The organism is Hymenobacter sp. YIM 151500-1, from assembly GCF_025979885.1.
GTDB lineage: Bacteria > Bacteroidota > Bacteroidia > Cytophagales > Hymenobacteraceae > Hymenobacter.
In genome coordinates, this window is sequence record NZ_CP110139.1 from 880,311 (window position 1) to 994,639 (window position 114,329).

Consider the following 114,329-nt stretch of genomic DNA (forward strand, 5'->3'; position numbering starts at 1 on the left):
CCGTGGCCCGCGCCATTCTGCACGCGGCCACCACGGCCGAGCGGGATGTGGTGGTGGGTGGCGGCGGCCGTGCCTTCATCAGCATGGAGCAATGGACGCCCGCCCTGCTCGACAAGTTTATGGAAAAGGTATTTGTGAAGCAGGAGAAGGCCGACTACGCCCCGCGCCCCCTGCAACAGAATGCCCTCGACCAGCCCATGGGCCAGCTGGAGGAGCGGGGCAACTACCCCGGCCACACCCGCGAAACCAGCTACTACACCGAAGCCGCCACGGCCGGCAGTCCTGCCCTGCGCACCGCCCTGCTGGTAGGCGCCGGCGTAGCCCTGGCCGCCTGGCTAGGCAGCCGGCGCGAGAATTAAACTGCTGTTCGCGCCGCCCCACCAATGGCCCCATGCCTTATTCCTGCTTATGGAATGAGGTGTGGGGCTATTTTATGAGGTTCGTTCAAGCTTAGCGGGTACCTTTTAAGTGCAGCTTGTCTATAAATAATCATAAGAAATAGATATAATTATATCTGTTTTTGATTTTTCTCCGTAGCTTGACGGCACAATATCATCCACCTTTCCAACAACTACCTGCTTACCTTTCTTATGAAACATGTTTCCTTGAGCTGGGCCCTCTGTGGTGTGCTGCTGTTTGCCGGTTGCGGCAAGCATGAGGTTGAGAACCTAGCTGCTCCGTCGGCTAGTGCTACACTCGATGGCAAAACCGGCCCCATGCTTACCCCCCAGCTAAATTGCGGCGTGTCCACCCGCACGTCCATTACCGTTGTGGTGACGGCCGGAGCCACGGGCGCCGACGCTGGCTTCTCGCTGCAGTGGATGCCGCTGGCGACCTACCAAGCCAACGGGGGCTCGTGGTCGGAGGCGCAGCTGTGCAAGGCCTCGTTCAGTGGCAACGCCCGCGACTCCCGCTACCGGTTAGCGGCAGGCCAGTCCGTAGCCGTGACCGTTGGCAACCTGGTGCTCGACAACGGAGCTTCCACGCATTGCCCGCAGGCTCTGGTCTGCGGCACCCCGTACGTGTTCCGCATATTCGCCCACGCTAACCGGTCCCTGAACCGAAGCGAATTCTCGGCGCCGTTTGTGTGCTCCACTTTGGGCTGCACCCAGGTTCCCGGCAGCCCGGCTCCGCTGTAGTACCAGGTGCGCATGGGCTACTTACCAGTAGCAGCAAAAAGCCCCCGACACCACGTGTCGGGGGCTTTTTGCTGGTGGCAGCATTCCAGACGGACTACTGCTTGAGAAGGGGAGCCGTGAGGCGCAGATTTTGGCCGTTGATGCGCACCTGGTAGAGGCCCGCAGCCAGGCCCGTGATGGGCAGGGGTTGAGCTACACCGCCCTGGGCACTCAGGGTGCCTACCTGCTGGCCCTGAGCATTCACCAGCGTAATGGTGTAGGTGCCCAAGGGCAGGGCCATGAGGTCCAGAGTAGCAGTGGCGGTAGCCGGGGCCGGATATACGGCCGCCACGCCGCGTTTCGAGCCATCAAAACTTACCGAACGCACCCCAGAGTAGGTGGCCTGCCCGTCGGCATCCAGCTGGCGCAGGCGGTAATACCAGGTGCGACCGTTGCGGGCAGCTCCGGCATCCACGAAACGGTAGGCGCCTTCTTGGGAAGTAGTGCCGCGCCCGGCCACAAAACCGATTTTCTCAAACTTCACGGCATCAGAGGAGCGTTCCACTTCAAAGCCTGCGTTGTTCAGCTCGGAGGCCGTGGTCCAGGTCAGCAAGGCATCGGCGCCGGCGGTCCGGGCCGCAAAGCTCACCAGAGTTACAGGCAGCGGGGTGGCTTGGGTAGCAGTGCGGAAGTCAGCGTCGGCCTGGGTGGCAAGTCTTCTCGGAGCCGTGGAAGGCGCGCCGCCGTAGGCTGGGTCGTACAAATCAACCAAACCGTTGAAATTGTCGTCGTAGTAGTACTGGCTGTCCTCATCGAGGAAGTTTGGCACGTCGTCGTTGTCGCTGTCCTGCAAGAAGGGCGAGGAGCCGCTGGCGCTGCTTCCCGTGCCCACAATAGCGTAGTAGTTGGCTTTGCCAGGATTGGCCGCGGCAAATGCTTGAGCCTTAGCCAGGATTTCGTCGCCGGCTACCCCGTTACGGTTGGTGTCGAAGCCCTCCGTCCAGTCGGCTGTTTGCCGGTAGATGGGCAAGGTAGCGTTGTTGTCGCCATCCGAATCGAAGTCGAACATATCGGCTGCGGCTGCTCCGCCCGTGTTCACCACCGAAACCAGCGCCGTACCCGCGGCAATACCCGTGCCGGGGGTGGGGTCGTAGGCATTGTCGATGCCGTCCCGGTCAGTATCAACGCCAGTAGGGGCGCGGTAGGCGGCCGTAGACTGGGCTTCGCGGTTATCCAGAATACCGTCGTTGTCGGAGTCTACATCCAGGAAGTTGTAGTTGGTCGCCGTCTGGCCGCTGGCCGAGCGGCTGTCCGTGTCCGAGTCGGTGAGGGTGTATTTGCTTGCGCTTGATTGGTTGGCAGCTAGTACAGTGTTGGAGCCGTTACCGCTCGTTCCATAGACAACAGAGGTTTCCACAGCATCAGGCAAGCCATTAGGGCCTACCCCGGCAGAAGCACCGGCGGCAGTAGCAGCAGCGGCAGTTGTAGTCACGTATTTCCCTAATGCTGGATCAAAAAGGCTCTGAAAGGTGTATACCGTGCCCCTTACAGATACAGTCTGGCTGAAAGTATATCCTTGAGCCGTTGTCGGGTTGGAATTCCCATTCGCCTCAAACGCATCGGTCAGGCCGTCACCGTCGGCGTCCAGGTCGAAGTGGTTGGGAATACCGTCGCGGTCCGTGTCAAACACGTCGTTTATACCGTCGTTGTTCAGGTCGCGAAAGGCACCCAGCACGGGGTGCGTATAGGTCCCGTCGAGGTAGAGCACGGGCGAGGAAGCACCAGCGAAAGAGCTGGGGTTGATGCTGGCGGCGCCAGTGCCGGTAGGAGTAAAGGACTCCACCACGTCCAGGATGCCGTCATTATCGTCGTCGATGTCCACGTTATCAGCCACGCCGTCCACGTCGTTGTCGCAGGCGGAAGTGTAGGTAAACTCGGTAGCGCCCTGAAACACAGCAAAGCCGTAGGTCCAGGTGTTCACGGTGTAGCCGTCGCCCTCGTTGCTGGTGCCCACCCCCCACGGGTGCACGCCCGGCGTCGAATCAACGCCTGAGAGCTGCGTGGTGCGCGTGGCGAAGTTGGTCAGGTTAGCATCGTCCCAGTACAGCCGGTCGTAGGTGTTGCCCGCACCCGGCCGAATGTTGCGTACCCGGAAGCCGTCGGGGTTGCCCTCGGCGTCGTAGAGCGGGAAATGCACGGGAGCCCCGAAGCTGGTGAAGTCGAACTTGATGACGGTACCGGCCGCTACCAGAGCGCCAGTGGGTGGGTTGCCATCTACGTCGGCAGCAGCTCTGCGCCGTCCGTTCCACACGATGGTATTGGAAGTACCAGCGGCCAGCGTTTGGCGGAGCAACGGCTCGTCCGTGTCGCGGGTACCGTTGCCGTTAATATCAATCAGAATGTCAAACTGACCCGTTTCGGCGCTGGTAGTCGTGAAGGCTACTTCCGTGATACCGTTGCGGCAGTAGGCGCGGGGCGTAACTCCCACCGTCGGCAGTGCGGCGCTGGGCCACACGCTGGCGTCGGGGTTCTGCACGAAGATGGGATACTGCGAGTACGTGGTCCGGGATACCTGGCTGCGCCGGCGCTGCTCAATGGAGGTGCCCGCCGCCGTGGTGGAGCCAAACTCGTTGCAGACAAAGAAGAAACCCAGCGGACGCAGGCCCGCCAGCTCAATCTCCTTCACGAAGAACGTGCCGGGCGTATTGCGGCTTTCAATCATAGGGAATAGCCGGAAGCCGGCAGCCAGGCGGTTCTGAAACGCGTCAGTACCTGCGGAGGCCCCGGTAGAGAAAGCCCAGTGCTTGCTGTACAGGCGGCCGGGCTTTTCGGCGCCGGCGGCATCACGCACCGTAAAGTCCCAGAAGTCGTACTCGGAGCGCTTCTGGTCGTCGGTTTGCGCCGCCTCGTCGGTTTGGGTGAACTCCACGTACACCTCTTGGTTCGAGGCCGTATTGTTGGTGTACTGCAGGGGCTGGTAGCCTCCGGCGCTGGGCAGGGGGCCCGCCAGGGCCTGATTGGCGTCGTCAATTACCCCGGCCTGCGTGGTCAGTAGCTCGGCCTGGTCAATGCTGGCCGTATTGCGGGCTAGGGTAGTTTGCTGCACAACGGTGCCGGTACCGGCACCCACTCGCAGCGTCAGAATCAGGTCGTTGTGCGTGGCTGCGCGGGCAATGCGGTGCACGCCGTAGTTGAGCGTTTCCCCCGGCCGCAGATGAACGTACATCCGGTAGTCCTCGGTAAACGCCTGCCCGAACCCGCTCCAGGTGGCGGGCTTCAGGAAGCCAAACGATACGGCCTGGGTCGCGTCAATGTTGGCATCGTGGGTAAGAAAGCCGGCCCGGGTGTTGGCAGGGTCCGTGAGGGCCAGATTGTTGGTGTTGGGGGTGAGCTGCCTTGATCCTTCGGCATAACTCAGCAACGGCAGCACCCCTAGAAAACCCAGCAGGATGGCGCGTAACGATTGATGCATAGATGTGAAAAAAGAGAGTAGATTGTACAGGTCCTATTGTCAAACTGATAGCTCAACAATAGACAAACTTACAACCATTGCTACAATAAATTCAATCTTGCTGTAAAAAATCCAATATGGTGAAGCTGCTGAAGTGCACTTAAGCAGGTAAGTAAGCCGAAAGCAGCGGGGTGAGAAGGATGCGTTGACAAAACGCAAGCCCTAGCCGGACCAGCTGCACAAGCTGGTCCGGCTAGGGCGTAAAGGGAAGTTCTACAGATGTTTATCCCAGTACCTCGTTCAGCAGCCCGGCCAGCCGGATACCGGCCTCGGTGATGCGCTGGCGGAGCAGCTCGGCGTGGGCCGGGTAGTAGCGGTAGTCGATGTCGGTGTCGGTGGGAGCTTCCTGGTAGAGCTTTTCGCTGGCCTGGTACGACTCCCACAGCCACTGGTCGGCCGGGGCGGCTTGCAGGGCGCGCACCTGGCGGCGGCGCAGGCGCTGGTCGTACTGCTGGGCCATTTCGGTGTAGGTCAGGCCCTGGTAGTCGATGAGGCCACTGTCCCAGAGGCTGTGCAGGTTGGTGTCCTTACCGCGGTACTTCACCTTGATGTCGTTGCCACCCTTGTCTTCGGCGTGGCCCGCGTGCAGGGGCTGGTGCACGTCGCCGACGATGTGCACCACAAACTTCAGAGCCATGATGCGCTCAGCCTGGGTTTTGCCCGAATCGGTCAGCTCCCGCAGCTTGGCTTGCAGCATGTTGTAGGCGTTGGGTTCGGTCTGGCTCTTGAGCTGCTGCCGGTACTGCTCCTGGCTCAGGCCCGAAGGGGTGTTGACGTAGTGCCAGGGGCCAGTTTCCTTGAACTCGGGGTAGGGGCGCACCTCATCGGCCCAGGTACTCACCAGCGGAAGGCTTTCGGTGCCCAGCAGGCGCTGGATTTCCCGCTTAGCGCGGCGGCTGAGGTGTTGTTCGGCAATTTTACCAACGGCGCGGTGCCCATCCACACCCCAGGCCCAGGAGGCCAGCGGGCTGAGCACGCACAGCAGCAGCGGCAGAAGACGCTTGCGCATAAGAGGGGAAAAGGTAAGAGAAAAGAGTGCTAAAAGTGAATTCTATACTCTAGGTTGCAGAGTAAACATTCAGTCAAATGTACCGGGAAAAATACGCTCAGAGAAGGGCCATCCAATTATTTGCCCAAGGAAAAGACCGGACCGAGATTTTAAATATGCTCGCGGAGGAAGGGGCCAGCTCAGACCAGTTAGAGACATTGGCCGATAAATACCAGAATATGCACCTTCTGCTGACACGCGAAGATGCTAAGCGGCAGTTGAAAGTGGCTGGAATGCTCAAAACTATTGGCGCGGTTTTCTTAATATGTGGCGTATTGCTCACTCTACTTAGCCAGTTTTATTTTGCTGATGGATCATACTTGGTGTACTATAGTCTAATCGGTTTCGGTATCGGTTTACTTATCAAAGGCAGTTTAGACAAGAAAGCGGCTACTCAACAACTCACCTGACAAAAACCAACAAAAAGCCCCGCCGGCTAATAGCCAGCGGGGCTTCTAAACTTTAAGCTACCAAATTACACCCCAGCCGCCACGGCCACCTTGGGGGCGCCGGCCAGGATTTCATCGTTGGCGAAGTCGGCGAACTTCTGGAAGTTCTGCACGAACTTCTCGGCCAGCGAAGCAGCCGTTTTGTCGTAGGCTTCTTTGTCGGCCCAGGTGTTGCGCGGGTCCAGGATGGTGGTGGGTACGCCGGGCACGGCGGCCGGCATTTCCACGCCGAATACCGGGTGCTTCACAAATTCCACTTCGTTCAGCTCGCCGTTCAGGGCGGCCGTAATCATGGCGCGGGTGTAGCCCAGCTTCATGCGGGAGCCCACGCCGTAGGAGCCGCCCGACCAGCCCGTATTCACCAGCCACACGTTCACATCGGGGTGCTCCTCCATTTTCTGGCCCAGCATCTCGGCGTAGCGGGTAGGGTGCAGAGGCAGAAACACCTGGCCGAAGCAAGCCGAGAAGGTCGTTTGGGGCTCGGTAATGCCCATTTCGGTGCCCGCCACCTTGGCCGTGTAGCCCGACATGAAGTGGTACATGGCGTGGCTCTTGTCCAGCTTGCTGATGGGCGGCAGCACCCCAAAGGCATCGGCCGTCAGGAAGAAGATGTTCTTGGGCGAGTCGGCCACCGACGGCTCAATGGCATTCGGGATGTAGTGGATGGGGTAGGCCGTCCGGGTGTTTTCCGTCACCGACTTGTTGGCGTAGTCCACCGTGTGAGTGCCGGGCTTGAAGCGCGTATTCTCTACGATGGAGCCAAACTTGATGGCGTTCCAGATTTCGGGCTCCTTCTCCTGGCTCAGGTCGATGACCTTAGCATAGCAGCCGCCCTCGAAGTTGAAGATGCCCGCCTCCGGGGTCCAGCCGTGCTCGTCGTCGCCGATAAGGCCGCGGTTGGGGTCGGCCGACAGGGTGGTTTTGCCTGTGCCCGAGAGGCCGAAGAAGATGGCCGTGTCGCCGTCGCGGCCCACGTTAGCGGAGCAGTGCATGGGCAGGGTGTTTTTCTCGTGGGGCAGCAGGTAGTTGAGCACTCCAAAAATGCCCTTCTTCATCTCCCCGGCGTAGCCCGTGCCGCCAATCAGAATCATCTTCTTCGAGAAGTTCAGGATGGCGAAGTTCTTCTGGCGGGTGCCGTCCACGGCCGGGTCAGCCTCGAAGCCGGGGGCGCAGATGATGCTGAAGTCGGGCGTCCAGCTCGTGTCAGCGCCTTCGGCAGGGCGCAGGAACATGTTGTAGCAGAACAGGTTGTGCCAAGCCAGCTCGTTTACTACGCGCAGCTTCAACTCGTAGTCGGGGTTGGCGCCGGCGTAGGCCTCGCGCACGTACAGCTCCTTGTCTTCCAGGTACTGCACCATTTTGCGGTGCAGCTGGTCAAACTTGTCGGCGTCGAAGGGAATGTTGATGTCGCCCCACCACACCGTGTCCTCCGTGTTGGCGTCGCGCACCACAAACCGGTCTTTGGGGGAGCGGCCGGTAAAGGCACCGGTGTCGGCCATGAGGGCGCCGGTGTCAGTGAGCGTGCCTTCGCCGCGACGCAGGGCTTCTTCCACCAGCTCGGCGGGAGTAAGGTTGAGGTGTACCTTGGCGGCCTGCGAAAAACCTAAAGGCTGGAGACGTGGGAGGGCGTTGGCGACGGAGTCCATCATAAAGCCAAAATGGGAATTAGGGGTGGGTGGGAAAAGGGAATTTTTGCAACAAAAATAGACAAAAACCCGACCTGCGCACTGGAAAGCGGAAAATATAGCGAATATTCGCTAGGCCAAGCTAAGCACTGGAATGTTGCTGCACCGCGCAAACGCAGGGCTCTGGCACAGGGTTAGGAATCTTTTGTAGCTTTACCAAGCTCCGCACGGTAGTTGCCGGCGGTTTTTTTGTTTCCCTCCATTTCTCAATTCTTCTCCCTACATGCAAACTGCATCCGCTGTCAGTGAGCAGCCAGCCACCCGGCAAGGGCACCCGCCCGGACTTTATCTGCTTTTCTTCACCGAAATGTGGGAACGGTTCAGCTACTACGGCATGCGTGGTTTGCTGGTGTTGTACCTGACCAAAACTGCTCTGGAAGGTGGGTTGGGTATTCCCGAAGCCAGCGCCTCGCTTATCTATGGCTACTTCACGGGCTTCGTGTATTTCACCCCCATTATTGGCGGCTGGCTGGCCGACAAGTACATTGGGCAGCGCCGGGCCATTCTGGCGGGAGGTATTCTGATGGCCCTGGGGCAGATGTTTTTGTTTATGCAGCCTTCCTTATCGACGCAGGCCGCCGCGTTTGGTATGCCCTGGCCTACCATGATGGGCCTGCTGCTGCTCATCATTGGTAATGGCTTCTTCAAGCCTAATATTTCTACCATTGTGGGCAAGCTCTACCAGCAGGGCGACCCGCTGCGCGACGCAGCCTTCACCATTTTCTACATGGGCATCAACGCCGGCGCGTTCCTGGCCCCGCTGGTGTGCGGCTACCTGGCCGAGAACCTGTTTGCCACCAAAAACGCCGCCGGTGTTATTACCAACTACGGCTTCCGCTACGGCTTCCTGGCCGCCGGCATCGGCATGATTCTCGGACAGCTGGCCTTTAACCTGCTGGGGCGCAAGTACCTCGGCGACGTGGGTATGTACCCCGAAGGCCAGGGCCAGGACGGCTCAACTACGGCGGCCGTGAAGCAGCCGCTGACCAAGGAAGAAACCGACCGCATGGCTGTTATCTTCATTATCACGCTGTTTGTGGTGTTCTTCTGGGCTGGCTTTGAGCAAGCTGGCTCGTCGCTCACCCTCTACACCGATAAGTATATCGACCGGGAAGTGTTTGGCTTCCTGATTCCAACCTCGTGGTTTCAGTCCGTAAACCCCGGCTTTATTGTACTGTTGGGGGCGCCGGTGGCAGCGCTTTGGATGAACCTGAGCCGCCGCGGCAAAGACCTGAGCATTCCTGTGAAAATGGGCTTGGGTATGGTATTGTTGGGCGTGGGCTTTCTGTTTATGGTAGGGGCCGTATTGCAGCGGGGCGGCGACGTAGCCGACCAAAGCATCAAAGCCAGCCTATTGTGGCTGCTAGCTACCTACCTTTTCCACACCATCGGCGAGCTGTGTTTGTCGCCCATTGGCCTGTCCATGGTGTCGCGCCTCTCGCCGCCGGCCCTGACCTCCATGCTCATGGGCGTGTGGTTCCTGGCGCCCTTCGTAGCCCAGATTGCCGGGGGCTATATTGCTGCCTACGTCGAAGAGCTGGGCGCCCTGAAAGTATTCGGCTTGATTGCCGGCTTCGTAATTCTGGCTGGCCTGATATTGATTGCTATTGCCCGCAAGCTGTTCCGTATGATGCACGGCCGCGGCTAAATCATCGGTTGTCGCTGATTTTTGCGTTGATTCTGACATAAGCTAAAAGCCCCGCTGGCAATAGCCAGTGGGGCTTTTTGGCACTGGTGTGATGCCACGACTTTTCTCAAGCGGTTGCTAGACCGTCATGCCGAGCCCCGCGAAGCATCTTACTTGTTGAGTATATGGCGCATCAAGCCAGGGTGCGCAGCCGGAGCCGAACCGCAGGAAGGTGAAGCCAAGCAGCTCTACTGCTTTGTCCTCACGATATAAGATTAGCCCGCGGTAGAGATGCTTCGACAAGCTCAGCACGACCGTTAGCTTGGCAACATCAGCACGCGAGATGCTTCGGCAAGCGGACGGCAGATGGAGCAGGATGGGCTGAGGTAGTCTGGACGATTTGCCGAACAACTTTATAGGCAAAAAGCCCCGCTGGCGCGTAGCCAACGGGGCTTTTTATTAACGTCTGAATCGGCGTACTCAACGCAGAATCAGCGGCAATCGGTGATTTTACATCATGCCGCCCATGCCACCCATGCCGTTCATTCCGCCGCCACCGGCGTGGCTGTGGCCTTTGTCTTCTTCGGGTTCATCCGAGATGACAGCTTCCGTGGTCAGAAGCAGGCCGGCAATGGAGGCAGCGTTTTCCAGGGCCAGACGCGTTACCTTGGTCGGGTCAAGGATGCCGGCAGCCATCAGGTTTTCGTACCGGTCCTCGCGGGCATTGTAGCCGTAGTCACCCTGGCCTTCGCGCACTTTCTGCACCACTACCGAGCCTTCGCCACCGGCATTGGCCACAATAGTGCGCAGGGGGGCTTCCAGCGCCGTCCGAATGATATTGACGCCGGTACGCTCGTCGCTGTTCAACGTATCTACGTTTTCGAGCGAATCGAGGGCGCGCACGAAGGCTACGCCGCCACCGGGCACCACGCCTTCCTCAACGGCGGCGCGGGTAGCGTGCAGGGCATCGTCTACGCGGTCCTTCTTCTCTTTCATCTCCACCTCCGTGCTGGCTCCGATGTAGAGGATGGCCACGCCGCCCGACAGCTTAGCCAGGCGCTCCTGCAGCTTCTCCTTATCGTAGTCCGACGTGGTAGTTTCGATCTGGGCTTTGATCTGGCTTACGCGGGCCACAATGTCGTCCTTGTTGCCTTTGCCATTGACGATGGTCGTGTTGTCCTTGTCAATGATAATCTTCTCAGCTTGGCCCAGGTACTCGATGGTGGCCGAGTCGAGCTTGTAGCCGCGCTCCTCCGAAATCACCGTGCCGCCGGTCAGGGCCGCAATGTCTTCCAGCATGGCCTTGCGACGGTCGCCGAAGCCGGGGGCTTTCACGGCGGCAATCTTCAGCGAACCACGCAGCTTGTTTACTACCAGCGTAGCTAAGGCTTCGCCGTCCACGTCTTCTGAGATGATAACCAGGGGCTTGCCAGTCTGCACCACTTGCTCCAGCACGGGCAGCAGTTCCTTCATGGTGCTCACCTTCTTGTCGTAGATGAGGACGAAGGGCGAGTCCAGCTCCACTTCCATCTTCTCCGGGTTGGTCACGAAGTAGGGGGAGAGGTAGCCGCGGTCGAACTGCATGCCTTCTACCGTTTTCACTTCGGTTTCGGTGCCGCGGGCTTCTTCCACGGTAATCACGCCTTCCTTGCCTACTTTGTCCATGGCATCGGCAATCATTTGGCCGATTTCCATGTCGTTGTTGGCCGAAATAGCGCCCACCTGGGCAATTTCCGACGAGTTTTCAATCTTCTTCGACTGGGCCTTCAGGTTAGCCACCACGGCGTGTACGGCCTTGTCGATGCCGCGCTTGAGGTCCATGGGGTTGGCGCCGGCGGCTACGTTCTTGGAGCCGGCCGTGTAAATGGCCTGGGCCAGCACGGTGGCGGTGGTGGTGCCGTCGCCGGCCTGGTCGGCAGTTTTGCTGGCTACTTCTTTCACCAGCTGGGCGCCCATGTTCTCGATGGGGTCGGCCAGTTCAATTTCCTTGGCTACGGTTACACCGTCCTTGGTGATGCTGGGCGCGCCAAATTTCTTGTCGATAACCACGTTGCGGCCTTTCGGGCCCAGAGTTACCTTCACGGCATTAGCCAGCTTGTCAACCCCGCGCTTCAGCTTGTCGCGGCCGTCGGTATCGAATTGGATGTTCTTAGCCATCAGTTATTCGGGTTTGTAGATTCTTAGAGAGAAAGAAAAGCTTTAGAGTACGGCGAAGATGTCCGACTCGCGCATGATGAGGTAATCCTGGCCATCAACGGTAATCTCGGTGCCGGCATACTTGCCGTAGAGCACCTGGTCGCCCACCTTTACCTGGGGCTGAATAGTGGTACCGTTGTCGGCTACTTTGCCTTCACCTACGGCTACCACTTCGCCCCGCTGGGGCTTTTCCTTGGCCGTGTCGGGGATAATGATGCCCGATTTGGTTTTTTCCTCGGCGGCGGCCGGCGCGATGATAACGCGGTCTGCCAGCGGTTTCATGCTAAGCGACATATTGTACGTTTTGGTTGAAAGGTTTACTTGAACTAAGCGGGTGCCGGCCGTGCTGCACTTCCCATGCCAGCCCACCTCAACCTGACAGAATGGACGGTTCTGGCGCTTTTTCCGTCAGGATTGCACCCAAAAGCTGTCAGGCGTGGCAGAGGGTGGGCAGGGCAGAGGCCGACTTGCGCGGCTGTACGCCCGGCTGGCGGCAGGGTTGGGGCGGGCTGCCCACAAAATTCGGGGCTGCCGTTGCCTCCACCGGCGCTGCGGTAGCTTACAGCCACAATCTCAGGGCAAAAGAAAACCGGTGGCTCCCTCAGGAGCCACCGGTTTTTCGGGAGCAGTCGGTGTTGCTGTCGTTAGTTGTTTCGGTTCGCACCAGAACCGGCATCAGCTGGCTGGGTTGCCGGGGCTGCAGCCGGGGCGGCACTCGGAGCCGACTGCGGCGCGGCACCTGGAGCAGCGGCACCCGGAGCGCCGGGTGCACCTGGAACAGTAGCACCAGGGGCTGGCGTCGTCGGAACACGGGTTTCGAGGGCTTTCTGCTGATTAACGCTGCGGGCCGGGCCAGCCTGCGAAGCTCCGCCAATCATGTGGGTACCCATGCTCAGTAGGATCAGGCCTACGGCGAAGCCCCAGGTCAGGCGCTCCAGCAGGTCGCCGGTGCGCTTCACGCCCATGAGCTGGGCAGCGCCGCCCGCGCCAAACTGGCTGGAGATGCCGCCACCTTTGGGGTTTTGCGCCAGCACCACGAGGCCCAGCAGCAGGCACACGAGCAAAATAAGACCGATGAGGGAATAATACGTGAAAGACATCTACTCCGAAGGTTGTTGCAATTGTTGGATTTGGGCGGCAAAGTACGCCTTTTTTTCGGGCTGCCGCTCCATCAGGCGCTCATATATTTCAATGGCCTTGTCGATTTTGCCCTGCCGCACCATAATCGTGGCTAGGCTTTCCGAGGCCAGACCGCCCCCGGCACTGGTGCTGCGCGCCGACAAATCGGTTTGCTCCTCGGCGGGCAAGGGCACGCCGGCGGGCGTCTTGATGCGGGGTTGGGCTTTCAAAAACCGGTTGATCAGGTCTAGGGACGAGGCCGTCGGCTTGGGGCGGTGCGCTGCCAGATGAGCCAGCAGCAGCGCATCGGGCTCGAAAAAGGCGTCGGCCGGGAGGTTGAGCGTGTAGCCATCGTCGTGGAGCTGCAAGTCGTAGCCGAGGCGGCTGCCAGCGCCCAGGGCGTAGCCCAGGTCGGAATCAGCCCGGAAGGGGGCCGTGACGATGGGCGGGGCGGAAGCCAAAACGGGCACTTCGGCCGCCTCCTCGTCCAAGCCAGGCAGCTGGTACACCGGCTGGGGCAGCGGGCCGGGCTCCGTCAGGCCAAACTCAAAGCGCGAGATGCCGGCCTCCACCGGCGGCCGGATGGGCGGCGCTACGGGCGGCAATACATCCTCGTCGGTAGCCGCTTCGGGAGCGGCTGTCGGCTCAACCAGGGCGGCCTGCTCTGCGGTTTCTGCCGAAGCGGTAAGAGTGGCCGGAGCTTCCGCCTCCTCACTTACTGGTGCTTCCGCCTCTATATTAGCTTCCCAATCTGAAGCCAGCTCAACGAGGTCAGAAGCTGGGCCTTTTGCGGCGGCCGGCGCCTCCGGCTGGGTCCGGGCGTCTGCGTCGTCTTCGGCTACGGCGTCCACAACGAGCGGCTCCGGGGAAGCGGAAAAGACAACAGGTTCCGGCTCAGGTGTGGGCGCCACCGCGAAAAGGTCCGCTTCGGGCGCTGGCTGGGGCTCAATAGCCTCGCTCTGGCTGGCTGCAACGGGTTCCGTTTCGGGGGCAACAGGGCTGACAGTTGCGGGGGCCGGCCCTGCTGTTGCAAACGCCTCGTCGGAGGCCGGGGCCGGGGCGTCAGCGGGGGCTGGCGGGTAAGGCTGGGCCGCGACGGGCGTGGAAGCGGGCTGCTCTAAGAGCTGGCGCAGCAGCTCCCGGTCGGTGGCGTAGGTAGCGGCGCGGCGCAGGCGCTGGCCAGCCAGCATGCTGCCCCGGTCGTGGGCGGCTTTGGCCAGCAGCACGTGCGCCGTCTGGCAGTACGGAAAGGCGGCCGCCAGCTGTTCCAGCTCCCGCACCTCGGCCTCCGAAATTTCGCCTACGTGGTCGAGGATGTGCAGTAGCGACGCGCGGGTCATGAGCGTAAGAAGTTAACAATGAGCGGCTACCACAGGCGCCGCCCGGCAATAGGTGAGGAAAGCAGGCTACCAGCCCGAGCGGGGCGGCCCGGCAGTAGCCTGCAACAATACGGTAATTTGGCCAGGAAACCAGCCCGCAGCGGCCAGAGGCTACCAGTTAGCGACGGACTTGTTGAAGGCGTCGGTGATGATGTTGCGGAACACTTCGCGCAGGGCCACCGGGTCGTTGTTGATGCTGGCAATGTCGCGGGTGGCCGGGAAGTCGCGGGTGCTCTGGAAGGTCTGCTCGAAGTCCTGCTTGGAGTCCTTGGTATTGGTGAATTTCACCCGCACCTGAATAGTCAGGCGGTTGACGCCGGCCTGGTCCTGCCCGCCGGTCTGCTGAATGGCGGCCGGCGCGAAATCGTAGGCAATAATCTGGCCCTCAAACTGCAAGTCCCCGTCGCGCGGTGCTTGGCGCAGGGTGGTATTGCGCTGGAAGTAGTCCTTGAAATCCTCCGTAAACCGCTGCGCCAGAAAGGAAGGGCCGTTGTTGGCGTTGTTGGCGAAGGTGAGAATGGAAATCGTCTTTACCGACGGGTCAATGTTGGTGCCGGTGAAAGAGTAGACGCCGCAGGCACTGAGGAAGCTGATTAGTAAGCTGCAAGCTACAAGCCGCAAGCCATAAGCTTTAAAATCCATAAGAACAGAAGCTTGCAGCTTGCGGCTTGTAGCTTGCAGCTTATCATCACGCATTTTCCAAATCATATTGTTTGAGCTTACGATAGAGGGTGCGCTCCGAGATACCCAGGTCGTGGGCCGCGTACTTGCGCTTGTTGTTATGCTTCTTTAACGCTTTAATTATCATTTCCTTTTCCTTAGCCTCCAACGACAGCGTTTCTTCTTCGGTCTCGTGCGGAATGTCCTCTACGCGCGCGGCTTCCTCCTCGTAATCGGCCGCGTCGTCCAGGTCGAGGTCAGCGGGGCGGGGGGTGAGGATGTACTCGGTGGCACTGCCATCGGCGGAGGGCTGGCGCAGGGGCCGGGCCCCGGCCGGACCGGCTTCGTAGGGCGCTACGCTCAGGCCACCGAATAGGTGGCTGTTCTGGCGCAACAGCTCCTGCGCCTCCTGGGGGCGCTGGCCACCGGCCAGGTCTAATACTAGCTTCTTCAGGTCGGTCATGTCGCGGCGCATGTCGAAGAGCACCTTGTAGAGCAGGTCCCGCTCCGAGTAGGTGTTGCCGGCGCCGTCAGTGGCCGTGCCGGCGGCGTGCACCAGCATGGGCAGGCGGCTGCTCTGCTCGGCGGGCAGGTAGTTGCGCAGGCGGCGGGCGTCCACTTCCCGGTCCGTTTCCAGTACCGACATCTGCTCGGCCACGTTCTTGAGCTGGCGAATGTTGCCGGGGAAGCGGAAGCGCTGCAACTCCTGCACCGCATCGGGTGTCAGGGTAATGGGCTTGACGCGGTACCGGTCGGCAAAATCGGTGGCGAACTTTCTAAATAGTAGGTAGATATCCTCACCTCGTTCACGCAACGGTGGAACCGTAATCGGCACGGTGTTGAGGCGGTAGTACAGGTCTTCGCGGAAGCGCCCTTCGCTCACGGCGTCGAGCAGGTTGACATTGGTGGCGGCCACCACGCGCACGTCGGTTTTCTGCACCTTGCTGGAGCCCACCCGGATAAACTCGCCGTTTTCGAGCACGCGCAGCAGGCGGGCTTGGGTGCCCAGGGGCATTTCCCCGATTTCGTCGAGGAAGATGGTGCCGCCGTTGGTTACTTCAAAGTAGCCCTTGCGGGCCTCCTGGGCGCCGGTAAACGAGCCTTTCTCGTGCCCGAACAGCTCCGAATCGATGGTGCCTTCGGGAATGGCCCCGCAGTTGATGGCAATGAACTGCCCGTGCTTGCGCGGCGACAGGGCGTGGATGATCTTGGAAAACGACTCCTTACCGGAGCCACTTTCGCCGGTTATCAGCACCGTCATGTCGGTAGGGGCCACCTGGGCCGCCACCTGAATGGCGTAGTTCAGCGCCGGCGCGTTGCCGATGATGCCAAACCGCTGTTTGATAGATTGTATTTCGGAGTTGGTCAAGGTGTGGTTGGTTTTCGTAGGGTAGACGAAAAGCGGGGCGGGTTATTTTAGGCATAACGCAACCGAGGACGCGGCGCGGGAATAGGCCGGTTCAGCTCACGGGCGGTTTCCAGCCACTCTTCAATGACAATGGCCGCATTAGCCAAAGCCTCTGCCTGAGTTTTGCCATCGGCCATGCAGCCTGGGAGGTCAGGAACTTCAGCCAGAAACGCCTGATCCTCTGCACTCCAAAAAATGACAACCGGATAATGCTGCATCTGGTCCATATTAAGCAGATTTTTCAGGTGAAGAGGGCGTATCACGGATACTACGCAAGGCCGGTGCAGGCGTCAGAGTTAGTTGATATTTTATCAGCAACTCACGCACCTGCTTAACCTGATAAGGCTTGGCTTTGCCCGCTTCGCCCGGTTGCAGGTTAATGATTTCTTCTACTCCCGCACGAGCAAAAATGTGGTGGCTGCCTTTAATGCGTTGCGAAAAATCAAGCTTTAACAACAAGCTGCACAGCGCTGCAAAGTCAATGTTTTTATCAGCGGTGCCACTGAGCAATACCGCTACGAATTTTTCAAGCTTGCTCATGAAGGGCACTAACCAAAAATCACCCTACACCGCGTCGCCGAGCAGGGTACTAGCCGTTGACGAGTGAACTAGAACGTCCACGTAGTCGCCTTTTTGGTAGTGCTTCTTCGGAAAGATGATGACCTGATTCTGGCTGTTGCGGCCGCTTAGGTGCTCTTGGCTGCGTTTGGAGAAGTTCTCGACCAGCACGCGGTGCACCTGGCCCACGGCCCGCTGGTTGCGCAGGGCGCTGTGCTGCTGCTGGCGGTCAATGATTTCGGCCAGGCGGCGCTTTTTCACTTCCAGGGGCACGTCGTCGGCCAGCTTGCGGGCGGCCAGGGTGCCGGGGCGCTCCGAGTAAAAAAACATGTAGGCCATGTCGTACTGCACGAAGTCCATGAGGCTGAGCGTGTCTTGGTGCTCCTCCTCGGTTTCGGAGCAGAAGCCCGAAATCATGTCGGTGCTGATGGCGCAGTCCGGGCCCAGGATACGGCGGATAGCCAGCACGCGCTCCTCGTACCAGGGCCGGTCGTAGGTGCGGTTCATCAGCTTGAGAATGCGCGAGTTGCCGCTCTGGGCAGGCAAGTGAATGTACTTGCAGATGTTCTCGTGCCGGGCCATGGTGTACAGCACCTCGTCGGTGATGTCCTTGGGGTGGGAAGTGGCAAAGCGCACCCGCAGCTCGGGACTCACCAGGGCCACCCGCTCCAGCAGCTGGGCGAAGTTCACGGATTCTAGCCCGTCTTCCGAAGCCCACTTGTAGGAGTCCACGTTCTGGCCGAGCAGGGTCACTTCCTTGTAGCCCTGGGCCACCAGGTCGCGGGCTTCCTGCACCACGCTGTGGGCGTCGCGGCTCCGCTCCCGGCCGCGGGTGAAGGGCACCACGCAGAAGGAACACATATTGTCGCAGCCGCGCATGATGCTGATGAAGGCCGACACGCCGTTGGAGTTCAGGCGCACCGGCGTGATGTCGGCGTAGGTTTCTTCCCGGCTCAGCAGCACGTTTACGGCTTTCTGGCCGCCGTCCACTTCCGCAATTAGGCGGGGCAGGTCGCGGTAGGCATCGGGGCCCACCACCAGGTCCACCAGCTTTTCTTCCTCCAGAAACTTGCTTTTCAGGCGCTCGGCCATGCAGCCTAGCACGCCCACCAGCAGGCCGGGGTTGCGGCGCTTGTGGCCGTTGATCTGCTTGAGGCGCATGCGCACGGTTTGCTCGGCCTTCTCGCGGATAGAGCAGGTGTTGAGCAGCACCAGGTCGGCGCCCTCCAGCTCCTCGGTGGTGTCGAAGCCCTGCTCAAACAAGATGCTCGACACGATTTCAGAGTCGGAGAAGTTCATCTGGCAGCCGTAGCTTTCAATGTAGAGCTTGCGCTGCCGGCCCGTGCGGGTGGCGGGGTTTACGCGCACCTCACCCGAGGGCTCGTGCGCGTGGGTGGCCGCGTCCACGGCGGGGGTGGGCAGGGCCGGGGTATCCAGAAAATCGAGGGTAATCAGCGGTTGGGACATGCTATGCAGCGCAGCTTCGGCTTCACGGTTCAGAGAACGGCAAAGGTAGAGGATTCGGGCCTAAAATGACAGAATGGCAGAGCTTGAAAGATGGTGAAATTGTGAAGTAGTGAAATAGTGAGGTTGCTATTCTGCTGAGGTTTGTGGACAATGACTTAAAAAATACCGTCATGCTGAGCGCAGGCGCAGCCGCAGTCGAAGCATTTCTACCTCTGGCTAACTCTAATCAACCAGCAACGAAGCGGGAGAGATGCTGCGGCTGCGCTCAGCATGACAAGTACCACTACAACATCCGCTTGCGAGATGCTTGGCTACGCCTTCCTGCGGTTCGACTTCGCCTCCGGCTCCTCGGACGCCAGATGAAGCATGACGGGCTACTTGCCGCTACTCTCCGCAACTTGTTCACACAGCCTAGCATCAACCGCGCAGCATAAACAACAAACTCACCACTTCACCACCTCAAGGCAGGTAATCGAGCACGGCGCGCACGTCGCTGACTTGGTGGTAGGGCAGGCCTTCGAGCTGCGCGGGGTCTACGTGCTCGAAAATCCAGGTGGCGTGGTAGGGCACGTGCACGGCCCGCAGGCCCAGCCGCGCCACCGGCAGGATATCGGACTTGAGTGAGTTGCCGACCATCACAAACTCCTCGGCCGTGGCGCCGTAGCGGGCCAGCAGGCGACGGTAGGTGGCGTCGTCCTTTTCGCTGACTATTTCCACGTGGTCGAATAGCTCGCCCAGGCCGGAGCGGGCAATCTTGCTTTCCTGGTCGAACAGGTCGCCTTTGGTAAGCAGCATCAGGCGGTGGCCGCGGCGGCGCAGCTCGGTGAGCACCTCCACCACGCCGGGCAGGGGCTCAATCGGGAAGCGCAGCAGGTCCTTGCCCATGTCGAGAATCTGCTGGATGTCGTGGCCCGTAACGGCGCCATCGGTGAGCTGAATGGCCGTTTCAATCATGGAGAGCATAAACGACTTGGCCCCGTAGCCAAACAACTGCATGTTGCGGCGCTGCACCTCGTTGAGCTGGGCGCTGATGCGGGCCGCGTCGCCGCAGTGGGCCATAATCTCGAACAAGCGGGCTTCTACCTGATCGAAGTGGGGCTGGTTGGGCCAGAGGGTGTCGTCGGCGTCGAAGGCAATGAGGTGCGTAGTAGGCATGGGGAAAGCAGCAGCGAAAAAACCGGGCCGAAGGGCCGGGGAGGGCATAAAGTTACCGAACTTGCCGCCCATGAAACAGCAGATTGACTTGGCCACCTGGAACCGCCGCGAGCATTTCGCCTTCTTCTCGGGGTTTGACGAGCCGTTTTTTGGCCTGGTGGCGCCAGTGGACTGCACCCAAGCCCTGGCCGAAGCCAAGCGGCTGGGCGTGTCGTTTTTCTTCTACTACCTCTACCACTCACTGCGGGCTGCCAACCAGGTGCCCGAGTTCCGCTACCGCATCGAAGACGGGCAGGTGTACTGCTACGACCGGGTGCACGCCTCGGCCACCATCGGCCGCCCCGACCACACCTTTGGCTTTTCCTTTATCGAGCTGCACGACACGCTGGCGGATTTTGTGGCGGCGGCTACGGCGGAGGTGGCCGCCGTGCAGGCCAGCAGCGGCCTGCGCCTGACTGAAACCACCGCCCGCCCCGATGTGGTGCACTGCTCGGCCCTGCCCTGGGTGCGCTTCAGCGGCCTTACCCACGCCCGCAGCTTCCGCCACGCCGACAGCTGCCCCAAGATTTCCTACGGCCAGACCTACGCAGAAAACGGCGCCACCTGGCTGCCCGTAGCCGTCAACGTGCACCACGGCCTAGCCGACGGCTACCACGTCGGCCAGTTCCTGACGGCGTTCCAGGCGGGACTGAACGGGGAGTAAGAGCTGAAACCATCCTCCTGCGCGCTGCTGAGGTTGCCAGTTCTTCTAGCCAAAGCTGACTCCCAGCACCTCCAGCAGGGCCTGGGCTTTGAGCAGGCATTCCTCATACTCACGCTCCGGCACTGAGTCGTAGGTGATGGCCGAGCCAACTTGAAAGGACAAGTAGCCGGTGTCCTGGCGGTACTGGAGGCTGCGGATAACCACGTTGAGGTCGAAGTCGCCGCCGGGCCCGATGTAGCCGATGCTGCCGCTGTAGAGGCCGCGGCGGGTATGCTCGTAGTGCTCAATAAGCTGCATGGCCCGGATTTTCGGAGCACCGGTCATAGAACCCATGGGAAAGGCGGCGCGCAGTACGTCCACGAGGTCCACGCCAGGGCGCAGCTGGGCTTCTACCGTCGAAATCATCTGCCAGACGTGGCGGAACGGGTAGAGGCCGAACAACTCGGGCACCTGTACGGTGCCGGTTTGGGCCACACGGGCCAGGTCGTTGCGCACCAGGTCCACAATCATCAGGTTCTCGGCCCGCTCTTTTTCGTCATGGAGCAAGGCCAGGCGCCGGGCTTCATCGGCCGCCGGAGTGGAGTCGCGGCGGATGGTGCCTTTGATAGGCTGGGAGATGATGCGGGAGCCGCGCCGGGCCAGAAACCGTTCGGGCGAGGCGCAGAGCAGGTAGTGGTGATGGTGGCGCACAAAGCCGGCAAAGGGAGCCGGCGAAGCGGCGTTCAGGCGGAGAAACACGTCCACCGGGTCGAGCTGCACGCCTTCGGCGTAGAACTCCTGGCACAGGTTCAGCTCGTAGACCTCCCCGTTGAGAATATCTTCCTTGATGGCCTCAACGGCAGCCAGGTACTCGGCCTTGGGCATACGGGGCCGCAGCGCGGGCACGTGGGGCGCCGGCAGCTGGGGCACCAGCGTAGCCAGAATAGCCTCCAGCACCCCCGCCGTGTGGCCGTGCAGCTCTACCACGCCGGAGCGCCAGCGCAGCCAGGTGTGCGGCCGAAAAAAATGCAGCTGCGGCCACTCCAGCCCCGAAACGTTGGCACTGCGCAGAGCCTCAATCTCGTTTTTAACCTCGTAGGTGAGAAATCCGCAGCACGGCGCCGCCTCAGCCGGTTGCTGTAGCCACTGCCGCAGCTCGGCCAGGCTACGGGGCGCATCAGGGGCACCATCCGCCACACCGAGCAGCCGGTCGAAGGAGCCGTTGGGATATGCTAGGTCGTTGGACTCAAAGTAAGCGCAGTGCGCGAAGCCGGCCGCCCACCGCAGGGCGCGGGCCGGAAAATCAGGGGGCAGCTCGGGTAGCGGAACGGGTAGCACGCGGCAAAGGTAGGGTGGGGGTGCGGGCCGGTGGGGTGTTGCGCGGCCACAGGATGTAACGCGAACCGTAGGAAGGCGCAGCCAAGTTGTACTTCGCGACGCGTCAGAATAACGCTAGCACGAAATATCAGGGGAGCCAAACAACGATGCGCCAAGCGGGGGCTTGGCCCCGCCTGTCTACGGTTCGCGCTACTGACTCGAACGGCGCGGTACCGCATGGCCGCTGCGCGGCCGCAAGTCCGGAGACTTGCCCCATTGGTCGGCGGGCAGACGCCTCGCCATAGGCGAGAAGTCTGCCGCCAGGTTCTATTCCAACTCTTTCAGGGCCAGCTTGGCTTTGGTGTCGGTGCTGTTCTTGTACTCGTGGCGGGGGTAGCTGAGGGCTTTTTTGAAGTAGACGCGTGCCGTGTTGCGCTGGCCTTCCTGCTGATACAAGTAGCCGAGCTGCAAGGCCGATTGCGGGGCGAAGTAGTAGGGCGCGGTGCCGGCCAGGGCAATGGTGCGGGCGTAGAACAGACGGGCCGAGTCGGGCTGGCCGAGCAGGTGCAGGGCGCGGGCCTGGCGGTAGGGCGCCTCCAGCCGGTCGCGCAGGGGCGTGGCGGCCGTGGGCCGGAACGTGCCGAGCGTGGCCAGGGCCTCGCGGTAATAGCCGCCGTCAATTTGCAGGCGGGCGCGGGTGAGGGTGCGGTTTAGGGGTAGCCCGTCCTCAAAAAAGCGCTGGGCGTAGCTGTCTTCCTCCACCACCGTGCGGCCCCCGGCCCCGATCTGGCGCTGGTAGCCGGCTACGGTTGCGGCCGGGGCGCCTCCCAGCCACGCGGCCAGGTAGAGCTTAAAGGCGGCGTCTTTGCGGTAGTGCTGGCCCTGGTACTCGCGCAGAAACTGCTGATTGGCCCGCAGGGAGGCCGCGTACTGACCCTGATAGAGCAGCAGGTCGGCGGCCATGTGGTGCAGGTAGGGCAGGGGCAGGTAGCCGGGGCCGGTGGGGCGGGCCTGGTAGGCGGCCAGGGCCTGGGCCGTGTGGTGCTGCTTTTTGTGCTGGCTGATGAGCAGAAAGCACAGCAGCTGACTTTCCGGCTGCTGGCGTTGCAGGGTTTCGACCAGGCGCAGCGCCGCGGCCGGCTTCTTATAGTAGGTTTCCTCCAGCAACGCCAGCAGCAGGCGGGCTTCCAGTTGGAAGTCGTTGGGCTGGGTGGCGGCCAGGCGCAGGTTGTACAGGCCCGTCTCTACGTTGCCGGGCAGCCCTAGCAGCTTCAGAAACCACCGGTAGCCCTCGGGCAAGGAGCCGATAAAGAACTGCATCATGCCCAGGGTTTTGCGGGCCGGCAGGTACTGCGGATAGCGGCGCACCACCTGCTGCATCTGCTGGTAGCTCTGGCGCAAACTCCAGGCGCCCTGCACCTCATGCCCGAACACCACCTGCGCGGCGGCCTGGTGCAGGCGGATTTCGGCCAGGGCGTAGTCGCGCAGGGCGCTGGCGGGGGCGCGGGGCAGCTGGGTCAGCCGCTGGTTCTGGGCCTTGATGGTGGCCTCGTACCGGCTGGCATCCTGGCTCACCAGCAGCTCCGTGATGCTAAGGCAATCCTGGATGAGGAGCGTACCGACGTCGGTGCCGTTTCCGCTGAGCAGGGCGCGGGCCTGGGCGGGGCGTAGGTTCAGCACCTCGGCGTAGGCGCGGGCTTGGGTGGGGGTGAGATGCTCGGACGACGTTTCTCGCAGTGTTTCGCAGTGGGCAACGCAGTGTTTCGCAGTGGCAAACAGCAGCCAGAACAACCACTGCGGAACACTGCGCCATCCACTGCGAAACACTGCGAGAAATTTCATAGGCAAAAAAAGAACGGCACAGAGGCCGTTCTTCTTCAAAAGACACTAACTCAAACCCTTACGCAATACGAGCTTCTACATCAGCCAAAACACGGCCGCAGTGCTCGCACACGATGATTTTCTTGTGGGCGATGATGTCGGCCTGGCGCTGGGGCGGCACGGTGTTGAAGCAGCCCCCGCAGGCGTCGCGCTTCACCGTTACCACGGCCAGGCCGTTGCGCACGTTGCCGCGGATACGGGTGTAGGCCATCAGCAGGCGTTCTTCGATGGGCTTCACGGCGCCGCCGCGCTCGTCCATGAGCTTTTGCTCGTCGGCTTCGCTTTCGCCCACGATGGTTTCCAGCTCGGCTTTCTTGTTGTCGAGGTCTTTCTTGCGCTCCTCCAGCTTCTGCTTGGTGCCGGCTATTTCGGTGTTCTTCAGCTCAATCTGGTACTGAGCCTCTTTGATTTTCTTTTCCGAAATCTGAATTTCCAGCTTCTGCAACTCGATTTCCTTGGCAATGGCCTCGTACTCCCGGTTGTTGCGCACGTTCTGCTGCTGGTCTTCGTAGCGCTTAATCAGCCCCTCGGCGTCTTTGGCGTTCTGCTTGCGCTGCTTGATTTGCTCGTTGAGGGCGGCAATTTCTTCATCAAACTTGCTCACGCGCACCTCGTAGCCGGCAATTTCGTCCTCCAGGTCGCGCACTTCTTCGGGCAGGTCGCCGCGCACGCGCCGGATTTCGTCGAGCTGCGAGTCGATGCGCTGCAGGTTCAGAAGGGCTTCCAGCTTGCTGGCAACGGGGGTTTCCGTAGACGGATTAGAAATCATAACGGACGGGGTTGGTGAGGGTCTCAGCGGTTAAGAGCGCAAAAGTACTCCCAAAGTTGGCCGTAAGCAAATCCCGGAAGATTTCGCCCGTGAACTGCTCGCTCTCAAAATGGCCCACGTCGCAGAGCAGGAGTCGTCCCTCAGCCTGGAAATACTCGTGGTATTTCAAGTCGCCGGTCACGTAGGCCTGGGCGCCGGCCGCGCGGGCCCGGCCAATCAGAAAGCTGCCCGCACCCCCGCACAGCGCCACCGTGCGGATGGGCTGGTCGAAGTCGGTGTGCTTGACCACGGGCACGCCCAGGGCCTGGCGCAGCCGCGCCCGAAACTCCGGGGGGCTGAGCGGCGCGGGCAACTCGCCCACCATGCCGGCGCCCACGTCCTGGTTGGTGTTTTCGAGCCGGATGATTTCGTAGGCCACTTCCTCGTAGGGGTGGGCCTGGCGCAGGGCCCGCAGGGCCGCCGCTTGCAAGTGCAGAGGCAGCAGCACCTCCACGCGCTGCTCGGCGGCCGTTTCGGGGGTGCCGGGCTGGCCCAGATACGGACTGGTGCCCGCGCCGGGCGTAAACGTGCCGGTGCCGTCCACCCGGAAGCTGCACTCCGAATAGTCGCCCACCTGGCCCGCGCCGGCCTGGTAGAGGGCCCGAAGCACGGCCTCGGTGTGGGTGGGCGGCACGTAGGTAATCAGCTTGGCTAGCAGGCCCGCTTTCGGCTCCAGAATGCGCAGGTTCTGGAGGCCCAGCTTCTTGGCCAGCTTGCGGTTCACGCCCAGGCGTACGTTGTCGAGGTTGGTGTGGGCGGCGTAGAGGGCAATATCGTGGCGGATGGCGTAGAGCAGGGTTTGCTCCACCTCACTGGCCCCGGTGAGGCGCTTCAGCGGCCGGAAGATGAGCGGGTGGTGGGCCACCACCACATTGCAACCCCGGCGCCGGGCTTCCTCCACCACGGCCAGGGTGCAGTCCAGGGCCAGCAGCACGCCGCGCACTTCCAGGTGCGGGTCGCCGCATTGTAGCCCGGCATTGTCGTAACTTTCCTGGTAAGCCAGCGGCGCCGCCCGCTCCAGCACGCGCATCAGGTCTTGAAGGGTAGGCATTTTTTTAAATGTGTTGGAATGTGGCAAATGTGGGGAGAATGTGAGAAATGAATAAGGAGATGGAGGTGACAGGTGACAGGTGAGGCATAGCCCCAGCGGGGCGGCACATCGGTAGAAAACCGAGCCGCCTGTTAGAACAAAGCCCCAGCGGGGCGACACCTAGCGTCCGCACGACCGGGTGTCACCCCGCTGGGGCATTTGCTCTTTTGCCTCGACCTTGGCTACCAACATGCCGCCCCGCTGGGGCTTCCCATTCCAACACATTCCCCACATTCACTCACATTTGCCACATTCCAACACATTCACCCAACACTTCCACGTACCGGGCTACGTGCTGGGGCAGCTCGCGGCGCCTGTACTGCATGAGGTAGCGGGGGTGGTCGAGGACGTGAATCTGCTCGAACAGGCCCAGTTCGTCGTTCAGGCGGTGCAGGAGCAGGGCGTTGCGGCGGCCCAGGCACACGGCGGCGTGGCGGGCCAGACCTAGCTCATGCACCTGCCGCTGCAAGGAGTCGCGGATGGCGGGCTCCAGAGCCGTTTGCAGGGCGGGTGTGTCGTAGTAGTTGTAGTTTTTGCCTTCGCGCAGCAAGACCAGCGGGTAGAGGGAGCCCAGGAAAAAGTGCTGGTAGAACGCCGTCGGTCCGCCCAGGGCCGCTACCACCTGGTACACAAACTGGCTGGACGGCTCCCGCTGCCGGGGCAGCTCGTTCGGAATGCCGCACACGTCCTGCAAGGCCACGGGGTCGGTGAAGGCCACGCCGGTGCGGCCGTTGCCGAGGCGGCCGGGGTTGATGCCCAGCAGCGCCACCCGCGGCCTCTCGCCGGGGTAGTAGCGCCCGGCAAACTCGGTGAGCAGCTGCCGCGGCACCGGGTCCTGGTAGGGGCTGTAAGCCTGCACGTGGTCGGGCAAGGCAGCGGGCAGCGGAAACGTGGTAAGAAACCGGAGCAGGCGGGCTGGTAGGGGCGCGTCGCACGCGCCCGGTTGGTGAACGTCGGGCATAGGGGGCAGATACAGAAGCCGGGCAGACACCACTACGCAATAGCAGCGCGGAGGGCGCCTGAAAAGCGGGTGGGCCCTGAGAAATAGCCGTATACTTGCGGCTCGCTCCCCTGCTGCCGCACACACCTTACTGCTTGCGTTTCCCTCTATGCAATCCGTATGGCCTCTTTCTCCGCGCTGCTCTATCTCGATGGCAAGCTATACCGGGTAGTCTGGTGCCAGTATGCCTTCCGCCAGCCCGTTGACCACCGGGGCCGGCCTCGCCGCAAAGTTCTGAAAGGCCCCATCTACGTGGAACTGTGGACCGGCGGAGTCTACCCCGAGCTAACCCAGTGGGCCGCTGACTCCCACAAAACCCTGTCGGGCCGCCTGGTCTTCGCCCGCCCCGACCAGCCGGACAGCGCCTTCGCCCACGTCTGGTTTACCCACGCCACCTGCACCACCCACTACGAGCGGTTCGACAGCTCCGGCCAGGGCCTGGATGGCTCGCTGCGCCTGTTGCTGATCATCTCGCCCGAGGATATGGGCCGCGACGCCGGGAGCGGGGAGGAGTGGGTGCCGCCCCTGGCGCGGGAGTGTGCGTATAGCGGCCGGGCAGCGGCTGTACCGGCTGCGCCGAATGTGCCCGTAGACTTGACCGGCAAGAAGCCCCCAAAGAGTACACCCGAAGGCAAAGCGTGGCGCTGGGCGCGCTATCAGCGCGAACATGCAGGCGACCCCAACGCTTGGGACTACGCCCGTTGGGAAAAGCAGTTCCATGTCAACAGCCGCAATGCTGAATTTGGTTTGCGGCGGGAAAAGGAGTACTGTGACGCGCTGGGTGGAGAAAGCAAAACATTTAAAACTGCTTATACCAAGCGGCAGGTTGATATTTTTATTGACTCGCAAGAGTATTGTGGTCAGTTGAAAACAGGAAAAGTCAGTCACTCAGATCAAGCCAAAATTGATTTGCAAAAAGATGAATGGCTGATTCAACGTGGATATCAGGTAGAATACATTTTAGAAAAAGGTGCATCCAAAAACTTGCTGAAAGCATTAGATGCCATTGGTGCAACCTACAAACTCGGTCCTCAAATTCCTTAGTAATGGCGTTCGACCAACTCAGTCAAGACGAAAAAGAAGCCCAATTTGCTGCCTTCCTACTCAATATGGAAGACGACGTAGATGAACTCGTAGAAGAAGCTGAGCAAGCTGGGTATGCTCTTGACTTTTCTGTAAATAGCCTCTACGAGTTGGAGCGATATGTCCTTGACATGGGTGTAAGCTTCCAGGATTCTTCCGATACTGCCTTATTGCTAAGAAGCAAGTGCTGGGAGTACCTCGGCGAAGTGGTAGTGAAAAACTACAACGGCCGTTGGAAGCTATCGGACAACGAGGAAAATTCTGCCAACCGTGGAATGTTTGTGGTAGTTGGGCACAGTTATGTTGAGGGCATTGAATTTGTGCCCGCCCGCTACCTGCGTATGTTCACCACCCGCCGAAAGCCTGGAATGCTCGTCGCAATTCTCGAATCGGACGTGAACCCGCCAAAGTCTGCTTTGGATGACTTTGTTTTCTTACAGTAACAACGGCTGGTAATTCAAAGAGGTGTGCTGCGTAGGCTTCTGCCTAACACACCGCCAGCTCCGGCCAGGGCCTGGATGGCTCGCTGCGCCTGCTGCTAATCATCTCCCCCGAGGACATGGGCCGCGACGCCAGCAGCGGTGCGGAGTGGGTGCCGCCCCTGGCGCGGGAGTATGCCTACAGCGGCCGGCCAGTAAGCGCGGCGGCGCCGGCCGCGCCGCCCGTCAACCCTGACATTCCGCCTCACCTGCCGGCGCCGATTCCTAATCCGTCGCCCGACCATCAGCAGGTGCATCTGTCGGCGCAGGAGTGGCAGGAGTTGATTAAGGGAAGGTGGGACCGTAAAAACAACAAAAAGTTTTTGCAGGACCACCGGCAAGCCGAATTCCACGTTGCGGGAAACCCCTTCACGTACCGCACGGATGCCAACGGAAAAGTGGTGGCGGTATACGACGCGCAAAAGAGCTACAACGTAACAGGCACGCGGAAGGACGCGAAGGGCGTGCCACTGACTCTTAACGCCGAGCCTACTTTTGCGGGCACGTCGTATATGTACCCGGCCACCGGCAACCAAAAGAACATTGTTGTCATCAAAATGGCTGGCTCCCGCAAAGGAGACTTCCGCCGAGCGAACAAGGCAGCCGGTTTAACAGAGGTAGTAAAGGCTCAAGGGCTGAAGGCAGACCAACCACCGAAGGGGTATACGTGGCACCACCGAGACGATTTTGAAGCTAATCCCAATCCGCCGCCTTATGGCACCTGCACAATGGAATTGGTGAAGAAAGAAGCACACGAAGACACGTTTGTACACTACGGATCTTGCGACCAGTGCAACGAATATTTTGGAATCAAGCTCTACGACTAACTAATGGAACAGCAGGAATTCACCGGGACTGAAGCACCCGCCACCGCAGCCGACTTGCGGGCTATTGAGCAAGAATACGGCTTCGTCTTTCCTGAAGACTATAAAGCGCACATTCTACGCGTTAATGGGGGGTGGCCGCGCCGCAATACTTTTCTGCAAAGCCGCGAAAATGGCCGCACCACGGAGCGAGATATTAACCAGTTCAAGCCTGTTCAGCACGGTTCCTATACCCTGGAACGCAGCCTGGAATCCTTGCGCGACCAATTACATCCGGATTTGATACCCTTTGCTGATGAAGCCGGTGGCGACCAATTTTGCTTGAGCGTCGGACCCGAGGATTATGGCAGCGTCTATTATATCGCTCACGAATCCTACCGTCCACCGGCTTTCCTCGAGGATGATGAGTTGGTGCCTCAACCCCGTGAGTATGGTGAAGGTGTTCACTTCTTGGCTCCCTCCTTCACCGCATTTCTAGAAGGGCTGATAGAGGTACCCGACGAAGATGATGAGGACGAAGTATAAACTGACATAACCACAGGCACAACCGCCCCGCCCGCCACGGCGGGGCGGTTGTGTCTGTGCCCAACTGCACAGCACTTTCACAGCTCCGGCCAGGGCCTGGATGGCTCGCTGCGCCTGTTGCTGGTCATCTCGCCCGAGGACATGGGCCGCGACGCTGGCAGCGGCGGGCAGGGGGCTAGGGTGCGTAGGGCGGACTGATTTCTCCGTTCCAGTCGAGGTAGAGGTAGCCTTGGGTGGCGTCTTGCAGGGTCCCTTGCAGAATGATCAGGGTATTTATCTCGTCCAGGGCCTCGTCTAAATCGTCGATTGCCACTTCAAGCCACTGGTCGTAGCCGGCGAGCCGGGAGGCATAGGGCGTAGCGTGAGCAAGCTCGGCGATTTGCGTCTCCACCACGGGGCCCCGGTCCAGATACACCCGATACTGCGGGCCGCCGCCGTCGTGTACCAGCAGCATGTCCGCTTCCTGGCGTACCGTTAGCCTGTGCTCGTGTAGGGCAGCCTGCGCTTGTTCGAGCGTAAAGCCAGGGCTGCGAAACCAGATAAAAGCAGTTGCAGAGCGCATGGGAAGTAGGGAAGAGTATAAAAGATTATAGCGGCTTCGGGAATGGTGTATGCACCGGGCGGGCGGCTTTTTGGCCGCCCGCCCGGTGCATACACCATTCCCGAAGCCGCTATGTGCACCGAACTTTTTGCAGCTTATTTTTCAGAAATAAAAAAATAAGCTGCAAAAACTCCCGACCCATTTACGCCGATGCCGGCGCGGGGCGGCCTTCTACCAGGGCAATTTCCTCCGGCGTGAGCTGGTAGAGCTGGTACACCAGCTGGTCGAGGGCGGCATCCTGTCGGTGGAGGGCGGCACGGCGCTCCTGCTGCTGCTCCTGAAACTCGGTGAGATAGGGGAGCCACTCGCCTTTTTCGGGGAGGGTGAGCTTGCGGCCCAGGGCTTTCTCCAGGGCCGCGCTCCAGGTTTTCCAGGGCTGCCCAAGGGCCAGCTTGCCGGTGAGCGGGGCCGTGAGGCCCAGCTCGGCCCGCACCAGCCGCCCCGCCGCCGCTTCCGCCTCGTGCAACGCCTTATGGCCCGCCAGCAACGCCTCCGCCGCCGTGATGAAAGGCTGCTGTTCGGCAAGGGAAATGTTGGGAATGGGAAGACGTTCAATAAAGACGACTTTGACTTCCGCTAATGGCTTACCGACCATATGGAAGTTGTCGTTACTGAAAATCCAATCAATAATTTTTGAATTAAGCAACGAGAGAATATATAACAAGCTTAGCCCACTATCAGGAAGCAATTGTAAGCAATGCACAGAGTTAATTCCAACAAATCCTTTTGCATCATAAGTGGCAAGTATTTTATCATCCGTCCTGCGAATGAATACTTTATCAGTGAAGAATGATTGAGGGCTGCGTGGCGCTGCTAGGTTGGGGCCATACTTGATATATTCACCACTCCATTCCAGACTATATCTAGTAACATCAGTTCCTCTTATAACAGGCTCCCATGAACTATCATGCTTTGAAAAGCTTGTATAAGGCTTTTCTTCTATAGTTGAAGACGTCTGTGGCGGATTACCTTTCCCCACTTCATATGGCTTTACTCCTGCGGTAATTTTTGCGAACTGTTTGAGTGTGAAGAATTGCCTTTTTAACTTACTTGACAAGGTTTTTTCGGTACTTGTTTCTCTATAGTTAAACAGAAGCTTTTCTCTATTAAATAGCTCTTCGTTTTTAAATTCAAGTACTGTAGCTCTACCCAACTTGATGCTAAAATCATCTTTACCCCTATCAGTTATAACAGTTCTGAATAAACTTGAATTAGTCGGCTTAGTATTCTGAATAATCATCACAACAGTTTCGACTACAGCATCACTGAATACACCAAAAGGCTCTAAGATTTCAGCAATAGATGTTTCTTCAAAGAGTAGCTTCCGAATCTTTTCGTTGTTCTCAGTTACGAGGAAGGTGTTAGGCACAATGAAGCCAGTCAAACCGCCTTGTTTTACAAGTTTTACAGATAATTCCCAGAACATTATGTAGGTGTCAGTTCCGGAATTGGGGTAAGAGTTAGCTAAATAATCCTTATCTACCTTGCTCAACTTCGCCCCATACGGCGGGTTCCCAATCACCACGTCAAACCCGCCTTGCTCGAATACTTCGGGGAAGGTGGCTTGCCAGTCGAAGGCGCGGGGGCCGGCCACGGCGGGGTCACTGATGAGGGAGTTGCCGCAGCGGATGCTGTGGTCGAGGGAGGTGAGGGGCTTGCCGGGGTTGGCGGTTTGCAGCCACAAGCTCAGGCGCGTAATGTCCACCGACTCCGGGTTGAGGTCCACGCCGTAGAGGTTGTGTTGCAGGATGTGGCGGTCGAGGTCGAACACCTTGAACTGCCCGGCGCGCAAGGCGGCCAGCTCCTGGTTTACGTGCTGGCCCTCGCGCAGCAAATACCCAAACGCCTCGTTCAGAAACGCCCCCGAGCCGCAGGCCGGGTCCAGCACCCGGATGCCCTCCAGGGCCTGCGCATACTGCTCCCAGGCCGCAATGTGCTTCTGCACGGCGCGGGAGGGCTGCACCAGCTTGTTGCCCGCGCCCAGGCGGATGGTGGCCCGGTCCTCGTCGGTCAGCTCGGGCAGCTGGTCGAGGCCGGCCTGGCGGCGGCGCTCGTGCAGCCAGCCGCCCACCGCCTGCCGCACGATGTAGCGCGTGATGTACTCGGGGGTGTAGAAAATGCCGTCCTGCTTGCGCTTGCCCTGCCGGGGGTCGTGGGCGAGGCCGCTGAGGCGGGCGCGCTCGGCTTCGAGGTCCGACAGGCTCTGCTCGAAGATGTGGCCCAGAATGTTCACGTTCAGGTCGGAGGCAAAGTCGTACTGCTCCAGCTGAATCACCGGCGTCAGGGTCCGGTCCTTGATTACCAGCGCATCCAGGGCCGCGTCCTGGGCAAACAGCCCCCCGTTGAAGCGGTTGATGCCGGCCAGGGCATTGCCCTGGTCGATGCTCTGGAACAGGCCGCGCACGGTGCGGTACACCTTGTCGTCGGCCGGGTCGAACACGTTTTGGCGCACGGCATCGAGCAGGCGCCGGAAGGTCAGGCGCGGAATAATGTTCTTGTCCTCGCAGAAGCACACGAAAATCACCCTATCGAGCAGCTTCTGGGTGTGCTGAAGCAGCTCCAGGGGCGGCACCAGCGGGTTCTGCTCGATAAGGTGGTCGAGCAGTTGGCGGCGGGCCGTGCTGTAATCTTTATAAAAGGCCTTGGTGATTTTCAGCTCCTCCTGCTGGCGCTGCTGCAAGGCCTCGTCCAGGGGCGCCTCGGCGCGGCCGGGGGCGGGCAGCAGGTGCTGGGGCCGCAGCAGGGCCAGCAGGCGGCGCAGCTGTTCGGGCTGGTCGGGCAGGGTTTCGAGGTTGAACACCTCGGCGCGGGTCTGGTCCTGGGCCGAGTAGAGGCGCAGCTCCACGAAGTTGCTGACCAGCACCCAGCGGCACTGCCCGCCAAACTTGCTGGGGTAGCTGAAAGCCTGCTCCACGGGCGTTTCCTGGCGGCCCTTGCCGGCGCCGCCGCGCTGCTTGGCGTCGAGCAGGGTGCGGGCGTCTTTCAGCTCCACCACGGCCCGCACTGGCCCGCCCAGCCCGCCGCCCGGCCCGGCCACAAACTCGCCCAGGGCGCCGTCGGGCTTGGTGCCGTCGGTGAGGGTTTTCAGCTCCAGTTGCAGCTGGCGGTGGGTGGTGGCCTCGTACTCGTAACCCAGCACCTGCCCAAACAGCAGGTTCAGAAACTCGGCCTGCAAGGCTTCTTCCTTGCGGCTGCGCACGTAGCCTTCCTTGATGGCCTGCTGCCAGCGCCGCAGGTGGCGCACCCGCTCGGCAAAGTCGGGCAGGGCAGTGGCGGGGTCGAAATGAGTAAGAGGGGCGGGAAGCGTTTGGGCGGGAAATAAGGGTAATAATGTGGGCATAGCAGCTGGGAGAAGGGAAAAACGGCCCGGAAGGTAAGCAGGAAACCACGATGTAGAAACGCATCCTTGCGTCTCAGCGTCCGCGCTGTTTGCCCAACGTCCACACCACCTGCTGGCACAGGGCCGATAGGCCAGGCGCGTATACGGTAGTATATTTCCTGCCCGTATGCCCCAATCCGACCTACACACGTTCGTTTCCCAGCACCTACCCGACGCCCTGCGAGCCGTGCAAACCGGCAGACGTGCTACGGCCCATCCCGAACTGACTCTACTTGATAAGGCGCTTATTTATCACTATAGCGAAGGCGGGTACGAACCGCTCAATCAACACCTGCATACCAACGGTGGCCATAATACGTCCTTGTTTGGTATGGGCTTAGTGGCTGCGCTGGGCAAGCTGCCGCCTTATGTCGGCGAAGCCAACAGCGGCGTGTATCTCTCGCCCGGCCAGCTGCAGCAATACCGGGTCTACGCTCAAAATGGGCAACCCGTGAGCTGGCCGGCTTTCCTTTCAGCCAGCTTACGCATAACTATTGCGCGGCAATACCTGCATGCATCCGGAAAAAATTGCTTGTTCTCGATACAGTCTCGTACTGGCCGCCTCATCGAGCAAATCTCTAAATTCGGTGTTGACGGGCAAAATGAATATGAAGTGTTGTTCGTCCCCAACACCCAGTTTGAGGTACTGGAGGTAGCTAATGAACCCGGCTATATCCGCATCGTGTTGGACGAGTTATAATGGTCTTGCGTATCTTACTGCTATGAAACCCGAAGCGTTTTTACCGTCGAACTCTCCTTGGCCCGGCTCTGCTGCCTCCGTGCCGGCTACGCCCGTAGCTACCGGGGCGGTAGGCGGGGTGCGCCATCCGGCTCCTAAGCCTGTCTTCGACCCGAATGCCGTCATAGAGTGGATAGATAATTATTTGCGAGATAATCGGAATGCCCCACGCAAGCAACGCTTAGAGCTTATTAACAAGCGCTACCAGATAAAGCTACAGATAGAAGCAGCTAACCCCATCGACGAAAAAGAATTGCGCCTGATTGCCGAACGGCTAGGCCGCAAAGCGCAGTCCGGGTTTTCGCCAAGTAGCCCCCTGCCTACGCTGGTTGTTTCAGAGCCGGCGCCAGCAGAGGTAGTGCGCCTAAACAGGCGCGGAGCCAAGCCAAAACCAAAAAAGTAGTCAGTCAGAGAAGCTGGCCCAACACGGAAAGCCCCGACTGCCCCAGCAGCCGGGGCTTTTTTGTGCCTGATTCGATTTTTGCAGCTTATTTTTCAGAAACAAAAAAATAAGCTGCAAAAACTCCGATGCCGCGCAAGTCTATTCCCTCTACCACACTGCTGGCGCAGGTGCGCAAGTACTTCGGGCTGGAGCAACAGGAGCTGGGTACCTATTTGGGCATCAGCCGGCAATATGTGGCCGATATCGAGGCCGGGCGCCGCACCCTGACTTCTAAGGTGCTGCTGCGGCTGGCGCCGCTGGCCGCCCAGCTACCACCGGAAGCCCCGGCCCGGCTGGCTGCTCCAGCGCCCGAGGAGCCGCCGCATGGTGCACCCGCGCCCGGCCCCCTAGAGGCTCGCCTCAATACCTGCCGCCACCAAGCAGCTAAGCTGCGCCGGGAGCTGCGGCAGCTGGCCGCCGGGCAGGCCCAGGCCCGGCGCTGGCAGCAGGTGTTGCCGGTCCTGCTGGCTCAGGCCGAAGCCGCCGCACCCACCGATACCCATGCCGCCCGCGCCCACCAGTGGCTGCGGAGCCGGCAGGAGCAAGCCAGCGCGGCCCTGCATGATGCCGACCTGGCGGCCCGCTACTACCTGCTGCAAGCTCGCGCCACAGCGCTGGAAACCGAGGCCGCCACGCTGGCCCGGCAGCTGGAGTCCGGTGGAGCACAGACAGGCACAAAAAATAAATAATAGGCTTATACAATATATCCCTGCTAAGCTCGTCTATAAGCTCATCTATCACCCTTAACCAATTCTTATATGGCTCTTGAATTGAGCACCCTGACTACCCGTGCCGAGTGCGACGAAGCCTTAGTGGACCTGCAAGCCGAGCTGGATGGCTACGAGCAGCGCACCAGCAACCTGGAGTTTTCGGACCGGCAGGCCCAGCGCACCCAGGCTGATGTAGCCGGGCAGCTGGCCGGCGTAGAGGCCGAAATTGCGGCCCACACCGCCATCCTGGCCCAAACTAACCTGACGCCCGCCCTGCGCCGCCAGAGTGAAGGCAAGCTGCGCCGCGCCAACGACCGGCGCGACAACCTCAACGACCGGGGTAGTGCCCGCAGCGGCGCCGCCCGCTTCCTGGCCGACGTGGACGCTGAGCAGGTAGCCGCCCAAGTAACCGTGCTGACCAATGCCATCAGCCAGGTAACGGCCCACCGCGCCACCCTAGCCAACTAAGCTTCCGCTACACTCCACCTATTGCACTATCCAGCCGCTCCGCTTTACGTGGGGCGGCTTTTTTGTAGTCGGGCTGTAGTATGTAGAGCTGCATCGTTGCGTCTCGTCGGTGAACGAGGCCGCGCAGGCTATAGAGAAGCAACGATGCGGCTCTACAGGGCGCGGTACGTAAGGGCAACGACCGAACGCGTGCGACGCGCCCCTACGTGCTACCTTTGCCGCCATGTCTCGCCTGCTTACGTTGTTGCTGCTGCCGCTGAGCTGGCTCTACGCCGGCATCATGGCTGGGCGCAACTGGCTGTACGACACCGGGCGCCGGCCGGCGGCCACGTTTCCGCAGGTGCCGGTGCTGAGCGTGGGCAACCTGCGGGTGGGGGGCACCGGCAAAACCCCCCACGTGGCCTGGCTGGTGGCCTGGCTGCTGGCCCAGGGGCAGCGGCCGGCCCTGCTCAGCCGGGGCTATGGCCGCCGCACGCGCGGCTACCGCCGCGCCACGGCCCCGGACACGGCCGCCACCATCGGCGACGAGCCGTTGCAGCAGTTTCAGCAGTTCCGGGGGCAGGTGCCCGTGGCCGTGAGCGAAGACCGGGCGGCCGGCATCTGGCAGCTGCTGCGTGAGGAGCCCACGCTCACCGCCGTGGTGCTCGACGATGCCTACCAGCACCGCCGCGTGCGGCCCGCCCTGAGCGTTTTACTCACCGAGCAGCAGCGCCCCTTTTACCAGGACCACGTGCTGCCCGCCGGGCGCCTGCGCGAAAGCCGGGCCGGCGCCCGCCGCGCCGATGTGGTTATTGTAACCAAGTGCGACCCGCAGCTGAGCGAGGCCGCCCGCGCCGCCATCCGCCGCCGCATCGGGCGCTACGCCCGGCCGGGGGTGCCGGTGCTGTTTTCGACCTACGCTTACGGCCGGCCGGTGCCGGTGCCGGGCACGGCAACTGGGGCCGCGCCCGGCCCGGAGGTGGTGGTGCTCACCGGCATTGCCCAGCCGGGGCCGCTGCTGGAGTACCTGGCCGCAGCGGGGTACCGCGTCCTGCACCACGCCCGCTTTCCCGACCACCACGCGTTTCGGCCCGCGGAGCTGCGCCAGTTGGCCGCACAATTACGGCCGGGCCAGTGCGTTCTGACTACGCAAAAAGACGCCGCCCGCCTGCTGGAACCCGCTCTGGCGGCAAGTATGGCCGATTTGCCCGTATTTTACATTCCGATTGACGTCCGGTTTATGGCCGACGGGGAAACCCGCTTGCAGGAGCTGCTGACGCCGCTATTTCAGCCCCACGCTGTTGTCTGACTTGTTGCTTTCGACTATCCAAAAGGCTATTACGGCCTATTCTGCTGGTTTCCGGGCGCTCCGGTGGCCCCGCCGCTGGGGCTTGGTGGCGGGCCTACTGCTGCTAAGTGCTACGCTGCGGCCGGCCAGCGCCCAGGTGGTCGACGACTCCACCAAAAACCTCTACGGCGCCCGCACCACCTTCATCATTCGGGAGGCCGACGTGCTGCGCGACCAGAACGAGGGCCGCATGATTGACACCACCCTCACGCGCCTGCCCCAGGCCCGCTACTGGGCCCACGACACCACCTACCAGCAGGACCTGGGCATCTTTGGAACGGCCTCGCGCCGCTTGCTCTGGGAGCCCAACCTCCAGCTCGGGGCCCGCTTCGGCCGTACGGTGTTCGACCGGTACGCCCGCAATGCGGCCACCATTCCGTACTACGACACCCGCTCGCCCTACACGTTTTTCCGCTTCCACCAGGGCAACCCGCACGAGCAGATTTTCGAGCTGTCGTACGCCCGCAGCATCAAGAAGCTGTTCAACGCCGGGTTTGCCTTCGAGCGGTTCGGGTCCAATAAGCATCTGGCCGTCAGCAACACCCGCACGGGGCAGGTAGAGCACACCAACTTCCTGTTCTTTGTGCGCTACCAAACCGCCAACGACCGGTACCACGCCCTGGCCAACTTCGGCACGGCCCGCCACCGGGCCGTGGAGCAGGGCGGCGTGGTGGTGCAGGCCAAAGACCAAGAGGGGGAAGCCGGCAAAATAAACCTCCAGCAGCTGTTCGACTACCAGGACGAAGAGGTGCGCCTGACCCGGGCCGTGAACCGCGACGACCGGAACCGGTTTCGGCTGGCGCACACCTACCGCCTGCTCGGCCGGGGCCTCACCGCCTTCCACGTGCTCGACTGGAGCCGCCAGGAAAACACCTACACCGACGACCAGCTTGCCCAAAGCGCCGGCAGTGGCTTCTACCCGCGCAACCGCCTGAGCACCACCGCTACCAATGACCAGGCCGAGTACCGGCAGCTGGAAAACCTGGTGGGCGTGCTGGGCCGCACCAGCGCCGTGGAGTACCGCCTCTACGGCCGCCAGCGCAGCTACGCCCTCGATTCCAAAGCCCGCCTCGACCTGCCCCTGCCCCAGGACAGCGCCCGGTTCGGGGAGTCGGGTACCCAGCTGTTCGTGGGCGGGACGGCGGCGTTCCGGTACCGGCAGTTTGCCATCGAAACGGCTGGGGAGTACAAGCTGGCCAATGAGTATTGGGTGCGCGCCTCGGCTCGGCTGGGCCCGCTGACGGGGGAGGTGCTGAGTGCCAGCTACGCACCTACGCTCACCGAGCAGCGGTTCAATGGCAACCACTTCGTCTGGAATACGGATTTCGACAACACCCAGGTGCAGCAGGCGCGGGTAGTGCTCAGCCAGCGGCTGGGCAATCAGCACGTGGAGGCCTCGGCCACCGTGGCCAACATCACCAACCTGGTGTACTACAACCAGCAAGCTCGCCCCGCCCAGCTCGGCGAAGCCAAGCAGCTGTTCATCCTGCACGCCCGGCACCGCTTCCAGCTCGGCCACTTCTTCGCCGACAACCAAGTCACCTACACGGCCGGCGGCGAGGGCGCCGGGCTGCGCATACCGGACATTGTGGGCGAATCGCGGCTGTACTACCAGGGCTACGTGTTCAAGAAGGCCCTGCTGGGCCAGGCCGGCGTGCAGGCCTACTTCCAGTCGCGCTGGCGGGCCTACGACTACAGCCCCAGCACCCAGCAGTTTTTCGTGCAGGACCACTTCACCATCCGCAACCTCCCGGTGGTAGATGTATTCCTCAGTGGCGACATCAAAACGGTGGGCATCTTCCTGAAGATGGCCTACGTCAACCAGTTCCTGCCCCACCGCGGCTACTTTGCCACGCCCTACTATCCGGCCCTGCCCCGCCGCTTCCAGTTCGGCATCCGCTGGCAGTTTTTCAATTAGGGGCTTAGGGTCTTGGGGGCGTAGGGACGTAGATTTGTGCAGGCATTCTGCACCTAGCGTCCGGCAGTAGCCGCAGGACTTGCTCACACTTGGACCACTGGCGTCGGTCGGTGTAGAGACGCGTCTCCACAACCCAGCTCCAGCACGTCATCTAAGACCCTAAGTCCCCAAGCCCCTAAGCCCCCACCATGAAAACCATCCTCAAGCTCAAGCTGAACTCCGATCCGCGCTGGGTGGATATTGCGTCCAAGAACATTATTGATATTCTGGTGGACCATGCGTACTGCGAGCAGAAGGCCGCCAGCACGGGCATCAGCCTGATTGTGAAGTACCCCGAGAAAACCCGCCTCGTGGACGAGCTGACCCTGCTGGTGGCCGAGGAGTGGGAGCATTTTGCGCGGGTGCTGCAGGAGCTGCGCAAGCGCGGGCACGAGCTGGGCCGCCCCCGCCGCGACGAGTACGTGGTGCAGCTCATGGCCCACGTGCGCAAGGGCGGCGCGCGGGAGCGGCAGCTGATGGACCAGCTGCTGGTAAGTGCTCTGATAGAAGCCCGGAGCTGCGAGCGGTTCAAGCTGTTGTGGAAGCACATTCCCGACCCCGACCTCAGTCAGTTCTATTACGAGCTGATGGCTTCGGAAGCGGGCCACTTCGTGAGCTACGTGGACCTGGCCAAGGAGTACTGCGACCCGCAGGAAGTAGATGCCCGCCTGCAAGAGCTGCTCCGCATTGAGGGCGAAATCGTGACCAACCTACCCGTACGCGACGACCGGATGCATTAGCTACTGGATAGTAAATAGAGGAATTGCATTATAATAATTTGTATAATCCTATAAAAATATTAGCTTCGTGCGGTCCGATTTAGGGTGTACGTTATGAAAAAGCTACTTTTTCTCTGCTGTGTTGCGTTTCCGGCCTGGGGCTGGGCGCAGAAAACCACGCCCGAAGCCGCGCCGGCCGCTCCCGATCTTACGGCATCTACCGTGCCGGCTGGCGCGGTCATCAACTTTTGCGGGCAGCGCTACGCCGTTACGCCGGGGTGCACCCTGCAGTCAGACTTCGAGTTGCAAGGCCCTGACTTCCAGCTTTCCTGGATGTACATTGACTTCGGCATGCTGAAAAGCTATCCGGAGCAGTTTGCGCGGCAGTTTGATAAAAAGTACAAGCAGGACTCCGAGCGGCAGCCGCTGGACTGCTTTATTCTGCAGAAGCCGGCCAAGGGCTTCCTGGTGAGCTACCCCAAAGCCACGGGCGGCATGGCCTACGAGCTGGTGGCCTACGGCATTGCCAACCAGCAGCCCGTGGTGGTGCAGATTACGCTGGAAAACATTCCCGAAAAAACCGCCGACCTGCCCCTGCTGGCCCGGCAACTGGTGCAGCTTACCCGGTAGCAGCCTCTTCGCTACGGGTTTTGCGGCTCCTGGCCGGGCAGGCCCGAGGCCAGCAGCCCCGCCGGCACGCTTAGCTCCCCGGTGTGCGGGTCAATCAGGCCGTTGCGCTCATCCTCGATGTTGGTGGCCTGCGTGTACACGTCGCCGGCGATGGGGCGGGCCCGCAGCTCCCGCTTAAACTGCCGGATGCGCTCCGTGCGCTCTTCGGCGCTTTGCGGCCCGCCGTAGTCGGCAAAGCCAAACCCACCCCACTCGCTGACCACCAGCGGCTTCTGGCGACGGTAGAAGAATGGGTCGCCGACAACCAGGGGCAGCACGGCCACGCCTTCCATTTCGCCGGCCACCAGCCGGTCGAGCAGCTCCTGCCAGCGCGGGAGGTCGGGCGTATACAGGTGAGCCGTGAGCAGGTCTGATTTCAGGCGGCCCTCATCGGAAATGTGCTGCCAGCCGTCGTTGTCCACCACCAAAAACTGCGGGTGGTTGATGTGCAGGTAGTGATACATCTCAACGATGTAGCGGCGGGTTTCGGGGTTGACGGCAATGTCCTGGCAGCCCCAGTCCTCGTTGTAGAGGCTCCAGATAACCACCGACGGGTGATTTTGAATCAGGGCCAGCATGCGCAGCAGCTCGGCGCGGTGGTTTTCGCGGCTACGGGGCGTAGAGGAGTGGGGGCTGGGCACTTCCACCCACAGCAGCAGCCCCAGCTCGTCGGCCAGCTTGTAGATGCGCGGGTCGACGCCGGCAATGTGCACCCGCACCAGGTTGCAGCCCAAAGCCTTCATGCTGTGCATGTGGCGCTGCATTTCCTCGTAGGTGGCCGTGCCCGGCTGGTACAAAATGCCGTCGAGGTAGGTGGGCTCGTTGTTGAGGTACACCCAGCGCCCGCGCGACTCAATCTTGCGCAGCCCGAAGTGGGTTTCGATTTCGGCCACGTAGCCGTTGTCGTCAATAAGCTGGGCTACGAGGCGGTAGAGGTTGGGCGTCTCCGGCGACCATAGCTGGGCGCCGGGCAGCTCCATCACCACGCGCTGCTGGCGCTGCCCGGCCTCCAGGCGCAGCGGAAAGTCGCTGACGGCCAAGGGCTGGGGCGAGGGCGCCACCCAGTCGTACACCTGGAGGCGGAGCGTGTACAGGCCGGGGTCGTGGATGCGGGTGGTGAGGTTGAAGCGGACCAGGTGGTCTTCAATCACGCTTTCCACGCCCACGCGGGTGCGCAGGCGGTTGCGCTCCACCATTTCCAGCCACACCGAGCGCACGGCCCCGGTGTAGGTCTGGTACCAGATGCCCCCGCGCTTGTACACGTGCGACTCCTGCTTGCCGCGGGGCGTTTCAGCGTCCATGTTGTCGGCGATGCGCACGGTGAGGCGGTTCACGGGCCGCAGGTGCTCCTCGCGCAGCTCGTACGAAAACGAGGTGTACTCGCCGTAGTGCACGGCCTCGCCCTCGATGGTGCTGAGCGGAAAGCCGTTGAGCCACACCCTGGTTTCGTAGCCGCAGGCCCCGAAGGTGAGCTGAAACATGGAGTGGCCGTTGTCGTCGCCGCGCTCGGGCAAGGCAAACTCCCGCTCGTACCAGGCCACCACGTTGTCTTGCCAGGTTTTGGGGTGGGCAGGGTCTTTGGCCTGGGCCATGTGGTCTTCCACCGAGCCGGGCCAGTTGGCCGTGTGCTCATACTTGCGGCCCAGGTACCACCCGTCGCGCAGGCCGGCGTCGGCGGGGTCGAGGGCAAAGCGCCACTCCCCATCGAGCAGCAGGTAGTTGTTGGAACGCAGTACAGCCCGGGGTAAGGGGTTGACGCGGGTCGTAGGGGTGGTGCTGCCGGCAGAGAAGCCGAAGTTCGTGGGCTCAGGAGTCATACGCTACTGCGGAGGTGTGTGGCAGGTACAAACGTGATGTGGCGGCTTCTGGATGCGGCCGGCGCTTTTTGGGAAAGAAAAACCCCTCGCCTAAAAAAGGCCAGGGGCTTGGCAAAAGCAAATTACCGGCGCTTAGGTTTTCTGCTTTTTCTTCTTGGCAGCCGGAAACAGAATGTTGTTCAGGATGAGGCGGTAGCCGGGGGAGTTGGGATGCAGGGCCAGGTCGGTGGGTTCTTCCTCCACCATATGCTGGTAGTCCTCGGGGTCGTGGCCGCCGTAGAACGTCCAGGTGCCTTTGCCCAGGGTGCCGTGCATGTAGCGCGCCTCGCCCGAGGCCTTGTTGTCGCCCATAATTACTACGTCGGGCTTGATAAGAGGCTTGCGGAAGGCCGTGGTCTGGCCCATAAAGCCTTTGATGGTGCGCTCGTGGTTCTGGGTGAGCATGGTGGGCACCGGGTCGTACTTGGCCGAAAAGGTAAACAGCTGGAAAAAGTCGTTGTCCTCGTACACGCCCCGCTCGTAGGGCTGCATGTCGATGTCGGAGTACTCGTACTCCATCGGGTCGCGCTCCAGGCGGAAGTTCTGGAAGGCCAGGGTGCGGTTGAAGTTAAGCTTAGATTGGGCCGTGGGGTCGGCCGGGTCGCCGTCGTACATGCTCTCCACCATGTCGAGGCCCAGGCCGGCCAGGGCAATGTCGTAGGAGTCGGTGGCCGAGCACATGGCAAACAGGAAGCCCCCGCCAGCAATAAACTCCTGCATTTTCACCGTTACGGCACCCTTCATCTGGCTGACTTTGGCAAAGCCGTTGCGCTTGGCGGCGGCTTCGGCGTCGCGCTGCTGCTGCTGGTACCAGGGCCGGTAGCGGTACATGCGGTAAAACTTGCCGTACTGGCCCGTAAAATCCTCGTGGTGCAGGTGCAGCCAGTCGTACTTGGGCAGGTCGCCGCGCAGCACCTCGTCGTCGTAAATCTGGGTGAAGGGAATTTCGGCGTAGGTCAGCACCATGGTCACGGCATCGTCCCAGGGCTGCTTGCCTTTGGGCGTGTACACGGCAATCTTGGGCACCTTCTCCAGCTTCATCACGTCCATGTTGGCGTTGGGGTCGGCTATTTCGGAGAGGATACCGGTATACTGCGCTTCGCTGATGACCTGATAGGTGACGCCGCGCACGGCCAGCTCGTTTTCGGCGCCCTGGGCCACCTCGCAGGCAAAGGAGCCGCCGCGGTAGTTCAGCAGCCAATCCACCTCCACCTGCCGGCTCAGCAGCCAGTAGGCGGCGCCGTAGGCTTTCAGATGCTCTTTCTGGCTGGCATCCATGGGAATAAGGAGGTGGTTGGCCCAGGCCGCCGCGGGCCGGAGCAGGCCGGCCGTCAGCAGCAGGAGCAGAAAGGCAGCGAAGCGGAAAAAAATCATAAACGCAATCTGGAAAAAAGCAAGGGCGAAAGGAGCGGGGCGGCGAGCTAAATTAATAGGAAGCCGCGGCCCCGATTTTAAAGGTAACGAATGCGGGCGGGAGTTTGGTAAACGGGAAATGTGAGCTACGGCCAAAACACTGGCGCCCGGCGCACCGGCAGGTTCGGGTGGCTCAGCGTTACGGAGCCAGCTTGGGGGTGCACCACATCGGCAAAAAGCCCGCGGGACTTTAGGGTAAACGCGTTACCTTGCAGAATTCGCCGTCCTTGCCCAAGGAGCCGGCCGCCCGGCTGTGGTGGTTTGGCCTTCTTGGCCCGGCTCACCCGCTGCTTCTGCCCGTATGCACCTGCTGGAAAACATCAAAGAGGCGTTTCGTTCCATCAACAGCAACCTGCTGCGCACCATTCTCACGGCCCTGATTGTCTCCATCGGCATTATGTCACTGGTGGGCATTCTTACGGCCATTGATGCCATCAAGGCTTCGTTGAACTCTACGTTTGCCAGTCTTGGAGCCAACTCCTTTGAAATCAAGGCCAAAGGCTACACCAACCGGTTCCGGCGGGGCGGGGTGCAAGCCAAAACCTACCCGCCCATCACCTATCTGCAAGCCCGCCAGTACAAAGAGCAGCTTGGCGACCAGGCCAAGGTGGGCGTGTCGGCCTTTATTGCGGGAGCCGTGGAGGTGAAGGCCAACGGCCAGAAAACCAACCCCAATATGAACGTGGTGGCCGGCGACGAAAACTACCTGCTGATTCAGAACTATAACTTGCAGAGTGGCCGTACTTTCTCGCCCGCCGAGCTGGACAACGGCACTAACGTGGCCATCGTGGGCATGGAAATCAAGGAGAAGCTGTTTCCGGGCAAAAGCGCCCTCGACCAGGCCATCTACCTGCTGGGCCGGCGCTTCCGGGTGGTGGGGGAGCTGGAGAAGAGCGGCAGCACCATGGGTGGGGGCGGGGCCGACCGGCTCATCCTGATTCCGCTGGAAACGGGCAACCAGCTGCCCCGCCAGCGCGCCCTCACCTACGACGTCAAAACCGCCACCCTCGACCCCACCCAGCTTACCTACCTCACCGGCGAGGCCACCGGCATCATGCGTGCCGTGCGCCACGACCCGCTGGGCCAGGAAGACTCCTTCGAGCTGGAGCGCTCCGACTCCCTGGCCGGCAAGCTGGATTCGCTGTCGGGCAACCTGCGTATGGGCGGCTTTCTGGTGGGATTTATCACGCTGCTCGGGGCCAGTATTGCCCTCATGAACATCATGATGGTGTCGGTGACGGAGCGCACCCGCGAAATTGGCATCCGGAAGGCGCTGGGGGCTACGGCCCTGCAAATCCGCCAGCAGTTCCTTATCGAGGCCATTGTGATTTGCGTGCTGGGCGGCACGCTGGGCATTCTGCTGGGCGTGGGCATGGGCAATGGCGTGTCGCTGCTGGTGGGTAGCGGGGGCTTCATCGTGCCCTGGCTGTGGATGATAGTGGGCCTGCTGATTTGCATTACCGTGGGCCTGGCCTCGGGCTACTACCCCGCCAGTAAAGCCGCCGCCCTCGACCCCATTGAAAGCCTGCGCTTCGAGTAGGGGCGGGGGCATGAAGGTGCGACCTGTTCTGCTGGGCTTGCTGCCAGCTGTGCTTTTCGTGACCGGAGCCAAGCCGTGGAGTCTGGCAGCAGCTGCGGCAGAAAAACTCCGGCCCGTGCGGGTGCGCCAAGTGCACCTGTCGGGCAACCCCCGCTTTGTTCTCCCGCGGGTGCAGACGCCCGACGCCGCTACCACAAAGCAAATCAACCGCTAAGTGGTGGGGAAGTTGCTCCGGGCAATGGAGCCGCCGGGGCCGGCTGGCATATCAGCCGTACAAGCCTTGCGTCTGGCGCAGCGCAGGTGTTGCATAGACATAGATGAAGAAACCGGGCAGCGCCGCCCCGCTCAGGGCCTGACCGGGTGTAGCTACCAGGTGCTGCACAATGACGGCCGGCTGCTGAGCTTTGAGTTTAATTTAGAGCACACCGGCGCCTATTCCTGGCAAAACACCCAACACGCCGTATTCGACGTGCGCACGGGCCAGCGGCTCCGCCTGACTGACGTCGTGGCCGAAACTCCGGCCCGCGTGCGGCAGCTGCTACGGGTGGCAATCAACCGCCGCCTGACCAAAACGCTGAATGAGCTGTGGGAGGAAAGCCAAGACTCTGCGGAAGTGCAGGCCTTGGCCGAGCGGTTTACCTATAACCTGCGCACCCACCAAGTAGAATACACAAGTGCCGCAGAGCCGACTTTGGAAGATTTTACGATTACTGCCCGCGGCATCACCATTTTTTATCAGCCGTGGTTGCCGCCCGCGTGGTGGCCGCACAGCCCGGAGTCAGCCTACTTTTTTCCCTTCACCGCACTTCGAAGCAGGCTACGCTGAAATTACCTGGAGTGGTAAGGTTAATGAGTTGTTTTATACATTTGCAAAAATAACCATCTGCAAACATGGCTACTACTACCGTTGGGCAACGCATTGCGCAGCTCATTCAGCAACTAGGAATAAGCAAAAACGCTTTTGCTGTATCTCTGGATAAGACGGCAACCGTTATACAACATTTGGTTGAAGAGCGTAACAAACCAGGATTTGACCTTTTGTGTAAGATATTTGAGGTATACCCAAATGTATCAAAAGATTGGCTATTGCAAGGACAAGGACCGATGCTCGTGGATGCCAATCCATCGGCCTCAGATGCACAGGCAACAGACAGTGCTTCCGTAACGCCTGTGAAATCGACCTTGAATGCTGCGAGGGCCGCTGCCACACCCTCAACAGAAACTCCAACACCAGCCGAGTCAGCGCCGGCGCCGGCACCAGGTAGCGGGCCGGCTTCCGTGGTTGCTGCAAAACCTGCTGTTTCCTCGGAGGTAAGTAACTCCACGTCAGCCGGATCGACAGTAACCACTCTAGCCCCTGAAACGGTACCCATGACAGCGGTGTCCTCTGCTGCTCCGGCTCCTACTACCGCCCCAGCCACACCCGATACCAGCTGGCAGGCGGCCTTATACACCCAACAAATGGCTCACCAGCTAGCCATGGCCGAGCTGCGCAACCAGCACCTGCAAGAGCAGCACCGCCTGATGCAGCAGATGATGGAGCTGATGCAAAAGCAGTTAAACAGGTAGAAGTGGTATTGCCATTTGGAAAATAACCAGGGCTACCCATTTGAGCAAACCTTGTTATTCTGCGGCTTGGGTGTAGCTTGCCGGAGCAGCAGGGTCCGGGAGCAGATGAGAGGAATAGAAGATCGGGTAGAGGAGTCCACTTAACTGCCTATCCAGCGTCTGCCACGACGACACGGTAGTTTGTTGAGCTGTGTGAGCCAGCAGCTCCCGCATACGGCTCACTAGCGCCTCGTGCGTGAGGTGTTGCATGACCAGGTACCCCGAGAGGAATACACCATGAAAGCTCTGAAAACGAGTTAGCTGATCCGGCGAAATCACCTTTGTCGTGTACAGCCGGTACTCCCGAAACTGGTCGGTTATGTAGGCATTCAGCTGAAGCTCAAAAGAAGTAAGCGTGGGTAGCTCGGCGGCCAAGACCGGGCGGGCACCCTGCCCCATGTAATCGAATAAAGTGATGGACGCCACCTCTAGCGCCTTCGGACGGAGTTTCTGGCGGAACAACATGCCTGGATAGTAGGCTAGTGTTGAAACACTTCCACCCCCACCTCTTCAGCTTCCATCAGGTTCTGCGGGTTCACGGCGGTGAGGCGCAGGCGCTTCAGCTCACCCACCAGCAGCGGGTCGTACCTGGCCGTGACGCGGATGTAGTTGGGTGTGAAGCCTTCCATCTGGCCGTTGGTTACGTCATCCTCGAACAGCACCTGTGTCTCTTGGCCCAGGTGCTGCTCGTAGAAGTAGCGCTTTTTCTTTTCCGAGAGGCTGCGCAGCTGGGTGGTGCGCTCGTGGCGCAGCCGGTCGTGCACGCGGCCGGGCAGGCGGGGTGCCAGGGTGTTGTCGCGCTCCGAGTACGGAAACACGTGCAGGTAGCTTACGTCCAGGTCGTTCAAGAACTGGTAGGTTTCCCGGAAGTCGGCCTCGGTTTCGCCGGGAAAGCCCACGATAACGTCGACGCCGATGCAGGCGTGGGGCATCACTTCTTTGATCAGAGCCACGCGCTCCTGGTACAGCTCACGACGGTAGCGGCGGCGCATCAGGCCCAAAATCTTGTTCGAGCCCGATTGCAGTGGAATGTGGAAGTGGGGCATAAACCGCCGGGAGCGGGCCACAAACCGGATAATATCGTCGCTAAGCAGGTTAGGCTCACAGGAGCTGATGCGGAACCGCTCGATGCCGTCTACCGCGTCGAGAGCCTGCACCAGGTCGTGAAAATTCTCCTTCCGCTCCCGCTCCGGGCCTTGCAGGCCGAAGTCGCCCAGGTTTACGCCCGTCAGCACGATTTCCTTAACTCCCGTTTCGGCCAGGCGCTGCACGCGCTCCACCACGCTCTGCACCGAGCCCGAGCGACTTTTGCCGCGGGCCAGCGGAATGGTGCAGAACGAGCAGGAATAGTCGCAGCCGTCCTGCACCTTGAGGAAGGTGCGGGTCCGGTCGCCGAAAGAGTGGGCGGCGTGAAACTCGGTGGCCGCCGCAATGGGCGAGGCAAACACCTGGCCCGGCTGCCCGGCGGCTGGCCGCTGAAAGCCCGCCAGCGTTTCCACTAGCTGAAACTTCTCGGCCGCGCCCAGCACGGCGTGCACGCCGGGAATGCCGGCTATTTCCTGGGGCTTGAGCTGGGCGTAGCAGCCCACGATGGTCACGAAAGCCTCCGGATTGTGCCGGAGGGCCTGTTGCACCACCTTGCGGCACTTCCGGTCGGCGTGGTCGGTGACGGAGCAGGTGTTGATGACGTAGATATCGGCCGCGTCCTCGAAGGCTACTTTCTGAAAGCCGCGTTCCTCAAACTGCCGCCCGATGGCCGACGTCTCGGAGAAGTTGAGCTTGCAGCCCAGCGTATAAAAGGCAACTGTTCTAGTTTCCATAAGTCAAGACCACAAAGATACACCGCAGATTACACGGATGTTGAGCTGATTTCGCGGATAACGAACACCTACCATCTAATCCGTGAAATCAATTCAACATCCAATGTAATCTGAGTCTATGTCAGGCCGGCTGCCCCAGCCGCTCCCGCACTAGCGCCATCAAACCGGGTAGGTCGGTTTGGTTTAGCTCCTCGGCCGCCAAAAACACCTGCCAGCCTGCCGTGCCGGCGCGCCGAAACACGGCGGGCAGGGGCGTAGCGGCGAGTTCCGGGTGCTGGGCGTGCAGCTCGTCGCGGTGCAGGAAGGTGGCTTGCACGGGCAGGCTCTTAATGAACTCCCGCCACTCCGGCTTCATGCCCAGGTTGCCGTAAGTCACGGCGCACAACGAGCACGGGTACGTGGCCGGCGACAGAATCTTATGGAACAGGTCCATAGCCCCGGCCACCAGCCCGGCATCGGCATTGTATACAAAGAGGAGTTCGGTCATAGAATCGCAGATTGTGCAGATTGGATTGATTTACACTGATTCAACTATGGCGTCCGCATAATCAGCGAAATCAATGTAATCTGCACAATCTGTGATTTTACTTACGCAGAAAATCGGCAAATGACTCCTGCTCGTAGGCCTGGCCCAGGCGCAACTGCGCATCCGGCACGGCGGAGTCCCGGTCGATGGGGCGGCGGGACACGTTGTCGTAGGTGACGGTACCGGCGGGAGTGACGACGCCGAAACCATCGGTAAAGCAGTAGAAGGCCGCGCCACCGGGCCAGGTGACGGGGGCGGAGCCCAGCAGGTCCCGGCTCCAGGTGAAGTTGGCAGCGGGCTGGCGCAGCTGCCGTAGCAGCGTGGCCGGCACGTCGGTTTGGCTGCCTACGGTGGCTACCTGCCGGCCGCGCCGGGCCGGGTGCAGGGCCCCGCCGGTGAGCACCAAGGGCACGTGAAACTTGGCCGGCGCGTGGTTGGGCGTGTCGCCGGGCAGGGGGTGGCCGTGGTCGGCGACGAGCACCACCAGCGTGTTCGGCCACCAGGGCTGCTGGCTGGCCTGGTGCAGAAACCGGCCTAGTACGTGGTCAGTATAGAACACCGAATTGCGGAACTGGTCGGCCTCACTGGTGCCGGGGAAGCGGGGGCGCATAGGCACCTCGAAGGGCTCGTGGCTGCTCAGGGTGAAAGCCGTCACGAAGAACGGCTGCCGCTGCCGGGGCAACTGCTGGAGCATCCTATCGAACAGCACGTGGTCGTGGGCGCCCCACTTCGAGTTCTGGTCCTGGCGGCGGAAGTCGGCGCGCTCGGTGAGGTGGTCGTAGCCGGCGGCCAGCAGGTAGCTTTTCATGTTGGCAAACGCCAATTCGCCGCCGTGGTAGTAGGCCGTGCTGTAGCCAGCCTGCTTGAGTATCCGCGCCAGGTGGGGCAGGCGCTCTGTCTTGCGCGGGTACTTTATAATACTAGTGGCTGGCTGGTTGGGGTAGCCCGACAGCAAGGCCACCAGGCCCTTCTGGCTTCGGTCGCCGGCGGCGTAGAGGTGGGTGAAGCTCACGCCGGTGCGGGCCAGGCTGTCGAGGGTGGGCGTCACGCCCGGCTCGCCGCCCAGGTGGCCCACCAGCTTGGCCGTGAAGCTTTCCAAGATGATGAACAGCACGTTGGGCCGCGGGTGGCCGGGGCCGAGCAGCGGCACCGAATCGGCAGCAGCCGGCGGGGTGTACACGCTACGCACCAGGCGCCGGGCAGTGGTGTCGGGCAGGAACTGGTAGGGGTTGGTGGCGCCGCCGTCGCGCAGGCGCAGGGAGTTGACCACGTTCCAGGGCACGTTGACGGCCGCGTGGTTGGCAAACGGCTGAGCCGAGAAGTAGACGTCGCTCTGATTGACCGGAATCTGCTGCAAGCCCCCGCGCAGGGGCACCACCAGCAGCGCCAGGTAGAGTAGGCCCGCCAGCGCCGCCCGGCCCCGCCCAAACCCGGCCGGCAGGGGCGGCAGCGGCTCCACCAGCCAGCGGTACAGCAGCCACCCCGCGCCCAGCACCACCACCAGCACCAAAATCAGCAGCAGGAGCGGGGCGCTGCCGGCCGAGGCCAGCATTTCGCCGGGCGCGTTCAGGTATTGCAGGGGCGTGGCATCGAGCCGGAAGCCCCAGGCCCGGTACAACTCCAGGTCGGCCACCGTGAACAGGGCCACTACGGTGCCCAGCACGGCCGTGAAGCCCCGCACCGGTCGTTCCAGCGGAAACCGAGGCCCCGCCAGACTGCCCAGCACGAACAGTACAAATGGGAACACACACAGGTAAGCCGCCGCCGAAGCATCGAGGCGTAGGCCGTAGCCAAAGATGCGCGGCACCGAGCCAGCTGGGAGGTCGGCCGTGCGGGAAGCATGGTACAGTAGGAAGACTGCCTTGGCGAAGGCGAAGTACACCAGCCAAAACAGAAAGTAGCGCGGCTGAAACGCGAAGCGGGTTCTCACGCTTGCAAAGAAACGAACTGCGGTTCGGAGTTGCCTGCAAGGAGTGTTTCTCGCAGGGTTGCGCAGTGGAAGACGCAGTGTTTCGCAGTGTGCTAATGGCGTCTGAACACTGCGAAACACTGCGTCTTCCACTGCGCAACCCTGCGAGAAATTAAGTGGGTTGTGAAATAGATGGTTATGCTGTGTTAAGACAATGTTATCTACTGAAAACTGCTAGGCAAAGAGAGGCATCTATAGATAAAAGATGTATGTTTATCGGAAATGTGCCTTCAAAAAGCATAGGCGTTTTGGAAAAGTAGGTTTTCTTGTTCTACTTTTGCCCTCACCTAACCACAGTAAGTCATTCACCATTTTACATGGCCACCCTTCGCTTTAAAGCTCTTGAACTTGTAGACCAGCGCCAGGCGCTAACCGTCGCCAATTCCGGCGAGCGGCGTTCCGAGACGTTCGGCAAGAACGTTTTCAACCTCGACGCCATGCGGGCCACCATGCCCGGCGAGTACTTCAAGAAGCTGCAAGCCGCTATCAAGCAAGGCTCCCCCGTGGAGCGTAACGTGGCCGATGCCGTAGCGTCGGCCATGAAAACCTGGGCTACGGCCAAAGGTGCCACCCACTACACCCACTGGTTCCAGCCCCTGACCGGCGCTACCGCCGAAAAGCACGACTCCTTCTTCGACCTGAACTCCGACGGCCGGCCGATTGAGAACTTCAAGGGCTCGGCCCTGGTGCAGCAGGAGCCCGATGCTTCGTCGTTCCCCAACGGCGGCATCCGCAACACCTTTGAGGCCCGCGGCTACACGGCCTGGGACCCCACCTCGCCCGCCTTCATCATTGAAACGGCCGGGGCCAAGACGCTCTGCATCCCCACCATCTTCGTGGCTTACACCGGCGAGGCCCTCGACTACAAAGCCCCGCTGCTGAAGTCGCTGGCGGCGCTGGAGCGGGCCGCGGTGGACGTGTGCCAGTACTTCGACAAGGACGTACAGCGCGTGCACACCACCCTGGGCATCGAGCAGGAATACTTCCTGGTGGACAAAGCCCTGTACGGCGCCCGCCCCGACCTGGTAATGACCGGCCGCACCCTGTTTGGGCACGCCCCGGCTAAGGGCCAGCAGCTTGAAGACCACTACTTCGGCTCCATCCCGGCCCGCGTGCACGCCTTCATGCTGGACTTCGAGGAAGAAGCCACCAAGCTGGGCATTCCGCTGCGCACCCGCCACAACGAGGTAGCCCCGCACCAGTTTGAGTGCGCCCCCACCTTCGAGGACGCCAACCTGGCCGTCGACCACAACCAGCTGCTCATGGACATCATGGAGCGCGTGGCCGACAAGCACAACTTCAAGGTGCTGCTGCACGAGAAGCCGTTTGCCGGCGTCAACGGCTCGGGCAAGCATAATAACTGGGCCATGAGCACCGACACCGGCGTGAACCTGCTCGCGCCCGGCCGCCGGCCGAAAGAGAACCTGCAGTTCCTGGCCTTCTTCATCACCACCATCAAGGCCGTGCACCGCTACGGCGACCTGCTGCGCGCCTCCATTGCCTCGGCTAGCAACGACCACCGCCTGGGCGCTAACGAGGCCCCGCCGGCCATCATGTCGGTGTTCGTGGGCTCGATGCTGAATTCGGTGCTGGACGAGCTGGAGCGCACCGCCAAAGTGCCCCTCGACAAGGGCGACAATATTTACCTCAAGCTGGGCATCGACAAGATTCCGGCCATCCTGCTCGACAACACCGACCGTAACCGCACCTCGCCCTTCGCCTTCACTGGCAATAAGTTCGAGTTCCGGGCCGTGGGCTCCTCGGCCAACTCCTCGTCGGCCATGACCACGCTGAACGCCATCGTAGCCGAGCAGCTCATCGACTTCAAAACTCAGGTGGATGCCCTCATCGACCAGGGCAAGAAAAAGGAAGTAGCTATTGTGGAGGTGCTGCGCGAGTACGTGATTAGCGCCAAAAACATCCGCTTCGAGGGCAACGGCTACTCCGACGAGTGGAAAGAGGAAGCCGAGCAGCGCGGCCTCTCGAACATCCCCACCACGCCCCAGGCTCTCGACGCCCTGGTGCGCGACGATGCCGCCGAGCTGTTCACCCGCCACCGCATCTTCTCGCACGTGGAGCTGCACGCCCGCCACGAGATTCTGCTGGAAGACTACATCAAGAAAATCCAGATTGAAAGCCGCGTGATGGGCGACCTGGCCGTGAACCACATCATCCCCACGGCCGTAGCCTACCAGACCAAGCTGATTACCAACGTGCGCGGCCTGCGCGAGCTGGGCCTCGACGACGAAAACTCCCAGGTGACGCTGGACACCATCAAAGCCATTTCGCGCCACATCAGCATCATTAAAACCCAGGTGGATGAGATGATCAACGCCCGCAAAGTGGCCAACAAAATTGAAGACACACGGGAGCGGGCCATTGCCTACTGCGACACCGTGAAAGCACATTTCGACACCATCCGCCGCTCCGTGGACAAGCTGGAGCTGATGGTGGCCGATGAGGACTGGCCCCTGGTGAAGTACCGCGAACTGCTGTTCCGGCACTAACAGCCAAGGTCAGAGTCGGGCCGGAGTTGGGTGGGAATTTTCTCCGCGCCCCGACTGCAAAAAAGCCGTTTCCGGGTGGGAACGGCTTTTTTTGTTGGGTAATAATAAAAATGCCTATACAAAATGTACAAGCATTTTTATTTGATAACAATACTGCTTAGTTAAAACGTAGGTCAGTGTCTTAGCTTATACCCAATTCGCGAGTTAGCTTTACGTTCAAATCGTTGTCAATAATACCTGAAAAACGACGAATAGCTCGTCTATTCTTAGCAGTCTCTGTGAGTAAATTTAGGGCATCAATAGTTTCAGGTCCCATAACATCTGTATTTTCTAACATAACAGCTGTGCCCGACATACATACCATTAGCATTCCTTTTTGGCCACCAACTTCTGCATAATCTATGTCCGTTCCTAAAATAGCATTGCCGCCCAACTCTATACATTTGAGACGGAGTTGAGTCTGACAGATACTCTCGCCACCAGCAATTTTTTGATTGTATGCTTTAGACTGTGCTCCAAAGAAATCTGTCCAACTGCTGGCGAATTCACTGAATACGCCTGTTCCAGTAACACTTTGCCCTGTCACCATACCTAGTGGATAAAACTTCCAGTTAGTGGGGGCTTGCAAAGAGAGAAGAGGTACGTGATGAATATTTTGGTTGAGAGTAGCACTTAATTGTTGATGCTTCGCTTTTGCAGCATTGCGGCCTTGCTCAATTAAAGGCTTGCCACATTTTTCACAATAGCCTTCAGCCTTACTGTTTGTGAATGTGTGGATGAATTCTTTTGCATGGTCATTCAAAGGATAGTTGGAGCCAAAGAAGCTGTCTTTAAGCTCAGACTCGCAATTAGGACAAACTGGCATTATTATGAGATTGTAAGATGTTTGACTTTGTCTTCAATGAACTATTCATTCAAGAAATTAGAAGTGGCGAATGCCTTACTTCAGAGTTTGGTTGCGAATAATTTATTTGTATTTTGTTCTCAGCATAGGCATAACAGTATATAAACTGTGAAAGAAGAATTAGCTGCACACAGTGCACAAGCAGAAGCGAATATAGAGCAAAACGTCGCGTCCTGCCAACCCTCCAAGCGCGACCGTGCGGCTAGCGCCCTCGCCTCCACGGCTACGAAGCTGATGCCGCTGCTGGAACTGGTGGAGCGCGTCCGGCCGCACGTGGAGAATGACTCGGTGTTCAGCTCCCGGCGCGACAAGATCCGGGCGCAGCTGCGGGTGGTGCAGGAGCAGCTGCACGCCGACCAGCCCAAGCGCAAGGCCGTGGCGCAGGCGTTTAAAATCCTGAGCGAGTTTGTGCGCGAAGAGGCCCACGACGTCACCAAGGACGAGGTGAAGGAGTCGGCGAAGCGGTTTGTGGTAGCCACGCTCAAGAACGCGCCGCAGCTAATCAGCGCCGCGCAGCAAGCGGGGCTGCTGCGCTAGCGGTTACGCCGTTGCGTGAGCGTTTCGGCCGAAGAGAGCGGCGGCGTGTTTAGGCAAACGGGGCCAGGGCCGCCAGCAGCGTGGTGGTTACCTGGCGCCAGCAGCTGTAGGAGCAGGGCTTGGCCCGGTCGGTTTGGGAAGCCGTGTGCTTGGCGGTGGCCAGCCAGGCCAGCAGCACCGAGCGGGCCGGCAGGGGCTGGCTGCTGGGAGACAGTCGGTCGGGCCACTGGTCGGCGGGCCACTCGTGCAGGAAGTACTCGGCCTGGTCGGCAATGCGGGCGAGGCGGGCGGCGGCGTAAGGTTCTTTGTGGGAAATGTAGCGGGCCGACCGGTAGAGCTGGCGCAGGGAAGCTTGAAGAGCAGAAACGGGGGAGGTGTCGTGGGGCGACGACGGAGCGGAGGGTAGTTTCATAGTGGCGCCACGTACGGTCCAGCCGAAGCGACTGGATTGTACAGAGGAGCTTCGAAACGCAGAAAAATCGGAAAAGTTTGTGCCGGGAATTTTCCCGGAAAAGATGGCGTTTTAGGCCGCTTACGCCGGCAATTGGTCCGGCAGCTTGGTGTCGTCGGGCAGCACTTCGGCGCCGGTGCCGTGGTCGGGCGCGAGGCGGCGCCACGCGGCCCGCTTCAGCTCGTCGAGGCGGGCCAGGGTGTCCTGCACGGGGGCGGCGGCTTTGATTTTGTCGAGGGCGCCGGTTTTCTGAGCTACGCTCAGGAGCTGCTCCAGCACCACGGGCAGCACCCAGCCCACCACGCTGGACGCCAGGGCCCCGCGCAGCCCCAGGCGCACGAGCAGGCGGGCGGCCATGCGCTCCAGCAGCAGCTTGCGGGCGGCGGGCAGGGCGGTATTGGTCAGGAAGTCGCGCACCAGCTGGCCGTTGCCTTTCTGCACTTCGGCCCGCAGCACCTCCTGAATGGATTCGAGGGCCGAGCGGGCTGCTTTCCGAAACAGCCGGCCAGTCTGCCAGGCCGCCAGCCCCGTGAGTTGGCTAGCCGTGCGGAGGAAATGGGGAAGGAGAGACACGTTTTTCATAAGTAGAGAGGCGCGTTGCACGCGCCCGCCGTTAACGAACCGTTTGCACGTGAAGTTCGGCGGATGGCCGCGCACGATTGTGGAGATTGTGGAGGGCAGTGGAACCCGAAGTCATGCTGAGGGTGGTTCGTCATGCTGAGCGAAGGCGCAGCATCTCTACCTCTGGTTAACTTCAATCGTGTAGACAAAGTGGGAGAGATGCTTCGACTGCGGCTGCGCCTTCGCTCAGCATGACGGTCTTTTTTTCATACGCTTAGATTCATAGGCTTACATCTGAACGACTACGTAAAGCCCACGGGCGCGTGCAACGCGCCCTTACCTATGAACGCCATCGTCATTTCCCAACCTGGCCCCGCCGAAGTGCTGCGCCTGCACCAGCTGCCGCGGCCCAAGCCAGCGCCCCACGAAGTGCTGATTCGGGTAGCCGCCGCTGGCGTCAACCGCCCCGATGTGCTGCTGCGCGAGGGCAAGTACCGCGGCAGCGGCGACGTAACCGGCCTGGTGCCGGGCCTGGAAGTGGCCGGCACCGTGGAAGCCTGCGGAGCAGCCGTGTCGCGCTGGCACCCCGGCGATGCCGTGTGTGCCCTGCTGGCCCAGGGCGGCTACGCTGAGTATGCCGCCGTGGACGCCCGTCACTGCCTGCCCGTGCCAGCCAGCTGGACCTATACCGAGGCGGCTTCCCTGCCCGAAACCGTGTGCACAGTGTGGCATAACGTGTTTCAGCGGGGGCAGCTCCGGCCCGGCGAAACCCTGCTGGTGCACGGGGGCAGCAGCGGCATCGGCGTCACGGCCGTGCAGCTGGCCCGCGCCCTGGGCAGCCGGGTGATGGCCACGGCCGGCTCGGCGGAGAAGTGTGCCGCCGTGCGCGCCCTGGGCGCCGACCTGGTAATAAACTACCGCACCGAAGACTTCGAGGAAGCCCTGCGCACCTTCGGCGGGGCCGATGTGGTGCTCGACATGGTGGGCGGGCCGTACACGGTCAAAAACCTGCGCCTGCTGCGCGACGATGGCCGCCTGGTCTTCATCAACGCCATGCAGGGCGCTGCAGCCGAGTTCAACGCCCTCGACCTGATGGCCCGCCGCCTCACCATTACCGGCAGCACCCTGCGCCCCCGCTCCGCCGAGTTCAAAGCCGCCCTGGCCACCGCCGTGGAGCAGCACGTATGGCCCCTGATAGCCACCGGCCAGTTCCGGCCCGTCATGCACCGCACTTTTCCGCTGGCCGAAGCTGCCGAAGCGCACCGCCTCCTGGAAAGCAGCCGCCACATCGGAAAGCTGGTGCTGGAAGTGTAGCATACCTGAAACCGTGTCACGCGGGCTGGCGCGAGTTTAGCGCAGCGTAACTCGTGCCAAGCATGGCGTGGAGGCTGCGCCTCCACTGCCGCGCCAGCGGCAAGCCGGAACCGGGCCGTTAGGGGCAGGCGTGGGTCGTTCTGATGGGGGAGGCTCAGCCTCCCAGCATGGTCGGCACGAGTTACGCTGCGCTAAACTCGCACCAGCCCGCGTAGCCATGCTACGCCTTCTTCCACTTGATGGTGCAGCCGATGGCCTTGGTGGAGTTCACCGAGGCGGGCTTGCCGGCCAGAATGTTGGTCATGGCGTTTTCTACGTAGCGGGTTTTCACCTGCTTGGCGTCTTCGGAGTTGTCGTCGATGGCGCCGATGTAGGCCACGGTGAAGCTGTTGCCCTGACGCTTGAGCACGTAGAGGTGGGGCGTGCGGGTGGCGCCGTAGGCTTTGGCTACGGCTTGGGTTTCGTCGAGCAGGTAGGGGAAGGGGTACTTTTTCTCGCTGGCCCGCTTCTGCATCTCGGCAAAGGAGTCGCCGGGGGCTACGGCGGGGTCGTTGGGGTTGATGGCCACCACCGGGTAGCCCTGGGGCGCGTACTTCTCGTGCAGCTGCATGATGCGGCTTTCGTAGGCCTTGGCGTAGGGGCAGGTGTTGCAGGTGAATACGACGATGTAGCCCTTGGCCTGCTGGTTATCGGCCAGCGACACCAGCTTGCCGTCCACGTTCTTGAGCTTGAAGTCGATGGCTTGGTCGCCCACGCTGTAGCCGCCGGCCAGCGGGCGGGTGGCACTGCTCAGCACCAGCAGCAGGCCGGCTAACAGAAAGGAAAAGAGCGTTTTCATAAGCGAAATGAGGTAAGGTGAAAAAAAGAAAACCGGTGTCAGCGCAGAAATTTCTGCACGGCTGCCGTCAGCTCAGCCTGAGTGAATTCCTGCTCGTAGGCAGTCCGCTTGCCGCGGGCGGTGCTGAGCAGGAGCGTAAACGGCAAGGCCCCCGACCACGTGGCGTCCAGCTTTTCCACCCAGGTGTTGGGGTCTTGCTCGTTCAGCAGCACCACCTCCGACTTCAGCCCCCGCTTGGCCACGAAGGGTCGCACCTTCTTCTCCAGCTGAGAAGCATAGTCGAGGTTCACGAGCAGCACCTTCACCTTCTGGCCCGCGTAGGCCGCGCGCACCTGCTCAAAGTAAGGCAGCTCTTTCACGCACGGCGCACACCACGTCGCCCAGAAGTTGACCACGTAAGTAGTATCCGAAGGCCGCGCCAGGCGCTGCTGAAGGTCAGTGAATTTGAGTACGGCCACCCGCTGCGCCTGGCTTGGTATGGCCAGCAGCAGAGCAGCGGCTAGCACAAGGAAAAGGGTCTGTTTCATAGTGAAGAGATACTGCGCACCGCTCCCGGACAGTTGCGTGACTTGGTGCTGACGCCGGCCCGCTGGCGCGCTGCTTACCCGAGCCGGCACGTAGCAGTACGCTGCCGTTGACCCAACTCGTTCAGCAGGCAGGTAGTCGGATGCTTATGCTGACCAGCCCGCCGGCACGCGCCAGCAATAAGAAAGAGGCACTCCTGCAATAGACAGCCACCCGCCGCAGAAGTTGCCCCCAGCCGCCGCTTACTTGGCTGTAAAATCTGGCACTACCTGGAGGCACACCGGCGCGGGCACCTCCGCCGACCGGCCGGTGGGCGTCAGTTGGCCCGTTTGGGCGTTGATGCGGAACGTGACGATGGTATTAGAGTTCTGATTGGCGGCCAGCAGGATAGTGCCGCTGGGGTCGAGGGCGAAGTTGCGGGGCGTTTTACCCTGGGTGCTCATGTGCTGCACCACTGTGAGGCGGCCGCTGCCGGGCGCCACGGCAAACACCACGAGGCTGTCGTGCCCGCGGTTGGAGGCGTACACAAACCGGCCGTTGGGCGCCACGTGGATGTCGGCGCAGGTGTTGGCGCCAGTAAATCCCGCGGGCAGGGCCGACAGCGTATGCAGCTCCCGAAACGTGCCCGCGCCGGCATCGTAGGCCAGCGCCGACACACTGGAAGTCAGCTCGTTGATAAGGTAGGCCCAGCGGCCGTTGGGGTGAAACGTGAGGTGGCGCGGGCCGGCGCCGGGCCGGGCCGTAAAAGCCGGCGCCGCCAGCGGCGTAAGCCGGCCCTGGGCCGCGTCCAGTTGATACCCAAGCACCTGGTCGGTGCCCAGGTCCACGGCAAACGCAAAGCGGCCCGCCGGGTCGGGGATGATGCAGTGGGCGTGCGGGGCCGTCTGGCGGTCCGGATTGGGGCCGGCGCCGCGGTGCGGGTGGGTGGCCGCCGGGGGCTGCACCGGCCCCGTGGGCGCCACCGGCAGCAAGCTCACGCTGCCCCCGCCGTAGTTGGCCACCAGCGCCGCCCGGCCGGTGCCGTCGAGGCGGAGGTAGCACGGGCCCGCTCCGCCGGAAGGCTGCTGGTTGAGCGGAGTAAGGCCGCCCGTGCGCGGGTCGATGGCAAAGGCGCTGACAAAGCCGCTGGGCGCGCCCTGGTACTCGCTTACTTCGTTGGCCGCGTAGAGGTAGCGGTGGCCCGGCGCCAGCGCCAGAAACGACGGATTTTCGCCGGCTTTCTCGGCCCGCAGGCGGGTGAGGGCGCCCGTTTTCGGGTCGAGGCGAAACAGGAAAATGCTGTCGGCATCCGGCCGGGCGTAGGTGCCCACGTACACGAGGTAGGCGGGCTGGGGGCGGCCCGCGCGGGTGCCACCAGCCGCCGCTGCCACCGGCCAGCCCGCCAGGCCCAGGCCGGCCAGCTTCAGAAATTCACGGCGAGAAGAAGAGAGGTCGGCCATAGGATGAAAGTTGTAGCGCGGGCTGTAGCCCGCCGCTCCGTGATACTAATGCGTGTGAAGATAAAAGAACACCGTACCAACTGCTGTAGACGCGCCGGAAGCTCCAGGCAGGCCACAAGTGAAAGGCTGTAGGGAGCTACGGGCTGAAGCCCGCGCTACTGGTACCGTAGCCGTTAGCTTGTACCTTTGCCCGTCAGCGCAACTTTCGCCTCCCGCCGCTGGTTTTTTTGCCATGAACAACACGTATTGCCCCAGCCTCACCGAGTACAAGCGCCGTCTCAGCCGCGAAGTTCAGATTGGCGACGTGCCCCTGGGCGGGCTGCACCCGATTCGGGTGCAGAGCATGACCACCGTGGACACTATGGATACGCTGGGCTCGGTGGAGCAGACCTTGCGCATGGTAGCGGCCGGGTGCGAGTACGTGCGCATTACGGCCCCCAGCGTGAAGGAGGCCCAGAACCTGCTCGAAATCAAGAAGGAGCTGCGCCGCCGCGGCTGCCACGTGCCGCTCATTGCCGACATCCACTTCACGCCCAACGCCGCCGAGCTGGCCGCCCGCATCGTGGAGAAAGTGCGCGTGAACCCCGGCAACTACGCCGACAAAAAGAAATTCGACCTCATCGAGTATACCGATGCCAGCTACGCCGCCGAGGTGGAGCGCATCCGGGAGCGTTTCCGGCCGCTGGTGCAGATCTGCAAGCAGTACGGCACGGCCATGCGCATCGGCACCAACCACGGCTCCCTCTCCGACCGGATTCTGAGCCGCTACGGCGACACCCCGCTGGGCATGGTGGAGTCGGCGCTGGAGTTTCTGCGCCTCTGTGAGGAAGAAAACTACTACAACGTGGTGCTGAGCATGAAGGCCTCCAACACCCAGGTGATGGTGCAAGCCTACCGCCTGCTGGTGCAGAAGCTCGACGAGGAAGGCCTGCAACCTTACCCCCTGCACCTGGGCGTAACCGAAGCCGGCGAAGCCGAGGACGGCCGCATCAAGAGCGCCGTGGGCATCGGCACCCTGCTCGAAGACGGCTTGGGCGACACCGTGCGCGTCAGCCTCACCGAAGCCCCCGAAGCCGAAGCCCCCGTGGCCCGCGCCCTCATCGACCGGTACACCACCCGCGCCCAGGAGGCTAAGCCTATTCGGCCGTTGACCTCACCCCCTAGCCCCCTCTCCAAAAGAGAGGGGGAACTAGCTGCTAGTTCTCTAGAGCTAGTATTCTCATCTACAGCTAGAGCTAGTTCCCCCTCTCTTTTGGAGAGGGGGCTAGGGGGTGAGGTCCCCATCAACCCCTTCCAGTACCACCGCCGCGCCACGCGCGAGGTGCTGAACCTGGGCGGGCAGAACGTGCCGCGGGTTATGGCCGACCTCTCGCGCCTGCCGGGGCTGGAGTACGCCGACCTGCGCGCCGCCGGCCACCTGTATTCGGCGTTTCTGGACAAGTTTCAGATGAATGACCTGGGGGCCGACTACGTGTATGCGGGTCAGCGCCCGATTCCGTTCATGCTGCCCAACGGCCTGAAAGAAGTAGTGGACTACAGCGCCTGGCTCGACGCCGGCCAGCGTCCCGACCACTACCCGGTGCTTACCCACGCCGAATACGCGGTGGCCGCCGCCCGGCATCCGGAGCTGAACTTTGTGTGGCACGAGCTGGCCACGCTCACGCCCCCGGCCCTGGAGCAGCTGCGCCACGATGCTACGGCCGTCGTCATGCTGCGCACCACCAACGCCCACGCCATGCCCGAGCTGCGGCGGGCGTTTTTCGAGCTGCTGCTCCACGGCGTGCCCAACCCGGTCATCATCAACCGCCAGTACCCCGAAGGCCTCACGCCCGAGCAAACCCAGCTCTACGCCGCCACCGACGTGGGCGGCCTGCTCCTCGACGGCCTCGGCGACGGGGTGCTGCTGAGCACCGAGCGGCTGGCCGACCGCCCCAAAGCCGAGTGGCTGCCCATCATCGACCAGCTCAACCAGCTCAGCTTCGGCATCTTGCAGGCGGCCCGCACCCGCATGTCCAAAACCGAGTACATCAGCTGCCCGAGCTGCGGCCGCACCCTGTTCGACTTGCAGGAAACCACCGCCATGATCCGCAAGCGCACCGACCACCTCAAGGGCGTGAAAATCGGCATCATGGGCTGCATCGTGAACGGCCCCGGCGAAATGGCCGACGCCGACTATGGCTACGTGGGCGTGGGCAAAGGCAAAATTGCCCTCTACCGCGGCCAGGAAGTCATCAAGAAATCGGTACCCGAAGAACACGCCGTGGACGAACTCATCGAGCTGATGCGCGAAGACGGCCGCTGGATTGAGCCCGTGCGGCTGGAGGAGCCGGTAGCGGGGTAAAGAAAGCCGCCTCTGCTGCTGATATACTTGTTCCCGCCCGGCGTCCGGCGCGTCAGGCAGGAATTATTCTGATTACACGTACCTTCAACCACTATGGAAATCATCTTTGAAGTACCCGCCGAACGGGCTGCGTTTATGCTGGAAATGCTGCGGAGCATGTCCTTCGTGCGCAACCCGCGCCCGCGCCCCGATGCCGCTCTGGATACCAGTGAGTATCTAGCGGCCTCGCCGGCCAATGCCGAGCGGCTGCGCCAAGCGTACGAGCAGTTTGACCAGGGCCAGCGAATTGACTTCACGCCGCCCGCCGAATGACCTATGCCCTCGCCTTTGTGCCGGTAGCGTGGGAAGATTATTTGTATTGGCAGCAAACAGATAAAGCAGTGCTCAAGCGCCTGCACGCGCTGCTGAAGGAGCTGCAGCGTACACCATTTGAGGGAACCGGCAAACCAGAACTGCTGAAGCACGAACGAGCCGGCACCTGGTCGCGCCGCATAACCGACGAGCACCGGCTGGTATACCGGGTGGAAGGGGAGGTAGTTTGGCTATTGCAATGCCGGTACCATTACGGCAAGTAGTATACTAACTACCTTATATTGGAGCTAGATAGATTGCAGCTTGCCACTGCATTAACAAAACGCATTTTTTCAGCTTCTGAGCCAATATCGGAACGGGTGTTGCCGCCGAAAAGCTTACCGACCTCCGTTTCGGATAAAGCAATGACGGCGTTGTTAACCCCGCAGGAGAGCTGCCGGGGGTAGCGTTTGTATTCCATACCTAAAACCAAACATAAGCCGGCCAAAAGTACGGTTCTCAAAGTATAAGGCCCTTTCATCCGTCTTCCCACCCATGAAACTACGCGTCATTGTAACCGGGGCCACCGGCATGGTAGGGGAGGGAGTACTGCATGAATGCCTGAACCACCCCGAGGTAGAGCAGGTGCTGTCGGTCAGCCGCAAGCCCAGCGGCGTGCGTCACCCGAAGCTGCGGGAGCTGCTGCACGCCGACTTTCACGACCTCACCGCAATTCAGGACCAGCTGGCCGGCTACAACGCCTGCTTTTTCTGCCTGGGCGTGTCGGCGGTGGGGCTACGGGAGCCGGAGTACCGCCACCTCACGTATGACCTGACCCTGCACTTCGCCCGGACGCTGCTGCCCCGTAACCCCGGCCTCACGTTCTGCTACGTGTCGGGCGCGGGCACCGACGGCACCGGGCGGAGCCGGCAGATGTGGGCCCGCGTGAAAGGCCAAACGGAGAATGACCTGTTGCACCTGGGCTTCGCGCGGGCTTATATGTTCCGGCCCGGCTATCTGCACCCCACGCCGGGCCTGCAATACGTGTTGCCGTACTACAAGTACTTGTCGTGGCTGTATCCGGTGGTGCGGCGGGTGCTGCCGCAGTACGTCTCCACGCTGCGGGAGCTGGGGCTGGCTATGGTGGAGGCTGCGCGGCGCGGCTACACCAAGCCGGTCTTGGAGGTGCCCGACATCGTGGCGCTGGCCAGGACCTGAGGCGCACAGCGACCAGCAATATCAGCGGTGGAGGGCGCCTGCGCAACGGACGAGCCAAGCCGGTTCCGTACCTTTCAGGGAATTCCTACCTGAGCTTTCCATGATTCGCACCGTTATTTTCGATATGGACGGCGTGCTGGTAGACACCGAGCCGCTGCACCACGATGCTTATTTTCGCCATTTTGCCGAGCTGGCTATTGTCCTGACCCAGGAGGAATATGCCACGTTTCTGGGGCTGTCTACCCGCAACGTCTACCAGCGGCTTCAGCAGCAGTTTGGACTGGAGCAGGGCATAGACGAGCTGATGAGCCGCAAGCGGGAGCTGTTCTTTACGGCCTTCGACGAAGCTCGCGGGCTGGAGCTGCTGCCCGGCGCCTGGGCGCTGGTCGAGGGCCTGTACCGGGCCGGCGTGCCGCTGCAGCTGGCTTCGTCGGCTTCCATGGAAACCATCAGCCGGGTGTTTACCCGCTTCGGGCTGCACGCCTACTTCGATAACCTGGTTAGCGGGGAGAGTTTCCCGCAGTCGAAACCGCACCCGGCCATCTTCCTGCACGCCGCCGGGCTGGCTGGTGTGCCGCCCGCCGAGTGTTTGGTCATTGAAGACTCCGTGAACGGCGTAGCGGCCGCTAAGGCAGCGGGCATGTATTGCATCGGCTACCGCAGTGCCCATTCCGAAGGTCAGGACCTGCACCACGCCGACTGGATAGTATCGGACCTGGGCCAGCTGAGCGCGGCCCGTATTCTGGCGCTGCCCACGGCAGTCCTGGAGGGCAGCGGTACGCAGGCACGCTAGGTGCAACGCCGCCCCGTGCCGGGTGGGTGGGGCCGGCAAGTACGGCGCCAGAGCGCCCGGTTTGGCCTCTGGCACTTGGTAGCTGAAACAATTCATGGATATTTGCCGGGATTTCTGGCCCTTCTATCTGCGTATAGTCACTTGAGTCGACCAACAGACTTAGCTTCGCCGCTGGCCCTCGTGCTGCCCTGCTACAACCCGCCGGCCAACTGGGCGGCCAACATTATAGCCAGCCTGGCGCGGTTTGAAGCTCTTTTGCCCGCAGAAGCCCAGCCGGTCCACCTGTACCTCATCAACGACGGCAGTGCCGGCGTGCCGCCCGCCGCCGTGGAGCTGCTGCGCGCCAGCCTGCCGTGCTTCACCTACCTCAGCTACCCCGAAAACCGGGGTAAGGGCTACGCCCTGCGCACGGGCATTGCCCAGGTAACGGAGCCTCTGTGCTTGTTTACGGATATCGACTTTCCCTACGAGGAAACCAGCATGGCCACGGTGTTTGAGGCCCTGCGTGCCGGCCACTGCGACGTCGCCGTGGGGGCCCGCGACGAAGCCTACTACGCCCAGGTGCCGGCCAGCCGGGTGTTTATTTCCCGGCTGCTGCGCCGCAGCACCCGCCTGCTGCTGGGGCTGGCCGTGTCGGATACTCAGTGCGGACTGAAAGGCTTTAACCAGCAGGGCAAAGAGGTGTTTCTGCGCGGCTCCATCGACCGGTACCTGTTCGACCTGGAGTTTATTTTCCTGGCTTCTCGCCCCACCTCTCGCCTGCGCGTGAAGCCCGTGCCGGTGCGCCTCAAGCCGGGCATCGTTTTCTCCCGCATGAGCCCCAAAATTCTGCTCAACGAAAGCGGCAGCTTCCTGAAAATCCTGCTAGCCCGCTACGTGTAAGCCAGAAAGCGGCGCGGTGGTGAGTGAAAAAGAACAGTTCTGCTGATAGAAAAAGAACGTCATGCTGAGCTTGCCGAAGCATCTCTACCGCTTCGTTGCTGCTCTAGTTGATTAGCCCGTGGTAGAGATGCTTCGACTTCGCCTCCGGCTCCGCTCAGCATGACCGTCCACCCGTCACCTGTCACTTGTCCCCTGTTACCGGTCACCTATTCACCTGTCACTCTCTACCCCATTTACTTACACTTTTCCTTGCGGCGGGTGTCGATGATGTGGGCGATGCGCCACCCGTCGGCCAGCTTCACCAGCTGAAACGAGTTGACGCCGCAGTGGCTAAAGGTGCTGCCCAGGTAAAACTCGTAGGGCGCCCAGACACTGGCCAAATTGGCGTCGATAAGCACCGGCCCGAAGCTGATGCGCTCATCCCAGACCTGCGGGTGCGGGGTACCCACGGCCTTTACAAAATCCGCTGGCTTTTCGGGGCGCAGCTGCGGCTGGCCGCTGCGGCTCCCGATGGTGTGAAACACGGCGCCGGGCGCCAAAGTGCGGCGCACGGCGGCGCTATCGGCGCGGCGCATCCCGTCGAAGAACGCGCGGATGGTGGCTTGCACGGCCTCGGTTTCCGTGGGAGCCGGGGTGGTTTGGGCCAGGGCAGGGGCTGCCGGGAGCAGCAGAGCAGGCAACAGGTAGCGGTAGGGCATAAGAAAGAGGCAGAGGAGAATCGGGCCAGAGAGACACCAGGCCAGCACAGAGGTTGCGGCCATCGGCGGCTGGCAACCCAGGGCCCCGGCCGCTGGTGTACATACCGCAGCTCAACCGAGGGCTGTTACTCACCAAAAAGCCGGTCAATCGGGTGGTAATGAAAGTAGGAGGACAGCACTAGCTCTTTACCAGCAGGCGCCGGGAACCGTGCCACCGGGCTTGTCGGGGCCAGGCCGGCGGCCCTAAAATAGTTGGAGCAGAATAGACTTTTGTAAATCATTCCGGGGCTCACGGTGTTATCATTGCAGACCAGAAAACGACCTTTCTCATGCGCAAAGACCTGTTTAACCTCGGCCCGGCCCTGGGATACTTCTTCCGCAAGCCCGACCCCAATCGGCACACCAACTTCAACCTGCGCACCATGCACTTTATCAATAAGCTCAGCCTGGCCATGTTCCTGGTGGGGTTTATAGTGCTGCTGTACCGGTGGTTTCTGCGGTAACCTCTGTTTAAAACGCCCCGGCCACCGGTCGGGGTTTTGCTTTTCAGATGAACATCGAAGACTACCGCGACTATTGCCTCGCCAAGCCCGGCGCCACCGAGGAAACCCCATTCGGGCCCGATACGCTGGTGTTTAAAGTAGGCGGCAAGCTGTTTGCCCTGCTCGACATCGAGCAGTTTGCCAGCGTCAACCTGAAGTGCGACCCGGAGCGGGCCCAGCAGCTGCGCGAGCAGTATGACTACGTGCTGCCCGGCTACCACATGAATAAAAAGCACTGGAACACAGTGCTTACCACGGCCCCCGCCGCCCAGCTCCGCCAGTGGACCGACCACTCCTACGACCTCGTGCGCGCCTCCCTGCCCCGCACCCTGCGCGACAAGCTGGCCGCCGCCGAAGCAGAGTAGATACCTAATATAGTAAGGCTATAAAGGAAATATGTGTCCAGGTGCCCGACGAACAGCGTGAGGGAGGCAACCTACTCCGGCAAAAACGGTTTCCTATACAAGCCAAACGACCCGCCAGCTATAGCTGGCGGGCCGTTTGGCTTGTAGCGTGGGCTTCAGCCCACTGCTCCGATGTTGCCGGGAGCTGCTGAAAAAGTAGAGCAATGGGCTGAAGCCCGCGCTACACCACCACGTTCACCATGCGGCCGGGCACTACGATGACCTTTTTGGCGGGCTTGCCTTCGGCATAGCGGGCCAGCAGGTCGGTGGCGCGCACGGCGGCTTCGATGTCCTGGGCCGTGGCGGTGGCGGGGAACTGCAGCTGCTCCCGCACCTTGCCGTTGATGGCTACGGGATAGTTCACGGTGTCCTCCACCAGATATTCCTCCCGGAACTCCGGGTACCGGGCGCTGCTGATGGAGCCAGCCGGGTGGCCTAGCTTTTCCCACAGCTCTTCCGCGAGGTGCGGAGCGTACGGGGAGAGCAGCACCACCAGCGGCTCCAGCACAGCGCGCTTGTGGCAGTCGAGGGCCGTCAGCTCGTTCACCGTTATCATCAGGGCGCTGACGGTGGTGTTGAACGAGAACTTCTCAATGTCTTCCTCCACCTTGCGGATGGCCTTGTGCAGAGCCTTCAGCTCCTGGGGCGTGGCGGCATCGTCCGTCACGGCGAAGTCGCCGTCCTGGGGGTGGTAGAGGCGCCAGAACTTCTTCAGGAAGCCCGCCACGCCGCTCATGCCGTTGGTGTTCCAAGGCTTGAACTGCTCCAGCGGTCCCAGAAACATTTCGTACAGGCGCAGTGCGTCGGCTCCGTACCGCTCAATGAGCGTATCGGGATTCACCACGTTGTACTTCGACTTCGACATCTTCTCGACTTCAACCCCGCACACGTAGGTGCCATTGTCTTCGAGAATGAACTCAGCATTGGCGTATTCCTCGCGCCAGTTTTTAAAAGCTTCGATGTCGAGCACGTCATTCTCTACCATATTCACGTCGGCGTGGAGTGCAGTGAAGGTCGGATTCTCAAAACCTGCGTTAACAAACTTGTGTGTACCAGTCGCAGGTGACATCATGCTGCCAAGTATCTCCCGAAGCCGAGTGCGAAGTGTACCGGATCTGCTTTGCAACACTTCCTCCAAAGAAGAACCCTGTATCGTGTCATAAACACCTTTTGATACGAAGATATTTGGGCCGTTTACCTTCTGTAACTGAAAGTTTTCATCGGCTTGACTATATGCCAGATTCAGTCGGTACACAAAGTTCGAGCGGCCCAGAATCATCCCCTGATTAATCAGCTTCTGAAACGGTTCATGAGCCGTAACCAGGCCCAGGTCTTTCAGGAACAAGTGCCAGAAGCGGGAGTAGAGTAGGTGGCCCGTAGCATGTTCTGCACCACCGAGATATAGGTCTACATTCTGCCAGTATTTTTCGGCTTCTTCGCCCACGAACCGCTCGGTGTTGTGCGGGTCCATGTAGCGGAGGTAGTACCAGCTAGACCCGGCCCAGCCGGGCATGGTGCTCAACTCGTAGTCGTACTGGCCCTTATACTTCCAGTCCTTGGCGCGGCCCAGGGGCGGCTCGCCGGTTTCGGTGGGCCGGTACTCGTCGATTTCGGGCAGCACCAGGGGCAGGTCGGCCTCGGCCACGCCGTAGGCGGTGCCGTCTTTGTAGTAGATGGGAATGGGCTCACCCCAGTAGCGCTGGCGGCCGAAAATGGCGTCGCGCAGCCGGTAGTTGACCTTGCCTTTGCCGATGCCGCGGACTTCCAGCTCCTGCACCAGCTGCTGGGTAGCTTCGGCGTAGGTCATGCCCTGGATGGAACCGTGCAGGTAGCGGCCTTCCTTGGTGGGGTCGGCTTGCTCGTCGATCTGCTGCTGATCAATCACCTGCACAATGGGCAGGCCGAAGTGCTTGGCAAACACGTAGTCGCGCTGGTCGCCGGAGGGCACGGCCATGACGGCGCCCGTGCCGTAGCCAGCCAGCACGTAGTCGGCAATCCAAATCTGGATGGGCTCGTTGGTGAACGGGTTGAGGGCATACGAGCCCGTAAAAGCCCCCGACACGGTTTTGGTATCGGCCATCCGGTCGCGCTCCGAGCGGCGCTTGGTGGCGTCGATGTAGTCCTGAACGGCCTGCTGCTGCTCCGGCGTGGTCAGCTCCGCCACCAGCTCGTGCTCCGGGGCCAGCACCAGAAAGGTAGCGCCGTAGATGGTATCGACGCGGGTGGTGTAGACTCGAATGGTAGAAGTGAGAGGTGAGAAGTGAGAAGTGAGAGAAGACGAATTTGCGTCGTCAGAATTCTCACTGCTTAAAACCTGAAACGTCACTTCCGCGCCGATGCTCCGGCCAATCCAGTTGCGCTGCATCTCCTTCACGGCCTCGGGCCAGTCGATGGAGTCGAGGCCCTGGAGGAAACGGTCGGCGTAGGCGGTGATGCGCAGGTTCCACTGGGGCATGAGGCGGCGTTCCACCGGAAAGCCCCCGCGCTCCGACACCCCGTCTTTCACCTCATCATTGCTGAGCACCGTGCCCAGGCCGGCGCACCAGTTCACGTAAGTGTCCTGCTGATAAGCCAAGCGGTAGGGATGCACCGCTTGCAGGCGCTGCTTCTCGCTCATCATCTGCCACTGCCCGGCCGTAAACTCGTGGCGCTCCTCTTCGTCGCCGGCCGCCCGGATGCCCGCGCTGCCGCTCTCGGCGAACTTGTCGAGCAGGGTTTTGATGGGCTCGGCGCGGTTGGTGTCGAGGTTGTACCAGGAGTTGAACAGCTTCAGAAAAATCCACTGTGTCCAGCGGTAGTAGCTGGGGTCGGAGGTACGGATTTCGCGGCTCCAATCGTAGCTGAAGCCCAGGGCCGAGAGCTGCTCGATGTAGCGGGCAATGTTCTCGCGGGTGGTCTTTTCGGGATGCTGGCCGGTCTGGATGGCGTACTGCTCGGCGGGCAGCCCGAACGAGTCGAAGCCCATGGGGTGCAGCACATTGTAGCCTTGCAGGCGCTTGTAGCGCGCTACAATATCGGAGGCAATGTAGCCCAGTGGGTGCCCCACGTGCAGCCCGGCCCCGCTGGGGTACGGGAACATGTCGAGCACGTAGTACTTAGGTTTAGCGGAGGCATTGTCGGCCCGGAAGGTGTGCTGCTCTTTCCAGTGGGCCTGCCATTTTTTCTCGATGTCCTGGGGATAGTAGCCGGGCATGGGATACGTCTTCGTTGAGCCGGCGAAAATACGGGCAATTGCCGGGAATGGCTAATGCCGCGCCGAGAGGTGGGCCGGCTACCAGAGCAGCTGAGAGTGAGCGGCTAGAATAGGGGGGACCGGTTGCCCCGATTATCAAGTGTATAAAACGCTTCGCCCTCTATCCACACCGCCTGCATGTATCCCTGGGCTGTATTCTGCTGATGAGGCAAGTCAATGGCTACTACACGGTTACCATACAAGGGCGTAATCTTATCAACTGGCGTGTGCCCCACTACCATACGAGTAGCTTGGTACTGCTGCAGAATACGCCCCACGTCATCGTCGGACGCCGTTTGCTGCACCAGGCCCCGGTACCAGTCGGGGCTGGCTTGGCTACTGGTAATGGCTTCTTCTGCCGAGCCCTTAGCTGGCGTACTGCCTGGGGCCCGGTCCAGGCCCCGGCGGGCCAGGGTGTTGATGGCAGTGAGGGAAAGGCGGTGCGCGGCTACCTCGGGGCTGAGTCCGCCGTGCAGAAAAAGGGTAGAGCCGATTTTCTCCACCACATTCTTAGTCCGCAGCCACCGGCCCAGCTCGGTATCAGCTGCGTACCAGCTCTCATAAGGAAGCCCCAGCGAATCGGCATTGACGAGGTACTTGCGGCGCACATACTTGAGCTTGCCCATCAGGTTCATGATTTCGTGGTTGCCGAGGATGAAGTGCACTTTGCCACCGGCCTGCTCAGCTTCTTGCTCCAGCTTGTAAATCAGCCATAAGCACTCCGTTACGTTCAGGCCGCGGTCAAAAAAGTCGCCTACCAGCACGAGGTGTCCTCTCCCAAAGCGCCAGGCATACTGCTGGTCCATCACCCCAGCGCTAGTCAAGAGCAGTCTGAATCCCGCAAAATTGCCTTCGATATCCGAGACAACGAGCATCTTCTCAGGCGCCGGGTAGTGGTCGGGCTCGGTGGTGGGCGGGCTTGCGCGGACCGAGACGTGAAAGAAACTGCTGTCGGTGGGGTAGCAGGTGAGGAGGGCAGGCTGATTGGGAGGCAGGGTATCCGTCACGCTGCGGTAGCCCGTTTTGCTGGGTATAATCTGCTTGCTAATGCCGTAGCCCTGACGCAGAAGGAGCACGGGGCCGTCGGCCGAATACCCGGAGCGGTCCTGCTTATACTTGATGGCGAAGTAGGGAAAGAAGTAGAACCTTTCAATAGCTCCGAATTGAATGGCGGCAACCCCTGCGGCGAAGTACAGAGCATATAGAACCAGCAGCGCAATAACAATCTTCTTCATAGCAGCAGGCAGATAGGGGAAAACCAATACAAGCGGTTACCGAGCAGTGGGCCCCACAAGCTCCGACCGTAGCACACAGCAATAGTAGCATATAGTACTATGTATAACAAGCTAATAGGCAAAATATCTTGTCAATGAGAGCCGCAGCAACTCAAAAATGGTGGAAGCCAAGGCTGCAAATAGCAGCTAGTGGCTTTGTTTGCAGCGGTTATACCGTCCGGCCATCCCAGGTGCCCTCGGTACTCAGCACCTGAAATCGGGCAAACAGCTCCTCGCCGTACCAGTTCTCCTGGCGCGTAAGCCGAATAACTTCGCGGTGCTTTTCGCTGCGGTAGGCGTAGTGCTGCATGGCCTCCGCCGACTCCCACAGGCTGAACGTGGCCTGGCGCACAACAGGCAGCTCACCCAGGCCAATAGCGGCCTGCACGCCAGGAACCTGGGCCACCGTGGCGCTGGTGGGGGCCACGTAGCGCCAGAAGCGGGGCGTTTTGTGCAGGCGAATAGCGGCGCGGGTCAGCACGGCCACCGGGGCACTGGCCGGGGCAGCGGCAGGGGTATAGTCAAACGGATTCACGCCGTCCCAGAGACCGTGCGACTTCAGCGGGGCTAGCCGGGCGGTCCAGATTTCCGTGGTGCGGCGCTGGTATTGCTGCCACAGCGGATGCGTGGCAAAGAAGGTGGCCGCCGCGTCGTCTGATTCCCACACGGCCATCAGGCCGTAGCGGTGCAGGTTGGGCAGGGCCCCGAAGCCACCGGCCCCGCTGCCCAGCAGCTTCTGAAACCGCAGCCCCGGCACCTGTTGCAGGGGCCGCTGGGCGGTGCCCATCTGGGCCAGGCCCCAGCGTTTCTGGCCGGGTTGCAGGGTGAGAATGGAAAGAGTAGTGAGCAAGAGAAAAGTAGTAGCGGAATAGAACAGCTCTGCGCCCTCTGCGCAAACTTCTGCGTCCTCAGCGGGAACCAACGCCCGCTCGAAACAACAAAAAAAGGCCGGAATTGCTTCCAGCCTTTTCCAAACGCACCGCAGGTCGTTTACGGATTTACTTTGGCATGCTCGTCGCCGGTGGGCTGGTACCGCTCCCCAGTGGCCAGGGCTTTCACGTAGCCGAAAGCATGCACCAAGGCACTGCTGGGCTGGTCCCAGTACTCGCCGCGCAGAATGTCGATGCGCAGCAGGCTGATGTTGGGGTCGTCGGAGCCTTTGGGAAACCAGGACCGGAGCGGCTCGCTCCACAACTCCTTGATCTTCTGGCGGTCGTTGATCACCGTCGCAATGCCCGAAATGGATACGTATAGGTTGTCGTTGGGCTTGGAATAGCCCAGGTTGACGTGGCGGTCCTGCTGCACTTCGTCTATCTTGGCGGAATCTCGCTCGGTGAAAAACCACAGCGTGCCATCTTCTTCGGGCTCCTGGGTATACATGGGGCGGCTGTGCAGCTCGCCACCGGCTTCCACCGTGGTCATCATGGCAATTTTGATGTCTTTGATGCGCTCAATCAGCTTGGTGACATCGTGGCTAACGGCTACTTTCTCGGCCATGGCGTTTCAGGGTTTTGGTGAAATAGAATGCAGCCATAGGGTACGGCCGCGCGGCCCGAAGGTTCTGCTGGAGGGGCGCGCGGCCGCGCCCGGTCGTTGAACGAATCCTCGTGGGCCAGCGGCAGAACTAGTACCGCGCGGGAAGCAGCCGCCTTGTGGCGCACCCATGCGCTGCCTTGCCGTGGTTCGCAGTACCTTGCCGCTCAACGGCGCGGGCGCGTACAACGCGCCCCTACAGCAGAACCACCAGGCGCCCCCACAACTGATGAATTTTCTGGCCCACCTGCTGCTTTCCGGTCCGCCCTCAGCGCCTCACTACACTGATATTGTGGTGGGTAACTTTGCGGCCGAGGCGGTGCGGGGCCGGGCGGCCGTGGCGGCGTACCCGCCCGCCGTGCAGCAGGGCATCCGCCTGCACCGCTTCATTGACTCCTTCACCGACCAGCACCCGGCCGTGCGCCGCACCACCGCCCGCCTGCGCCAGGCCGGCCTGGGCAAGTGGGCCGGCGTGGCAGCCGACGTCGGCTACGACCACCTGCTGGCCCGCGACTTCGGCCTATATCACCCTCCGGAAACCCTGCCGGCCTTCGCCCAGCGCCACTACGAGCTGCTGCACCAACGCCGCCACGAGCTACCCGCGCGTCTTCAGCACCTGCTCGCCTACATGCGCCGCGACGACTGGCTCAGCGGCTACGCCCGCCCCGAGGGCCTGCACCGCGCCCTGCTGGGCCTGAGCCGCCGCGTGCCCGCCGCCGAGGTACTGGCCACTGGCGCCGCGGCGTTTCTGGCGGAGCTGCCGGCGTATGAGGAGGACTTTTGGGAATTCTGGCCGGAGCTGCGGGCGGCGGTGGCACAAACCCATTTTACAAACTAAACTGTCCGCTAAAGATGCTAGACAGCTTCTTCAGCGGACAGTTTAGTTTGCCTGAACTTCAGGCTCGGATGTTTTAAAAAAGCTTAGGGACGCAGCGTGTCGAGCTTATCAAGGATAAGGCTCAGCTTATCATCCACACCAGTTAGGCGGACATTTATCTCGGCTTGCTCCTGTTTCATCTCGGCTTGTTCCCGTCTCATCTCCGCCTGCTCCTTTTTCATCTCAGATTGTTCGCGCAGCAAGAAGCTCAGCGTATCACTGTGCTGGCCGGCTATGGTTAGGAGTTGGCTGGTTGTATTGGTAAGCTGGTTTAGCAGGAGGGTATGCTGCTTGAGCTGGGCCGTGTGGCGGTCCAGGATGGCCATGGCTTCGGAAAGCAGGGGTTCTAGCTGGTCGAGACGTTCGTCAGGATTCATAGGGGGTAAAAAAGGATGCCGGGGGGATAGAGGTTATTTTAAAACGGTGCGTGTGCTCTGCAAGGTGCAGAGAAATCATGGCAATAAAAACAAGCGGGACGGAGGAGTCCCCCGTCCCGCTTTACCGGCTGGCGATTAAGAATATAGCCTAGTGATGCACGCCGCCTTCGCCGTGCACGTGGCCGTGGTCCAGCTCCTCGCGGGTGGCGTCGCGCACGGCGGCTACCTGGCCGTCGAAGTGCATGACCATGCCGGCCAGGGGGTGGTTGAAGTCCATTTTCACGGTGTCGGGGCCGATTTCGACCACTTTGCCCTGCATGTGGTGGCCCTGGTTGTCGGCCATGGGCAGGAAGTTGCCGACTTGCAGCATCTCGTCGTCAATCTGCCCGTCGATTTCAAATACGTTTTTCGGGATGTCTACCACGGCCTGCTGGTCGTAGTCGCCGTACGCCTGCTCGGGGGTGAGGGAGAAGGCGAAGGAGTCGCCGGCCTGCTTGCCGTCGAGCTGGCGCTCAAACTCCTCGGGCAGGCCACTTTGGCCAAACAGGAACACCATCGGCGCATCGGCTTCGGCCGATTCCACCAACACTTTCTCCTGGTTTTCGTCGGTTACGCTCAGGTCGTAGGTGATGGTAACAACTTTATTCTGGCTGATCTGGGACATGGGGAGTTAGAAAGTTAGAAAGGTGAGAAGTTAGAAGGTGGGGCAGTGGAGTGGCATAGGTAGGAAAGTTAAACGAGAAGTGCGGCAGGAGCGGGAAAGACGAGCCCATCAACTGCCCACCTTTCTACCCGTCAAACCTCTCAACTTTCTAACTACACTAGGTCAGCTCCCAAGCCGTGCGGTAGGCCCCGATGCGCTCGACGTAATCCAGAAAGGCCTTGTAAAACGGGTGGGAGCCGAGCGTGGAGGAGTCGCCGACGATGAGCAGCTTGCGGCGGGCGCGGGTCATGGCCACGTTCATGCGCCGGATGTCCGACAGAAAGCCGATTTCGCCCTGGGCATTGGAGCGGGTGAGGCTGATGGCAATGATGTCGCGCTCCTGGCCCTGGAAGGAATCCACGGTGCCGATGCTGAGCATACGGTGCTCTAGCAGGCCCACCAGCTCGTCGTTTTCCTCCACGGCGTCCTTGAGGTAGTTGATCTGGGCGCGGTAGGGAGCAATGACGCCGATGGTGAGCAGGTCGTCGGTGTGGTCGGCGGGGTCGTAGGGCTCCAGCAGCTGGGCCAGGCGCCGGAGCAGCAGGTCGGCTTCTTCGGGATTAGCAATGGAGCGGCTTTCATCCAGGCCCAGCTCCTGGAAGCCAAAGCCAGCCGTGTCCAGAAACTCCACGGCCAGGTCGGGGGCGAAGCGCAGGTCGTAGGCAGGCAGGTCGGCGTGGGCCACATGGGGCGCGGCTTTGAGGCGGCCCTCGTAAAACTGCTCCGAGCTGAAGGCCATAATCTGCTCGTGCATCCGGTACTGCACCTCCAGCATGCGGGCCGTGTCGGGCTGGCGGCGGATGCACTTCTCAAACAGGGTTTCGCGCAGACCGTCGCGGGCCGCCTGCTCACTTTTCACCGTGGGCGGCAGCTGCTGATGGTCGCCGGCCAGCACCACGCGGCCCGCCTTGGTTATCGGAATCCAGCAGCCCGGCTCCAGGGCCTGAGCGGCCTCGTCGATGAACACGGTTTCGTAGGTGAGGTGGCGGATGGCACGGTTACCGGCCCCCACCAGCGTGCACGTAATCACCTGCACCTGCTCCAGCAAATCCTCGGTGATGTAGCGCTCCAGGTGGTCCGACTCCTGCAACAAATCATGGGCCTGCTGCTTGAGCAGGCGGCGCTGCTCACGCTCCTCCCAGCCGTAGTGGCGCTTGTACTTGCCGGCCATCTCGCGGTACTGCTCGGCCGTCTGGCGCATGCTGCGCAGCTCAGCGTAGCTTTTGTGGTTCATAATCTGCGCGTCCAGCGTGTGCTGAAGCAGCAAATCCGACACCCGCGAGGGGTTGCCCATGCGGATGACGTTGACGCCGCGCTCGGCCAGCTTTTCGGTGAGCAGGTCCACGGCCGTGTTGGAAGGCGCGCACACCAGCACCCGCCGCTCCCGCCGGATGGTTTCCAGAATGGCCTGCACCAGCGTGGTCGTTTTGCCGGTGCCGGGCGGGCCGTGGATAATGGCCACGTCCTGGGCGGCCAGCACGTGGCGCACGGCGGCCACCTGCGAGTCGTTCAGGGGTGAGGGGTAGTAGAGGGCGGCCTCACTTTCGGGCTTGAAACGGGGCGGGCGGGCGCCCAGCAGCACGTCGCGCAGCTCGGCCAGCCGGCTTTCGTAGGCGCCCATCACCTTGCCCAGGGCGTACTCCATTTCGCGGTAGCTCACCTCGTCGAAGGTCAGGTCCACGCCCAGCTTGCCCTCGTCGGTCCAGTCGGGCAGGTCTTCCTTGGTGGTAGCCAGCAGGATTTTGTTGCGCTTGACAGCGGTGATGACGCCCGACAGGGTGGGCCTATCCGAGCCGGCGCGGCCAGGAATGTTGGCGAAGAGGGCAGCGTTTTTGCCCACCTGAAACAGGTGCAGGCCGCCAGCGCCGGCCGGGCGTTCCAGCTCCAGCACCAGCTTGCCGCCGAAGCCAATGTCTTCCTTCGTGATTTTGACCGGGTACCAGGTCAGGCCCCGCTTCTGGCGCTCGGCAATGGTGGCCTGGGCGCTCTTGATTTTAAATTGCTCCAGGTCCTCCTGCTGCTCGAGTTTCAGCAGGGCCTGCACCTTGCGCAGCTCCTTTTCCAGGGCGTACGGATCGGTATACGTCGTGTGTTCAGCCAATTCGCTTCTAATGTTGTGCCGTTGCTAACAACGCAAACGGCAAAAGGGTGGCCGAAGGTCGGAAGGAATTTCAGGATAGAAAGCCGATTAGGGCCTCAATCGTACTTGTGTAGATGAGACAGTAAATGGCGCATCTGCTAAAACAGTAGTAGCATAGGTATAAAAGCACCTTCTATACGCTTGCACAAGTGTAGTCAGCATATCCAACTCGTCGAACTCCGCGGTGCCGGGCGAGGCTTCAAAGATACTTTCAATGCGGGCCAGCGCCTGCTGGTAGTCTTCTTCCGTGCGAATGGGTGTGATGGCGTTCATATAGTAGCCGCGGCTATTTTGTCGTACTGCGCGTGGGTACCGATAGGCGGAAGACACTTGCAGAATAGTTGGTTTGATAGGACCGGCGGGCGCGTGCAACGCGCCCCTACACTGCTAACGTCTGTCCCTGAATGGCGGCGGCCATCAGCTGCGGAAACTTGTCGGGGGTGCAGGCGAAGCTGGGAATGCCCAGGGCGGCCAGCTTTTCGGCTACGCCCCGGTCGAAGCTGGGGGCGCCGTCGTCGCTGAGGGCTAGGAGGGCCACCACTGTCACGCCTGCTGCTGCAAGGGCCGCCGCGCGCCGGATCAGCTGCTGCTCGTTGCCGCCTTCGTACAGGTCGCTGATGAGGACGAGGATGGTGTCGGTGGGGCGGGTGATGAGCTGCTGGCAGTAGATGAGGGCCAGGTTGATGTCGGTGCCGCCGCCGAGCTGCACGCCAAACAGCAGGTCCACCGGGTCGTGCAGGTCCTCGGTGAGGTTGACTACGGCCGTGTCGAAGACCACCATGTGCGTTTTTACGGCCTTGATGGACGCCAGCACGGCCCCGAACACGCCCGCATACACCACCGACGAGGCCATGGACCCGCTCTGGTCCACGCACAGCACCACTTCCTTCAGGGCCTGCCCGCGGCGCCCGAAGCCCACCAGCTTTTCGGGCACGATGGTGCGCTGCGCGGGCTGGTAGTGCTTGAGGTTGGCCCGGATGGTGGCGGCCCAGTCGATTTCGCGGTAACGGGGGCGCGGGTTGCGCACGGCCCGGCTCAGGGCGCCCTGCACGGCTTGGCGCAAGGGGTTAGCCAGCTTCTGCTCCAGCTCGCGCACCACCTTGGCCACCACCTCGCGGGCCGTGCTCTTTACCTTGGCGGGCATCACGCGGCTCAGCGACATCAGCGTGCCCACCAAGTGCACATCGGCCTGCACCGAGCCCAGAATTTCGGGTTCCATCAGCAGCCGGTGCAGGCCCAGACGGTTCATGGCGTCGCGCTGCATCACGGCCACCACCTCCGCGGGAAAGTAGGTGCGAATGTCGCCCAGCCAGCGGCTGACGCGGGGCGCCGAGCCGCCCAGGCCCGCCCGGCGCTCCGCCCGGTCCTGGTCGTAGAGGGCCGTCAGCACGTCATCCATGCCCTGGTAGTCGGGGGCGAGGGGCGTCTGGTTGTCGGCATCGGCAGCTGAGCCCAAAACAAGTTTCCAGCGGGTAGCGGTGTCGGACATAAGTAGATGGTTATGGTAAGAACGTCATTCCGAACGTAGCGAGGAATCTGGCTGCTTGCGTGTGCGCCTCACTCTCCGGCCCCCGCAAGGCTTGATGCACCTTGTCTTTGAAGAGGAGGAGCCTGACGAGGAAAATTAGTTGGAGTAGAAATGGCTTGGGTAAAGTCGGTATAGTGCCCTGAGAGGCGGCAAGCCACCCGCAGCGGACTCTATTTCTTGAAGATGTATTCAATAGCCTGTTGCATAACTCTTCAAAAGCCAGATTCCTCTCTTCGTTCGGAATGACACGGCCCAGCTAGCCCTAGACTCCCAGCAGCTCCCGCAGCACGGGCAGCACCAGCCGGCCGCGTTCCAGGTCGAAGTCGTCCTCGGCGGCGGTAGCAGCCGGGGGCTGGGGGCCCTGGCGGGCGAGGTCGAGGAGCTGGCGGCGCTCGGGCAGGCTGAAGTCGGTGAAGGCGCGGCGCAGCAGGGGCACGATTTCGCGGAAGGTGTCTTCCGGCAGCTGGCCCAGCCACTCGTCGAGCAGGTTGAACAGAGTGGGATGGTGAAGCAGGAGCAGGCCGCTGCCGCCCAGAAACCCTTCAATCCAGCTCGTGGCGTAGTCGGTGGGCTGGGCCGGCGACAGGGCCAGGCCGAGGGCCGTGGCCGCTTCGTCGGCGGAGAGTTGGTGGGCCTCAAAGAGCAAGCGGGCGGCCCGGCCGGCCAGCAGGCCCGCCGAGGTAACGTTGCGCTGCACCACGCCCAGGGCAGCGTGCCAGTCGGGCAGGAGGGCTTCGTCGGGCAGCAGGCCCAGGGCCTGGTGGGTGGCTTCGAGGCGGGGCAGGAGCTGGCGGGCCGCGTCGTAGTCGAGGCCGGCGCAGGCCTGGGGCAGCCCGATGCACAGGCGCGGCACGAGGTGGTGCACCACGGTGGCTACCTGGGTTGTGTTGGTGCGGCGCACGTTGCCGTAGCGCAGCACGCTCACCAGCGGGGGCAGGGCCGCCAGCAGGTGGGTCACGTCGCGGGTGTCGGCCGACAGCGTTTCGAGGCGGGCCACCAGCCCGGCCAGGGCCGGGCCCAGGTCGGCTTGCAGGGCGGCGGCCAGCAGCTGGCTGATGGTTTCCAGGTCGGGCGCTTCGGCGGCCTGGGCGGTGGCGCGGGCCGCGGCGGCCGACGCTACCGTATTGCCCCAGCGGCCGGCGTCGAGCACGCTCAGGGCATATTCCGGGTCCCAGCGCAGGTCCCACAGCTCATGAAACGTGCCGGCCTTGCCTTCCACGGGGCGGGGGCGGCCCCAGGGCACATCCAGCAGGTGCAGGCGGTGCAGCAGGTGGCTGCGGCTCAGGTCCAGCTCCTTGCGCAGGTCCAGGTCGAGCAGGCGGGGGGTGGCTTCGGGCTTGAGGCGGGTGGCTTTCTGCTGCAGCAGCAGGTCTTGCTGTAAGGGCGTGGCGGGCACTTCGGGCGGCACTTCGCCCAGCCGCTCCCCAATCACCAGCTCGCGCTGCACCAGGCTCAGGGCCTCCTCGTAGCCCCCGCCCAGGATGGCTACGGCGGCTTCCTGCAATTCTTCCAGACCCGGCAGCTCCCGGCCCCGCACGGCGGCCAGGGTTTCGGCCAGGCGCACGGCCTCAATGGCGTGGGCCGAGGAGGCATCCAGGTCGCGGCCCCGGAGCAGGCGGGCGGCGCGCACCATCCAGTGCGTTACCACCTCCGGGCGGGGCACCTCAAACAGCAGCTCGTACCAGGCCGGCGACACCACCCCCGCCCCGTAACCCGAAGCCAGCGACAGGCGCTCAAACGTCCACGGAATCCAGGTGGCGGCGGTGGGCACCTTCTTCAGGCCCTTGAGGCGGGCTTTGTCTTCCTGTTGCAGCAGCTCGGGCCGCAGCACCGGGGCGTGCCAAGCCCCGCACACCACCGCCACCCGCGGGTAGCCCTGCCGCAGCGTGGCGCGCAGGGTTTCGCGCATGTAGGCCTCGCGCAGCAGGGTTTCCTCGGTTTCGGGCAGGGCCAGCTCTTCGCGCAGGGCCGTCATCATGTCCAGCACCACCGCGAAGGTGTCGGCGTGGCCGGGGGCGTGCTCCAGCCGCAATTCCCACCACCGCTCCCCGTCCGAGTAACCGTCCAGCTCGGCCAGGTAGGAGATGGGGTCAGAGGGCACCTCACCCCCTGGCCCCCTCTCCGAAAGAGAGGGGAGACTAGTTTGTAGCTGGTTTTCTAGCTCTAGTTCAGAAGACGGCTCTGACTCTTCCGAGCTAGAGTTCGTCTCTAGTTCTAGAGCTAGTTCCCCCTCTCTTTGGGAGAGGGGGCCAGGGGGTGAGGTCCCAAACCGCACACTTGCCGGCAGGTCGAAGCAGCGGAGGCGGGCGCCGTGCTGGTGGCACCACTGGATGGCCTGCCACTCGGGCGAGAAGGCGGCGAAAGGCAGAAACAGGGCCTGCTGGTGCTGCTTGGGGTTGTAGAGCAGCAGGGCCACGGGCGGCACCAGACCGGGGCGGGTGGCTGCTTGCAGGGCGGCTTCCGCATCGGCGGGGCACTCCAGCAGCACAAGGTCGGGCCGGAACTCGTCCAGGGCTTTGAGCAGGCTGGCCGTGCTGCCGGGCCCGTGGTGGCGGATGCCGAAAAGGCGGAGGTCGGGGGCGGGCATAGAGCGAAGTGGCAAATCAGAATACGCCAGGCAAGAAAGTAAAAACGTGCCTGGCAGACCAGAATGCGGGTGGGCCGCCTGCTACATCCGCACCCAGCAGCTTCCGGGCCAGCCTGTATCTGGGGGCCAGGTGATGCCTGCTTCGGCGGACTAGGTAAAGTATTTGCGGGGTTATTTCGTTTGATCAGGCAGAAGGCGAGCCGTGCGGGCGGCGCGGGCTAAGTCCCAACAGCCGCATGCTCGCCGAAGTTGATTCCGAAAACAGCCTATCTAACAAGCAAATTACTGCGCAGCGCATGAGCAAATTTCTGAGAGTAGCCGGCCGGCTAGCCGCCAGTGTGGTGGCCAGCGTGCTGATTGGGGGCGTGGCCTTCGCCAACCTGAGCCCTGAGCTGGGAGGCAAGCCCACCAAAGCCCAGCGGGCTGCCTACGCCAAGTCGGGCCACTACCACGACGGTGAATTCCAGAACCTGGTGCCTACCACGCTCATGACCGGGGGCAGCACCTTTTCGGCACTGTGGAAGTACGTGTTTGGGAAGTCGGCGGAGCACCGGGAGCCCGCCGCGCCCCTACCTATGCAGCGCCTCGACTCGCTCAGCATCACCCGCAAAACCCCCGACATGGTGCGCGTGACGTGGTTTGGGCATTCGGCCAGCCTGGTAGAAATAGCGGGCCAGAACATTCTGCTCGACCCCATGCTCAGCGTAGAAATGGGGCCCATTTCCTGGCTCACGCCCAACCGCTACAACCCCCAGCTGCCCATCACGGCCGAGCAGCTGCCGCCCATTGCCGCCGTGCTCATCTCCCACGACCACTACGACCACCTCGACTACCAAACCATCCGGCGGCTCAAAAACAAAACGGCCCATTTCTTCGTGCCGCTGGGCGTGGGCGCCCACCTGCGGGCCTGGGGCGTGGAGCCGGCCCGCATTCAGGAGCTGGACTGGGGCGACTCCGTGCGGCTGCCGGGCCTCACCATCGTGAGCACGCCGGCCCGCCACTTCTCCGGCCGCGGCCTCACCAACCGCAACTCGACCTCCTGGAGCTCCTGGGTGCTGAAGTCGGCCACCAAGCGCCTCTTCTACAGCGGCGACGGCGGCTACGGCCCTCATTTCCAGGCCATCGGCCGGCAGCACGGCCCCTTCGACCTGGCCCTGATGGAATGCGGGCAGTACGACGCGCAATGGGCCCAGATCCACATGCAGCCCGAGCAAACCGTGCAGGCCACCCTCGACCTGGGGGCGCGGGTGCTGCTGCCGGTGCACTGGGCCGCCTTCACCGAAGCCAACCACCCCTGGAACGACCCGGTACAGCGAGCCGCCGCCGAAGCCGCCCGCCACCAACTGCCCATGACCACGCCCCAGCTCGGCCAGCCCGTCACCCTCGATGCCGGCCCGCTGCCCCAAACCACCTGGTGGCGCTGAGCCTGAACGGGTTTGGAAGCCTGTTTTTCAGTTTTCGAGAAAGAAGCTCCCACCAGACCCGATGCGCTGGCGCCAGCGGCACTGCTGCGCCCGTGGAGGCGGAGGTTGGCGGGTAGGAGAAGAAGGCTGAAGAAGACCGGGACCTGTAGGGTGCTTTTCAGTGAAACTGTCTAGGAAGTTGAAAGGCCGTCATGCTGAGCTTGTCGAAGCATCTCTCCCGCTTCGTTGAATGATTGAGTTAGCCAGAGGGAGAGATACTTCGCGGGGCTCAGCATGACGGTCCGGTATATTTTAGACGGCTTCCTAAACAGCTTCCTGATGTGAAACTGGCCGGCGGGAGAGAAGAAATTCCAAGAATACAGGCATCGAAGGCAATAAGAACACGATAAGCAAATCAGCTTTCTTACTCCACCACTTCCCGGCACGCTCGGTACAAATCCTTCCAGCCGTCGCGCTCCTTCACGACGGTTTCGAGGTATTCGAGCCAGACGACGCGGTCCTGCACGGGGTCTTTGACCACGGCGCCGGTGAGGCCGGCGGCCAGGTCGTGGGCGCGCAGGCTGCCGTCGCCGAAGTAAGCGGCCAGGGCCAAGCCGCTGTTCATCACCGAAATGGCCTCGCCGGTGCTGAGCGTGCCGCTGGGGCTTTTGAGCTTGGTTTTGCCGTTTTCGGTTACGCCCGAGCGCAGCTCCCGGAAGATGGTGACCAGGCGGCTGATATGTTCCAGGGCGGGGGCTTCGGCGGGCAGCTGGAGGGCCTTGCCCTGCTTTTCCACGCGGGTTTGCACGATGCGTACTTCCTCGTCGAGAGAGGTGGGCAGGGGTAGCACTACGGTGTTGAAGCGGCGGCGCAGGGCGCTGCTCAGCTCGTTGACGCCCTTGTCCCGGTCGTTGGCGGTGGCAATGACGTTGAAGCCGCTCACGGCCTGCACTTCGGTGGCCAGTTCGGGAATGGGCAGCACTTTTTCGGAGAGCATGGTGATGAGCGTGTCCTGCACGTCGGAGGGGATGCGGGTAAGTTCTTCGAGGCGCACCAGGCGGCCTTCCTGCATGCCTTTGAACAGGGGCGAAGGCACCAGGGCGGCCGGGGAGGGACCTTCGGCAATGAGGCGGGCGTAGTTCCAGGAGTAGCGAATGGCATCTTCGCTGGTGCCCGCCGTGCCCTGCACCAGCAAGTCGGAGTGCCCGCTGATGGCGGCCGTCAGGTGCTCTGATACCCAGCTTTTGGCCGTGCCCGGCACGCCCAGCAGCAGCAGAGCACGGTCGGTGGCCAGGGTAGCCACGGCAATTTCCATCAGCCGGCGCTGCCCGATGTACTTGGGCTCGATTTCAAAGCCGCTGTCCAACTTCCCACCCAGCAGGTAGGTCACCGCGGCCCAGGGCGAGAGGTGCCAGTTGGGCGGCTTGGGGCGGTGGTGGTCGGCGGCGCGCAGGGCGGCCAGCTCTTCGGCGTACAGGTCTTCGGCGTGGGGGCGGAGGATGGTCGTCATAAGCAAACAGAGAAGGTAAAAGCGGCTGGGTGTCGGAGGATAAAGGGACAGAAAGAGCAGCGCGACGAACAGCCAACTTAGCTTGTCTCTGGCTCGATGAGGCTGGCGTCGAGCTGCTGGCGAAAGTGCAGGGCATCCAGTACCTGCTCCACGAGCGAAGTCACGGGCGAGGTACTGGTCGGGGAGGCCTCCAACAGGGCCGTAAGCATCTGCTGGTACCGCGGCAACTGGTCGTCGGGCACGCAGCGAGCCAGCGCGTGCAGCACGGATGCCAGGCGCTGGTAGGCCTCGGCGTAGTGATTGGTGACGGCGGGAGCCAGCACATCGGCCGCGTAGCGCAGGGCTGCATCGGCAATATCTGCGGGCCACGGCGTGGGAACGTACCGGAGAAACTCGGGTAGGAAATCGGGCGCCGTGGCAGTCTGCGGTGGGAGATGGGTGCGCAGCAACGCCAGTTTCTCCTCATCCGTCAGCAACCCCATGAGCTGGGTGACATGCTGGTGAGGCAGTTGGTGCACCTGGGTGAAGTGGCGCAGGAGCAGCAGTGGGGCCACGGCTTTGTCCTGGTGCAGGTAAGCCGCCCGGGCCCAGGCGCGCAGCAGCAGCTGGCGCCACTCGGAGGCTTCGGTCAGCGTAAGCAGCTCGGCTATGGGCACCTGCAAGTGGGCGGCCCAGCGGCTGGGCGGCAGCAGGGCCAGCAGCTGCCCGAGCCAGCCGGCCCGTTCGCCGCCCTCAAAATCAGCGGTTTGCTGCTCGATGCCATCGGCCAGCCAGGTTTTGTTCCAGCCCTCGGGCAGGGTCACCAGTAGCTTGGCGCGGCCCAGCAGGGGCCGCTTCAGCGTGAGCAGGGGCGCGGCCCGCTGCCACAGCCGCTCCACCAGCCCCGATTGGGGCAGGCGCACCAGCAGCGGCACCACTGTCTGGCGCACCTCTTTGCTGCGCGCCCCCAGGTACTTCTCCAGCAGCGGCGCATCGGCCGGCGTGAGGTGGTGTTCCAGCTCACTCAGCAAAGCAGCCTGGGTGGCGGCCGGCTCGGTGGGCAGGGTGGCTTCCAGCAGCTGCCGCACCTGCTCGGGGTCCGACTCGTGCTTGCGCCGGATAAAGAAGCGGCGCTGGTGCAGGGTGCCGGTTTCCCAGGTAGTGAGGTCGTCCGTGGGGTGCATGGCGGCCAACACGGGGTGCCAGTCCGGGTTCAGTTGCGCCAGCCAGTGGCCTCGCTCACCCAGCAAGGCCGACCAGGGACCCGGCAGCTGCTGGCGGAAGCTTTCTGCTTGCAGGGCCGGCACCAGCAGCGAAGGCGGAATAAGACGCTGGTGCCGCGCCATCTGCTCCCAATACGGCGTGCGAAACTGGCCGTAGTGGTTGCTGGTAAGCAAGGCGCGCAAACACTCCGCGCCCAGGGGCCCCAGCGGCTCCCAGGTTTCGGCGGGAGCCGGGGCGGGCGGCAGAGCGAAGGTGCTGGGAGGCTGAAAGCCGGCTTTCCGCATCAGCGCCGCCGTACCGGCCGCCAGCAGCAGCCGTTGCTCGGGGCTGGTGGCGGCGCCTACCGGCGGCTCCGGCAGGTCGGGGCCGTTTTGGCGGGTGCCGAGCAGGGCACTGCGCAGCAGCTGGGGCCAGGAGGGCAACGGAGCGGGCCCAGCGGCTCCGCCGTCCGAGGCGGCCGGCAGAGTAGCCGCCGCCGAGGACGCACTGGCCCCATGGGCTGCTGACGCGCTGGTGGCGGGCTTCGCCGGGGCGGCGGTGCCAACCCAGCTGGCCAGCGGGCGGAAGGCCTGGCCGTCCCACTCGCCGAACAGCGTGAGGAACTGGCCGCCGCCCTGCGCCAGCAGCTGCCAGGGGGCATCTTCGGTGGCAAAGCGCACCGGCAGCACCGCCGGCGCGGCGGCAGGATGATATAAAGCCCAACTCTGGTCGGGTTGCTGAAGAAGCTGCACCTGCGCCAGCAGCGCGGGCCACTCGCGCAGCCAGGGCAGGCGGGCCAGGGCGGCGGCGTACTCGTGCAGCAGGGCGGTGGGAGAGAAGCCCCCGGCCGGAACATCGGTGGCCGCCCGCAGGCCCGCAAACGTGAGGGCGCCCGTCACGGCCCGCAGCGGCAGCAGGCCGGGGTAGAACGTGAGCGGTCCGCGGAAGCGCCCAGCGGGCACCAGCGACGCGGAGAACGGCTGGCTGCCGAAGGAAAACTCAACCACCACGGCAAAGCGGCCGGTGCCTTGCCCACGCAGCCAGGAGCGCCGCACCGTCAGGCGCTCTTCTTCGGTGGTGGTTTGGGCCAGCACGTGCCACTCGTCTTCTACCGGCGGCTGGGCGGCTAGCAGGTCTTCCTTCTTCACCGTCACGCCTACCTGCTGCAAAACTTCTTCGCGGGCTTCCGCCGCAAGCTCCGGCAGGCGAAGAAAAGCCCGTACCAGCAGGTACAGCTCGCCCAGGCGGGCCAGCAGCCGGGCAGGCCAGTCGGGGCCCTGGTGGCGCAGCGCGGGCAGCTCCCGCACCAGGGCCGCCAGCCCCGGCAGCTGGCCGTCGACGAGGCGGGCCGCCTGGCTTTCCCAGAAGCTGCGTGGGTGCTGGTCGGTGGCCGCCAGCCCGGCCCGGATGATGTCCTGCAGCCAGGTTTCCAGCTCCTGCGCCCCGCGCTGCATGCGGACCAGGCGCTGGGCTTCGCGCTTGCGGCGGGCGTCGTCGGTGGGGGCCGGGTTGGCGGCGGGTGCTGCCGCCGGCTCCGCGTCAGGGGCGGCTTTGGCGGCTTTCTTATCCTGGGTTTGCTGGCGCTTGCCGAGCCACTCTTGTAGCCAGGCCGGGGCCGCGGTGCTGCTTAGCAGCTGGGGCTGGCGGGCCAGCAGCAGGAGCAGGCCGGCGCCGTGCTTGCACGGAAACGCGCGGCTGGGGCAGGAGCAGATGAATGCCGGCCCGGTCAGGTCGATGCCGGTGCGGTAGGGCTGGCTGCCGCTGCCTTTGCACTCGCCCCAGGCGGCGGTGGCAGTCTGGCCCAGGGTGGCCCATTTGGTGGGGGTAGCCAGGTCCTGTCCCCGCTTTAGGGTGCCGGCGTCGGGCACCAGGGCGCGGACCTGTTCTTCAGTCCAGGTCAAGAAAAGTCACGTTTACGACTGCCGCCGCGGCAGCGGGATACACGCCCCAAAGTAGAGGCTGGCGCGGTAAAATCCGCGCCAGCTGGCCGACTTTTCTAGCCCACCCCAACACTCTCCCCGGTAGAAAGGGGCTTTGGCTCTGAGTTTCCTGAGGCTGAAAGGTACGGCGTCTCAGAAGTGACATAAGGGCCTCAGCGCTAGTTCTTCTCCGCCGTCTGATGCCCGAACTCTCTGAACATAAGTAACGGGAGCTGCCACGAAAGCCCCTCCCCACCGGGCGGAGGGTGGGGCTACGCCTGCTTCCGGCGCCGGGCGGGGGCGGCGCTCAGGCGGCTGCGCAGCTTGCCCACGTACACCAGCAGGCCCGCGCTCAGCGCAGCCAGGGCAGCGGCCAGCAGCTCGCGGGTGGTGCGGGCCTGGTCGGCTTCCTGGGCGGCGGCTTGCAGCTCCTGCATCTTTTTCTCGCGCTGCTTGTCGCGCAGCTGGAGGTTGTCGATTTGGTTTTGCAGGGCGTAGAACCGTTCCCGCGTGCTGGTCTGGTCGGTTTGGGCCACGGTTATCTGCTGCTTCACCTGCTGGTTCTCGGCCACCACGGCCGCGGCCCGGCGCTGGGTCTGGTCCTGCACGGCCCGCACGATTTCGGTGTCCTTGCGGATGATGCCTTTCAGGGCGGCTACCACTTCTTCCAGGTCCCGCTTGCTGGGCTTGTTGCCGAACAGACTGTTGCGCTGGGCACTGGCTTCTTCGTACTGCTGCACCATCTGCTGGCGCTCCTGGATGAGGCGGGGCAGTGGGTCGTCTTGAGGCTGTTGGAGGGTGAGGAGGAGCAGGAAAGCTTTCATGCCGGCAAAGATGATATTTCTCGCAGTGTTTCGCAGTAGAAAAGCGCAGTGGTTCGCAGTGTTCAGGCGTCAGCACACTGCGAACCACTGCGAGAAATCCTATCCACCCAGCGCCGGCACCGGCTGCCGGATTTCCGCGGGCTTGTGGCGGTAAAACCACAGAATCAGAATCGGCAGCAAGGTCAGCTCGGCCACCACCCCGAACAGCAAGGTCAGGCCGATGAGCAGCCCCACGTAGAAGGTGCCGTCGAAGGAGGAAAAAATCAGCGTCGAAAACCCGCCCACCAGAATCAACGACGTCACAATCACCGCTTTGCCGGCCATGAGGTAGGTTTTGCGCACGGCCCGAAACAAGCTGGGCTCCTCCAGCAAGGTCAGCTTGAGCTTGCTGATAAAGTGAATCGTGTCGTCCACGGCAATGCCGAAGGCAATGGTGAAGATGATGCTGGTGCTGACTTTCATGTGCACGCCGGCCGCGCCCATCACGCCGGCCACAATCAGGATGGGCACCAGGTTGGGCACCAGCACCACCAGGGTCATGCGCAGGCTCCGAAACAGGGCCAGCACGATGAGCGTCACCATCACAATGTCGATGCTCATGCCCGTAATCATGTTACGGGTGAGCGTGGCGTTGTTTTTATCAATGAGGTTGGCCGAGCCCGTGAGCCGGGTCTGGAGCACCTGGGGGTTGATTTCGGCCTGCAAAAACCTCCGTAATCCAGCATTAAGCCGCTCGGCCCGGACGGAGCCCACGTCGGGCATGCGGCCAGTGAGGCGGCCCCGGCTACCGTCGGGCAGGGCCAGGGGCCGAAACTCCGGCCGCTGCCGAAACAGCTTCACCTTGCGCAGCAGGCGTTGCAGCTCGGCCTGGGAGCCGGGCAGGCGGTACTCTTCTAGCAGGCCCCCATTCAGGGCCTTGCGCACCGACTTGACGAGCGTAACCGGCGAGGCCACGAAGTTCAGGCCGTAGGTGCGCCGGAGGTAGTTTTCAATCTGCTCGGTTTGGCGCAGCACCTCCAGGTCGTAGATGGTGTGGCCGGGGGCCGGTTGCAGGTTCAGCTCGAAGGGCCGCACGCCGGCAAACTGTCGCTCAAAAAACGCAAAGTCCAGCTTCACGGGGTCGTCTTTCGACAGGTCGTCCAGCAGAGCCGAGTTGATGCGGATGCGCGAGGCCGAGGCCACCGACGCCACCAGCACCACGGCGCTGATGCCCACCACCCAGTGCCGCCGCGCCAGCACCACCCGAAACAGGCGGCCCAGCACCCCGTCCCAGCTGTGGCCCTGCCGGCGCGGCACCCGCAGCTGCGGCCTGCGCAGCAGCACCAGCATGGCCGGCAGCAGCGTGAAGCTGAGCACAAACGTGAGCAGCACCGAGATGCCCGTAAACAGCCCGAAGTTGTAGATGGGCCGGATGGTGCTGGTCATCAGGGTGAAAAACCCGATGCTGGTGGTCAGGGCCGACAGCCCCGAGCCGAAGGCCGATTCCCTGAGGGCTACCAGCAGGGCCGCCCGCTTGCCCGCCCCGTAGCCCAGCTCCGTAACGTAGCGCGTGATGATGTGAATGGTGTCGGACATGCCCACCACGAACAGCATCACCGGCAGCAGGGCCGTCATCAGGTCGATGCTCACCCCGCAGGCGCCCATCAGCCCCAGCCCCCACACAATGGCGCCCAGCACCACCACCAGCGGCAGCACCACGCCCCACCACGTCCGAAACGTCAGCCACAGCAGGCCCGTCACCAGCACCACCGACAAGCTCATGAACACCACCAGCTCCCGTTGCAGCCGATCCACGAACACCGACTGGGCCACCAGCTTGCCGGCCAGGTGGTAGCTGGCTTCCGCAAAGCCCTGGCGCTGCAATTCCTGGCGTACGGCCGCCAGCAGGGAATCGCCGGGGGGCTTGCTCAGGTTAGGCGCGGTCTGAAAGAGGATGGTGACGGCGCGGGCGTCCCGCGAAATCAAATTGCCCACCAGCCCCGGCGTGCGGTACACCAAGGCCGAGTCCTGGGCCCGGCGCTGGGGCTCCTGCGGGTGCAGGTAGGGAATGTTGAACACGCCCAGCCCTTCCACCACGGGGTTCGAGGCAGTGGTAGGCGAGGTGACGCTGACCACGTGCCGCCGCCCCCCGATAAAGCGGGTGAGCGAGTCGAGGCGCGTGAGGAAGCCGGGCTCAAATACGGTGCGTCCCTCGGGAGCTTCCAGGCCCAGCAGCACGTAGTCGTTGTCGTTGCCGAACTGCTCGGAGTACGTCAGGTAGTAGTCCAGGTCCGGGTCGCCGGCGGGGTAAAAGTCGTTGAAATTGTAGTTGAAGCGCAGCTGGGCCGCGAAAAACAGCGCCAGGCCCGTAACCAGGCCCAGCGCCACCAGCAGGGTATAACTAAGTCGGCGAAGGGGCATTGAGAGCAAATGTGGCGCAAGCTTAACGGCGTTTTCCTCCTGTTCAGCTTGCGCCGTACCGGAGCCAAACGAAAAATCAGCCCGCAACGGACTGTTCCCGGTCCAGCCTATCCGGTAATTGAAGTATCTTAGACGCGGCCGGCGAAGCTGCCGACGCAGCCAGCCAACCATTGCTTTCGTCCTTTTGTTTCCACTTCCTTGCTCACGCTGTCAAATGAAAAACGCCCTGCTCGCCCTCGCCCTGTTCTCTTTCGTGGGTACTGCCGCCGCCCACGACGGCCACACCGCCGGTAAAGCCAAGAAAGGCAAAAAGGCCGCCGCCAAAACCGAAGCCCACTGCGGCAAAGGCATGGCCGGCACGCCCTTGTGCTGCCAGAAGAAAAGCACGAAAACCGCCGCCGTAACGCCAGCGCCGGCTGCTGAGCCGGTGAAGTCGTTGTAGGGTAGTTGCTGCTCACCGAGAAAAAGCCACTCTTTATCGAGTGGTTTTTTTGTTTCTACCCCTTGAAAATACCTTGATAGCCATATACCAACCTTACTTCTACCGTATGGAGCTTATTGACCAGCTTACCAATTTGGCGTCGAGGGCGCAAAAGCAAATCTTCCACATTCAAACAGAGGAGGCCACAAAGAATGCGCTGGTAATGCCATTCATCAACGCACTGGGCTACAATGTGTTTGACCCCACGGAAGTCGTACCAGAATTTGTCTGCGACATTGGCACGAAGAAAGGTGAGAAAATAGATTATGCCATTGTCCGGGACGGAAAGCCAATTATTCTCATTGAATGCAAGCATGTGGGCGGCGACTTGCATATCAACCACGCCAGCCAGCTGTTCCGCTATTTCCACGTGACGGAAGCCCGAATAGCGGTGCTCACCAATGGCGTTACGTACCGGCTGTTCACCGACCTGGAGCAACCGAACAAGATGGATGAGCGGCCCTTCATGGAATTTGACCTATTCAACTTCCAAGAAAATGATGTGGCCGAAATCAAGAAGCTTAGCAAAGCCTCCTTCAACATAGAAGACATGCTATTTGCCGCGTACAATTTGAAGTACATGCGGGCTTTTAAAAAGTATTTCGACGAGCAGTATACCCAACCTTCTACTGACTTCACGCACTTTATATCGAAACAGATTTACGACGGCGTGCTTACTCCTAAACTTAAGGAGCAATTCAGCATCTTGGTGCACCGAGCGTTTCACCAGTTTTTGAACGATAAGATTACCATGCGCCTGCGCTCAGCGATGGTCGACACCAACAGCCAGGCATTACTGGTAGCGGATTTGCCCGCTGCACCAGCCGCCGAAGCTGCTTCTGTAGCTGCTGAAGCAAGTACTTCCGATAAAGGAATTGAAACTACCGTAGAGGAAACCGAAGGCTTTATGATTGTGCGGGCTATTCTGCGCAAAACCGTAGCCGTTAATCGAGTTGTCATGCGCGACGTGCAGTCGTACTGCGGTATTCTGCTGGATGACAACAACCGTAAGCCGATCTGCCGACTTCACTTCAATGGCAGCAAAAAGTTTGTGACGCTGTTTGATGTGGAAGGCGGTGAGCGGGTTGATATAGCTTCTTTGGATGATTTGTATGGCATGGCTTCACGTATTCGCGCCGCAGTACAACGGCACGAAGCAAAGCCGGTGGAAGCAGCCAGCAACTAATCAGCCACTATTTGCAGAGAAAAAGCCGCCCAGTCAGGGCGGCTTTTTTGTGTTTTCAGGCTTCCTCCAGGTCCGGCGTTGCGGCCAGCCGTTACGCTCCGGTCCGGGCGCGTTGCTCATGGGCCACTGGGAAGCGGCTGAAGCCTGTCTCACCACTTCCCAGATGCGGCTTGTATACCAAGCTGTTACCCAACAACGCTGGTGCCGGTCGGCCTTGCCGCTGCGCTGGGGCTAGCGGGTAGTGGCCAAACGGCGGGTAGCCGTTTTGGTGCCGACCTGTACCTGCACCAGGTAGGCGCCCGCGGCAAGGTCGGTGGCGGGCAGGGCGAGGGTGTGGAAGCCGGCGCGCTGCGTAACGGCGTTAAGCAGGGTGCGCACGGGGCGGCCCAGCAGGTCGGTTACGCGTACCGTTACGGGCTGAGCCGAGCCGGCCACCTGGTAGGCAAGGGTGGTTTCGCCCTGAGCCGGGTTCGGAAATACGCTCAGGGCCACCACGGCGTCGTCGGCGCGGCGGCTGCTGAGCACCACCACGTTCAGCGTGGCCGACTGCGTGCCGGCCAGGGCGGTAAAGTCGGGCTTGAAACCGAGGTTGGTGTTCCCGTTGCCAGGAATTTCCGGTATCACGTCCGACGACCAGAAAGCGTCGCCGCTCACCTGCGCCGCCATCAGCCGCACCACCGAGGCCCCCGACGGCAAGCCCAGTGCGGCGCGGTCAAACTCTATTTCCAGAGCGTAGGAGCCGGCCCCGCCGCCGTTGGCGTTGCCGGGGTTGGTGGTGATGTCGCCGGTGGGAGCCAGGTAGGCCAGGCGCGTGCCCGCAAACAGGGCGTACGCGCCGGTGGTTTCGGTGGCCGGCAGGGTGCTCACGCTGCCGTCGGGCAAGATGCCCGCCCCGCCGGTCAGCGACTTGGCCTGGGCCGTGGTGGCGTTGGGGTAGATGGCGGCCTGCACGTCGCCCTGCCCCGTCACGGCAAAGGCCGCGTCGGCTTCCAGCTCCAGCTTCGTGCCCCCGATGCCCTGCGTGGCGCTGAACGTGCCGAACACCGTTGCCGGGCCGGGCACGTCGGGCAGGGCCGTGCCCACGGGCACGCCGGCGCGGCCCGGCAAATCCAGGTACAGCTGGAAGTTGTTGCCGGTGCCCTGCACGGTGCCGGCCAGCGCCACGTAGAGCTTGGTGCCGGTGTTGGCGCCGTACAGGCGCAGCAGGCCCCAGTTGCCGAAGCCCATGTTGCCGACGTGCGGCGTGGTAAAGGCGCCCAGCGACACGTAGCGCCCCGCGCCGGCCGCCCCGATTTCGTTGGCGTTGACGATGCCGTCCAGCGTAATCTGGGCCTGGGCCGCAACGGCGAAAAGCGTACCGGCCGCGGCGAGAGTAAAGAATTTGTGCATGGCGAAAAGGGGGTAGAAGTGAGGTGAAAAGAAAGCAGGACAAGCCCACCAGCCCGGAGCCGCAACGGCTGTAGCCCCTCGCAGCTCCGGGTGGGGGCGGGGTTACTCGATGACCACTTTGGCGGTGTAGGTGGCGGCCCCGGCCGTGACGCTGAGCAGGTACAGCCCGCGCGGCAAGCCGGCCACGTCGAGTGTGGCTTGGCCGGCGCGCAAGGTGGTGTGGCGCTGCCGCACCAGCCGGCCCTGCGCGTCGTAGAGCTGCGCTTGCGCGGCCGCAGCGCCACCGCCGGGCACCAGCAGGGCCAGCTCGCCGGCGCTAACCGGGTTGGGGGACACGGCCAGCTGGCCGGTGGCCGCCGCGGCTGTACCCGGCGCCGGGCGGTTGCCGCTCACGGCTTGCAGGGTCCAGTGGCCGCTGTAGAAGCTGGCATCCACGGTTCCGCACTGGGCAAAGCCGGTCTGGTTTTCGACGTGCACGTAGGTGCCCTTCCACACGTTGCGCAGGCGGGTGTAGCCGGCGTAGGGCTCCAGGGTCCACTGCCCGCTGGTGAAGTAGTCGGGCACGGCGCTGCTTTCCACATAGCTCAGCTGCCCTTCCACGTTCAGGTAGCGGCCCGAGGCCACGTTCTTGATGCGCTGGTTGCCGCCCACGCTTTCCAGCGTCCACTGGTAGGCCGCGCCGCTGGGCGCGGCGGCGTACTTCACCTGCTGGTTGTCGTCGTAGAGGTAGGTGCCTTTCCAGCGGTTGATAAGGTAGAAGGCCGCCGGGCCGCTGGGCGCCGCCGCCACCGTTACCTGCACCTGGTCGGTGGCCGACAGCGCCCCGTCGCTGACCGCCACTTGGAAGACGTAGGTGCTGCCACTAGCCAAGCCGCTCACCGTGGGTGTGGCGCTGGTAGGGCTGCTGAAGGTCACGGCCGGGCCGCTCACGTTGCTCCAGGTGTAGCTCAGCGCGCTGCCTTCGGGGTCGGAGGAGCCGGTGGCCGTCAGGGTAGCGGCCGTGGTGCCGGCGGGCAGGTTCTGGTCGGGGCCGGCGCTGGCGGTGGGCGCCTGGTTGCCGCCGGCCAGCGTGCCAAAGGCTTGCAGCTCGTAGATGCTGTAGCCGTAGGGCTGCGACTTGTGGGTGCAGTAAATGGCCAGGTAGCGGCCCGTCAGGTTCACGGCCTGGTCGTCGAGGCGGGCCTGGTTGGGCCGGCCGGTGAGGCTAACCTTGGCCCAAGCCGGGTTGGTGGGGTCGGGCGTGAGGTTGCTGGCCGAAGCCATGATAAAGTAGGCGTCGGCGTTGGCGTTTTCCCACGACACCCGCACCCGGCTCAGGGCGTAGGTGGCCCCCAAATCCACCTTGATCCACTCCACCTGGTTGGCATTAGCCGAAGGCGCCGTCGACCAGCGGCTGGCGAAGGAGTTGTCCACGCCATCCACGGCCAGGTTAGGCGTGTAGGTGGTGCCGCTGAAGGTTTCGCTGCTGGAAGCCGTAGCCGGCTTGTTGAGCGCCAGGTTGGGCAAGGCCAGCGCCAGGCTGCCGGTGAGGGCCGGGCTGCTGCCGTTGGCGTTAACAGCTTCCACCCAGAAAGTGTACGTGGTCTGGCTGCTCAGGCCCCCGGCCGTGTAGCTGGTAGCATTGGCCGCCGTGGTGAAGTTGGGCGTGGCCGGCTTGGGGCTGCCCGCCACCGCCCAATACACGCGGTAGCCGGTTTCGCGGGCGGAGTTGTCGGTCCAGGTCAGCGTGGCCGCAGTCGGGCTGGCCTGGCTCAGCGCAAGGCCGGTTGGCGCCTTGGGCAGGTCCGTGACGGTGGCCGTGAAGGTGCGGCTGGTGGTGTTGGCGCCGCCATTGGCCGTGCCGCCGTTGTCGGTGACGGCCACCGTCACGGCCGAGGTGCCGGCGGCCAGCGGCGTGAGCGTGAGCGTGCCGGTGGCGTTGCAGGAGGTGTAAGCCACGGCCGGGGCGCCCAGCACCGCGGCGTTGGTCCGGGTGGCCGCCACGCTTACCGCCTGCGAGCAGAAGTTGCCGTCCGAAATGCCGGTCAGCGCCACGGTTTTGGCGCCGTCTTCCAGGTTGAAGGTTTGGTTGGCAATGGCGTCGAGGGTGGGGGCGACGTTGGGGCCGGCCGGGCCGGTGTTGAGCTTGAGCACGTAGAAGCCGTTGGCCGGAATCGAGGCCACTGGCACCCAGTTCGAGATATTGCCGCCCGATACCGTGACGCCGTTCACCGGCTGGGCCGGGTTGAGCAGGTTGGTGAGTGAGTAGGTGCCGCCCGGAATGCCCGTGCCGCTCACCGACAGGGCCACATTGTTTTGCGCCGCCGCGGCCAGGTTCAGCACCACCACCGTTACCTCCGAGCCGTAGGTGCGCAGGAAGGCGTACACGCCGTTCGAGCTGGTGTTCACGGTTTTGTAGCCGCCGCGCCGCAACGACGCCTCGGCTTTGCGCACCGCAATCAGCTGCTTGTACAAACTCAGAAACGACCCGGCCACGCCCTGCTGGCTTTGCACGTTGTACGTGCTGTAGTCGCTGCCCAAAGCAATCCAGGGGCTGCCCGTCGTAAAGCCTGCGTTAGCCGAGGTGTTCCACTGCATGGGCGAACGGGCGCTGCCAGAGTTGATGCCCACCTCCTCGCCGTAGTAAACGAAGGGCACTCCGGGGGCGGTGAGCAGCCAGGCGGCGGCCAGCTTGGCCTTGGCGTCCTGGTTGTTGGCCAGCCGCGACTTCAGGCGCAGCGCATAGTAGGACTTGTCGATGTACAAGTCGTGGTTCGAGATGAACGTACCGAACTGCAGAAAAGGGTAGTAGCTCATCGATTCTTCCACCGGGGTTTGCAGCAGGCTCTTGTTTTCGCTGTTAAGCGCGTGCTGTACGCCGTAGGCAATGTCGAACTGGAAGCCGATGTCGAACCCCTGGTACACGTACTTGGAGGCTTCAAGGACGGTGGAAGGCGCGGGGCCGTCGGTCGGGTCGAAAAGCCAGGTTTCGCCCACCGAAAAGGCGTTGGGGTTGGCGGCCTTGAGGTGGTTGCGCCACTCGCGCCAGTAGGCGTAGGTGGCCGGCAGGCTGCGCTGGTCGCTGATGTCGCCGGCGTCGCCCCGCTCGAAGAGGAACATGGGCGCGTCGAGCCGGAAACCGTCCACGCCCCGGCCCAGCCAATAGCTGCTTACGTCCTTAATGGTGTTGCGCACGGAGCGGTTGTAGAAGTTTAGGTCCGGCGTCTTTGGCACGTATTTGCCCCAATAATGATTGAAATTGGCGTTGCTGTGGGCAATGGTGTTGTCGCGCCAGGCCGACTTGTTGGGCGGTAGAGTCGGCCGCCACACGTAGTAGTCGTCGTACTTGCCGCCCGCGCCCCGCGCCGCGCTCTGAAACCACGGGTGCTCGTCGGAGGTGTGGTTGAACACCATGTCCATAATCACCTTCATACCGCGGGCGTGGGCAGCGGCCACAAACTGGTCGAAATCAGCCTGCGTGCCGATTTCGCCGATGATGCTTTTGTAGTCTTTCACCTGGTAGCCGCCAAACCACGGCTCCGAGGCGTCGTGCACCGGCATGATGTAGAGCGCCGTTACGCCCAGGTCGGACGTGGTAGTGGCGTTGCCGTCGTTGAGGTAGTCCAGCTTCTGGGTTATGCCGGCCAGGTCGCCGATGCCGTTGCCGTTGGTGTCGAAAAAGCTGCGCGGGTAAATCTGGTAAAACACCGCGTCGTTCCACCAGCCCAGGGCCGCATCCACGGTGGTCACCGTCACGGTGAGCGTGCGGGCCGTGGTGCTGCCGCTGGCGTTGGTGGCGGTCAGGCCCACGGTGTACGTGCCCGGCGCGCTCCAGGTAGCCGTGGGGTTTTGCGCCGACGACGTGGCCGGGTTGCCGCCCTGAAACGTCCAGCTCCAGCTCGTGGCCGCGCCGCCTTCCGAGTCGTCGTGGAAGCGCACCACCTCGCCGGGAATGGCTTTGGTGGTGGACGCGAAAAACCTGGCGTACGGGTAGGGCGGGAGTTGGTCGTTCCACCAGTCTTGCAGCACGTTGGCGGCCGAGGTGGGCTGCACCACGTAGCGGCGCGCGGCCACGGTTTCGTTCACGGTGGTGGTGCCCCGCGTGATGCGGAAGTTGTAGGTGAGGAGTGCGTCGGCCGCCAGGCCCGTAGCCGTACCGGAGTACACATTGTCGCCGTCCGGGTCGCTGAGTGCTATACCCGCGCTGGAAAAGCTGCCCACAACCCGCACCGCGTCAGTGCCGGCCGTGAACTGGCCCTGACGGATGCGGTACTGCAAATTCACGCTGAACGTGACGTCGGCAGCCCGCGCGCCGAGCCCGGTCAGGCCCAGCAGCGCCAGCAGGCTCCAGCAGACTTTCAAGAATGGTTTTCTCATGGAATGGTGGGGATTTTGGGTGAGGAAAGGAGGTTCGGTGAAGAGCTTGGAAAACGGCAAGAGCGTAGCCGTCCAACCTTTTGCAAGGCCGTGGAAAGGGTTATGGTAGCTGTGGGAAATGCGCTTTGCTTGCCCTAAGCGAAAGAGAAAGAATCAGCTAAGCAGCGACGAGAAAAGGCGGGCGTTGAGGGGTTAAGTGCTGTTGGATGATGGTGCGTCTGTGGACCCCGCCTCAACCCCCGCCGCTTAATGCTCGGAATCCTCCGGGGAGGGGCTCTGGTTTTTTAGCGGTAAGCCGTTAGCTTGTTTGAATAGGCTTGCCGCTTGAAGCTTGTGGCTTGCAGCTGCTAGCCAGAGCCCCGCTCCATTTGGGGAGAGGCCGGGGGTGAGGCTGTTAATTTTTCCACACCACGTAGCCGTAGGCCGGCAGCGTGAGCGAGGCGGTGGCGGGCACGGCCTGGCCACTGAGGGCGTCAACCCACGCGGTGCTTTGCCAGGCGGCGGGCAGGGTGAGGGTAGTGGCCTGGCTGCGCACGTTCACCAGCACCGCCACGCGCTGCTGGGCGTTGGCCCGCAGCACGCTCACAATGCCCGGCGCCACGGGGGGCGTGCTAACGGTGCCCGTGCGCAGGGCGGGCAGCTCGTTGTGGGCTTTGAGCAGGCGGCGGTAGAAGCGGGTGGTGGCCGGGCTGTATTCCCAGCGGATGGTTTGCTTCTCGAACAGGCTTAGCCGGGCCGGGTCGCCGGCTTCCTGGCCGTTGTACACCAGCGGGGTAGCGCCGTAGGCCAGCGTCGCCACGAAAGCCGCCTGCGCCGCCGCGGCCGAGCCGTACCACTCGGGCGGGGTGCCGTCGGTAAACGAAAAGTCGTGGTTGGTGGTGAAGCGCAGGCGGTAGCGGCCCAGGGGGGCGTTTTGCAGCTCGCGCGCGTGGGTGGTGCCCAGCAGGCTGGCGTCGGCGTTTTGCCGAAACACCTGCGCCAGCGCCGGGTAAAACTCCCAGCCGTAAATCAGGTGGGCGCCCGAGGCGTAGTGCGACGGGCTGCCGCCTTCGGCCAGCCAAAACAGGTTGGGCCGCACCCGGTTCAGCGAGTCCAGCGCTTCTTTCCAGAAGGAGTCGGGCACCATGTCGGCCGCGTCGAGGCGGAACCCATCCACGCCGTGGCGCTGCACCCAGAAGCGCATGGCCCGGATCATCTCCCGGCGCAGGGCGGGCTGGCTGTAGTTGAGGTCGGCCACGTCCTGCCAGGCCGGCAGCGGCGACTGAATGGTGCCGCTGGCGTCGCGGGTGTACCAGTCGGGGTGCTGGGTTATCCAGGCGTGGTCCCAACTGGTATGGTTGGCCACCCAGTCTAGCACTACCACCAAGCCGCGCTGGTGAGCAGCGGCCACCAGCCGGTCGAAAGCCGCCAAGTCGCCCAGGTCGGGGTGGGGGGCCGTGTAGTCGCGCACGGAGTAGGGGGAACCTTTGGAGCCCACGCGCCGCAGCTGCCCAATCGGGTGGATGGGCATGAGCCAGAGCACGTTGCAGCCCAGGCTTTTAATGGAATCGAGCCGCGGAATCAGGCCCTCGAACGTGCCCGCCGCGCTGGCGGCGCGCACAAACGCCTCGTACACCACCGCCTCCGATGCCGCCACCGCCGGGCCCGCCGAGGCGGGCGGCGGCGTGGGGCGCGCCTCGTCTTTTCCGCAGCCCGCGCCGGCCAGTAGCACCAGCAGCAAGCCACTCCGCAGCCGTCGGGTAATCAGGTGTCCTAAGAGAAAATTCATTGGAAAATGTTGAATGGTGTAGCCCTGCCCGCTGAAGTGGAGCCAGGCATTCTGCCAAAATCCGTCAGCTCCTCAGACCGGGCCTACTGAAATACTGTACACGCCTCGGTGCAGCGGCACTGAGCCCCGCTTAGGCCCGGCACCTCCTCCCATCACCTGTCTCACTTCTCACTTCTCACCTCTCACCTCTCACCTCTCACCTCTCACCTCTAATCTCAATACCCCGGATTCTGGCGCAGCGTGGGGTTGGCCACGAGGTCGGTGGAGGGGATGGGGTAGAGGTTGAGGGTGAGAGCCACGCCTTGGCCGGCGCGCACGTTGCCTTTCCAGGGCCACAGGTAGCTGCCGCTCGTGAAGCGGCCGAAGCGCACGAGGTCGGTGCGGCGGTGGGCTTCCCAGTACAGCTCCCGCGCCCGTTCGGCCAGCACAAAGTCCAGCGTGAGGTCGGCCGCTCTGATGGTGCCGGTGGCGTTGCCGTAGGCGCGCTGCCGCAGCTCGTTCACGTAGCCCAGGGCCGTGGCGGCGTTGCCGCCGCTGCCCCCGCGCAGCACGGCTTCGGCGTACATCAGGTACACGTCGGCCAGCCGAAACAGCGGAAAGTCGGTGTCGACGAAGGTGCCGGTGGGGTCGGCGCCGCGCGCGCCGGTGCTGGTCAGGTTGCGGTACTTGGTCACGGCGTAGCCGTCGGTGAAGGCAATCAGGTCGTTGGTTTCCAGGTTCTGGCCGGCGGTGAAAAACATGGCCCGCCGGTCGAGGCTGCCGTTTGCGGCCGGAAACAGCAGGGGCAGATTTTTGCGGCTGCGGTTGCCGGCCCAGCCGCTGTTCACCCCAAACCCCGACGACAACATGCGCCCGCCCACGGCCGCGTGCACCAGGTAGGTGGTGCCCCCGTAGCCCTGCGCGCGCAGCCCGTCGCAGGCAATGGGAAAAATAATTTCCGAGGCCGCCGTGGCGTGGTTGTCGGCCAGAAACAGCAGCCGGTATTCGGGCACCAGGCGGTAGCCGGCCCCCAGCAGCTTGTTGCAGTAGGTGAGGCAGTCGGTGTAGCGGGCCGTGCCGGTATACACTTCGGCGTTCAGGTAGAGCTTGGCCAGCAGCATCCAGGCGGCTCCCTGGTCGGCGCGGGCGTAGCCGCGCTGGCGCGGGGCGGCCAGCGCGTTTTCAATGGCTTGCAGCTCGCTTTCGAGGTAGCCAAACAACTCGGCGCGCGCAATCTGCCGGGGCAGGTTTTTGCTGGGCGCGTCGGCCTCGGTCACAAACGGCACGTTGCCGAACAAATCCAGGGCGTGGTAGTAGGCCAGGGCGCGCAGAAACCGCGCCTCGGCCCGGTACAGGCGGGCATTTACGGCATCTTGCCCCGTGATGCCGCGGCGGCTGAGCTTGTCGTCGGAGGTTTCGCGGATAAACTCGTTGCACAGCGCCACCTCGTAGTACACCCGGTTGTACATCAGCCGCACGTAGTCGTTGGCGGAGGTCCAGGTAAGCTTGTTCAGGTCCTGAATCGAGCCGTCGTTCCAGGCCACGGCGGCTTCGTCGGTGGGCAGCTGCTGCACCTTCCAGTAGGCGCGCAAGTACGACGAGGCGCCCTCATCAGCCCCCGACACGTCGGGGGAGCCGGTAGTGGTTTGGCCCGACAGGTTGAGGCCGGCGTAGAGCTTGGCCAGCACCTGCACGTAGTTGGCCGGGTCGCGGTACACCGATTCGGTGTTCAGGTCGTAGGCCGGGGAGCGGTCCAGGTCGTTGACGCAGGCGGCCGCGGGGCCCAGCAGCACGGCGGCCAGCAGCACGCGCAGGCCGCGAAAGGAGAGGTTCTTCATGGCAAGCCAGCGGTTAGAAGCCCAGGTTGAGGCCCAGCGTCAGGGTGCGGGGCAAGGGGTAGAAGTTGTTGTCGATGCCGTTGAACAGCTCCGGATTCAGGCCCGAGTACTGACTGAGCACCAGTACGTTCTGCGCGGCCAGCGAGAGGCGCAGGCTGGTCGACTGGTGCACCAGGCTGCCGAAGTCGTAGCCCAGCGTCACGTTTTCAAGCCGCACAAACGAGGCTTTTTCCAGGTAGTAGTCCGAGAAGTACTGCGGGGCCCGAAACTGCGTCTCGTAGATGTTGGGCACGGCCCCGTAGAGGAACGGCTGGGCCGGAAACGTGCCGTTGTAGGTGGCCCGGTTGGAGTTGATGTTGTTGTAGACGTAGTTGCCCAGGTTGGCGCGCGTCGTAAACGCCAGGCTCAGCTTGCGGTAAGCCAGCGTGGAGCTGAAGCCCAGAAACGCCTTCGGGGCCGGCGACTCGCGCCGGTAAAAGTCCCGCTCGTTGATCAGGCCGTCGCCGTTCAGGTCTTCGTACTGGCCCTCCAGCGGCCGGCCGTTTTCGTACTTCTGCCGGAGCACGTAAAACGAGTTGGCCGGAAAGCCCACCGAGTTGATTTGAATCGTGTTGCCGGAGCCGCCCGAAATGCCGCCCACCTGCGCCCCCACGTACGACGGGTCGTCCACCAGCGTAAGCTTGGTGATTTTGTTGCGGTTCATGGTCGCGTTGAAGTTCACCGACCAGTCCAGCACGTTGGTGCGCATGGCCTGGAAGTTGAGCGCCAGCTCTACGCCGCGGTTTTCCAGGTCCCCGATGTTGGTCACGAGCCGGTCGGTGAGGTTGGAGCCGGCCGCCACCGGAATCACGGCCAGCAAGTCGCGGGTTTGGCGGTAGTACACGTCCACCGAGCCGGTAAGGCGGTTGTCGAGCAGGCCGAAGTCGAGGCCGGCGTTGTAGGTGGTGGTTTCCTCCCACTTCAGGTTGGCGTCGTAGCCGGCCGGGCGCAGCGTGAAGTAGTAGGCATTGCCGAACTGCTGCTGCACTGAGCTGGCCCCGCGGCTGTAGCGGGCCAGGTAGGGGTAGTCGGTGCCGGCCGCCGCGTAAATGTCCTGCTGCCCCGTGATGCCGTAGCTTGCGCGCAGCTTCAGGTCCGACACCCCCTCGGCGTCGGCCAGAAACGCCTCCTGCCCCAGCCGCCACGCCACCGACACGGCCGGGAACCAGCCCCAGCGGTTGGCCCGGCTGAAGTGCGACGACCCGTCGCGGCGCAGCGTGGCCGTGAGCAGGTACTTGTCGCGCAGGGCGTAGTTGAGGCGGCCGTAGAACGAGAGCAGCGTGTTTTGGGTCTGAAACGGGTTGGGCAGCTGCGCCGTGGTGTCGAGGCGGGTGCCGGCGGCCGTCAGGCTGAAGTAGGCCGGTTCAAACCGCTGAAAGTCCTGGTACGAATAGCCGCCCAGCACCTCCATGCGGCTGCGCAGGCCGGGCAGCTCCTTGGTGTAGTTGAGGTAGGTTTCAAGCAGCTTGTTGTCTTTCTCCTGGCGGTAGCGGTTGCTGAGCCCCTGCGTGTCGAAAGCCAGGCTCGACCAAGCCGGAATAAAGATGGTGCCCGCGCTGCGCGACACGTCGTAGCCCAGGTTGAGGTTGGCGCGCAGGACCGGGAAGAAGGGCAGCTTGTAATCGAGCTGCACGTTGCCGATGCTGCGCTTCACGGTGCTCCGGTCGCGCTTCTGCTCCAGCAGGGCCACCGGGTTGCGAAACGCCAGCCGGTTGGGCAAGCCGTTGGCCGGGTCCAGCCATTCGAAGTAGCCGCCAAACTGGTCGGAGCCGCTGCGCAGGGGCTGGCTGGAAGGAAACCCGGCCGCGGCGCCAATGGCGCCCTGGTCGGCAAAGCGGCTGTCCACCCAGGTGCCCTTCAGGTTCAGGTCGATGCGCAGGTGGTCGTTGAGCAGCCGCGGCGACACGCCAAACGAGCCGGTATAGCGCCGGATATTGCCGGTGCGCAGCGTGCCATCCTGATTCAGATAGCCCACCGAGGTCCGAAAAGGCACTTTCCGGGCCACGCTGCCCGTCAGGCTCAGGGTGTTGTCGGTGGCCCAGGCGGTTTGGTAGATGGCGTCCTGCCAGTCGGTGTTGGCCGAGCCCACCAGCGCGCGGCGGTCGGCCGGAATGAGGCCGCCGGCAATGGCCTGGTCCACCAGCGCGCGGTACTCGTCGCCGCTGAGCACGTCCAGCTTGTTGGCATTGCGCGAGCGGGACACCTGCGTGGTAAAGTTTATGCGCAGCTTCTCCCCGGCCAGGCCCTTTTTGGTGGTGATGAGAATAACGCCGTTGGAAGCCCTGGAGCCGTAAATGGCCGTGGCCGAGGCGTCTTTCAGCACCGTGAAGCTCTCGATGTCGTTGGGGTTGATGAGGGCCAGCGGGCTGCCCGTGCCATTGATGCCCTGGTTGTCCACGGGCACGCCGTCGATGACGATAAGCGGGTCGTTGTTGGCGTTCAGCGACGAGCCCCCGCGGATGCGGATAACGCCCACTTCGCCGGGCGCCCCGCCCCCGGCCGTAATCTGCACCCCGGCCACCTTGCCCTGAATAAGCCGCTCGGGGTTGGTGACCTGGCCCTGCACAAAGTCGCGGGCCGTGACGGTGGCAATGGCGCCGGTCACGTCCTGGCGGCGCGTGGTGCCGTAGCCCACCACCACGGCTTCGTTGAGCAGGGTGGTGCTTTCCTGAAGGGTGGTGTTGAGGACGGCGTTTTGCCCCTGCTGGCTGGTAAACGGCAGCCGCACCGTGGTGTAGCCCACAAACGATACTACCAGCGTGTGCGGGCCCGGCGGCACCCCCGCAATGCTATACGTGCCGTCGGCGGAGGTGGCACTGCCCAGGGTAGTGCCCTCCACCAGCACGGTTACGCCGGGCAGGCCCGCGCCCGTCGGGTCGGTTATCCGCCCGCTCACCGTGCCGTCGGCCGCGGGTGGGCGGGCGGCGGCGCCGGTGCCGGAGGGCAGGCTGCCGCTGGCCACCGCCCGACTGATAACCACCTGGCCTTGCAGCACTTCGTAGCGCAGGTTCAGGGGCGTGAGCAGGCGGCTGAGCACCACATCGAGGCGCTGCTGCCGCACTTGCAGGCTCACGCGCTGCCGGGGGTCAATCACGCGGGAGCTGTACACAAACTTTACCTCGGCCAGCTGGCCGATGCGTTGCAGGGCGGTTTGCAGCTCTTCGTTGCTGAGCCGCACGCTGATGGAGCGGGTAAGCACCTCCTGGCCTGGGCCAGCCGGGCGGGCCAGGGCACCGGCCGGGCCGGCCAGCAGCGCCACCACGCCCAGCCATAGGGCGGGCCGCCCCAGCCGCAGCCGGCGGGGTAGATTTTTAGCCATACTTTTGGGGGAATTTGAGAAGTTGGATAGGCGCCACCGTCTGGCCGGACGGTGCGGCGCGTACAGGGCCGGTGGAGGTGCGAACTTCACTGGCCTTTTGCGTACAGTGGGGCGAGGGTCAGGTCATAGGCGGCAGGGAAAAAGGTGGTTACTGGCAGCCGTGGCCGGTCACGACAATCTGCGCATCCAGCACTTCGTAGTTGGCCTGCACGGCTTTGCAAATCAGGTTGAGCTTCTCAAACAGCGGCTCGTCGCGGAGCGAGGCCGTGAGCGGGCAGTTGCCCAGCGCGGCTTCGTCGTACACGATATCCACGCCGTAGGCCTGCTCCAGCTGGCTGAACACCTGGCGAATGGGCGTTTCGGCGTACTCAAACGCGGGCATGTGCCGGGCGCCGGGCTGCAAGGCGGGCTGCGGCACCAGCGTGCGCAGCAGCTTGCGGTCGGCGAGGCGGAAGGTGGCTTGCTGGTTGGGCACCAGCACAAAGCCTTCCAGCTTGCGCGTGCGGGCGTGCAGGGAGGCCGCGCGGCTGGCCCGCGGGTACACCGACACGCGCCCGGTGGTGACGGTCACCGTCACGCGGGGCGCTTCGGGCTGGGCCTGCACCTCGAAGCTGGTGCCCAGCACCTTCGTAACCAGGTGGGCCGTGTGCACAAAGAAGGGCCGGCCCGGATTTTTGGCGACTTCAAAGAAAGCGGCGCCTTGCAGGTACACCGGCCGGGTGCTCCCGGCCAGGCCGGCCGGAAATGCCAGCCGGCTCTGCGGGCGCAGGAGCACCGAGCTGCCATCGGGCAGGCGCACGAGCTGCCCGGAGGCCTTGTCGTTCCGGATTTCGCGCCACGGGCCGCTGCGCCGGGCGTGGGCCAGCATTTCTTCGTAGGTGGCGCCAGGGCCGGCTGGGCGGAGCGCCTGCCACAGCTGCCAGCCGCCCAGCAGCGCCACCAGCAGCGCCGCCGCCGCGGCCCAGTACCACACCGGCCGGCGGGTCATTTGAGTGGGGCGTTCTTCGGGAGCCGGCGGCGGCGCCAGCTGGGCGAAGATGCGCTGCTTAAGGGCTATTTTCTCGTCGGCGGCCAGCCGCGGCTGGGGCAGCTGGTGCAGGGCCAGCAGCAGCTGCCGCGCCGCTTCCACTTCTTCGCGCCGAAACGGATAGGTAGCCAGCCAATCTTGCCAAAACGCCTCAGTGTCGGCGTCGGGCGTGAGCACCCACCGCACGAACCACTCGTCCTGGGCGAAATCTTCAACAGAATACTGGAGGTAGTCGGGGAAGGCGGGCATCGGGCAGCGGCCCCCGCCTGCGGCCGATGTGCCGGCAGACCAGAGGCCTTGTACCAGCTAAGAGCACGGCACCCCGGTTTTCTACCACGCCGCGCCGCACTTTTTTTGCAAAAGACCGGCTACGACAACCTGGTGGGCTCGAAAAGGTGCTGCGCTTACTACAGTAGTAGCCACGACAGGGTGCTTAGCAGCAGAGAGTTACGTAGCTTTTGCAGCGCCCGGTACAGCAGGTTCGATACCGTTTGCTCGCGCACGTGCAGCAGCTCGGCAATTTCCCGAATCTTGAAGTTGCTGAAGTACTTCAGGTTGATAATCTCCTTTTCGCGGCCCGACAGCGCCTCCAGCGACACGCCGAGCCGCACGGCCAGCCGCTGCTCGTCTTCGGCCGCCACCAGCCGCTGCTCCGCCGACGGCTCACTCTGCTCGTCGTCGGCGCGCACCACGCGCATAACGGGCGCCGCACCACGGGCTTTCAGCAGTTCGCGGCGCAAACTGCCGTACAAGTAAAACTTCACCGACACATCCGCCGCCAGCGTTTCGCGCCTAGCCCACAGGTGCACAAACACCGTTTGGATGGCGTCTTTCACCGCTTCCTCGTCGCGCACGATGTGGTGGCCGTAGGCGAACAGCTGTTGGGCGTACCGGTCGAAAAGTGTGCCCAGGGCCTCCTGCTGCCCCGCCCGAAACGCCTGCCACAGCGCCAGGTCCTCGGCGTGGCGTTGCTCGTGGTGGGAAGGGGCAGGAGTGTACACAGAGGCAGCAAAAAAGTGTTTAGCGGACGGGCCGTAACGGAGCAGTGCGTTAAAATTAGCAAAATAGTCCTAACGTTCAAGTAGCCCGAAAAGGCTCGTCCGCCCCACACCGACAAGACGCTTCTTGGGCTTGCAAAGCCTACCATCTCATAGCCATTTGTTGACGCCTGGCCTGTGAGGTGTACTGTGTCCACTATCGAAAAGCCAGCAATTCAGCAAAACGCACCGCCGATAAGCCGGTTCGGCCAAGCCGATATGTGGCGGTTTGGTATACACCTAATCTGGATTCAACTGCTGTAGAAGCATTCTCAACGAACAGCGTTGTGCTTAGCAATGAGGCCAGCCCGACTGGGGGGCTTTTCTTATTTTCGGGCCCTGTCCCAGCCCAGCGCAAGCTCAACCGAAGTAAACCGAAGGTAAGCTTGCGCCACATTCCGCCTTCCTATGCGTCAGTATCACAGCCTCCTGCAACACATTCTCGACCACGGCACCCGCAAAACCGACCGGACGGGCACCGGCACGCTGTCGGTGTTTGGGTATCAGATGCGGTTCGATTTGCAGGAGGGCTTTCCGCTGGTGACGACCAAGAAGGTGCACCTGAAAAGTATTATTCACGAGCTGCTGTGGTTTCTGCGCGGCGACACCAGCAACACCTCCCTGGAAGAGGTGGGCGTGACCATCTGGCGGGAGTGGGCCGACGAGAATGGCGAGCTGGGCCCCATCTATGGCAAGCAGTGGCGCAGCTGGCAAACCCCCGACGACCAGAGCATCGACCAGCTGGCCCAGATGGTGCACCTGCTGCGCACCCAGCCCGATTCGCGACGCATGGTAGTGAGTGCCTGGAATGTGGCCGACCTGCCGCAGATGCGCCTGACGCCCTGCCACGCCCTGTTTCAGTTTTACGTGGCCGAGAACCGCCTGAGCTGCCAGCTCTACCAGCGCTCCGCCGACGTATTTTTGGGCGTGCCGTTCAACATTGCTTCTTACGCCCTGCTCACACTCATGATGGCCCAGGTGGTAGGCCTGGAGCCCGGCGAGTTCATCTGGACCGGCGGCGACACCCACCTCTACCTCAACCACCTAGAGCAAGCCCGCCTTCAGCTCACCCGCGAGCCGCGCCCCTTGCCCCAGATGCACCTCAACCCCGCGGTCAAGGACCTGTTCAGCTTTCAGTACGAGGACTTTCGCCTCGAAAACTACGACCCCTGGCCCGCCATTAAGGCACCGGTGGCCGTCTGAACCACGGATTCGGGCGAAGTGCTACTAGCCTCCGACTTTTCCGACCCCGGCACTAAACCGGCCGACTTGGAAGCGGCCCGTAATGCTATGATTCAGTAGGCTAGACTGGTAGTGCGGGGCCTGCGCTTCGTACCCGCCGCTACTGCCACGCAGGAACTGCTGACCATCACCTACCACATAGAGTAACGTCCGGTTTATCGGACTAGCATTGACCAGTTACCCTTGCGCATCCCACCGCCGCAGCTGCTCCAGCAGCGGGTGCTTTACATCGAATACCTGCTCTTCCACCTGCCGCACGGCCCGAATACCGGCCACGTTGGCGGTAAATACGGCTTCGGCGGCCAGCAGCTCAGCCGGCTCGGCCAGCACCTCCTGGACAGACAGGCCACGCTGCCGGGCGGCGGCCAGCAGATGGGCCCGCCGCACACCCGCTACGCAGCCGGTGGCTAGGCTAGGAGTGAACAATTCACCATTGCGCAGCCAAAACACGGCCGCTGCCACCGCTTCAGCCACGTGGCCGACGGTACTGAGCAGCAGTAGCTCATCGAGGCCGCGGCGCTGCCGCTCCCGGGCGGCCAGCACGTAGGTCAGCGCCTGCGGACCCTTGCAGAACGACACAGAAGAAAGCTGCATCCGCACCGTTTCGGCGAAGCCGGCGGTGGCTACGGGCGCGTTCTGCGGAGTGAACGGCCGGGCGGTAGCCAGCCATTCGGAGGCATTGGTTTCCGGGGTGTAGAGGCCAGCGCCGCCCCGCCACAGTTGTATCCGTAGGCGCGTGGGGTTACCATCAACAGGGAGCAGGGCGACTAGTGTGTTTTCCAGGCTTTCCGCCGAGGATAGGGTAGGAGGCAGGTCAAGGTTCAGCGCGGTGGCAGCCCGTTGCATCCGCGCCGCGTGCAGTTCCCGGTAGCGCAAACCACCATCAGCCCACACCAGCGTCTCAAAGAAACCGTCATTAAAGAACAACCCGCGGTTGGGCAGGGGCAGAGCGAAATCAGTGTCGGGCAGCAGGCGGCCGTTGTAGAGGAGCATAAAGATGAATGTAACGCGAAGATGTACTTCGCGAGGCGTCCATGCCGTGTGCGTTTTTCATACAACATCGTTCTGCTGCTTCGCGAAGTACAGCTTCGCGTTACATTTCGCAGCGGTCAAAACCGCTACACCAGCACGAACCGCTTGCCAGGCAGGGCCTTTACCACGCCCCGAAACTCCAGGCCCAGCAGCAGGGTGGCTACCTGGTGCACGGGCAGCTGGGTTTTCCAGGCCAAGTTGTCCATGTGCTCTTCCTTGGTGGCTTGCAGCACACTCAGCACACCAAATTCCTCGGGCGTGAAATCATCGGGGTCGAAAACGGTGGGGCCTTTGAACTTGCCGTTGAGGTGGAGAGCGGCGTCCCAGTTCAGCAGCTGCTCCAAGTCGCGGGGTTCGGAGTAGAGGGCGGCTTTGTTGGCTTTAATCAGCTCGTGGCAGCCCTCGGAGGCCGCCGAGCCCAGCGAGCCGGGCACGGCCAGCACGTCCCGGTCGTAGCCCTGGGCCAGGTCGGCGGTGATGAGGGCGCCGCCTTTCTTAGCCGCTTCCACTACCACGGTGCCATCGGCGAGGCCGGCAATGATGCGGTTGCGGGCGGGAAAGTTGTACTTGTCGGGCTGGGTGCCGAAGGGAAATTCTGTGAGCAGGCCGCCCTGAGTCAGCATTTTCTCGGCGGTTTTGCGGTGGGCGGCGGGGTAGATAACGTCGAGGCCGGTGGCCATGACGCCCACTGTCTCCAGGCCTTCCTGCAAGGCGGCGCGGTGGGCCGCAATATCGATGCCGTAGGCCAGGCCGCTCACCACCAGGGGGCGGTGCGAAACAAGGCCGCGCACCAGCCGCTCGGTTTGCTCCCGGCCGTAGTCGGTGGCCTGGCGGGTGCCCACCAGAGCCACGGTTTTGGGGTGGTTGAGGTCGGCCGTGCCCTGGTAGTAGAGCAGCACCGGCGCATCGGGCAGCTGCTTGAGCCGCGCCGGGAACTGCTTACTGGTGTAAAATAAGAGCTGCACCCCGTCTTTCTCGGCCTTACGCAGCGTGTCCTCGGCCCGCTTCAGGGCCGCGGTGCGCTCCGGCCCCGTGAGCACCGCCACCGTAGCCGGCCCCACGCCCGGAATCTTGCGCAGCTTGCCCGGCGGCAGATGCAGTACGTTCCGGGCTGAGCCCCCATAGCTCATCAGCTGCCGCGTCAGCTGCGGCCCGATGCCGGGGAATAACGTAAGGGCGACTTCGTGGAGGAGGGTATCAGTGTCGGGCATGTGGTGGACCTCACCCCCTAGCCCCCTCTCCAAAAGAGAGGGGGAACTAGTTTTTAGCTTTCTAGAGCTAGAAAATCTAACGGGTGATGAGGTATAAGAAGGTAAGTTGGAAACTACTTTTTAGAACTAGAGCCCCCTCTCTTTTTTCGGAGAGGGGGTTGGGGGTGAGGCAGCTGGAAGGCTAGTCCCCTCTCTTTTGGAGAGGGGGCTAGGGAGTGAGGTCAGCCTCTTCCCAGCACCTCCAGCTCCTTTTTCATATCCACCAGAAACTTGCGCACCTTTTCCAGGCTTTGAATCACGTCGATTTTTTCCTTGAGCTGGGGGCCTTTCTGCTTGAGCATGTCGCGGGCGCCGGGGATGGTATAGCCGCGCTCCTTCACCAGGTGGTAGATGGTGCGGAAGATGTCGATGTCCTGGGGCGTGTAGAGGCGGTTGCCCTTCTTGCTTTTGCGCGGGCGCAGCTCCTCAAACTCCGTCTCCCAGAACCGAATCAGCGACGGGGCCACGTTGAACTGGGCCGCCACCTCACCGATGGTGAAATACTGCTTTTCGATGTCGCGCTCTTTGTAGGGCATACGTAGGGGCGCGTCGCACGCGCCCGGTTTGGTAGGGTATCATGGCCTCCGCAACAGATGAAGCAGGCTACGACGTAGGCTGCGTTCCATCTTCGGGTTGAAGTGGCTACTTTTGCCGAAATGACTTCTGCCAGGCCGCTGCGGTGGTGTCGGAGGTCGAAAAGTAACTAAAAACCCGGCTTCGGCCAATTTACCGTTAGCGTCCGGGCGCGTCCGGTGCCGTTGGGGCGGCGGGCGCGTGCAACGCGCCCCTACTATGCTCCCTACCGCCTCCCACGTCCGCCAGCAATTCCTGGATTTCTTTGCTTCCAAAGGCCACCACATCGTGCCCTCGGCCCCGCTCGTGGTCAAAGACGACCCCACGCTGCTGTTCATCAACTCGGGCATGGCCCCGTTCAAGGATTACTTTCTCGGCAATAAGCCCGCCCCTCACCAGCGCGTGGCCGACACCCAGAAGTGCCTGCGCGTGAGCGGCAAGCACAACGACCTGGAAGAGGTAGGCTACGACACCTACCACCACACCCTGTTCGAGATGCTGGGCAACTGGTCGTTTGGTGACTACTTCAAAACCGAAGCCATTGCCTGGGCCTGGGAGCTGCTCACCGAAGTCTACCAGTTGCCCAAAGACCGCCTCTACGTCACCTACTTCGAGGGCGACGCGGGCGACGGCCTGGGCGCCGACACCGAGACCCAGCAGCTGTGGCGGCAGTACACCTCCGACGACCGAATCTTGCCCGGCAATAAGAAGGACAACTTCTGGGAGATGGGCGACACGGGCCCCTGCGGCCCCTGCACCGAAATCCACATCGACCTGCGCGACGAGGCCGAGGTGGCCGCCACGCCCGGCCGCGAGCTGGTGAATGCCGACCACCCGCAGGTGGTCGAAATCTGGAACAACGTGTTCATGGAGTTCCAGCGCCTGGCCGACAAGAGCCTCATCAAGCTGCCCCAGCAGCACGTCGACACGGGCATGGGCTTCGAGCGCCTGATGATGGCCGTGTCGGGGGTGAAGTCGAACTACGACACCGACGTGTTCCAGCCCCTGATTCGGTTTATCTCGGAGGCGGCCGGCGTAGCTTACACCGGGGGCATGGAGAAAACGGACATTGCCATGCGGGTGCTGGCCGACCACGTGCGCGCCATTGCCTTTACCATTGCCGATGGGCAGCTGCCCTCCAACGTGAAGGCCGGCTACGTGATTCGCCGCATCCTGCGCCGGGCCGTGCGCTACCAGTTCTCGAGCCTGGGCTTCAAGCAGCCCTTCCTGTACACGCTGGTGCCCGTGCTGGCCGACCAGATGCGCGCCATCTTCCCCGAGCTGAAGCAGCAGCAGCAGTTCGTGCAGCGCGTCATCGAAGAAGAAGAAATCAGCTTCCTGAAAACCCTGGAAAACGGCCTGCGCCGCCTCGAAAGCCTGGAAGAAAGCTTCCGCCAGAACGGAGGCCGCATCGACGGCAAAACCGCCTTCGAGCTGAGCGACACCTTCGGTTTCCCCCTGGACCTCACGGCCCTGATTGCTCGCGAAAAGGGTCTTTCGGTGGACGCAGAGGGCTTCCAGCAGGAGCTGGAGCAGCAGAAAAACCGCTCCCGTAACGCCCAGGAAGCCGAGCAGAGCGACTGGGTGACGGTGCACGATGCCGAGGAGCAGCCGCAGTTTGTGGGCTACGACCAGGAGCAGGCCCCGGCCCGCATCCTGCGCTACCGCCGCACCGACCGCAAAGGCAAAACCGAGTACCAGGTGGTGCTCGACCAAACCCCGTTCTACGCCGAGTCGGGCGGACAGGTGGGCGACACGGGCTACCTGGAATCGGACCTGAGCAAGGTGCGGGTGCTGGACACCAAAAAGGAAAATGACCTCATCGTGCACACCGTGCTGGACCTGCCCCAGGATCTGGACGCCGAGTTTACGGCCCGCTACGACGCGGCCCGCAAAGACCAGATCCGGCGCAACCACACGGCCACGCACTTGTTGCAAGCCGCCCTGCGCGAGGTGGTGGGCCCGCACGTGCAGCAGAAAGGCTCCTTGGTGAATGAAAAGCTGCTGCGCTTCGACTTCAGCCACTTCACCAAAGTAACCGACGACCAGCTGCGGCAGGTGGAAACCCTGGTGAACCAGAAAATCCGCCAGCAGATTCCGCTGGATGAGCGCCGCAACGTGCCCATCGACGAGGCCAAGAGCCTGGGCGCCACGGCCTTGTTTGGGGAGAAGTACGGCGACTTCGTGCGCGTCATCACCTTCGACCCCGGCTTCTCGGTGGAGCTGTGCGGGGGCACCCACGTGCGCACCACCGGCGACATTGGCTTCTTCAAAATCACGAGTGAAAGTGCCGTGGGCGCCGGCGTCCGCCGCATCGAGGCCGTAACGGCCGAGGCCGCCGAAGCCTACGTCAACCAGCAGCTCGACCTGTTGCAGCAGGTGCGCGAGGCCCTCGGAAACCCCCAGCACCTTATTCCCAGCATCGAGAAGCAGAGCGAGGAAATGGCCGGCCTGCGCAAGCAGATCGAGCAGTTTGCCCAGCAGAGCATCAACCAGCAGAAAGAGCAGCTGGCCGTCCAGGTAAAACCCCTGCACGGTGTAAACTTCCTGGCCGCCCAGGTGCAGGCCGCCTCCGCCGACGCCCTCAAAAAGCTGGCCTACGACCTGCGCCAAACCGTGCCCAACCTGGTAGCCGTACTCGGCGCCGACATCGACGGCAAGCCCCAACTGGCCGTGATGCTGGACGACGAGTTGGCTAAAGCCGGCAAGCTCAACGCTACCACCCTGGTGCGCGAGCTGGCTAAGGAAATCCAGGGTGGGGGCGGCGGCCAGCCCTTCTTCGCCACGGCCGGGGGTAAGAATGCTGCCGGCCTCAGCGCCGCCATCGGCCGGGCCGAGGCGCTGGTAGGGCAGGGGCTGGGGTAGTCAGTTGAAGTTTCCGGCGTAACGCTGCAATGCTGCCTGGCTGTAGCCACCGAGGCCCTGTATCAGCTGCTGAAGGTGTACTCCGAAGACTACAAGGCCGTGGACTTGCTGGCGGCCACGCGCACGGCCACCGTCGAGAACATGGAGCAGTACTTCAAGCTCCAGGAAATTGCCGAAGCCAAGCTGCAAGTCGTCAACGACTCGGTGGACGCGGCCCAGCAGCGGTTTGCCCGGCGCCACGGCATGACCCTCTCGGAAGACCCCGAAGGCAAGCGCCTGGCCCAGTACATGCGGCAGGTATCGGAGGTGAATAGCTACCTGCACAAGGTGTACCTGGCCCAGTTCCGCACCGAAAAAGCCACTGCCCGCCTCACCGACGCCCTCACGGCCCAGGACCAGGCC

At 62.4% G+C, this 114,329-nt stretch carries 97 protein-coding genes (2 of these 97 cut by a window edge); 39 read left to right on the forward strand and 58 right to left on the reverse strand.

The genetic code is table 11. The annotated features are described in order from the left end of the window. On the forward strand, positions 1–359 hold the 3' end of the coding sequence (locus OIS53_RS03530) for an SDR family oxidoreductase (RefSeq protein WP_264681009.1). Its footprint begins 658 nt before the window's first position; 359 of the gene's 1,017 nt are visible here — the last part of the coding sequence; the start codon falls outside the window, past its left edge; the stop codon is at positions 357–359. 231 nt (positions 360–590) lie between these two features. Further along, entirely contained in the window at positions 591–1,139 is a 549-nt protein-coding gene (locus OIS53_RS03535; RefSeq protein WP_264681010.1) for a hypothetical protein, read from the forward strand. 94 nt (positions 1,140–1,233) lie between these two features. Here OIS53_RS03535 and OIS53_RS03540 read toward each other — a convergent pair whose 3' ends face one another. Then, the gene (locus OIS53_RS03540) at positions 1,234–4,590 is read right to left on the reverse strand and encodes a T9SS type A sorting domain-containing protein (RefSeq protein WP_264681011.1); all 3,357 of its coding nucleotides are present in this window, start codon (positions 4,588–4,590) and stop codon (positions 1,234–1,236) included. A 262-nt stretch (positions 4,591–4,852) separates the two neighbouring features. Then, a complete protein-coding gene (locus OIS53_RS03545; RefSeq protein ID WP_264681012.1) occupies positions 4,853–5,638 on the reverse strand; it encodes a S1/P1 nuclease in 786 nt (261 codons plus the stop codon). 77 nt (positions 5,639–5,715) lie between these two features. Between OIS53_RS03545 and OIS53_RS03550 the strand changes: the two genes are divergently transcribed. After that, the gene (locus OIS53_RS03550; protein WP_264681013.1) at positions 5,716–6,087 is read left to right on the forward strand and encodes a hypothetical protein; all 372 of its coding nucleotides are present in this window, start codon (positions 5,716–5,718) and stop codon (positions 6,085–6,087) included. A 65-nt stretch (positions 6,088–6,152) separates the two neighbouring features. On the opposite strand, the gene pckA is transcribed toward OIS53_RS03550, so the two are convergent. Beyond that, positions 6,153–7,775 (reverse strand): phosphoenolpyruvate carboxykinase (ATP), encoded by a 1,623-nt coding sequence (pckA, locus tag OIS53_RS03555; protein WP_264681014.1) that lies wholly within the window; start codon positions 7,773–7,775, stop codon positions 6,153–6,155. A gap of 259 nt (positions 7,776–8,034) precedes the next feature. Between pckA and OIS53_RS03560 the strand changes: the two genes are divergently transcribed. After that, the gene (locus OIS53_RS03560) at positions 8,035–9,459 is read left to right on the forward strand and encodes a peptide MFS transporter (protein ID WP_264681015.1); all 1,425 of its coding nucleotides are present in this window, start codon (positions 8,035–8,037) and stop codon (positions 9,457–9,459) included. 489 nt (positions 9,460–9,948) lie between these two features. Here the strand turns inward: OIS53_RS03560 and groL are convergent, their stop codons facing one another. The 10 genes from groL to OIS53_RS03610 all read right to left on the reverse strand — a co-directional run bounded on the left by groL (position 9,949) and on the right by OIS53_RS03610 (position 19,380). After that, entirely contained in the window at positions 9,949–11,595 is a 1,647-nt protein-coding gene (gene groL / locus OIS53_RS03565; RefSeq protein ID WP_264681016.1) for a chaperonin GroEL, read from the reverse strand. Positions 11,596–11,637: 42 nt separating this feature from the next. Next, on the reverse strand, positions 11,638–11,928 hold the full coding sequence (groES, locus tag OIS53_RS03570; RefSeq protein ID WP_139517014.1) for a co-chaperone GroES: 291 nt from the start codon (positions 11,926–11,928) through the stop codon (positions 11,638–11,640). Between the two features lie 350 nt (positions 11,929–12,278). Beyond that, on the reverse strand, positions 12,279–12,734 hold the full coding sequence (gene secG / locus OIS53_RS03575) for a preprotein translocase subunit SecG (RefSeq protein WP_264681017.1): 456 nt from the start codon (positions 12,732–12,734) through the stop codon (positions 12,279–12,281). After that, positions 12,735–14,093: a hypothetical protein gene (locus OIS53_RS03580; protein ID WP_264681018.1), complete on the reverse strand. Its 1,359-nt coding sequence runs from the start codon at positions 14,091–14,093 to the stop codon at positions 12,735–12,737. It abuts the gene before it with no gap. Positions 14,094–14,243: 150 nt separating this feature from the next. Beyond that, a complete protein-coding gene (locus OIS53_RS03585; RefSeq protein WP_264681019.1) occupies positions 14,244–14,774 on the reverse strand; it encodes an LptE family protein in 531 nt (176 codons plus the stop codon). Positions 14,775–14,820: 46 nt separating this feature from the next. Then, positions 14,821–16,161, reverse strand: a complete 1,341-nt coding sequence (locus tag OIS53_RS03590; RefSeq protein WP_264681020.1) for a sigma-54 interaction domain-containing protein — start codon at positions 16,159–16,161, stop codon at positions 14,821–14,823. 47 nt (positions 16,162–16,208) lie between these two features. After that, the gene (locus OIS53_RS03595) at positions 16,209–16,427 is read right to left on the reverse strand and encodes a type II toxin-antitoxin system HicB family antitoxin (protein ID WP_264681021.1); all 219 of its coding nucleotides are present in this window, start codon (positions 16,425–16,427) and stop codon (positions 16,209–16,211) included. A gap of 1 nt (position 16,428) precedes the next feature. Further along, the gene (locus OIS53_RS03600) at positions 16,429–16,740 is read right to left on the reverse strand and encodes a type II toxin-antitoxin system HicA family toxin (protein WP_264681022.1); all 312 of its coding nucleotides are present in this window, start codon (positions 16,738–16,740) and stop codon (positions 16,429–16,431) included. Between the two features lie 24 nt (positions 16,741–16,764). After that, positions 16,765–18,225 (reverse strand): tRNA (N6-isopentenyl adenosine(37)-C2)-methylthiotransferase MiaB, encoded by a 1,461-nt coding sequence (miaB, locus tag OIS53_RS03605; RefSeq protein WP_264681023.1) that lies wholly within the window; start codon positions 18,223–18,225, stop codon positions 16,765–16,767. 459 nt (positions 18,226–18,684) lie between these two features. Next, on the reverse strand, positions 18,685–19,380 hold the full coding sequence (locus OIS53_RS03610; protein ID WP_264681024.1) for an HAD family hydrolase: 696 nt from the start codon (positions 19,378–19,380) through the stop codon (positions 18,685–18,687). Between the two features lie 70 nt (positions 19,381–19,450). Here OIS53_RS03610 and OIS53_RS03615 point away from each other — a divergent pair, with 70 nt between their 5' ends. Further along, the gene (locus OIS53_RS03615) at positions 19,451–20,083 is read left to right on the forward strand and encodes a chloramphenicol acetyltransferase (RefSeq protein WP_264681025.1); all 633 of its coding nucleotides are present in this window, start codon (positions 19,451–19,453) and stop codon (positions 20,081–20,083) included. 45 nt (positions 20,084–20,128) lie between these two features. On the opposite strand, the gene pabB is transcribed toward OIS53_RS03615, so the two are convergent. From pabB to OIS53_RS03640, 5 genes are all read right to left on the reverse strand, one after another. Next, positions 20,129–21,400 (reverse strand): aminodeoxychorismate synthase component I, encoded by a 1,272-nt coding sequence (gene pabB / locus OIS53_RS03620; protein WP_264681027.1) that lies wholly within the window; start codon positions 21,398–21,400, stop codon positions 20,129–20,131. A gap of 306 nt (positions 21,401–21,706) precedes the next feature. Then, entirely contained in the window at positions 21,707–23,221 is a 1,515-nt protein-coding gene (locus OIS53_RS03625; protein ID WP_264681028.1) for a tetratricopeptide repeat protein, read from the reverse strand. A gap of 58 nt (positions 23,222–23,279) precedes the next feature. Further along, a complete protein-coding gene (locus OIS53_RS03630; RefSeq protein ID WP_264681029.1) occupies positions 23,280–24,029 on the reverse strand; it encodes a zinc ribbon domain-containing protein in 750 nt (249 codons plus the stop codon). Then, complete coding sequence (locus OIS53_RS03635) at positions 24,019–25,119, reverse strand: Nif3-like dinuclear metal center hexameric protein (protein ID WP_264681030.1); 1,101 nt, start codon at positions 25,117–25,119, stop codon at positions 24,019–24,021. Before OIS53_RS03635 ends, OIS53_RS03630 begins: the two co-directional genes overlap by 11 nt. 277 nt (positions 25,120–25,396) lie before the next feature. Next, on the reverse strand, positions 25,397–26,119 hold the full coding sequence (locus tag OIS53_RS03640; RefSeq protein ID WP_264681031.1) for a uracil-DNA glycosylase family protein: 723 nt from the start codon (positions 26,117–26,119) through the stop codon (positions 25,397–25,399). Between the two features lie 159 nt (positions 26,120–26,278). On the opposite strand from OIS53_RS03640, the gene tssD reads away from it, so the two are divergent. The 4 genes from tssD to OIS53_RS03660 all read left to right on the forward strand — a co-directional run bounded on the left by tssD (position 26,279) and on the right by OIS53_RS03660 (position 29,069). Then, positions 26,279–27,202 carry a type VI secretion system tube protein TssD gene (gene tssD / locus OIS53_RS03645; protein WP_264681032.1) on the forward strand — a complete coding sequence of 308 codons (924 nt, stop codon included), beginning with the start codon at positions 26,279–26,281 and terminating at the stop codon, positions 27,200–27,202. Positions 27,203–27,204: 2 nt separating this feature from the next. Further along, entirely contained in the window at positions 27,205–27,684 is a 480-nt protein-coding gene (locus tag OIS53_RS03650) for a hypothetical protein (protein ID WP_264681033.1), read from the forward strand. 116 nt (positions 27,685–27,800) lie between these two features. Beyond that, on the forward strand, positions 27,801–28,547 hold the full coding sequence (locus OIS53_RS03655) for an HNH endonuclease (protein WP_264681034.1): 747 nt from the start codon (positions 27,801–27,803) through the stop codon (positions 28,545–28,547). A gap of 3 nt (positions 28,548–28,550) precedes the next feature. Continuing rightward, positions 28,551–29,069: an SMI1/KNR4 family protein gene (locus OIS53_RS03660; protein ID WP_264681035.1), complete on the forward strand. Its 519-nt coding sequence runs from the start codon at positions 28,551–28,553 to the stop codon at positions 29,067–29,069. Positions 29,070–29,244: 175 nt separating this feature from the next. Here the strand turns inward: OIS53_RS03660 and OIS53_RS03665 are convergent, their stop codons facing one another. Together OIS53_RS03665 and OIS53_RS03670 are read right to left on the reverse strand one after the other, a co-directional pair. Continuing rightward, positions 29,245–29,631, reverse strand: coding sequence for a hypothetical protein (locus OIS53_RS03665; protein ID WP_264681036.1), 387 nt, complete (start codon positions 29,629–29,631; stop codon positions 29,245–29,247). A gap of 181 nt (positions 29,632–29,812) precedes the next feature. Next, entirely contained in the window at positions 29,813–33,010 is a 3,198-nt protein-coding gene (locus OIS53_RS03670; RefSeq protein ID WP_264681037.1) for an Eco57I restriction-modification methylase domain-containing protein, read from the reverse strand. A gap of 166 nt (positions 33,011–33,176) precedes the next feature. Between OIS53_RS03670 and OIS53_RS03675 the strand changes: the two genes are divergently transcribed. From OIS53_RS03675 to OIS53_RS03710, 8 genes are all read left to right on the forward strand, one after another. Next, positions 33,177–33,749 (forward strand): ADP-ribosyltransferase domain-containing protein, encoded by a 573-nt coding sequence (locus OIS53_RS03675; protein WP_264681038.1) that lies wholly within the window; start codon positions 33,177–33,179, stop codon positions 33,747–33,749. A 22-nt stretch (positions 33,750–33,771) separates the two neighbouring features. Continuing rightward, positions 33,772–34,191 (forward strand): hypothetical protein, encoded by a 420-nt coding sequence (locus OIS53_RS03680; RefSeq protein ID WP_264681039.1) that lies wholly within the window; start codon positions 33,772–33,774, stop codon positions 34,189–34,191. Positions 34,192–34,316: 125 nt separating this feature from the next. Next, positions 34,317–34,919: a helix-turn-helix transcriptional regulator gene (locus OIS53_RS03685; protein ID WP_264681040.1), complete on the forward strand. Its 603-nt coding sequence runs from the start codon at positions 34,317–34,319 to the stop codon at positions 34,917–34,919. 69 nt (positions 34,920–34,988) lie between these two features. Continuing rightward, positions 34,989–35,408, forward strand: a complete 420-nt coding sequence (locus OIS53_RS03690; protein WP_264681041.1) for a hypothetical protein — start codon at positions 34,989–34,991, stop codon at positions 35,406–35,408. Positions 35,409–35,631: 223 nt separating this feature from the next. Further along, a complete protein-coding gene (gene lpxK, locus OIS53_RS03695) occupies positions 35,632–36,696 on the forward strand; it encodes a tetraacyldisaccharide 4'-kinase (RefSeq protein WP_264681042.1) in 1,065 nt (354 codons plus the stop codon). Further along, positions 36,689–38,653 (forward strand): putative porin, encoded by a 1,965-nt coding sequence (locus OIS53_RS03700; protein ID WP_264681043.1) that lies wholly within the window; start codon positions 36,689–36,691, stop codon positions 38,651–38,653. The genes lpxK and OIS53_RS03700 overlap by 8 nt, the downstream gene beginning before the upstream one ends. Positions 38,654–38,841: 188 nt before the next feature. Next, positions 38,842–39,432: a MiaE family protein gene (locus tag OIS53_RS03705; protein ID WP_264681044.1), complete on the forward strand. Its 591-nt coding sequence runs from the start codon at positions 38,842–38,844 to the stop codon at positions 39,430–39,432. Positions 39,433–39,525: 93 nt separating this feature from the next. Beyond that, positions 39,526–40,041 (forward strand): hypothetical protein, encoded by a 516-nt coding sequence (locus tag OIS53_RS03710; RefSeq protein WP_264681045.1) that lies wholly within the window; start codon positions 39,526–39,528, stop codon positions 40,039–40,041. 11 nt (positions 40,042–40,052) lie between these two features. Here OIS53_RS03710 and OIS53_RS03715 read toward each other — a convergent pair whose 3' ends face one another. Beyond that, positions 40,053–41,897 carry a glycoside hydrolase family 2 protein gene (locus OIS53_RS03715; RefSeq protein WP_264681046.1) on the reverse strand — a complete coding sequence of 615 codons (1,845 nt, stop codon included), beginning with the start codon at positions 41,895–41,897 and terminating at the stop codon, positions 40,053–40,055. A 132-nt stretch (positions 41,898–42,029) separates the two neighbouring features. Beyond that, positions 42,030–43,310 carry an asparagine synthetase B gene (locus OIS53_RS03720; protein WP_264681047.1) on the reverse strand — a complete coding sequence of 427 codons (1,281 nt, stop codon included), beginning with the start codon at positions 43,308–43,310 and terminating at the stop codon, positions 42,030–42,032. Between the two features lie 340 nt (positions 43,311–43,650). Between OIS53_RS03720 and OIS53_RS03725 the strand changes: the two genes are divergently transcribed. The 4 genes from OIS53_RS03725 (at position 43,651) to OIS53_RS03740 (ending at position 46,458) form a co-directional block, all read left to right on the forward strand. Beyond that, a complete protein-coding gene (locus OIS53_RS03725) occupies positions 43,651–44,889 on the forward strand; it encodes an ABC transporter permease (RefSeq protein WP_264681048.1) in 1,239 nt (412 codons plus the stop codon). Between the two features lie 49 nt (positions 44,890–44,938). Next, entirely contained in the window at positions 44,939–45,103 is a 165-nt protein-coding gene (locus OIS53_RS03730; RefSeq protein WP_264681049.1) for a hypothetical protein, read from the forward strand. 66 nt (positions 45,104–45,169) lie between these two features. Then, positions 45,170–45,715, forward strand: a complete 546-nt coding sequence (locus tag OIS53_RS03735; RefSeq protein ID WP_264681050.1) for a hypothetical protein — start codon at positions 45,170–45,172, stop codon at positions 45,713–45,715. Between the two features lie 65 nt (positions 45,716–45,780). Further along, a complete protein-coding gene (locus OIS53_RS03740) occupies positions 45,781–46,458 on the forward strand; it encodes a helix-turn-helix domain-containing protein (RefSeq protein ID WP_264681051.1) in 678 nt (225 codons plus the stop codon). 54 nt (positions 46,459–46,512) lie between these two features. On the opposite strand, the gene OIS53_RS03745 is transcribed toward OIS53_RS03740, so the two are convergent. The 4 genes from OIS53_RS03745 to OIS53_RS03760 all read right to left on the reverse strand — a co-directional run bounded on the left by OIS53_RS03745 (position 46,513) and on the right by OIS53_RS03760 (position 50,773). Beyond that, complete coding sequence (locus OIS53_RS03745; RefSeq protein WP_264681052.1) at positions 46,513–46,962, reverse strand: hypothetical protein; 450 nt, start codon at positions 46,960–46,962, stop codon at positions 46,513–46,515. Positions 46,963–46,976: 14 nt separating this feature from the next. Then, complete coding sequence (gene mtaB / locus OIS53_RS03750; protein ID WP_264681053.1) at positions 46,977–48,317, reverse strand: tRNA (N(6)-L-threonylcarbamoyladenosine(37)-C(2))-methylthiotransferase MtaB; 1,341 nt, start codon at positions 48,315–48,317, stop codon at positions 46,977–46,979. 121 nt (positions 48,318–48,438) lie between these two features. Continuing rightward, entirely contained in the window at positions 48,439–48,804 is a 366-nt protein-coding gene (locus OIS53_RS03755; protein ID WP_264681054.1) for a hypothetical protein, read from the reverse strand. 97 nt (positions 48,805–48,901) lie between these two features. Further along, entirely contained in the window at positions 48,902–50,773 is a 1,872-nt protein-coding gene (locus tag OIS53_RS03760; RefSeq protein ID WP_264681055.1) for an LTA synthase family protein, read from the reverse strand. 356 nt (positions 50,774–51,129) lie between these two features. Here OIS53_RS03760 and OIS53_RS03765 point away from each other — a divergent pair, with 356 nt between their 5' ends. Beyond that, the gene (locus OIS53_RS03765; RefSeq protein ID WP_264681056.1) at positions 51,130–53,319 is read left to right on the forward strand and encodes a glutamine synthetase III family protein; all 2,190 of its coding nucleotides are present in this window, start codon (positions 51,130–51,132) and stop codon (positions 53,317–53,319) included. A 181-nt stretch (positions 53,320–53,500) separates the two neighbouring features. On the opposite strand, the gene OIS53_RS03770 is transcribed toward OIS53_RS03765, so the two are convergent. After that, the gene (locus OIS53_RS03770; RefSeq protein ID WP_264681057.1) at positions 53,501–54,184 is read right to left on the reverse strand and encodes a YbjQ family protein; all 684 of its coding nucleotides are present in this window, start codon (positions 54,182–54,184) and stop codon (positions 53,501–53,503) included. A gap of 273 nt (positions 54,185–54,457) precedes the next feature. Between OIS53_RS03770 and OIS53_RS03775 the strand changes: the two genes are divergently transcribed. Further along, complete coding sequence (locus OIS53_RS03775; RefSeq protein ID WP_264681058.1) at positions 54,458–54,760, forward strand: hypothetical protein; 303 nt, start codon at positions 54,458–54,460, stop codon at positions 54,758–54,760. Positions 54,761–54,809: 49 nt separating this feature from the next. Here the strand turns inward: OIS53_RS03775 and OIS53_RS03780 are convergent, their stop codons facing one another. Both OIS53_RS03780 and OIS53_RS03785 read right to left on the reverse strand, forming a co-directional pair. Then, positions 54,810–55,172, reverse strand: a complete 363-nt coding sequence (locus OIS53_RS03780) for a hypothetical protein (RefSeq protein WP_264681059.1) — start codon at positions 55,170–55,172, stop codon at positions 54,810–54,812. 120 nt (positions 55,173–55,292) lie between these two features. Beyond that, positions 55,293–55,784: a hypothetical protein gene (locus tag OIS53_RS03785; RefSeq protein ID WP_264681060.1), complete on the reverse strand. Its 492-nt coding sequence runs from the start codon at positions 55,782–55,784 to the stop codon at positions 55,293–55,295. 330 nt (positions 55,785–56,114) lie between these two features. Between OIS53_RS03785 and OIS53_RS03790 the strand changes: the two genes are divergently transcribed. After that, positions 56,115–57,086 carry an NAD(P)H-quinone oxidoreductase gene (locus OIS53_RS03790; protein WP_264681061.1) on the forward strand — a complete coding sequence of 324 codons (972 nt, stop codon included), beginning with the start codon at positions 56,115–56,117 and terminating at the stop codon, positions 57,084–57,086. 220 nt (positions 57,087–57,306) lie between these two features. On the opposite strand, the gene OIS53_RS03795 is transcribed toward OIS53_RS03790, so the two are convergent. The 3 genes from OIS53_RS03795 to OIS53_RS03805 form a co-directional block, all read right to left on the reverse strand. Continuing rightward, complete coding sequence (locus OIS53_RS03795) at positions 57,307–57,924, reverse strand: thioredoxin family protein (protein WP_264681062.1); 618 nt, start codon at positions 57,922–57,924, stop codon at positions 57,307–57,309. A 38-nt stretch (positions 57,925–57,962) separates the two neighbouring features. Next, the gene (locus OIS53_RS03800; RefSeq protein WP_264681063.1) at positions 57,963–58,451 is read right to left on the reverse strand and encodes a TlpA disulfide reductase family protein; all 489 of its coding nucleotides are present in this window, start codon (positions 58,449–58,451) and stop codon (positions 57,963–57,965) included. A 240-nt stretch (positions 58,452–58,691) separates the two neighbouring features. Continuing rightward, positions 58,692–59,888: a lactonase family protein gene (locus OIS53_RS03805; RefSeq protein ID WP_264681064.1), complete on the reverse strand. Its 1,197-nt coding sequence runs from the start codon at positions 59,886–59,888 to the stop codon at positions 58,692–58,694. A gap of 232 nt (positions 59,889–60,120) precedes the next feature. Here OIS53_RS03805 and ispG point away from each other — a divergent pair, with 232 nt between their 5' ends. The 3 genes from ispG (at position 60,121) to OIS53_RS03820 (ending at position 62,804) form a co-directional block, all read left to right on the forward strand. After that, positions 60,121–62,229 (forward strand): (E)-4-hydroxy-3-methylbut-2-enyl-diphosphate synthase, encoded by a 2,109-nt coding sequence (ispG, locus tag OIS53_RS03810; protein ID WP_264681065.1) that lies wholly within the window; start codon positions 60,121–60,123, stop codon positions 62,227–62,229. A gap of 93 nt (positions 62,230–62,322) precedes the next feature. Then, complete coding sequence (locus OIS53_RS03815; RefSeq protein ID WP_264681066.1) at positions 62,323–62,541, forward strand: hypothetical protein; 219 nt, start codon at positions 62,323–62,325, stop codon at positions 62,539–62,541. Next, positions 62,538–62,804: a Txe/YoeB family addiction module toxin gene (locus OIS53_RS03820; protein WP_264681067.1), complete on the forward strand. Its 267-nt coding sequence runs from the start codon at positions 62,538–62,540 to the stop codon at positions 62,802–62,804. Before OIS53_RS03815 ends, OIS53_RS03820 begins: the two co-directional genes overlap by 4 nt. Positions 62,805–62,812: 8 nt before the next feature. On the opposite strand, the gene OIS53_RS03825 is transcribed toward OIS53_RS03820, so the two are convergent. Next, positions 62,813–63,001 (reverse strand): hypothetical protein, encoded by a 189-nt coding sequence (locus OIS53_RS03825; RefSeq protein WP_264681068.1) that lies wholly within the window; start codon positions 62,999–63,001, stop codon positions 62,813–62,815. A 74-nt stretch (positions 63,002–63,075) separates the two neighbouring features. Here OIS53_RS03825 and OIS53_RS03830 point away from each other — a divergent pair, with 74 nt between their 5' ends. The 3 genes from OIS53_RS03830 (at position 63,076) to OIS53_RS03840 (ending at position 65,413) form a co-directional block, all read left to right on the forward strand. Next, positions 63,076–63,738: an NAD-dependent epimerase/dehydratase family protein gene (locus tag OIS53_RS03830; protein ID WP_264681069.1), complete on the forward strand. Its 663-nt coding sequence runs from the start codon at positions 63,076–63,078 to the stop codon at positions 63,736–63,738. A 100-nt stretch (positions 63,739–63,838) separates the two neighbouring features. Next, positions 63,839–64,531, forward strand: a complete 693-nt coding sequence (locus tag OIS53_RS03835; RefSeq protein ID WP_264681070.1) for an HAD family hydrolase — start codon at positions 63,839–63,841, stop codon at positions 64,529–64,531. 141 nt (positions 64,532–64,672) lie between these two features. Beyond that, complete coding sequence (locus tag OIS53_RS03840; RefSeq protein ID WP_264681071.1) at positions 64,673–65,413, forward strand: glycosyltransferase; 741 nt, start codon at positions 64,673–64,675, stop codon at positions 65,411–65,413. 233 nt (positions 65,414–65,646) lie between these two features. On the opposite strand, the gene OIS53_RS03845 is transcribed toward OIS53_RS03840, so the two are convergent. Continuing rightward, positions 65,647–66,111 carry a nuclear transport factor 2 family protein gene (locus OIS53_RS03845; RefSeq protein ID WP_264681072.1) on the reverse strand — a complete coding sequence of 155 codons (465 nt, stop codon included), beginning with the start codon at positions 66,109–66,111 and terminating at the stop codon, positions 65,647–65,649. Between the two features lie 329 nt (positions 66,112–66,440). Between OIS53_RS03845 and OIS53_RS03850 the strand changes: the two genes are divergently transcribed. Both OIS53_RS03850 and OIS53_RS03855 read left to right on the forward strand, forming a co-directional pair. Further along, the gene (locus OIS53_RS03850; protein WP_264681073.1) at positions 66,441–66,614 is read left to right on the forward strand and encodes a DUF6728 family protein; all 174 of its coding nucleotides are present in this window, start codon (positions 66,441–66,443) and stop codon (positions 66,612–66,614) included. A gap of 47 nt (positions 66,615–66,661) precedes the next feature. After that, complete coding sequence (locus OIS53_RS03855; protein WP_264681074.1) at positions 66,662–67,018, forward strand: MmcQ/YjbR family DNA-binding protein; 357 nt, start codon at positions 66,662–66,664, stop codon at positions 67,016–67,018. Between the two features lie 220 nt (positions 67,019–67,238). Here OIS53_RS03855 and OIS53_RS03860 read toward each other — a convergent pair whose 3' ends face one another. The 4 genes from OIS53_RS03860 to OIS53_RS03875 all read right to left on the reverse strand — a co-directional run bounded on the left by OIS53_RS03860 (position 67,239) and on the right by OIS53_RS03875 (position 73,060). Further along, complete coding sequence (locus OIS53_RS03860; RefSeq protein WP_264681075.1) at positions 67,239–70,250, reverse strand: leucine--tRNA ligase; 3,012 nt, start codon at positions 70,248–70,250, stop codon at positions 67,239–67,241. Between the two features lie 104 nt (positions 70,251–70,354). After that, the gene (locus OIS53_RS03865; protein ID WP_264681076.1) at positions 70,355–71,524 is read right to left on the reverse strand and encodes a metallophosphoesterase; all 1,170 of its coding nucleotides are present in this window, start codon (positions 71,522–71,524) and stop codon (positions 70,355–70,357) included. 208 nt (positions 71,525–71,732) lie between these two features. After that, positions 71,733–72,413: a spheroidene monooxygenase gene (locus OIS53_RS03870; protein ID WP_264681077.1), complete on the reverse strand. Its 681-nt coding sequence runs from the start codon at positions 72,411–72,413 to the stop codon at positions 71,733–71,735. A gap of 140 nt (positions 72,414–72,553) precedes the next feature. Then, positions 72,554–73,060, reverse strand: coding sequence for a pyridoxamine 5'-phosphate oxidase family protein (locus OIS53_RS03875; protein WP_264681078.1), 507 nt, complete (start codon positions 73,058–73,060; stop codon positions 72,554–72,556). A 166-nt stretch (positions 73,061–73,226) separates the two neighbouring features. On the opposite strand from OIS53_RS03875, the gene OIS53_RS03880 reads away from it, so the two are divergent. Next, complete coding sequence (locus OIS53_RS03880; RefSeq protein ID WP_264681079.1) at positions 73,227–73,934, forward strand: acyl carrier protein phosphodiesterase; 708 nt, start codon at positions 73,227–73,229, stop codon at positions 73,932–73,934. A gap of 83 nt (positions 73,935–74,017) precedes the next feature. On the opposite strand, the gene OIS53_RS03885 is transcribed toward OIS53_RS03880, so the two are convergent. The 6 genes from OIS53_RS03885 to OIS53_RS03910 all read right to left on the reverse strand — a co-directional run bounded on the left by OIS53_RS03885 (position 74,018) and on the right by OIS53_RS03910 (position 81,308). Continuing rightward, positions 74,018–74,350: a hypothetical protein gene (locus tag OIS53_RS03885; RefSeq protein WP_264681080.1), complete on the reverse strand. Its 333-nt coding sequence runs from the start codon at positions 74,348–74,350 to the stop codon at positions 74,018–74,020. A 148-nt stretch (positions 74,351–74,498) separates the two neighbouring features. Continuing rightward, positions 74,499–75,014: an FKBP-type peptidyl-prolyl cis-trans isomerase gene (locus OIS53_RS03890; protein ID WP_264681081.1), complete on the reverse strand. Its 516-nt coding sequence runs from the start codon at positions 75,012–75,014 to the stop codon at positions 74,499–74,501. 157 nt (positions 75,015–75,171) lie between these two features. Continuing rightward, positions 75,172–77,154, reverse strand: coding sequence for an AAA domain-containing protein (locus OIS53_RS03895; protein ID WP_264681082.1), 1,983 nt, complete (start codon positions 77,152–77,154; stop codon positions 75,172–75,174). Positions 77,155–77,241: 87 nt separating this feature from the next. Next, entirely contained in the window at positions 77,242–77,466 is a 225-nt protein-coding gene (locus OIS53_RS03900; RefSeq protein ID WP_264681083.1) for a hypothetical protein, read from the reverse strand. Between the two features lie 106 nt (positions 77,467–77,572). Then, a complete protein-coding gene (locus tag OIS53_RS03905; protein WP_264681084.1) occupies positions 77,573–78,682 on the reverse strand; it encodes a VWA domain-containing protein in 1,110 nt (369 codons plus the stop codon). Between the two features lie 301 nt (positions 78,683–78,983). Further along, positions 78,984–81,308 (reverse strand): DUF5682 family protein, encoded by a 2,325-nt coding sequence (locus OIS53_RS03910; RefSeq protein WP_264681085.1) that lies wholly within the window; start codon positions 81,306–81,308, stop codon positions 78,984–78,986. A gap of 296 nt (positions 81,309–81,604) precedes the next feature. Between OIS53_RS03910 and OIS53_RS03915 the strand changes: the two genes are divergently transcribed. Next, entirely contained in the window at positions 81,605–82,732 is a 1,128-nt protein-coding gene (locus OIS53_RS03915; RefSeq protein ID WP_264681086.1) for an MBL fold metallo-hydrolase, read from the forward strand. 403 nt (positions 82,733–83,135) lie between these two features. On the opposite strand, the gene OIS53_RS03920 is transcribed toward OIS53_RS03915, so the two are convergent. The 4 genes from OIS53_RS03920 to OIS53_RS03935 all read right to left on the reverse strand — a co-directional run bounded on the left by OIS53_RS03920 (position 83,136) and on the right by OIS53_RS03935 (position 90,546). Next, complete coding sequence (locus tag OIS53_RS03920) at positions 83,136–84,221, reverse strand: ATP-binding protein (RefSeq protein WP_264681087.1); 1,086 nt, start codon at positions 84,219–84,221, stop codon at positions 83,136–83,138. Between the two features lie 77 nt (positions 84,222–84,298). Then, positions 84,299–87,304, reverse strand: coding sequence for a DUF5691 domain-containing protein (locus OIS53_RS03925; protein ID WP_264681088.1), 3,006 nt, complete (start codon positions 87,302–87,304; stop codon positions 84,299–84,301). Between the two features lie 290 nt (positions 87,305–87,594). Beyond that, a complete protein-coding gene (locus tag OIS53_RS03930; RefSeq protein ID WP_264681089.1) occupies positions 87,595–88,146 on the reverse strand; it encodes a hypothetical protein in 552 nt (183 codons plus the stop codon). 99 nt (positions 88,147–88,245) lie between these two features. Then, positions 88,246–90,546 carry an efflux RND transporter permease subunit gene (locus OIS53_RS03935; RefSeq protein WP_264681090.1) on the reverse strand — a complete coding sequence of 767 codons (2,301 nt, stop codon included), beginning with the start codon at positions 90,544–90,546 and terminating at the stop codon, positions 88,246–88,248. Between the two features lie 214 nt (positions 90,547–90,760). On the opposite strand from OIS53_RS03935, the gene OIS53_RS03940 reads away from it, so the two are divergent. Together OIS53_RS03940 and OIS53_RS03945 are read left to right on the forward strand one after the other, a co-directional pair. Continuing rightward, on the forward strand, positions 90,761–90,988 hold the full coding sequence (locus OIS53_RS03940; protein ID WP_264681091.1) for a hypothetical protein: 228 nt from the start codon (positions 90,761–90,763) through the stop codon (positions 90,986–90,988). A gap of 106 nt (positions 90,989–91,094) precedes the next feature. After that, a complete protein-coding gene (locus tag OIS53_RS03945; RefSeq protein WP_264681092.1) occupies positions 91,095–92,213 on the forward strand; it encodes a type I restriction endonuclease in 1,119 nt (372 codons plus the stop codon). Between the two features lie 231 nt (positions 92,214–92,444). Here OIS53_RS03945 and OIS53_RS03950 read toward each other — a convergent pair whose 3' ends face one another. The 7 genes from OIS53_RS03950 to OIS53_RS03980 all read right to left on the reverse strand — a co-directional run bounded on the left by OIS53_RS03950 (position 92,445) and on the right by OIS53_RS03980 (position 106,929). After that, positions 92,445–93,602 (reverse strand): T9SS type A sorting domain-containing protein, encoded by a 1,158-nt coding sequence (locus OIS53_RS03950; RefSeq protein WP_264681093.1) that lies wholly within the window; start codon positions 93,600–93,602, stop codon positions 92,445–92,447. Positions 93,603–93,704: 102 nt separating this feature from the next. After that, complete coding sequence (locus tag OIS53_RS03955) at positions 93,705–97,958, reverse strand: alpha-amylase family glycosyl hydrolase (RefSeq protein WP_264681094.1); 4,254 nt, start codon at positions 97,956–97,958, stop codon at positions 93,705–93,707. 394 nt (positions 97,959–98,352) lie between these two features. Beyond that, positions 98,353–99,726, reverse strand: coding sequence for an alpha-amylase family glycosyl hydrolase (locus OIS53_RS03960; protein ID WP_264681095.1), 1,374 nt, complete (start codon positions 99,724–99,726; stop codon positions 98,353–98,355). A gap of 215 nt (positions 99,727–99,941) precedes the next feature. After that, positions 99,942–101,543 (reverse strand): RagB/SusD family nutrient uptake outer membrane protein, encoded by a 1,602-nt coding sequence (locus OIS53_RS03965; protein ID WP_264681096.1) that lies wholly within the window; start codon positions 101,541–101,543, stop codon positions 99,942–99,944. A gap of 13 nt (positions 101,544–101,556) precedes the next feature. Continuing rightward, positions 101,557–104,901: a TonB-dependent receptor gene (locus OIS53_RS03970; protein WP_264681097.1), complete on the reverse strand. Its 3,345-nt coding sequence runs from the start codon at positions 104,899–104,901 to the stop codon at positions 101,557–101,559. 148 nt (positions 104,902–105,049) lie between these two features. Next, complete coding sequence (locus OIS53_RS03975; protein ID WP_264681098.1) at positions 105,050–106,177, reverse strand: FecR family protein; 1,128 nt, start codon at positions 106,175–106,177, stop codon at positions 105,050–105,052. Positions 106,178–106,335: 158 nt separating this feature from the next. After that, positions 106,336–106,929 carry an RNA polymerase sigma factor gene (locus OIS53_RS03980; RefSeq protein WP_264681099.1) on the reverse strand — a complete coding sequence of 198 codons (594 nt, stop codon included), beginning with the start codon at positions 106,927–106,929 and terminating at the stop codon, positions 106,336–106,338. Between the two features lie 444 nt (positions 106,930–107,373). On the opposite strand from OIS53_RS03980, the gene OIS53_RS03985 reads away from it, so the two are divergent. Beyond that, positions 107,374–108,168, forward strand: coding sequence for a thymidylate synthase (locus OIS53_RS03985; protein ID WP_264681100.1), 795 nt, complete (start codon positions 107,374–107,376; stop codon positions 108,166–108,168). A 216-nt stretch (positions 108,169–108,384) separates the two neighbouring features. Here the strand turns inward: OIS53_RS03985 and OIS53_RS03990 are convergent, their stop codons facing one another. The 3 genes from OIS53_RS03990 to OIS53_RS04000 all read right to left on the reverse strand — a co-directional run bounded on the left by OIS53_RS03990 (position 108,385) and on the right by OIS53_RS04000 (position 111,025). Further along, positions 108,385–109,200 (reverse strand): aminotransferase class IV, encoded by an 816-nt coding sequence (locus OIS53_RS03990; protein ID WP_264681101.1) that lies wholly within the window; start codon positions 109,198–109,200, stop codon positions 108,385–108,387. Between the two features lie 125 nt (positions 109,201–109,325). Next, positions 109,326–110,450, reverse strand: a complete 1,125-nt coding sequence (gene dprA / locus OIS53_RS03995; RefSeq protein WP_264681102.1) for a DNA-processing protein DprA — start codon at positions 110,448–110,450, stop codon at positions 109,326–109,328. 221 nt (positions 110,451–110,671) lie between these two features. Beyond that, positions 110,672–111,025 carry a MerR family transcriptional regulator gene (locus tag OIS53_RS04000; protein WP_264681103.1) on the reverse strand — a complete coding sequence of 118 codons (354 nt, stop codon included), beginning with the start codon at positions 111,023–111,025 and terminating at the stop codon, positions 110,672–110,674. A 256-nt stretch (positions 111,026–111,281) separates the two neighbouring features. On the opposite strand from OIS53_RS04000, the gene alaS reads away from it, so the two are divergent. After that, on the forward strand, positions 111,282–113,927 hold the full coding sequence (alaS, locus tag OIS53_RS04005) for an alanine--tRNA ligase (protein WP_264681104.1): 2,646 nt from the start codon (positions 111,282–111,284) through the stop codon (positions 113,925–113,927). Between the two features lie 75 nt (positions 113,928–114,002). Beyond that, positions 114,003–114,329, forward strand: partial view of an LIC11966 family surface protein gene (locus tag OIS53_RS04010; RefSeq protein WP_264681105.1) — the start only. The gene runs 327 nt beyond the window's last position; 327 of the gene's 654 nt are visible here — the first part of the coding sequence; it begins with the start codon at positions 114,003–114,005; its stop codon lies off the right edge, out of view.

Bases quoted from the DNA above. Each gene is read 5' to 3' on its own strand.
- OIS53_RS03535 (WP_264681010.1), top strand. From the start codon at position 591: ATGAAACATGTTTCCTTGAGCTGGGCCCTCTGTGGTGTGCTGCTGTTT.
- OIS53_RS03540 (WP_264681011.1), bottom strand. From the start codon at position 4,590: ATGCATCAATCGTTACGCGCCATCCTGCTGGGTTTTCTAGGGGTGCTG.
- OIS53_RS03545 (WP_264681012.1), bottom strand. From the start codon at position 5,638: ATGCGCAAGCGTCTTCTGCCGCTGCTGCTGTGCGTGCTCAGCCCGCTG.
- OIS53_RS03550 (WP_264681013.1), top strand. From the start codon at position 5,716: ATGTACCGGGAAAAATACGCTCAGAGAAGGGCCATCCAATTATTTGCC.
- pckA (WP_264681014.1), bottom strand. From the start codon at position 7,775: ATGATGGACTCCGTCGCCAACGCCCTCCCACGTCTCCAGCCTTTAGGT.
- OIS53_RS03560 (WP_264681015.1), top strand. From the start codon at position 8,035: ATGCAAACTGCATCCGCTGTCAGTGAGCAGCCAGCCACCCGGCAAGGG.
- groL (WP_264681016.1), bottom strand. From the start codon at position 11,595: ATGGCTAAGAACATCCAATTCGATACCGACGGCCGCGACAAGCTGAAG.
- groES (WP_139517014.1), bottom strand. From the start codon at position 11,928: ATGTCGCTTAGCATGAAACCGCTGGCAGACCGCGTTATCATCGCGCCG.
- secG (WP_264681017.1), bottom strand. From the start codon at position 12,734: ATGTCTTTCACGTATTATTCCCTCATCGGTCTTATTTTGCTCGTGTGC.
- OIS53_RS03580 (WP_264681018.1), bottom strand. From the start codon at position 14,093: ATGACCCGCGCGTCGCTACTGCACATCCTCGACCACGTAGGCGAAATT.
- OIS53_RS03585 (WP_264681019.1), bottom strand. From the start codon at position 14,774: ATGGATTTTAAAGCTTATGGCTTGCGGCTTGTAGCTTGCAGCTTACTA.
- OIS53_RS03595 (WP_264681021.1), bottom strand. From the start codon at position 16,427: ATGGACCAGATGCAGCATTATCCGGTTGTCATTTTTTGGAGTGCAGAG.
- OIS53_RS03600 (WP_264681022.1), bottom strand. From the start codon at position 16,740: ATGAGCAAGCTTGAAAAATTCGTAGCGGTATTGCTCAGTGGCACCGCT.
- miaB (WP_264681023.1), bottom strand. From the start codon at position 18,225: ATGTCCCAACCGCTGATTACCCTCGATTTTCTGGATACCCCGGCCCTG.
- OIS53_RS03610 (WP_264681024.1), bottom strand. From the start codon at position 19,380: ATGCCTACTACGCACCTCATTGCCTTCGACGCCGACGACACCCTCTGG.
- OIS53_RS03615 (WP_264681025.1), top strand. From the start codon at position 19,451: ATGAAACAGCAGATTGACTTGGCCACCTGGAACCGCCGCGAGCATTTC.
- OIS53_RS03625 (WP_264681028.1), bottom strand. From the start codon at position 23,221: ATGAAATTTCTCGCAGTGTTTCGCAGTGGATGGCGCAGTGTTCCGCAG.
- OIS53_RS03630 (WP_264681029.1), bottom strand. From the start codon at position 24,029: ATGATTTCTAATCCGTCTACGGAAACCCCCGTTGCCAGCAAGCTGGAA.
- OIS53_RS03635 (WP_264681030.1), bottom strand. From the start codon at position 25,119: ATGCCTACCCTTCAAGACCTGATGCGCGTGCTGGAGCGGGCGGCGCCG.
- OIS53_RS03640 (WP_264681031.1), bottom strand. From the start codon at position 26,119: ATGCCCGACGTTCACCAACCGGGCGCGTGCGACGCGCCCCTACCAGCC.
- tssD (WP_264681032.1), top strand. From the start codon at position 26,279: ATGGCCTCTTTCTCCGCGCTGCTCTATCTCGATGGCAAGCTATACCGG.
- OIS53_RS03650 (WP_264681033.1), top strand. From the start codon at position 27,205: ATGGCGTTCGACCAACTCAGTCAAGACGAAAAAGAAGCCCAATTTGCT.
- OIS53_RS03655 (WP_264681034.1), top strand. From the start codon at position 27,801: ATGGGCCGCGACGCCAGCAGCGGTGCGGAGTGGGTGCCGCCCCTGGCG.
- OIS53_RS03660 (WP_264681035.1), top strand. From the start codon at position 28,551: ATGGAACAGCAGGAATTCACCGGGACTGAAGCACCCGCCACCGCAGCC.
- OIS53_RS03665 (WP_264681036.1), bottom strand. From the start codon at position 29,631: ATGCGCTCTGCAACTGCTTTTATCTGGTTTCGCAGCCCTGGCTTTACG.
- OIS53_RS03670 (WP_264681037.1), bottom strand. From the start codon at position 33,010: ATGCCCACATTATTACCCTTATTTCCCGCCCAAACGCTTCCCGCCCCT.
- OIS53_RS03675 (WP_264681038.1), top strand. From the start codon at position 33,177: ATGCCCCAATCCGACCTACACACGTTCGTTTCCCAGCACCTACCCGAC.
- OIS53_RS03680 (WP_264681039.1), top strand. From the start codon at position 33,772: ATGAAACCCGAAGCGTTTTTACCGTCGAACTCTCCTTGGCCCGGCTCT.
- OIS53_RS03685 (WP_264681040.1), top strand. From the start codon at position 34,317: ATGCCGCGCAAGTCTATTCCCTCTACCACACTGCTGGCGCAGGTGCGC.
- OIS53_RS03690 (WP_264681041.1), top strand. From the start codon at position 34,989: ATGGCTCTTGAATTGAGCACCCTGACTACCCGTGCCGAGTGCGACGAA.
- lpxK (WP_264681042.1), top strand. From the start codon at position 35,632: ATGTCTCGCCTGCTTACGTTGTTGCTGCTGCCGCTGAGCTGGCTCTAC.
- OIS53_RS03705 (WP_264681044.1), top strand. From the start codon at position 38,842: ATGAAAACCATCCTCAAGCTCAAGCTGAACTCCGATCCGCGCTGGGTG.
- OIS53_RS03710 (WP_264681045.1), top strand. From the start codon at position 39,526: ATGAAAAAGCTACTTTTTCTCTGCTGTGTTGCGTTTCCGGCCTGGGGC.
- OIS53_RS03715 (WP_264681046.1), bottom strand. From the start codon at position 41,897: ATGACTCCTGAGCCCACGAACTTCGGCTTCTCTGCCGGCAGCACCACC.
- OIS53_RS03720 (WP_264681047.1), bottom strand. From the start codon at position 43,310: ATGATTTTTTTCCGCTTCGCTGCCTTTCTGCTCCTGCTGCTGACGGCC.
- OIS53_RS03725 (WP_264681048.1), top strand. From the start codon at position 43,651: ATGCACCTGCTGGAAAACATCAAAGAGGCGTTTCGTTCCATCAACAGC.
- OIS53_RS03740 (WP_264681051.1), top strand. From the start codon at position 45,781: ATGGCTACTACTACCGTTGGGCAACGCATTGCGCAGCTCATTCAGCAA.
- OIS53_RS03745 (WP_264681052.1), bottom strand. From the start codon at position 46,962: ATGTTGTTCCGCCAGAAACTCCGTCCGAAGGCGCTAGAGGTGGCGTCC.
- mtaB (WP_264681053.1), bottom strand. From the start codon at position 48,317: ATGGAAACTAGAACAGTTGCCTTTTATACGCTGGGCTGCAAGCTCAAC.
- OIS53_RS03755 (WP_264681054.1), bottom strand. From the start codon at position 48,804: ATGACCGAACTCCTCTTTGTATACAATGCCGATGCCGGGCTGGTGGCC.
- OIS53_RS03765 (WP_264681056.1), top strand. From the start codon at position 51,130: ATGGCCACCCTTCGCTTTAAAGCTCTTGAACTTGTAGACCAGCGCCAG.
- OIS53_RS03770 (WP_264681057.1), bottom strand. From the start codon at position 54,184: ATGCCAGTTTGTCCTAATTGCGAGTCTGAGCTTAAAGACAGCTTCTTT.
- OIS53_RS03775 (WP_264681058.1), top strand. From the start codon at position 54,458: ATGCCGCTGCTGGAACTGGTGGAGCGCGTCCGGCCGCACGTGGAGAAT.
- OIS53_RS03780 (WP_264681059.1), bottom strand. From the start codon at position 55,172: ATGAAACTACCCTCCGCTCCGTCGTCGCCCCACGACACCTCCCCCGTT.
- OIS53_RS03790 (WP_264681061.1), top strand. From the start codon at position 56,115: ATGAACGCCATCGTCATTTCCCAACCTGGCCCCGCCGAAGTGCTGCGC.
- OIS53_RS03795 (WP_264681062.1), bottom strand. From the start codon at position 57,924: ATGAAAACGCTCTTTTCCTTTCTGTTAGCCGGCCTGCTGCTGGTGCTG.
- OIS53_RS03800 (WP_264681063.1), bottom strand. From the start codon at position 58,451: ATGAAACAGACCCTTTTCCTTGTGCTAGCCGCTGCTCTGCTGCTGGCC.
- OIS53_RS03805 (WP_264681064.1), bottom strand. From the start codon at position 59,888: ATGGCCGACCTCTCTTCTTCTCGCCGTGAATTTCTGAAGCTGGCCGGC.
- ispG (WP_264681065.1), top strand. From the start codon at position 60,121: ATGAACAACACGTATTGCCCCAGCCTCACCGAGTACAAGCGCCGTCTC.
- OIS53_RS03815 (WP_264681066.1), top strand. From the start codon at position 62,323: ATGGAAATCATCTTTGAAGTACCCGCCGAACGGGCTGCGTTTATGCTG.
- OIS53_RS03820 (WP_264681067.1), top strand. From the start codon at position 62,538: ATGACCTATGCCCTCGCCTTTGTGCCGGTAGCGTGGGAAGATTATTTG.
- OIS53_RS03825 (WP_264681068.1), bottom strand. From the start codon at position 63,001: ATGGAATACAAACGCTACCCCCGGCAGCTCTCCTGCGGGGTTAACAAC.
- OIS53_RS03830 (WP_264681069.1), top strand. From the start codon at position 63,076: ATGAAACTACGCGTCATTGTAACCGGGGCCACCGGCATGGTAGGGGAG.
- OIS53_RS03835 (WP_264681070.1), top strand. From the start codon at position 63,839: ATGATTCGCACCGTTATTTTCGATATGGACGGCGTGCTGGTAGACACC.
- OIS53_RS03845 (WP_264681072.1), bottom strand. From the start codon at position 66,111: ATGCCCTACCGCTACCTGTTGCCTGCTCTGCTGCTCCCGGCAGCCCCT.
- OIS53_RS03850 (WP_264681073.1), top strand. From the start codon at position 66,441: ATGCGCAAAGACCTGTTTAACCTCGGCCCGGCCCTGGGATACTTCTTC.
- OIS53_RS03855 (WP_264681074.1), top strand. From the start codon at position 66,662: ATGAACATCGAAGACTACCGCGACTATTGCCTCGCCAAGCCCGGCGCC.
- OIS53_RS03860 (WP_264681075.1), bottom strand. From the start codon at position 70,250: ATGCCCGGCTACTATCCCCAGGACATCGAGAAAAAATGGCAGGCCCAC.
- OIS53_RS03865 (WP_264681076.1), bottom strand. From the start codon at position 71,524: ATGAAGAAGATTGTTATTGCGCTGCTGGTTCTATATGCTCTGTACTTC.
- OIS53_RS03875 (WP_264681078.1), bottom strand. From the start codon at position 73,060: ATGGCCGAGAAAGTAGCCGTTAGCCACGATGTCACCAAGCTGATTGAG.
- OIS53_RS03880 (WP_264681079.1), top strand. From the start codon at position 73,227: ATGCGCTGCCTTGCCGTGGTTCGCAGTACCTTGCCGCTCAACGGCGCG.
- OIS53_RS03885 (WP_264681080.1), bottom strand. From the start codon at position 74,350: ATGAATCCTGACGAACGTCTCGACCAGCTAGAACCCCTGCTTTCCGAA.
- OIS53_RS03890 (WP_264681081.1), bottom strand. From the start codon at position 75,014: ATGTCCCAGATCAGCCAGAATAAAGTTGTTACCATCACCTACGACCTG.
- OIS53_RS03900 (WP_264681083.1), bottom strand. From the start codon at position 77,466: ATGAACGCCATCACACCCATTCGCACGGAAGAAGACTACCAGCAGGCG.
- OIS53_RS03905 (WP_264681084.1), bottom strand. From the start codon at position 78,682: ATGTCCGACACCGCTACCCGCTGGAAACTTGTTTTGGGCTCAGCTGCC.
- OIS53_RS03910 (WP_264681085.1), bottom strand. From the start codon at position 81,308: ATGCCCGCCCCCGACCTCCGCCTTTTCGGCATCCGCCACCACGGGCCC.
- OIS53_RS03915 (WP_264681086.1), top strand. From the start codon at position 81,605: ATGAGCAAATTTCTGAGAGTAGCCGGCCGGCTAGCCGCCAGTGTGGTG.
- OIS53_RS03920 (WP_264681087.1), bottom strand. From the start codon at position 84,221: ATGACGACCATCCTCCGCCCCCACGCCGAAGACCTGTACGCCGAAGAG.
- OIS53_RS03930 (WP_264681089.1), bottom strand. From the start codon at position 88,146: ATGAAAGCTTTCCTGCTCCTCCTCACCCTCCAACAGCCTCAAGACGAC.
- OIS53_RS03935 (WP_264681090.1), bottom strand. From the start codon at position 90,546: ATGCCCCTTCGCCGACTTAGTTATACCCTGCTGGTGGCGCTGGGCCTG.
- OIS53_RS03940 (WP_264681091.1), top strand. From the start codon at position 90,761: ATGAAAAACGCCCTGCTCGCCCTCGCCCTGTTCTCTTTCGTGGGTACT.
- OIS53_RS03945 (WP_264681092.1), top strand. From the start codon at position 91,095: ATGGAGCTTATTGACCAGCTTACCAATTTGGCGTCGAGGGCGCAAAAG.
- OIS53_RS03950 (WP_264681093.1), bottom strand. From the start codon at position 93,602: ATGCACAAATTCTTTACTCTCGCCGCGGCCGGTACGCTTTTCGCCGTT.
- OIS53_RS03955 (WP_264681094.1), bottom strand. From the start codon at position 97,958: ATGAGAAAACCATTCTTGAAAGTCTGCTGGAGCCTGCTGGCGCTGCTG.
- OIS53_RS03960 (WP_264681095.1), bottom strand. From the start codon at position 99,726: ATGAATTTTCTCTTAGGACACCTGATTACCCGACGGCTGCGGAGTGGC.
- OIS53_RS03965 (WP_264681096.1), bottom strand. From the start codon at position 101,543: ATGAAGAACCTCTCCTTTCGCGGCCTGCGCGTGCTGCTGGCCGCCGTG.
- OIS53_RS03970 (WP_264681097.1), bottom strand. From the start codon at position 104,901: ATGGCTAAAAATCTACCCCGCCGGCTGCGGCTGGGGCGGCCCGCCCTA.
- OIS53_RS03975 (WP_264681098.1), bottom strand. From the start codon at position 106,177: ATGCCCGCCTTCCCCGACTACCTCCAGTATTCTGTTGAAGATTTCGCC.
- OIS53_RS03985 (WP_264681100.1), top strand. From the start codon at position 107,374: ATGCGTCAGTATCACAGCCTCCTGCAACACATTCTCGACCACGGCACC.
- OIS53_RS03990 (WP_264681101.1), bottom strand. From the start codon at position 109,200: ATGCTCCTCTACAACGGCCGCCTGCTGCCCGACACTGATTTCGCTCTG.
- dprA (WP_264681102.1), bottom strand. From the start codon at position 110,450: ATGCCCGACACTGATACCCTCCTCCACGAAGTCGCCCTTACGTTATTC.
- OIS53_RS04000 (WP_264681103.1), bottom strand. From the start codon at position 111,025: ATGCCCTACAAAGAGCGCGACATCGAAAAGCAGTATTTCACCATCGGT.
- alaS (WP_264681104.1), top strand. From the start codon at position 111,282: ATGCTCCCTACCGCCTCCCACGTCCGCCAGCAATTCCTGGATTTCTTT.